Annotated in this window: 103 protein-coding genes, 1 other RNA gene and 1 riboswitch (2 of these 105 cut by a window edge); of the genes, 43 read left to right on the top strand and 61 right to left on the bottom strand. The window is 72.4% G+C overall.

Annotation, left to right across the window (positions count from 1 at the left end; genetic code table 11):
- Window positions 1–693, top strand: partial view of an alpha/beta hydrolase gene (locus J421_RS05800; RefSeq protein ID WP_158508664.1) — the final stretch only. It extends 831 nt beyond the left edge of the window; the window shows 693 of its 1524 coding nt (coding positions 832–1524); its start codon lies off the left edge, out of view; the stop codon is at window positions 691–693.
- An 84-nt stretch (window positions 694–777) separates the two neighbouring features.
- Entirely contained in the window at window positions 778–1062 is a 285-nt protein-coding gene (locus J421_RS05795; protein WP_148306171.1) for a hypothetical protein, read from the top strand.
- A gap of 10 nt (window positions 1063–1072) precedes the next feature.
- Here the strand turns inward: J421_RS05795 and J421_RS05790 are convergent, their stop codons facing one another.
- From J421_RS05790 to J421_RS05770, 5 genes are all read right to left on the bottom strand, one after another.
- On the bottom strand, window positions 1073–1366 hold the full coding sequence (locus J421_RS05790; RefSeq protein ID WP_025410222.1) for a hypothetical protein: 294 nt from the start codon (window positions 1364–1366) through the stop codon (window positions 1073–1075).
- Window positions 1367–1451: 85 nt separating this feature from the next.
- Window positions 1452–2027: a hypothetical protein gene (locus tag J421_RS05785; RefSeq protein ID WP_025410221.1), complete on the bottom strand. Its 576-nt coding sequence runs from the start codon at window positions 2025–2027 to the stop codon at window positions 1452–1454.
- A gap of 77 nt (window positions 2028–2104) precedes the next feature.
- Entirely contained in the window at window positions 2105–2551 is a 447-nt protein-coding gene (locus J421_RS05780) for a Mut7-C RNAse domain-containing protein (protein ID WP_025410220.1), read from the bottom strand.
- 25 nt (window positions 2552–2576) lie between these two features.
- Window positions 2577–3359: a M15 family metallopeptidase gene (locus tag J421_RS05775; protein ID WP_104023039.1), complete on the bottom strand. Its 783-nt coding sequence runs from the start codon at window positions 3357–3359 to the stop codon at window positions 2577–2579.
- A complete protein-coding gene (locus J421_RS05770) occupies window positions 3353–4324 on the bottom strand; it encodes a hypothetical protein (protein ID WP_148306170.1) in 972 nt (323 codons plus the stop codon). Before J421_RS05770 ends, J421_RS05775 begins: the two co-directional genes overlap by 7 nt.
- A gap of 431 nt (window positions 4325–4755) precedes the next feature.
- Between J421_RS05770 and J421_RS05765 the strand changes: the two genes are divergently transcribed.
- A complete protein-coding gene (locus J421_RS05765) occupies window positions 4756–5115 on the top strand; it encodes a TolB family protein (RefSeq protein ID WP_104022305.1) in 360 nt (119 codons plus the stop codon).
- A gap of 33 nt (window positions 5116–5148) precedes the next feature.
- Window positions 5149–6501, top strand: coding sequence for an MFS transporter (locus tag J421_RS05760; RefSeq protein ID WP_025410215.1), 1353 nt, complete (start codon window positions 5149–5151; stop codon window positions 6499–6501).
- Between the two features lie 20 nt (window positions 6502–6521).
- Here the strand turns inward: J421_RS05760 and J421_RS05755 are convergent, their stop codons facing one another.
- The 6 genes from J421_RS05755 to J421_RS05730 all read right to left on the bottom strand — a co-directional run bounded on the left by J421_RS05755 (window position 6522) and on the right by J421_RS05730 (window position 12970).
- Entirely contained in the window at window positions 6522–6821 is a 300-nt protein-coding gene (locus tag J421_RS05755) for a hypothetical protein (protein WP_025410214.1), read from the bottom strand.
- Entirely contained in the window at window positions 6818–7201 is a 384-nt protein-coding gene (locus J421_RS05750; protein WP_025410213.1) for a type IV pilin protein, read from the bottom strand. Before J421_RS05750 ends, J421_RS05755 begins: the two co-directional genes overlap by 4 nt.
- Window positions 7202–7317: 116 nt before the next feature.
- The gene (gene polA, locus J421_RS05745; RefSeq protein WP_104022304.1) at window positions 7318–10326 is read right to left on the bottom strand and encodes a DNA polymerase I; all 3009 of its coding nucleotides are present in this window, start codon (window positions 10324–10326) and stop codon (window positions 7318–7320) included.
- A 169-nt stretch (window positions 10327–10495) separates the two neighbouring features.
- Window positions 10496–10696, bottom strand: coding sequence for a cold-shock protein (locus tag J421_RS05740; RefSeq protein ID WP_025410212.1), 201 nt, complete (start codon window positions 10694–10696; stop codon window positions 10496–10498).
- Between the two features lie 197 nt (window positions 10697–10893).
- Window positions 10894–11559, bottom strand: a complete 666-nt coding sequence (locus J421_RS05735; protein ID WP_025410211.1) for a hypothetical protein — start codon at window positions 11557–11559, stop codon at window positions 10894–10896.
- A 4-nt stretch (window positions 11560–11563) separates the two neighbouring features.
- On the bottom strand, window positions 11564–12970 hold the full coding sequence (locus J421_RS05730; protein WP_104022303.1) for a GWxTD domain-containing protein: 1407 nt from the start codon (window positions 12968–12970) through the stop codon (window positions 11564–11566).
- A gap of 133 nt (window positions 12971–13103) precedes the next feature.
- Here J421_RS05730 and J421_RS05725 point away from each other — a divergent pair, with 133 nt between their 5' ends.
- Window positions 13104–14018 carry a serine/threonine-protein kinase gene (locus tag J421_RS05725; RefSeq protein WP_025410209.1) on the top strand — a complete coding sequence of 305 codons (915 nt, stop codon included), beginning with the start codon at window positions 13104–13106 and terminating at the stop codon, window positions 14016–14018.
- A gap of 121 nt (window positions 14019–14139) precedes the next feature.
- Here J421_RS05725 and J421_RS05720 read toward each other — a convergent pair whose 3' ends face one another.
- On the bottom strand, window positions 14140–15315 hold the full coding sequence (locus J421_RS05720; protein ID WP_148306169.1) for a sensor histidine kinase: 1176 nt from the start codon (window positions 15313–15315) through the stop codon (window positions 14140–14142).
- Window positions 15316–15383: 68 nt separating this feature from the next.
- On the opposite strand from J421_RS05720, the gene pyrE reads away from it, so the two are divergent.
- Window positions 15384–15968, top strand: a complete 585-nt coding sequence (pyrE, locus tag J421_RS05715; RefSeq protein ID WP_104022300.1) for an orotate phosphoribosyltransferase — start codon at window positions 15384–15386, stop codon at window positions 15966–15968.
- Here pyrE and J421_RS05710 read toward each other — a convergent pair.
- On the bottom strand, window positions 15927–17060 hold the full coding sequence (locus J421_RS05710) for a histidine kinase (protein ID WP_025410206.1): 1134 nt from the start codon (window positions 17058–17060) through the stop codon (window positions 15927–15929). The two genes, pyrE and J421_RS05710, sit on opposite strands and share 42 nt — an antisense overlap.
- A gap of 58 nt (window positions 17061–17118) precedes the next feature.
- Between J421_RS05710 and J421_RS05705 the strand changes: the two genes are divergently transcribed.
- Window positions 17119–18714, top strand: coding sequence for a methyl-accepting chemotaxis protein (locus J421_RS05705; RefSeq protein WP_025410205.1), 1596 nt, complete (start codon window positions 17119–17121; stop codon window positions 18712–18714).
- Here J421_RS05705 and J421_RS05700 read toward each other — a convergent pair.
- On the bottom strand, window positions 18667–19563 hold the full coding sequence (locus tag J421_RS05700) for a helix-turn-helix transcriptional regulator (protein ID WP_025410204.1): 897 nt from the start codon (window positions 19561–19563) through the stop codon (window positions 18667–18669). The genes J421_RS05705 and J421_RS05700 overlap by 48 nt on opposite strands.
- A gap of 254 nt (window positions 19564–19817) precedes the next feature.
- On the opposite strand from J421_RS05700, the gene rnpB reads away from it, so the two are divergent.
- An RNA gene (gene rnpB, locus J421_RS05695) (RNase P RNA component class A) lies at window positions 19818–20257 on the top strand.
- Between the two features lie 16 nt (window positions 20258–20273).
- Window positions 20274–21152 carry a hypothetical protein gene (locus J421_RS05690; protein ID WP_025410203.1) on the top strand — a complete coding sequence of 293 codons (879 nt, stop codon included), beginning with the start codon at window positions 20274–20276 and terminating at the stop codon, window positions 21150–21152.
- Between the two features lie 65 nt (window positions 21153–21217).
- On the opposite strand, the gene J421_RS05685 is transcribed toward J421_RS05690, so the two are convergent.
- The 4 genes from J421_RS05685 to J421_RS05670 all read right to left on the bottom strand — a co-directional run bounded on the left by J421_RS05685 (window position 21218) and on the right by J421_RS05670 (window position 25922).
- On the bottom strand, window positions 21218–21790 hold the full coding sequence (locus J421_RS05685) for a DUF4126 domain-containing protein (protein WP_025410202.1): 573 nt from the start codon (window positions 21788–21790) through the stop codon (window positions 21218–21220).
- A 21-nt stretch (window positions 21791–21811) separates the two neighbouring features.
- Complete coding sequence (locus J421_RS05680; protein WP_104022299.1) at window positions 21812–23734, bottom strand: sensor histidine kinase; 1923 nt, start codon at window positions 23732–23734, stop codon at window positions 21812–21814.
- A gap of 83 nt (window positions 23735–23817) precedes the next feature.
- Window positions 23818–24807: a VWA domain-containing protein gene (locus J421_RS05675; RefSeq protein ID WP_025410200.1), complete on the bottom strand. Its 990-nt coding sequence runs from the start codon at window positions 24805–24807 to the stop codon at window positions 23818–23820.
- 122 nt (window positions 24808–24929) lie between these two features.
- Window positions 24930–25922, bottom strand: coding sequence for a cation diffusion facilitator family transporter (locus J421_RS05670; RefSeq protein ID WP_025410199.1), 993 nt, complete (start codon window positions 25920–25922; stop codon window positions 24930–24932).
- An 84-nt stretch (window positions 25923–26006) separates the two neighbouring features.
- Here J421_RS05670 and J421_RS05665 point away from each other — a divergent pair, with 84 nt between their 5' ends.
- From J421_RS05665 to J421_RS05630, 8 genes are all read left to right on the top strand, one after another.
- Entirely contained in the window at window positions 26007–26852 is an 846-nt protein-coding gene (locus J421_RS05665) for a sugar phosphate isomerase/epimerase family protein (protein ID WP_025410198.1), read from the top strand.
- Between the two features lie 96 nt (window positions 26853–26948).
- On the top strand, window positions 26949–28622 hold the full coding sequence (locus J421_RS05660) for a GMC oxidoreductase (RefSeq protein ID WP_025410197.1): 1674 nt from the start codon (window positions 26949–26951) through the stop codon (window positions 28620–28622).
- Window positions 28619–29344 (top strand): gluconate 2-dehydrogenase subunit 3 family protein, encoded by a 726-nt coding sequence (locus J421_RS05655; RefSeq protein WP_025410196.1) that lies wholly within the window; start codon window positions 28619–28621, stop codon window positions 29342–29344. The genes J421_RS05660 and J421_RS05655 overlap by 4 nt, the downstream gene beginning before the upstream one ends.
- A gap of 13 nt (window positions 29345–29357) precedes the next feature.
- Entirely contained in the window at window positions 29358–30890 is a 1533-nt protein-coding gene (locus tag J421_RS05650; protein WP_025410195.1) for an APC family permease, read from the top strand.
- Entirely contained in the window at window positions 30883–32145 is a 1263-nt protein-coding gene (locus J421_RS05645; protein ID WP_025410194.1) for a Gfo/Idh/MocA family protein, read from the top strand. Before J421_RS05650 ends, J421_RS05645 begins: the two co-directional genes overlap by 8 nt.
- Before the next feature lie 2 nt (window positions 32146–32147).
- Window positions 32148–33761 carry a Gfo/Idh/MocA family protein gene (locus J421_RS05640; protein ID WP_025410193.1) on the top strand — a complete coding sequence of 538 codons (1614 nt, stop codon included), beginning with the start codon at window positions 32148–32150 and terminating at the stop codon, window positions 33759–33761.
- Complete coding sequence (locus J421_RS05635) at window positions 33758–34453, top strand: 3-keto-disaccharide hydrolase (protein ID WP_025410192.1); 696 nt, start codon at window positions 33758–33760, stop codon at window positions 34451–34453. Before J421_RS05640 ends, J421_RS05635 begins: the two co-directional genes overlap by 4 nt.
- Window positions 34450–35757 (top strand): MFS transporter, encoded by a 1308-nt coding sequence (locus tag J421_RS05630; protein WP_025410191.1) that lies wholly within the window; start codon window positions 34450–34452, stop codon window positions 35755–35757. The genes J421_RS05635 and J421_RS05630 overlap by 4 nt, the downstream gene beginning before the upstream one ends.
- Window positions 35758–35821: 64 nt before the next feature.
- Here J421_RS05630 and J421_RS05625 read toward each other — a convergent pair whose 3' ends face one another.
- The 3 genes from J421_RS05625 to J421_RS05615 all read right to left on the bottom strand — a co-directional run bounded on the left by J421_RS05625 (window position 35822) and on the right by J421_RS05615 (window position 39505).
- Window positions 35822–38572, bottom strand: a complete 2751-nt coding sequence (locus tag J421_RS05625) for an ABC transporter permease (protein ID WP_025410190.1) — start codon at window positions 38570–38572, stop codon at window positions 35822–35824.
- On the bottom strand, window positions 38572–38907 hold the full coding sequence (locus J421_RS05620; RefSeq protein ID WP_104023036.1) for a PadR family transcriptional regulator: 336 nt from the start codon (window positions 38905–38907) through the stop codon (window positions 38572–38574). The genes J421_RS05625 and J421_RS05620 overlap by 1 nt, the downstream gene beginning before the upstream one ends.
- A 76-nt stretch (window positions 38908–38983) precedes the next feature.
- On the bottom strand, window positions 38984–39505 hold the full coding sequence (locus tag J421_RS05615) for a GNAT family N-acetyltransferase (protein WP_104022297.1): 522 nt from the start codon (window positions 39503–39505) through the stop codon (window positions 38984–38986).
- A gap of 114 nt (window positions 39506–39619) precedes the next feature.
- Between J421_RS05615 and J421_RS05610 the strand changes: the two genes are divergently transcribed.
- The 6 genes from J421_RS05610 (at window position 39620) to J421_RS05585 (ending at window position 48740) form a co-directional block, all read left to right on the top strand.
- Window positions 39620–40597 (top strand): acyl-ACP desaturase, encoded by a 978-nt coding sequence (locus tag J421_RS05610; RefSeq protein ID WP_236646287.1) that lies wholly within the window; start codon window positions 39620–39622, stop codon window positions 40595–40597.
- 68 nt (window positions 40598–40665) lie between these two features.
- Window positions 40666–40854 (top strand): hypothetical protein, encoded by a 189-nt coding sequence (locus J421_RS05605; RefSeq protein WP_025410186.1) that lies wholly within the window; start codon window positions 40666–40668, stop codon window positions 40852–40854.
- 235 nt (window positions 40855–41089) lie between these two features.
- Window positions 41090–43900, top strand: coding sequence for a S8 family serine peptidase (locus tag J421_RS05600; RefSeq protein WP_025410185.1), 2811 nt, complete (start codon window positions 41090–41092; stop codon window positions 43898–43900).
- Window positions 43901–44002: 102 nt separating this feature from the next.
- On the top strand, window positions 44003–46396 hold the full coding sequence (locus J421_RS05595) for a DNA polymerase domain-containing protein (protein ID WP_025410184.1): 2394 nt from the start codon (window positions 44003–44005) through the stop codon (window positions 46394–46396).
- A 17-nt stretch (window positions 46397–46413) separates the two neighbouring features.
- Complete coding sequence (locus J421_RS05590) at window positions 46414–47256, top strand: glycoside hydrolase family 16 protein (RefSeq protein WP_025410183.1); 843 nt, start codon at window positions 46414–46416, stop codon at window positions 47254–47256.
- A gap of 140 nt (window positions 47257–47396) precedes the next feature.
- Window positions 47397–48740 (top strand): lysyl oxidase family protein, encoded by a 1344-nt coding sequence (locus J421_RS05585; protein ID WP_104022296.1) that lies wholly within the window; start codon window positions 47397–47399, stop codon window positions 48738–48740.
- Here the strand turns inward: J421_RS05585 and J421_RS05580 are convergent.
- The 5 genes from J421_RS05580 to J421_RS05560 form a co-directional block, all read right to left on the bottom strand.
- Window positions 48737–49669: a tetratricopeptide repeat protein gene (locus J421_RS05580; RefSeq protein WP_025410181.1), complete on the bottom strand. Its 933-nt coding sequence runs from the start codon at window positions 49667–49669 to the stop codon at window positions 48737–48739. The two genes, J421_RS05585 and J421_RS05580, sit on opposite strands and share 4 nt — an antisense overlap.
- 4 nt (window positions 49670–49673) lie before the next feature.
- Window positions 49674–50222 (bottom strand): hypothetical protein, encoded by a 549-nt coding sequence (locus tag J421_RS05575; protein ID WP_148306168.1) that lies wholly within the window; start codon window positions 50220–50222, stop codon window positions 49674–49676.
- Window positions 50223–50300: 78 nt separating this feature from the next.
- Window positions 50301–50960, bottom strand: coding sequence for a PI-PLC domain-containing protein (locus tag J421_RS05570; RefSeq protein ID WP_104022295.1), 660 nt, complete (start codon window positions 50958–50960; stop codon window positions 50301–50303).
- A gap of 209 nt (window positions 50961–51169) precedes the next feature.
- Window positions 51170–54388, bottom strand: a complete 3219-nt coding sequence (locus J421_RS05565; protein ID WP_025410178.1) for a WD40/YVTN/BNR-like repeat-containing protein — start codon at window positions 54386–54388, stop codon at window positions 51170–51172.
- Between the two features lie 298 nt (window positions 54389–54686).
- The gene (locus J421_RS05560) at window positions 54687–55646 is read right to left on the bottom strand and encodes a tetratricopeptide repeat protein (protein WP_025410177.1); all 960 of its coding nucleotides are present in this window, start codon (window positions 55644–55646) and stop codon (window positions 54687–54689) included.
- A gap of 136 nt (window positions 55647–55782) precedes the next feature.
- Here J421_RS05560 and J421_RS05555 point away from each other — a divergent pair, with 136 nt between their 5' ends.
- Window positions 55783–56490: a hypothetical protein gene (locus J421_RS05555; RefSeq protein ID WP_025410176.1), complete on the top strand. Its 708-nt coding sequence runs from the start codon at window positions 55783–55785 to the stop codon at window positions 56488–56490.
- Between the two features lie 87 nt (window positions 56491–56577).
- Here the strand turns inward: J421_RS05555 and J421_RS32605 are convergent, their stop codons facing one another.
- The 7 genes from J421_RS32605 to J421_RS05525 form a co-directional block, all read right to left on the bottom strand.
- Window positions 56578–56751, bottom strand: coding sequence for a hypothetical protein (locus J421_RS32605; protein ID WP_158508663.1), 174 nt, complete (start codon window positions 56749–56751; stop codon window positions 56578–56580).
- A gap of 75 nt (window positions 56752–56826) precedes the next feature.
- Window positions 56827–58251 (bottom strand): MATE family efflux transporter, encoded by a 1425-nt coding sequence (locus J421_RS05550; RefSeq protein ID WP_025410175.1) that lies wholly within the window; start codon window positions 58249–58251, stop codon window positions 56827–56829.
- 63 nt (window positions 58252–58314) lie between these two features.
- Window positions 58315–61203 (bottom strand): excinuclease ABC subunit UvrA, encoded by a 2889-nt coding sequence (gene uvrA / locus J421_RS05545; protein ID WP_025410174.1) that lies wholly within the window; start codon window positions 61201–61203, stop codon window positions 58315–58317.
- 210 nt (window positions 61204–61413) lie between these two features.
- Window positions 61414–62334 (bottom strand): nucleotidyltransferase domain-containing protein, encoded by a 921-nt coding sequence (locus tag J421_RS05540; protein ID WP_025410173.1) that lies wholly within the window; start codon window positions 62332–62334, stop codon window positions 61414–61416.
- A 100-nt stretch (window positions 62335–62434) separates the two neighbouring features.
- Window positions 62435–64375, bottom strand: a complete 1941-nt coding sequence (locus tag J421_RS05535) for an ABC transporter ATP-binding protein (RefSeq protein WP_025410172.1) — start codon at window positions 64373–64375, stop codon at window positions 62435–62437.
- A gap of 173 nt (window positions 64376–64548) precedes the next feature.
- Window positions 64549–65085 carry a DinB family protein gene (locus J421_RS05530; protein WP_158508662.1) on the bottom strand — a complete coding sequence of 179 codons (537 nt, stop codon included), beginning with the start codon at window positions 65083–65085 and terminating at the stop codon, window positions 64549–64551.
- 93 nt (window positions 65086–65178) lie between these two features.
- A complete protein-coding gene (locus J421_RS05525; RefSeq protein ID WP_025410170.1) occupies window positions 65179–66354 on the bottom strand; it encodes an NHL repeat-containing protein in 1176 nt (391 codons plus the stop codon).
- A 77-nt stretch (window positions 66355–66431) separates the two neighbouring features.
- Between J421_RS05525 and J421_RS05520 the strand changes: the two genes are divergently transcribed.
- The 3 genes from J421_RS05520 to J421_RS05510 all read left to right on the top strand — a co-directional run bounded on the left by J421_RS05520 (window position 66432) and on the right by J421_RS05510 (window position 70594).
- A complete protein-coding gene (locus tag J421_RS05520; RefSeq protein WP_104022292.1) occupies window positions 66432–67778 on the top strand; it encodes a HupE/UreJ family protein in 1347 nt (448 codons plus the stop codon).
- A gap of 86 nt (window positions 67779–67864) precedes the next feature.
- Entirely contained in the window at window positions 67865–68290 is a 426-nt protein-coding gene (locus J421_RS05515; protein ID WP_025410168.1) for a c-type cytochrome, read from the top strand.
- A 144-nt stretch (window positions 68291–68434) separates the two neighbouring features.
- Window positions 68435–70594, top strand: a complete 2160-nt coding sequence (locus tag J421_RS05510; RefSeq protein ID WP_025410167.1) for an outer membrane protein assembly factor BamB family protein — start codon at window positions 68435–68437, stop codon at window positions 70592–70594.
- Here J421_RS05510 and cysG read toward each other — a convergent pair.
- From cysG to J421_RS05485, 5 genes are all read right to left on the bottom strand, one after another.
- On the bottom strand, window positions 70508–72019 hold the full coding sequence (cysG, locus tag J421_RS05505) for a siroheme synthase CysG (RefSeq protein WP_025410166.1): 1512 nt from the start codon (window positions 72017–72019) through the stop codon (window positions 70508–70510). The two genes, J421_RS05510 and cysG, sit on opposite strands and share 87 nt — an antisense overlap.
- On the bottom strand, window positions 72016–73701 hold the full coding sequence (locus tag J421_RS05500; RefSeq protein WP_025410165.1) for a nitrite/sulfite reductase: 1686 nt from the start codon (window positions 73699–73701) through the stop codon (window positions 72016–72018). Before J421_RS05500 ends, cysG begins: the two co-directional genes overlap by 4 nt.
- On the bottom strand, window positions 73698–74405 hold the full coding sequence (locus J421_RS05495) for a phosphoadenylyl-sulfate reductase (protein WP_025410164.1): 708 nt from the start codon (window positions 74403–74405) through the stop codon (window positions 73698–73700). Before J421_RS05495 ends, J421_RS05500 begins: the two co-directional genes overlap by 4 nt.
- Window positions 74406–74655: 250 nt before the next feature.
- Window positions 74656–74726: riboswitch (SAM riboswitch) on the bottom strand.
- 140 nt (window positions 74727–74866) lie between these two features.
- Window positions 74867–75943, bottom strand: coding sequence for an NHL repeat-containing protein (locus tag J421_RS05490; protein WP_025410163.1), 1077 nt, complete (start codon window positions 75941–75943; stop codon window positions 74867–74869).
- Between the two features lie 89 nt (window positions 75944–76032).
- Entirely contained in the window at window positions 76033–76533 is a 501-nt protein-coding gene (locus J421_RS05485; RefSeq protein ID WP_025410162.1) for a c-type cytochrome, read from the bottom strand.
- A gap of 170 nt (window positions 76534–76703) precedes the next feature.
- On the opposite strand from J421_RS05485, the gene J421_RS05480 reads away from it, so the two are divergent.
- Entirely contained in the window at window positions 76704–78140 is a 1437-nt protein-coding gene (locus J421_RS05480; RefSeq protein ID WP_025410161.1) for an NAD(P)/FAD-dependent oxidoreductase, read from the top strand.
- 9 nt (window positions 78141–78149) lie between these two features.
- Here the strand turns inward: J421_RS05480 and J421_RS05475 are convergent, their stop codons facing one another.
- Complete coding sequence (locus J421_RS05475; protein WP_025410160.1) at window positions 78150–78671, bottom strand: DinB family protein; 522 nt, start codon at window positions 78669–78671, stop codon at window positions 78150–78152.
- Between the two features lie 81 nt (window positions 78672–78752).
- Here J421_RS05475 and J421_RS05470 point away from each other — a divergent pair, with 81 nt between their 5' ends.
- Window positions 78753–78950 carry a hypothetical protein gene (locus J421_RS05470; RefSeq protein WP_025410159.1) on the top strand — a complete coding sequence of 66 codons (198 nt, stop codon included), beginning with the start codon at window positions 78753–78755 and terminating at the stop codon, window positions 78948–78950.
- Between the two features lie 85 nt (window positions 78951–79035).
- Here J421_RS05470 and J421_RS05465 read toward each other — a convergent pair whose 3' ends face one another.
- Both J421_RS05465 and J421_RS05460 read right to left on the bottom strand, forming a co-directional pair.
- Entirely contained in the window at window positions 79036–79425 is a 390-nt protein-coding gene (locus J421_RS05465) for a hypothetical protein (RefSeq protein WP_148306166.1), read from the bottom strand.
- 119 nt (window positions 79426–79544) lie between these two features.
- Window positions 79545–80201, bottom strand: a complete 657-nt coding sequence (locus J421_RS05460; RefSeq protein ID WP_025410157.1) for an NAD-dependent epimerase/dehydratase family protein — start codon at window positions 80199–80201, stop codon at window positions 79545–79547.
- A gap of 167 nt (window positions 80202–80368) precedes the next feature.
- Between J421_RS05460 and J421_RS05455 the strand changes: the two genes are divergently transcribed.
- Window positions 80369–80920, top strand: coding sequence for a PEP-CTERM sorting domain-containing protein (locus J421_RS05455; RefSeq protein WP_025410156.1), 552 nt, complete (start codon window positions 80369–80371; stop codon window positions 80918–80920).
- A gap of 79 nt (window positions 80921–80999) precedes the next feature.
- On the opposite strand, the gene J421_RS05450 is transcribed toward J421_RS05455, so the two are convergent.
- From J421_RS05450 to J421_RS05445, 3 genes are all read right to left on the bottom strand, one after another.
- Complete coding sequence (locus J421_RS05450; RefSeq protein WP_025410155.1) at window positions 81000–81896, bottom strand: alpha/beta fold hydrolase; 897 nt, start codon at window positions 81894–81896, stop codon at window positions 81000–81002.
- Between the two features lie 278 nt (window positions 81897–82174).
- Window positions 82175–82732, bottom strand: a complete 558-nt coding sequence (locus J421_RS31980) for a hypothetical protein (RefSeq protein WP_148306165.1) — start codon at window positions 82730–82732, stop codon at window positions 82175–82177.
- A complete protein-coding gene (locus tag J421_RS05445; RefSeq protein WP_201773106.1) occupies window positions 82729–83166 on the bottom strand; it encodes a nucleotide triphosphate diphosphatase NUDT15 in 438 nt (145 codons plus the stop codon). The genes J421_RS31980 and J421_RS05445 overlap by 4 nt, the downstream gene beginning before the upstream one ends.
- 9 nt (window positions 83167–83175) lie before the next feature.
- Between J421_RS05445 and aac(3)-IV the strand changes: the two genes are divergently transcribed.
- On the top strand, window positions 83176–83985 hold the full coding sequence (aac(3)-IV, locus tag J421_RS05440; RefSeq protein WP_025410153.1) for an AAC(3)-IV family aminoglycoside N-acetyltransferase: 810 nt from the start codon (window positions 83176–83178) through the stop codon (window positions 83983–83985).
- Window positions 83986–84179: 194 nt separating this feature from the next.
- Here the strand turns inward: aac(3)-IV and bla are convergent, their stop codons facing one another.
- The 4 genes from bla to J421_RS05420 all read right to left on the bottom strand — a co-directional run bounded on the left by bla (window position 84180) and on the right by J421_RS05420 (window position 89075).
- Complete coding sequence (gene bla, locus J421_RS05435; protein ID WP_104022287.1) at window positions 84180–86240, bottom strand: subclass B3 metallo-beta-lactamase; 2061 nt, start codon at window positions 86238–86240, stop codon at window positions 84180–84182.
- On the bottom strand, window positions 86224–86808 hold the full coding sequence (locus J421_RS05430; RefSeq protein ID WP_025410152.1) for a hypothetical protein: 585 nt from the start codon (window positions 86806–86808) through the stop codon (window positions 86224–86226). The genes bla and J421_RS05430 overlap by 17 nt, the downstream gene beginning before the upstream one ends.
- 41 nt (window positions 86809–86849) lie before the next feature.
- Window positions 86850–87359 (bottom strand): hypothetical protein, encoded by a 510-nt coding sequence (locus tag J421_RS05425; protein ID WP_025410151.1) that lies wholly within the window; start codon window positions 87357–87359, stop codon window positions 86850–86852.
- A gap of 66 nt (window positions 87360–87425) precedes the next feature.
- On the bottom strand, window positions 87426–89075 hold the full coding sequence (locus tag J421_RS05420; protein WP_148306164.1) for an Ig-like domain-containing protein: 1650 nt from the start codon (window positions 89073–89075) through the stop codon (window positions 87426–87428).
- Between the two features lie 117 nt (window positions 89076–89192).
- Here J421_RS05420 and J421_RS05415 point away from each other — a divergent pair, with 117 nt between their 5' ends.
- From J421_RS05415 to J421_RS05405, 3 genes are all read left to right on the top strand, one after another.
- A complete protein-coding gene (locus J421_RS05415) occupies window positions 89193–89546 on the top strand; it encodes a PadR family transcriptional regulator (RefSeq protein WP_201773105.1) in 354 nt (117 codons plus the stop codon).
- Between the two features lie 11 nt (window positions 89547–89557).
- A complete protein-coding gene (locus J421_RS05410) occupies window positions 89558–92227 on the top strand; it encodes an ABC transporter permease (protein WP_025410148.1) in 2670 nt (889 codons plus the stop codon).
- 216 nt (window positions 92228–92443) lie between these two features.
- Window positions 92444–95140, top strand: a complete 2697-nt coding sequence (locus J421_RS05405; protein ID WP_025410147.1) for an ABC transporter permease — start codon at window positions 92444–92446, stop codon at window positions 95138–95140.
- Between the two features lie 70 nt (window positions 95141–95210).
- Here the strand turns inward: J421_RS05405 and J421_RS05400 are convergent, their stop codons facing one another.
- Both J421_RS05400 and J421_RS05395 read right to left on the bottom strand, forming a co-directional pair.
- Window positions 95211–95543 (bottom strand): TM2 domain-containing protein, encoded by a 333-nt coding sequence (locus J421_RS05400; RefSeq protein WP_025410146.1) that lies wholly within the window; start codon window positions 95541–95543, stop codon window positions 95211–95213.
- On the bottom strand, window positions 95540–95944 hold the full coding sequence (locus tag J421_RS05395; protein WP_025410145.1) for a YciI family protein: 405 nt from the start codon (window positions 95942–95944) through the stop codon (window positions 95540–95542). Before J421_RS05395 ends, J421_RS05400 begins: the two co-directional genes overlap by 4 nt.
- A gap of 111 nt (window positions 95945–96055) precedes the next feature.
- Here J421_RS05395 and J421_RS05390 point away from each other — a divergent pair, with 111 nt between their 5' ends.
- A complete protein-coding gene (locus J421_RS05390; RefSeq protein ID WP_025410144.1) occupies window positions 96056–98206 on the top strand; it encodes a TIM-barrel domain-containing protein in 2151 nt (716 codons plus the stop codon).
- A 48-nt stretch (window positions 98207–98254) separates the two neighbouring features.
- On the opposite strand, the gene J421_RS05385 is transcribed toward J421_RS05390, so the two are convergent.
- The 8 genes from J421_RS05385 to dnaA all read right to left on the bottom strand — a co-directional run bounded on the left by J421_RS05385 (window position 98255) and on the right by dnaA (window position 106347).
- On the bottom strand, window positions 98255–99208 hold the full coding sequence (locus J421_RS05385; RefSeq protein ID WP_025410143.1) for a nitrilase family protein: 954 nt from the start codon (window positions 99206–99208) through the stop codon (window positions 98255–98257).
- Between the two features lie 17 nt (window positions 99209–99225).
- Window positions 99226–99687: an SgcJ/EcaC family oxidoreductase gene (locus tag J421_RS05380; RefSeq protein WP_025410142.1), complete on the bottom strand. Its 462-nt coding sequence runs from the start codon at window positions 99685–99687 to the stop codon at window positions 99226–99228.
- 352 nt (window positions 99688–100039) lie between these two features.
- Complete coding sequence (locus tag J421_RS05375) at window positions 100040–100597, bottom strand: cupin domain-containing protein (RefSeq protein WP_025410141.1); 558 nt, start codon at window positions 100595–100597, stop codon at window positions 100040–100042.
- Between the two features lie 112 nt (window positions 100598–100709).
- Entirely contained in the window at window positions 100710–101498 is a 789-nt protein-coding gene (locus J421_RS05370; RefSeq protein WP_025410140.1) for a carbon-nitrogen hydrolase family protein, read from the bottom strand.
- Entirely contained in the window at window positions 101495–102475 is a 981-nt protein-coding gene (locus J421_RS05365) for a sugar phosphate isomerase/epimerase family protein (RefSeq protein ID WP_025410139.1), read from the bottom strand. Before J421_RS05365 ends, J421_RS05370 begins: the two co-directional genes overlap by 4 nt.
- A gap of 256 nt (window positions 102476–102731) precedes the next feature.
- Complete coding sequence (locus tag J421_RS05360) at window positions 102732–103283, bottom strand: P-loop NTPase family protein (RefSeq protein ID WP_025410138.1); 552 nt, start codon at window positions 103281–103283, stop codon at window positions 102732–102734.
- A gap of 24 nt (window positions 103284–103307) precedes the next feature.
- A complete protein-coding gene (gene dnaN, locus J421_RS05355; RefSeq protein WP_025410137.1) occupies window positions 103308–104420 on the bottom strand; it encodes a DNA polymerase III subunit beta in 1113 nt (370 codons plus the stop codon).
- Window positions 104421–104820: 400 nt separating this feature from the next.
- Window positions 104821–106347 (bottom strand): chromosomal replication initiator protein DnaA, encoded by a 1527-nt coding sequence (gene dnaA, locus J421_RS05350; protein WP_025410136.1) that lies wholly within the window; start codon window positions 106345–106347, stop codon window positions 104821–104823.
- A gap of 261 nt (window positions 106348–106608) precedes the next feature.
- Here dnaA and rpmH point away from each other — a divergent pair, with 261 nt between their 5' ends.
- The 4 genes from rpmH to yidC all read left to right on the top strand — a co-directional run bounded on the left by rpmH (window position 106609) and on the right by yidC (window position 109284).
- Window positions 106609–106776, top strand: coding sequence for a 50S ribosomal protein L34 (gene rpmH / locus J421_RS05345; RefSeq protein ID WP_104022285.1), 168 nt, complete (start codon window positions 106609–106611; stop codon window positions 106774–106776).
- A gap of 16 nt (window positions 106777–106792) precedes the next feature.
- Window positions 106793–107233: a ribonuclease P protein component gene (gene rnpA / locus J421_RS05340; RefSeq protein ID WP_025410135.1), complete on the top strand. Its 441-nt coding sequence runs from the start codon at window positions 106793–106795 to the stop codon at window positions 107231–107233.
- 11 nt (window positions 107234–107244) lie between these two features.
- Window positions 107245–107454, top strand: a complete 210-nt coding sequence (gene yidD, locus J421_RS05335) for a membrane protein insertion efficiency factor YidD (protein WP_025410134.1) — start codon at window positions 107245–107247, stop codon at window positions 107452–107454.
- Between the two features lie 78 nt (window positions 107455–107532).
- On the top strand, window positions 107533–109284 hold the full coding sequence (gene yidC, locus J421_RS05330) for a membrane protein insertase YidC (protein WP_104022284.1): 1752 nt from the start codon (window positions 107533–107535) through the stop codon (window positions 109282–109284).
- A gap of 80 nt (window positions 109285–109364) precedes the next feature.
- Here the strand turns inward: yidC and J421_RS05325 are convergent, their stop codons facing one another.
- The gene (locus J421_RS05325) at window positions 109365–110030 is read right to left on the bottom strand and encodes a porin family protein (RefSeq protein ID WP_158508661.1); all 666 of its coding nucleotides are present in this window, start codon (window positions 110028–110030) and stop codon (window positions 109365–109367) included.
- Between the two features lie 151 nt (window positions 110031–110181).
- On the opposite strand from J421_RS05325, the gene J421_RS05320 reads away from it, so the two are divergent.
- The 3 genes from J421_RS05320 to J421_RS05310 all read left to right on the top strand — a co-directional run bounded on the left by J421_RS05320 (window position 110182) and on the right by J421_RS05310 (window position 112549).
- Window positions 110182–110994 carry an MBL fold metallo-hydrolase gene (locus J421_RS05320; RefSeq protein ID WP_025410131.1) on the top strand — a complete coding sequence of 271 codons (813 nt, stop codon included), beginning with the start codon at window positions 110182–110184 and terminating at the stop codon, window positions 110992–110994.
- Between the two features lie 80 nt (window positions 110995–111074).
- Window positions 111075–112241, top strand: coding sequence for a tRNA modification GTPase (locus J421_RS05315; RefSeq protein WP_104022281.1), 1167 nt, complete (start codon window positions 111075–111077; stop codon window positions 112239–112241).
- Entirely contained in the window at window positions 112205–112549 is a 345-nt protein-coding gene (locus tag J421_RS05310; RefSeq protein WP_104022280.1) for a P-loop NTPase family protein, read from the top strand. The genes J421_RS05315 and J421_RS05310 overlap by 37 nt, the downstream gene beginning before the upstream one ends.
- 135 nt (window positions 112550–112684) lie before the next feature.
- Here the strand turns inward: J421_RS05310 and J421_RS05305 are convergent, their stop codons facing one another.
- Window positions 112685–113626 (bottom strand): DUF2268 domain-containing putative Zn-dependent protease, encoded by a 942-nt coding sequence (locus J421_RS05305; protein WP_025410130.1) that lies wholly within the window; start codon window positions 113624–113626, stop codon window positions 112685–112687.
- 324 nt (window positions 113627–113950) lie between these two features.
- On the opposite strand from J421_RS05305, the gene J421_RS05300 reads away from it, so the two are divergent.
- The gene (locus J421_RS05300; protein ID WP_025410129.1) at window positions 113951–114604 is read left to right on the top strand and encodes a DUF2225 domain-containing protein; all 654 of its coding nucleotides are present in this window, start codon (window positions 113951–113953) and stop codon (window positions 114602–114604) included.
- A gap of 89 nt (window positions 114605–114693) precedes the next feature.
- Here the strand turns inward: J421_RS05300 and upp are convergent, their stop codons facing one another.
- Window positions 114694–114983 carry the end of a uracil phosphoribosyltransferase gene (upp, locus tag J421_RS05295; RefSeq protein WP_025410128.1) on the bottom strand. Its footprint extends 370 nt past the window's final position, so 290 of the gene's 660 nt are visible here — the last part of the coding sequence; its start codon lies off the right edge, out of view — the gene reads right to left on this strand; its stop codon occupies window positions 114694–114696.

The following is a 114983-nucleotide window of genomic DNA, read 5'->3' as shown; positions in this document are numbered from 1 at the left end:
GTGATGGTGCGGCTGCGCGAGGCGCCGGCCGTCGTCGAGCTGTGGAACGGGCGCCGTCTGTCCACGGAGCGGGTGCGGATCTCCGCGCGCGGCTTCGCCGAGCGACTGTGGTCCATGCTGTACTCGCCCGGCGACGACCGCGAGACCGCGCGCCTCGTGCACGCCGCCGCGTTAGGCGCGCTCACGCCGTTCGCGGAGGCCGCGCTTCACGAGAGCCGCGCGCGCCGCCGCCGCAGCGAGGGGATGATGCTGTCGGTGCTGTGCGCCGAGGACGCGCCGCGCCTCGCGCGCGCCGACACCGCGCGCGCCGCGGCCGGCGCGCTGCTCGGCCTTCCGGTCGCGCGCGAGCTGCTCGCCGCGTGCGCGGCGTGGCCCGTCGGCCCGCGCGATCCGTTAGGCGGCGCGAGCGCGCTCGCGACGCCGGCGCTGCTGCTCTCCGGCGAGGTGGACCCGATCGCGCCGCCCGAGTGGGCGGAGCGCGCGCGTCGCCTGCTGCCTAACAGCGTGCACCTCGTGCAGCCGCGCGGCGGCCACGCGGAGCTCGCCGGGTGCGCGCCGCGGCTCGTCGCCGCCTTCCTGGACGCCGCGGACCCGCGCCGGCTCGGCCGCACCTGCTGGCCGTCGTGGGACGTCGTCGCGCCGGACGGCGTCACCACGGCGGGGCGAACGGCGTTCGAGCACGGAGCCCCCTGACGAGGGATGGTGCGGTGGGCGGCGGCTTCCGTCATCATTCCGACGCACGCAACGCCGTTCCGACTCACGAGCGCACGAGCCGTCATGCCCCTCGACATCCCCGCCGGCAGCCCCACACTGCTCATCCGCCGCGACGCGTTCGAGCGCGTCGGCCTCACGCGCCAGCGGCTCGACGAGCGGCTCAACCTCACGGCCGACGAGTTCCGCGTCGAGGGACAGCTGGTCGCGGTCGGGCCGCTCGTCGGCGACGCCGCGCTCGACGACCTCCTCGCCGAGCTCGAAGGGCTGGGCCTCGGCTACTTCGACGATTTCTTCGAGCTGAGCGGCAACTGGCCGGAGTGGCTGCGCCTCTACGCCGTCGCGCGCTGAGCGCGGCGGCTCACGGCTGCTGCTTCGCCTTCACCGGCGGCGGGGGTGGCTTGACCGCCGTGTCCACCGGCGTGAGCGGACCAGTGCGCAGCAGCCCGTGCCAGCCACAGTGGTAGCACCAGCTCGGACGCAGCCAGGGAACGAACCGGTGCCAGAACACGCGCTGCACGCGCAGCGTCGGCGCATCGCAGTTGATGCAGCGGTCGCCCTCGGGGAGGATGCAGAAGAAGAACACCGTCGCGAGGACGAAGCGGAGGACGAAGAGTCCTCCGAGCACGAGCACGAAGATGGCCGCGTCCGACATACGCACCCCCGCTTCCGACTTCGAGAACCGACCCCCGCCCGCCGTCCGCCGTCACGATCCGACTGCGAGCCGGATCACATCCGCCTCACAGACGCGCCTCCACCTGCGCCCAGCGCTCCACGTACGCGACGCCGTCCTCCACCCGCTCGATCGCCACGTCGGTCCCGGCGTCGATCGACGCGCCGTCCCAGCTCCGCGCGGCCACGCTGAACCGCCGGCCGTCCACCTCGTAGGCGATCTCGCCGTCGCCCCCGCCCCCGTCCGCGTCGATCGGCCGGGTCACGCGCGCCGGATGGCCCTGGAGGAGATAGCGCTCGTCCACCGCGTCGCTCCGCGCTCCCGGCAGCACCCACGCGGCGAGCAGCGACGCCGACCCGATCGCGAACAGCGCCCCCGCGGCGACCGCGATGGCGACGACCGCCGCCGCGCCGAGCGTCGTGAAGCGCGCCAGGAGGTAGCCGCAGGCGCCGAACGCGACGATGAACGCGGCCGCGTTCTGGGCGTTCAGCGTCGCCGACGGCTCCGTGCTCGGATCGTAGCCCCCGCGCGCCTCGTGTGGCGGCAGCGCGCTCGGCGTCGCGCGCCGCTCCACGCCGTGCAGCATGACGTAGACGGCGAGCACGAGACCCGCGACGAAGCAGGCGACGAAGACGGCGGACATCGGGGTGCGAGCGGGTCGAACGGGTGAACTGCGGGGTCGAGCCAGGGCGAGAAGCGTGCTAGTGCCGCCGCCCCGAATCAAGCCCCGGGCGTGTCGCCGAGCACACGCGCGAGCGCGGCACGCATCCGCCGCGTGTGCGATCCCTCCCAGTAGAGGCGCCCGCACCGAGGACAGCGGCGCGCCGGCTGCGCCACGCCCACACCGGGACCCGGCTCGAGCGGGACGTTGCACAGTAGACAGCGGGTGAACAGCTCCGCCGGCGCGCGAATGCCGAAGCGCTGCACGACTTCCGCGAGATGCGCGAGCGGCGCCGCGCTCCGCACCACCAGATGCTCTCCGGGCGCGGCGCGGTGCTCCCCCGGCAGCCGGCGGTCGCGCGTGAGCAGCACGCGGCGCTCCGCCGCCGCGCGGCGCACCAGGTCGCGATCCGGCGCCCTCGCGCCGGCCGACTCCACGTCGACGTCGAGCACGCGCAGCCAGCGCGCGAGCCGCTCCAGCATCACGTCGGTCAGGAAGCGCGGCATCGCGCCTAACGATCGACGCGCGCCACTATCGGATCACGAGGTCGAACCGCATGGGGTCTGGCACCCGATAGCTGAAGTGCCACCACTCCTCCGGCAGGCTCGTGAACCCCTCGGCCTCCATCGCGCGCTTCAACCGTAGGCGGTTCTCCGCCGCCACGCCGGTCGCGTTCGCGGTGCGCGCCGACTCGGCGAACGTGTCGAACGCGCTGCCCATCCGCAGCTCGCGGCCCGTCGCCAGCGCCACGAGCGTGAGGTCCACCGCGAGCCCCAGGTTGTGCCGACTGCGCTCCGCGACGTAGCCGTCCTTCAGCAGATCCTCGCGGCGCACCCGGCGCGTCCACTCGACCATCGCGTCGGTCGCGCGCACCGGTCGGTACGCGTCGAAGATCTTCACGCCGAGCCCCTCGCCGCGCAGCCGCTCCTGCACGCGCGCGAGCGCCGCGGCGGCCTCGCGGCGGAGCAGCGCGCGCGGCGCCTCGTACCCGGGGAGCACGGCACCCGTGAAGTTGAACCGCGTCGCGTAGCGCAGATCCACCTGCACCGTCGTGTCGAGCCGCGCCACGTCGACGAGCAGCGAGTCCGCGGCCGCGTCCGACGCGAGCGGCGCCTCGTCGGGCGGCGTGACGACGGGCGCGGGCGCCGCCGCGGGCGGCGACGCCGGTACCGCCGGCGCGGCCGGGGGCACGGTGGGGTTCGCGGCCGGCGCCGTCGTCGGCGCCGGTGCCGACGCGGGCGGCGGCGGGACGCAGGCACCGATCGCCGCGCACGCCGCCGCGAGCGCCACGCGCCTAACGGGTCGACTCAGCATCCGCGCGTCGCGCTCGTCCACCGCACGCGCCACCCGGCGCCGGTGCGCTCGAGCAGCGTGTAGCGGGTGCCGTCGGCGAGCGCGCGCGCGAGCACGAGCGTCACGCGACTCGCCGGCGCGGCGCCGAGCGTGACGGCGGCCAGCACGTCGGTCGCCGGCACGTCGTCCTCGCGCCCCGCGACGCGCTCGTGGTACGTCACCATCCACGGCGCCGGCGGCGCACCCGTCGCCGCGTGCGGCCGCTCGGCGACGAGCAGCACCCGCTCGGCGAGCGGCGCCGCCTCCTGGTTCAGCGCGCGCGTGATGACCGCCACCACGCCGTCGCGGACGCCGCGGGCGCTGTCGCCGAACGTGAACCGCCGCGCCGACCGCACGGAGAACGGTACGCCGCGGAGCGCGCGCACCGTGTCGTCGCCGAGCGTGGTGGCCAGCCGCGTCACGGTCGCGGCCAGCGTCGCCGAGTCGGTCGCGACCTCGATCGAGTCGAGCGCGATCGGCGTCGGCGACCCGCCGACGAACCCCACCGTCCACGACGGGACCGCGTCGGCGCCCGAGGCGGGGCCGAGGCGCGCGATCGGCCACGCGCACCCGGTCGGTGCGGCACCCTCGGTCGGCAGCGCCTTCGCGCTCCCCGCCGCGCCGGCGCGGGAGAACAGCGTCACCTCCGCCGGCAGCACGGCCGCCGCCTCGCCCGCGGTGCGGTCGGTGCCGGTCTCGGCCCCGCCGCCCTCGCCGGGGACGACGACGAGGGACTCGCCTCCGTCGCCGTGCACGAGCAGCGCGACGCCCGCCGCCCGATCCCACCCGGACACCGCGGGCGCCGCCGACGCCGGAGTGTCCGGTGCAGCCGTCGGCGGCGAGACCACGACGCTGTCGCCGGCGGGCGCCGGCTTGTCGCGGCGACATCCCCCGACGATGCACATCGTCGCGATCACCGCGGCATACCGCCTCTCGATCGTACGCATCGCGGGAAATCTGAGGGGCGCCGGATGCGGCGGCTAGCAGCCACGTCACGCGATCGGTCACCCCGGGCGACGTCCGCCGCCAGGACGGCGCTGCTCGGTACCGTCGCCACCACGCTCATCGCATGCGGCGACGCGACGGCCCCCGACGCGCATCCGAGTGACGTGCCGCCGGCCGACGGCGCGTCCGTGGCTCCCGCCGCGGTGGTCGCGCGCGTGGACCTCGACGCGCCCGCGCTCGCCCTCGACGAGTCGACGGCGCTCGTCGGCGCGGGCTTCGATGGCACGAGCGACATGGCCGTGTCACCGGACGGACGCCGCATCGCGTTCGTCGCGCACAATGGCGGCAACAGCGACATCATGGTCATGGACCGCGACGGCAGCGGTCTCCGGCTCGTGGCGTCGCCGTCGGACAACGACACGACGGCACCGACGTGCGTGCGCTCACGCCGAGCGACGATTCGCGGTTCGACGACGAGCCGGCGTGGAGCCCCGACGGACGCACGATCGCGTTCGTGCGCACCGGCGGCGCGAGCATGGGCGATCTGTGGCTCGTGGACGCCGACGGTGGCGACGCGCGCGCGCTGATGCGCGAGGAGGAGCCGCCGTTCGACCAGCGCTCGCCCACGTGGTCGCCCGACGGCGCGCTCGTCGCGTACGTGTCGCACCACGAGATCATCGGCAACCGCGCGGGCGACTGGCAGCTCTACACCGTGCGCGCCGACGGCACGGGCGTCGTGCGCCGCACGTCGACGGGCTACGACGAGCGGAACGCGGCGTCGATCGCACGGTGACTCGCGGCACGTAGCGGCAGTACATTGGCGGCCATGCCTTCCCTCCTCGAGCGCGTCGGCCTGCGCACGCGCGAGCAGCGCGCATGGGCGTCGTACGACTGGGCCGTGTCGTCGATGCAGACGACGATCATGGCGGCGGTGTTCCCGATCTACTTCGTGAAGGTCGCGAGCGCGGGCATCGGCGCCGATCGCGGGTCGCAGCAGCTCGCGCTCGCGAACACCGCGGCGCTCGTCGTCGTCACGCTGCTCTCGCCGGTGCTCGGCGCGATGGCCGACCACTCGGCGGCGAAGAAGAAGCTGCTCGCCGCGTTCGCGCTGTTAGGCGCGGCGGCGTGCGCGGGAATGTTCTTCATCGAGCGCGGCGACGTCGCGCTCGCGAGCGTGCTGTACGCCATGTCGATGGTCGGCGCGCAGGGGAGCATGGCGTTCTACGGCGCGCTGCTGCCGCACATCGCGCGCGACGACGAGATCGACCGCCTGTCGACCGCCGGCTACGCGCTGGGCTACGTCGGCGGCGGCGTGCTGCTCGCCGCGCAGCTGCTGTGGATCACGCAGCCCGGGTGGTTCGGATTGCCGAGCGGCCCGGGTCTCACGCCGGAGCAGGCGACGCTGCCGACGCGCCTCGCGCTGGCGAGCGTCGCGGTGTGGTGGCTCGCGTTCAGCATCCCCGTGCTGCGCGTGGTCCCCGAGCCGCCGCCGACGCGCGAGCCGGGCGAGGGGGGCGGCGTGTGGGTCGCGCCGTTCGTGCGGCTCGGGCACACGCTGCACGAGCTGCGCGGGTTCCGGCAGGCCGCGCTGATGCTGCTCGCGTTCATGATCTACAACGACGGCATCTCGACGATCATCAAGATGGCGACGGCGTACGGGACCGAGATCGGCATCGGCCAGAGCGCGCTCATCACCGCGATCCTCGTCGTGCAGTTCGTCGGGATCCCGTGCTCGTTCGCGTTCGGCGCGCTCGCGGGACGCATCGGCGCGAAGCGCGCGGTGATCGGCGGGCTGCTGGTGTACGTGGTGATCGCGGTGCTCGGCTACTACATGCGCACGGCGACGCACTTCCTCGTGCTCGCGCTGCTCGTGGGGCTCGTGCAGGGCGGGACGCAGGCGCTCAGCCGCTCGCTGTTCGCGGCGATGGTGCCGCCGCACCGGTCGGGGGAGTTCTTCGGCTTCTACGGCGTGTTCGAGAAGTTCTCCGGCCTCTTCGGGCCGCTGCTGTTCGCGCTCGTCGTGCAGTTCGGCGGCACGAGCCGCCAGGGGATCCTGTCGGTGATCGTGTTCTTCATCGTCGGCACGCTGCTGCTCTCGCGCGTGGACGTCGAGGCCGGGCAGGCGTACGCGCTCGAAGCCGAGCGGAGAGCGAGGAGCGTGGAGCGCGGAGCGGCCTAACGGCGTCCACGCTCCTCGCTCTACGCTCCGCCGTTCGACGGCAGGAAGCGGCCGACGAGATCCCAGTGCCACGCCGGACGCCGCTCGCCGGTGCGCGGGTCCTTCAGCGGCTTGTACTGCAGCCGCGCCGCGGGCAGGCCGTGCGCCGCGCCGTAGGCGAGCAGCGCCGAGCGGTCGGTGGAGACGAGATGGGCCATCGGCGTGCCGCGCCACACGTGGCGGTGCAGCCACAGCCCGCCGTCCATCGCGTGGATCATCCCCTCGCGACGGCTGCGGAACTCCCGCCACGGCACGGCGGCCCGGGGCGCGGACGCGGTCACCGGCAGGCGACCTGCCCGGCGATCGTGGCCGGCGCGACCGGCGTCGCGGCGCCGTAGAAGATCGCGCACGTCACCGGCACCGCCGCGGGATGCACCGCCGTCGCCGACCAGCCGTTCGGCGTCGACTCCACGATCGTCATCGTGACGCCGGGCGACGTCGACACGTTGAGCAGCGCGAGGCTCGGCGCGTACGTCGCGTGGTCGTAGAAGTAGCCTTCCTGCGCCGTGGCGAGGTTGCGCAGGTCGCTCTTCACCGCGGCCACGTCGGCCTTCGCCGTGGTGTTCGCGAACCGCGGGATCGCGATCGCGGCGAGCACGCCGATGATGACGATGACGACGAGCAGCTCGACGAGCGTGAATCCGCGTCGGGGGTCGCGCATGGAGGAGAGGGAGGCGAATTGCGAGGATCGTGGCGTGATGCGAGGCCGTTCGACGGCGAACCGGCGACTGCGACCGTGACGATGCGAAGAGGATACCACGGCGTGCGGGGTAGCCCTCACTTCGCCTCGAGCCAGTTGTCCCCGACCCCGACTTCCACGAGCAGGGGCACCGAGAGCGAGGCCGCTCCCTCCATCTCCGCGCGCACCAGCGCCGTGACGTCCGCGAGCTCCGGCACGGGCACCTCGAACACGAGCTCGTCGTGCACCTGGAGCAGCATCTTCGTGCTCAGCCCCCGCTCGCGCAGCGCGCGGTCGATGCGGATCATCGCGACCTTGATGAGGTCCGCCGCCGAGCCCTGGATGGGCGCGTTCTGCGCCACGCGCTCGCCGAACGCGCGGATGTTGAAGTTCTTCTCCTTCAGCTCCGGGATGTAGCGCCGGCGCTTGAACAGCGTCTCCACGTAGCCGTGCTCGCGCGCGAACTCGACCTGTCCTTCCAGGTACTCTCTCACGCCGCGGAAGCGCTCGAAGTACGTGGCGATGAACTCGCGCGCTTCGGCGTTGGCGATCTTGAGCTGGCGCGACAGCGCGTGCGCGCCCTGGCCGTAGATCGTCGCGAAGTTGATCGTCTTCGCGCGGCCGCGCATCTCCTTCGTGACGTCGTCGAGCGGCACGCCGAAGATGATGGCCGCCGTCTGGCGATGGATGTCGCCGCCGGAGTTGAACGCCTGCACGAACGCCGGATCGCCGGAGAAGTGCGCGAGCAGGCGCAGCTCGATCTGCGAGTAGTCGGCGGCCATCAGCTTCCATCCCTTGCGGGGGACGAAGCCACGGCGGATGTCCCGGCCCAGCTCCTTCCGGATCGGGATGTTCTGCAAGTTCGGATCGTTCGACGAGAGCCGACCCGTCGCGGCGACGGCCTGGCTGTACGTCGTGTGGATGCGTCCCGTCTCCGGGTGCACGAGCGCGGGCAGCGTGTCGATGTACGTGCCCTCGAGCTTGAAGATCTCGCGGTACTCCATGAGGAGCTGCGGGATCACGTGTCCCTCGTCGGCGAGCTCGGTGAGCACGCTCGCGTCCGTGGACGGACCGGTCGGCGTGCGCTTCTTCACCGGGAGGCCGAGCTTCTCGAACAGCAGCACGCGGAGCTGCGGGTTCGAGTTGATGTTGAACTCCTCGCCCGCCTCGACGTAGATCTCCTTCTCCACGCGCTCGCGCTCGGCCTGGAAGCGCTCCTTGAGCGACTTGAAGTGCTCGACGTCGATCGCGATGCCGGTCCACTCCATCTCGGCGAGCACGCAGACGAGCGGCATCTCGACCTCGCGGAACAGGGTCGTCAGCCCCTGCGACTCGAGCTGCGGCTCGAAGATCTCGCGCAGCCGGAGCGTGATGTCGGCGTCCTCGCACGAGTAGTCGCGCGCCGCCTCCACCGGCACGACGTCGAACGCGAGCTGCCCCTTCCCTTTGCCGGTGAGATCCTCGTACGCGATCATCGTGTAGTCGAGGAACTCCGCGGCCAGCACGTCCATGCCGTGCGAGCGGCGTCCGGGATCGAGCACGTAGCTCGCGAGCATCGTGTCGAAGTCGACGCCGCGCAGCGTCACGCCGGCGCGTCGCAGCGCGAGCACGTCGTACTTCGCGTTCTGCAGCGTCTTCGAGACGCTCTCGTCCTCGAGCAGCTCGACGAGCGGGCGCATCTCGTCGCTCAGCAGCGGCGGGAGGTTCTTCGGCGGCTGGGCCCCGCGCTCGGCGATCATGCGGCCGCCGATGCCGGCGGGCTCGGGAGCCGACGCCGCCTTCTTCGCGGCCGCCTTCTTCTTCTTCGGCGCGGCGACGATCGGCTCGCCCCCCGGCTCGTCGCCGCCGCTGAACAGGCCGCGGTCCTCCGGCGCGTCGGTGGGCGAGCGGTCGCCCGGTGCGTCGGGGATGCCTAACGCGAGCTCCGCCTGCGGCGGCTCCCACATGCGGTGGGCGAGCGGCAGGTAGTACGCCTCGCCCGGCGCGAGCGCGATGGAGAGGCTCACGAGTGTGGAGCGGAGCGGGTCGATCTTCGTCGGCGAGCTCGGGTCGACGACGGTCTCCGTGTCGACGGCGATCGTGCGCGCCTTGCGCGCGCGCGCGACGAGTCGCTTCATCGCCTGCACCGTGTCGACGGTCTCGTACGTCACCGCCTCCTTCGCCTTCTCGGCCGGCGCGGCGCTCGCGACGACGTCCTTCAGCAGCGCGGTGAACTCGAGCTCCGCGTACAACGGCTTCAGCGCCTCGCGGTCCGGCTCCTCGATGCGGAACTTCTCGAGGTCGAACGGCACGTCGAGGTCGCACAGGATGGTGACGAGCTCCTTCGACAGCCGCGCGCTGTCGGCGCCGGCCTGCAGCGCCTCGCGCGGACGCTTCTTCGTGATCTTGTCGACGTTCGCGAGGATCGTCTCGAGGTCGCCGAACTCCGCGATGAGCTCCTGCGCGCCCTTGTCGCCGATGCCCTTCACGCCGGGGACGTTGTCGCTCGAGTCGCCGACGAGCGCGAGGTAGTCGGTCGTGCGCTCGGGGGGGACGCCTAACCGTTCGGATCCGTTCTCCACGGAGACCCACTGCTCGTCGACCGCGGCGGGGCCGCCGCGTCCCGGGTTCAGCAGCCAGACGCCCGGCCTAACGAGCTGGTGGAAGTCCTTGTCGCCGCTCACGACGACGACCTGCAGCCCCGCATTCGTCCCCTTCTTCGCGAGCGATCCGATGACGTCGTCGGCCTCGTAGCCGGCCATGGAGATGATCGGGATGCGATACGCCTCGAGGAGCTGGCAGATGCGCTCCATGCCGCGGTCGAAGTCGTCCTGCAGCTCCTCGGTGAGCTTCTCGCGCGTCGCCTTGTACGCGGGGTACTGCTCGTGCCGGAAGCTCAAGCCGCTGTCGTGCACCCAGCCGAGGTACTCGGGCTTGTGGGTGGTGATCAGCCGGTTGAGGAAGTTGACGATGCCCCACGCCGCGGAGGTGTTCTCGCCGCGGCTCGTGCGGAGCGGCCGCGAGATGAGCGCGAAGAACGCGCGGTAGATCAGCGCGTAGCCGTCGACGAGAAAGAGGCGCGGCGGCGGAGCGACGGGCGGCGTGGCCGCGGGCGTGGCGTCAGGCATGGTCGAGCGAGGTCGGCGGACAAAACATGTGGATTCGGGACGGCCGATTCATGCGGCATCCCCCGCATGCACGCGCCCCCGCGACCTCGCAACCTACAAAACGTCGACCGCCTGTCGGGAGGACTCCCGACAGGCGGAGACAGTTCGGATGGCCGATGAGGCGCCGAGCTCAGATGCGGACGACGTTCGCCGCGTGAAGCCCCTTGTCGCCGCTCTTGATCTCGAACTCGACGAGCTGACCTTCGGTGAGGGTCTTGAAACCCTCCATCGCGATGGCGGAGAAGTGGACGAACACGTCCTCCCCCCCCTCCTGCTCAATGAAGCCATAGCCCTTGGCGTCATTGAACCACTTGACCTTCCCTCTGGCCATACAGACTGTCTCCTGCCACATGAAGCGTATTCGGGCCTGCACTGCGGTTGCCGCGCGTGCCGGACAAGCCGGACGGCTTGCGCGGGCCTATATAGGATCACCCCTAAACCTTGTCAAGGCCCGCACGACGCATTATGAGGGCGCACACGCGTCGCTCACGCACGGAAACGCGCGCACGCGAACGTCGTGACGGCGTGCTAACTCGATCGCGTTAGGACGCTCACGAGCCACGCCGCCGCACCCGCGGCCAACGCGACGCGCACGTTGTCGTCGATCGCGCCGATGCGATGCCACCGTGCGTCCCACCGTTCCGCCACGCTCGCCGAGAGCGCCGCGGCCGCCGCCGCGAGCGGCGACAGCGATGCGACGAGCAGTGCCGCGGCGAACGTCACCACCGCGCACGCCGCGCTTCCCGCGAACGTCTTGCCTCGAAGCACCGTGGCGCCGGCGCCACGTCGCGCGCGCGCCACCGCTACGCTGCGTCCCACCACCGCTGCCGCCGCATCGCCGAGGCCCGCGGCGAGCATCGCGGCCACGGCCATCGCGCGCGGGAACAGCAGCACCGACAGCGCGTACGCGGCAAGCAGCCAGCTCGCACCCGACCATGTACGATGCTCGTGCTCGCGCAGCAGCGCGCCGACCGCGCCGACGAACAGCGCGCGCACGCGCGACGAGCGGCTGCGCGCGAGCTCCACGACGATGGCCACCGCGCCGAGCCCGGCGAGCACGAGGAGCACGCGAGCGCGCGACAGCCCTGCGGCGTACGCGATCGGGATCGTCGCCGACGCGACGTGGATCGCCTTGCGCGCGAGCTCCACGCGCAACGGCCCAACGACGTTGGGCGCCATCGGGCCGGACGTCATGGCGCTACGGCACGAGCTTGCGCCGCATCACCGCCTGCACCTGCGCCGCACTCGGCGACGTGAGGCGCCAGCGACCGAAGCCCCCGCGATCCGTGAACGTGAGCTGCAGCTTCTCCGTGCGATACTCCCACACCTGCGTGCGCCCCTTCGCGTTCGGATCCTGCTCCGCGGGATCGGCGATCTGATCGGGCTCGCCTAACACGATGTACGTCATGCCGCGGTCCGTCATCCATCCGGGCGTGGACTCCTCGCCGAAGCGCGCGTTCGCCGCGCGCACGCGCGCGAAGTACTCGCGCAGCCCCTCGTGCTCGGGGGTCGCGCTCACCGGATCGCTCTCGCGCAGGAACGCGGCCCACACCGCGGGACGCAGCTCGGGCGACGCGTCGCGCAGCGCGCGCAGCCGCTCCGGCGACGCGTAGTAGCGCAGGTACGCGAGCACGTCCTCGAACGTCGCCGCCGGCAGATCCTCGCCGAGCCCAACGAACAGCGCGGCGCGCGCCGAGTCCGCGCCGTGCGTGACGTCGACGGTGACGATGCCGACGCCGAGCCGCGGCACGGGAAGCCGCAGCTCACCCGCGTACAACGCGCCGCGTCGCGCGACCGACGCCGTATCGCTCCACACCGCGGCACCGCGCTCGCCGCGCGCCACGACGCGCAGCGGCAGCCGCGGCGTCGTCGCATCGGCGTACGACTCGACGTACAGCGCGACGACGGAGTCCTGGCCGAACGTGGCGGTCGCGCGCGGCCGCGGCGTGACGTCGGGCAGCGTGTCGAGCCGCGCGCGTCCGGCGCTCGCGTACGCCACCACCGGCGTCGACATCCGCACCTCGGCGCCCTGCCCCATGCGCGGCACGACGAGCGGCGTCTCCGACGCCGCGCTGCGGCCGCTCGCCGCGTCGCGCACGGCGATGCGCAGCGTGTACGCGGCGGGCGCGGCCGCGAAGTAGTGCGCGAACACGACGCTCTCGTCGCCGCGCGCGGTCTCCTTGAACGTCGCTACCCGCACGACCTCGTCCGCCGAGATCCGACGCACCACGCTGTCGCCGAGTCGCAGCTCGGCGCGCACCTCGTAGGCGGCGCGGTAGCGGTCCCCTTCCCGCTCGAACGTCAGCGCGCGGTTGGCGAGCGAGAGCGAGAGCAGCAGCAGCGTCGAGTCGCGCGACGCCGTGGCGAAGTGCGCGACCGATGCGACGAACGGCGCGTCGCCGCGCGCCACGACGAGACCCATCTGCTGGTACGCGGCGGCGAGGTCGGGACCACCCGGCGCGCGACGCGCGAGCATTCCCCCCTGATCGCCGCGCGCCGAGCCGGCCGGCGCGACGTCGGGACGCCGCGCGCACGCGGTCGTCGTCGCCACCGTCGCGAGCAGCATCACGCGCGTCCCATACGCTCCGTTCCGAACGAACCCCATCCTGATGCTCCTGACCGGTTTCGCGCACACGCGCGATGCTCTGCGTGTGGCGACAATCGTACCCCGCGAACGGGCCGTCGCGCCCTCTCTGCGTCGCTTGCCAGCCCCAGCGACGCGAGTTAGGTTCGGCCGCGTGTCCCGAGAGACTTTAGTCGGCACGACGGTCGCCGGCTACGAACTGCGCAGCCTGGTCGGCGAGGGAGGAACGTCGGCCGTGTATCGCGCCGACCACCCGACGCACGGGACCGTCGCGGTGAAGATCCTGCGCGAGAAGCTCCGCCAGGACCGCACCGCCGTCGCGCGCTTCGTGCGCGAGGCCCAGTTCGGGGGCCGCGTGACGCATCCCAACGTGGTGCGCACGATCGAGATCGGCGAGGCCGAGCCCGGGCTGCACTTCCTCGCCACGGAGTGGGCGAACGGCGAGATCCTCGAGCGCTACGCGAAGCGCAACTGCCCGCTCCCGCCGGCCGAGGTCGCGGACATCGTCGGCCAGATCGCCGATGCCGTGCAGGCGGCGCACGACGTGGGGATCGTGCACCGCGACCTGAAGCCGGAGAACGTGATGTACGATCCGGTGACGCACACGGTGAAGCTGCTCGACTTCGGCATCGCGCTCGACGCCGAGCAGAACCCCGACGAGCGCCTCACGCGCGCCGGCTTCTTCGTCGGCACGCTGATGTACGTCGCGCCCGAAGCGCTGTCCGGCGAGCTCGTCTCCACCGCGGCCGACCAGTACTCGCTCGCGACCATCGCGTACTTCCTGCTCTCCGGCTGTCTCCCGTTCAGCGGCAAGTCGCCACGCGAGATGTTCACGCAGCTCCTCTCGCAGCCGCCGCAGCCGCTGAACAAGGCGAAGGAGGGGCTCGTGTTCGCGCCGGCGATCGAGGCCGTCATCATGCGCGGGCTGTCGAAGAACCCGAAGGACCGCTACGTGGACGTGCGCACGTTCGCGCGCGAGCTGCGCGCCGCGCTGCTCGCCGAACCCGCGGTCGACGGGTCGGGGCCGGGGCTGCTCGGGAAGATCAAGGGGATCTTCAAGAGATCCTGATGCTTCGGCGCTGGTGAGGCGGCGCTGATACGGCGGCTCCGATACTTCGGCGCTGACAACGCGCGGTATCAGGGCCGCTTTTTCAGCGCCGCTTCACTAGCGCCGAACGATCAGCGCCGCATCAGGCCGTCGGCACGTCAGCGGCATCGATCGGGAGCCAGACGACGAACGTCGTTCCCTCCCCGAGCGCGCTGTCGAGCGTGAGGTCGCCGCCGAGCAGCCGCGCGAGACGCCGCGAGATCGCGAGCCCGAGCCCCGTGCCGCGCTGCGCGGAGTCGCCGGCGCGCGGACCCACCTGCTCGAACTCGTCGAAGATGCGCTCCTGGTCCCCGGGCGCGATGCCGACGCCGGTATCGATGACCTGCAGCGCGATCCAGTAGCGGCCCCCGCCCGTCTCCGGGGCGCGCTCGGCGAGCCAGCGGCGCGACGGCGCGGCGCGGCCTCCACCGCCGCGCGGCCGCGGCGAGCCCGGACGCTCACCGCGCGGATCGGAGTCCGGCGCGTCGCGGTCGACGAACGTCGCGCGCACCGTGATGCGTCCCTCCGGCGTGAACTTCACCGCGTTGCCGAGCAGGTTCACGAGAATCTGCCGCAGATGCGACGGATCCGTGCGCGGGCGCGGCATGGTGTTAGGCACGGCGAGCGTGAGCGCGAGCCCGCGCTCGGTGATGAGCGGCTCGACCTCCGTCGCCACGTCGAGCACGAAGGGGCTCAGCTCCACCGGCTCCGGATGCACCTCCAGGCGCCCGGCGGCGATCTTCGCGAGATCCAGGATCTGGTCGACGAGCGTGCGCAGGTGCGCCGCCGACGCGGCGATGCGCTGCACCGGACCCGCCTGCCGCGGCGCGAGCTCGCCGTACACGCCGTCCTGCAGCAGATCGACGAAGCCGACGATCGCGTTCAACGGCGTCCGCAGCTCGTGCGACACGTTCGCGAGGAACTCGCTCTTCGCGCGGTTCACGCGAATGAGCTCCGCCGAGAGCCGCTCGAGCTCCGCCGAGCGCTCCGCCACTCGGCGCGTGAGACGCCGCTCGTGCGTGAGCCCGATGACGAGCGCGCCGAGCGCGGTGAGCCCGATCGTCCACATGCCCGCGCGCAGCACCGTGTCCTTCACGCCGGGCACGATCGCGCCGACGACCGGGCTCGCGGTGACGATCGCGCGATCGGCGCTCAGCAGCACCACGATCACGACGACGAACGCGACGGCGAGCGCCGCGGTCGCGACGCGCGAGCCCGCGCTGAGCGGCGCCTCGCTCCGGTCGTCGATCTGGCGCCGCCACTCCGCGGTGTCCGACATCGCGCGGTTGCTCGACGTGCGCGGCCCCGGTAAGCTCCGCGTCACCTCACCCCCGAGCGCCCGCACGCATGGCCGATTCGCACGCGTCCCCTCCCGCTTCCGCCGATTCCACGCTCGTCCGCATGCTCGCCGAGCGGTCCGCGCGACGCGGGCAATTCACGCTGAGCTCGGGGCGGACGTCGAGCTTATACATCGACGCGCGACTCACCACAATGAGCCCCGATGGACTCGCGCTCATCGGCCCCACCGCCCTCGCCGCGTTCGATCGCGCGGGATGGGACGTGAATGCCGTCGGCGGCCTCACGCTCGGCGCCGATCCGGTGTCGTACGCGATCGCCTACGCGAGCGCGCTCGCCGACCGTCCGCTGCGCGCGTTCACCGTGCGCAAGGAGGCGAAGACGCACGGCACCGGACGGCTCATCGAAGGGCCGTTCCAGGCGGGCGACCGCGTCGCCGTGATCGAGGACGTGATCACGACGGGCGGGTCCGCGCGCCGCGCGATCGAGGCGGTGCGCGGCGCGGGCGGCGAGGTGGTGGGCGTGCTCGCCGTGGTGGACCGCGAGGAAGGCGGGCGCGAGGCGATCGAGCAGGACGGCGTGCCCGTGATCGCGTTAGTCCGCGCGAGCGACGTCGTCGCGCTGCTGCCGGGCTGACGCGGGCACCGTCGCCGCGCGCACGACGCCGATGTCATCGGGCTCGGCGAGCAGCGGCAGCTCCAGCTCCAGCGCGCGCGGATGTGCCGCGACGCGCCCGCCGTACTCCCCGGCCAGCTCCACCGACAGCGCGAGACCGTCGGGATCCCAGGCGTCGGCGCCGTCGCCCGCGCGCTCGCGCACCACGCGCAACACCGCGCGCGTGGCGTCGACCGCACCGCGTGGCGCCGACTCCACGCGCAGCACGTCGCCGGGGCGCGCGTGCGACAGCGCCGCGAGCAGCACGGTGCCGAGCGTGAGCTCGAGCGCGGCCGCGTCGAGCCGCGCCGCGGGCAGATCGTCGTCGACCACGATCTCGCACTTCGCCTGACGCGCGGCGTCGCGCAGCGACCGCCGCACCGCGAGCGCGACATCGCGCAGCGACACCCGCTGCGGCGCGGCGACGAGCGACTCGGCGAGCCGGTCGTCGAGCCGCGACGCGATGAGGCCCTCCAGCGCCACCGCGTTGCGCGCGAGCATGGCGCGGATGCGCGGTCCGGTGCGCGCCGCCTCGGGGAGCGACGTGTCCTCCATGAGCGAGAGCGCGCTCCGGATGGTGCCGAGCGGGTTGCGCAGATCGTGCCGCAGCAGCCGCCAGCTCGCGCGCAGCGCGCCGACGAGCGCGTGCAGGTAGCTCGTCGCCGCCGCCTGCGCGTGCAGCCCCACCGCGCGCTGCAGGCGGCGCGCGACGTCGAAGGAGTCGGCGACCGCGGTCTCGCCGGGCGACGCGAGCTCGCCGGCGCGCGACGCCTCCTCGACGGCGGTGAGCAGCACGGCGAGCAGGAGGTCGGCGTCGCGCAGGACGTGCTGCGCCGAGAGTCCCGCGTCGTGGGCGGCCGCGCCCATCTCCCAGGCGACGCGCATTACCTCGCCGTGGCACCGCGCGTCCCTGTCGAGACAGCCGACCACGGCGCGCACCACGCGCTCCGCCGAGCCGTCCGGTGCGACGGAGGCGCGCGGCGCCGCGGCGCGGGCGCGGGTGGTCCAGTGCTGCGCGAGCTCGGGGATCCGCGGTCGAAGGACCGCCGCGACGGACTCCGCGAACGTGATCACGGGCAGACGATGAGCCGGCTCCCAGAACGGAGGGGGCGGTGGAAACGCTTTCGAGACGATGACCAACACCCGGAATGCCAGACACGGGCCAGCCTCCGCGCGGCTCGGCGGAGCGCTCGTTCTCGCCGTCGCGCTGCTCGCCGCGCCCCTGGCCGATGCGCGCGGATGGGTATCGCCGTCGTCGAGCGCCCTCGTCGCGATCGGCGTCGCGGCGCTCGGCGTGGCGATCCTCGGCGGCCGGCTGACGGCGGTCGCGCGCCGGTCGAGCGGGGCACGCGCCGGATGGCATCGGGAGATCGGGGTGGTGTGCGACGGGGCGCTCGTGAGCCTCGCCGTGCTTGCGTTCGGGGCGCCGGCGCTCGCGCCCCTGTACTTCCTGCAGCCCGACGCGCTGGACGCACGCCGCGGCCACGCCCGGCGCGCCATCCTGTCGACGGTCGCCGCATCGCTCGGCTACGTGGCCGCGGCCTGGGGGCACGGGCGGCTCGCGGGGACGGCGGCGTCGCTCGGAACGACGATCGCGACCGCGGCGGCGATCGCCGTCGCCATGCTCTGGCGCGCCGCGGCGGCGGGCCGGCGCGCGCAGCGCATCGACCGGGTGACCGACTCGCTGGCGGCGATCGCGGACGCGACGCCGGAGCGCGGGACGACGCTCGCGCGCCTGGAGCAGGCCGCGGCGGGTGCCCGGCGCGCCCACGAGACGGCGGCGACGTCGCTGCACGACGCAGCGGCGCGGACCGAGCGCTCGGGCGAGACCGCGCGCGCGACGACGACGGGCGCCGCGGTGCTCGGCGGCGAGATCCTTCGCGCCGCCCACGCGCTCGGCGCGGAGCTCGAGGAGCGCCGCCGCTCGACCACTGCCGACGGGGCGCGGTTGGCGGCCACCGAGGGCGAAGCCGGCCGCGTGATGGACCGCGCCGGCGCGATGGCGGAGGAGGCGGTGCGGCTCGCCGAGTCCGCAGCAGCGGGACAGCAGGCCGTCAGCCGAGCGGCAGAGACGCTCGTGACCGTCGGCGATCAGGTGTTCGCCTCGGCCGCCGCGGTGCGCGAGCTCGCGGAGGCGTCGGACCACGTCGGGATGCTCGTGGCGACCGTGTCGCGGATCGCGCGGCAGACGAACCGGCTGGCGCTGAACGCATCGATCGAGGCGGCACGGGCGGCCGAGGAAGGGCGAGGGTTCGCCGTGGTGGCCGAGGAGATCCGGAAGCTGGCCGAGGAGAGCAGCCGGGCCGCTCGTGCCGCCACGACGACAGTCGCGCGCCTGCGGGACGACATCGACGGCGCCGCGCGGGCGCTGGTGGCTGGGGAGCAGGCGGTGCGCGACGTCGGTGGGATCGCCACCGAGGCCACGGCGGCGATCGGGCTCGTGCTGGCCGGCGTGGAGCGGCTGCGCCGCGTGACCGAGGAGACGGCGAGCGCGGCGCAGTCGCACGGCACCGCGGTGCGCGACGTATCCACGGCGACGTTCGCCACGCAGCGGTCGCTCGACGCGATCGGCGTGCACGTGCGCGACATCATCACGGCCGTCCACCGCCAGCGCACGCTGCTCGAGAGCCAGGAGACGGGTGAGCCGGCCGTGGTCGTGGAGCGGGCGCGGGTGCGCCGCTCATCGACCGTAGGGGGAGAAGCGCCGGAGCGCGTCCCGGTAGGGTAGCACGAGCTCCGCGCGGAACCGGTCGAACAGGGCGACGCCGCCCCAGTGCCGCCGCAGCTCGCGCGGGGTGAGGCCGAGCACCTTCCGCACGTGGCGGCCGAAGCTCTGGGCGCTGGAGTACTCGAGGAAGTGCGCCGCCGCGGTGAGCGTGCAGCCGGGGTTCTCGAGCATGCGGGCGGCGCGCACGAGCCGGGCGAGCGCGAGGTAGCGTTTCGGCGCCGGGAGCCGCGTCCGGAAGAAGCGGCTCATGAGGGTCGTCGGGAGGACGCCGATGAGCGTCGCGAGCCCGCGCACGGTGGTCACCTCCGGCGGCGCGGCGAAGAGCGCGGCGAAGAACCGGAGGCATCCGTCGGGCGCGCCGACGAGGTCCGCGGCGAGCGTCGCGACGACGTGCTGGCGGAGGTCGATCGGCTCGTCGGCGGCGAGCGCGTCGCGGAGCGCGGTCCACCCGTCCGGGCGGCGGGTGTCGACGAGCCGTCGCACGCCGCTCCCGCCGAGGGCGAGCACCGTCTGGGGCGTCGTGCCGTCCACCTCGGAGACGAGGGCGACGGTGGGGACCTGCGGGAAGCCGCGCACGAGCTCCGCCACGCGGGCAGCCTCACGACCGCCGCAGTGGGCGAGCGTCGCGGTGGAGAGGATCACCGCGGAGACGGGCCGGGCGCGGAGCTCGCGCAGCAGGTCGTCGAGCGTCTCCCGGTGGAGCGTGGCGTAGAGTCCCTGGCCGGCGGCGTCGACGCGGAGGCGCTCGTCGGGTGTGAGCAGCGTGGCGACGGGGAGGGCGCCGGTCCGGCGGTGGGGACGCGAGTAGCGGGCGGGCGCGGCGGGCGGCGCGGCGAGCGACGGGGACATGGCGCGTCCTCCGGTGGAGCGGGGAGCCGAGGGTGACCGACGGAGGGGTCACGCTAGGGGCGGGTGTCACTCCGCCGTCGTGCCCGGCTCGCGACAGCGCCGCGCATTTCCGGGGAGCGCGTCGCGTCGTGCGAGGCTGCCGTGCGTTTTGTCGGCCCGTGGCGCGGGGGTCTCAGCGTGCTGTCCCGCCAGTGCGCGCCACCGTCCGGTGGGGCCCAAAGACGCGCGTGTGACGATTAGATTTCGGGGGTGCGGTCATCGGCCGGACGGTCGCGAGCGGCGACGCTCGAGGAAAGTCCGGGCTCCACAGGGCAGGCTGCCAGGTAACGCCTGGGCGCACCTCTTCGGGGGTGCGACGGACAGTGCCACAGAAAACACACCGCCGATGGCCCCTCAGAAGACCGAGGGGATCAGGCAAGGTTGAAAAGGCGGGTTAAGAGCCCACCGCGCGCCCGGTAACGGGCGTGGCAGGGTAAACCCCAGCCGGAGCAAGGCCAAATAGGCGGCGAGAGACGGCCCGTCTCGTCAGCCGGTGTGTCATTCCGGTGAAAGCCGGGAGCGCCATCGGCACAGCCGCGGGTAGGCTGCTGGAGGGTCCGGGCGACCGGATCCCGAGAGAAATGACCGTCCGGTCTCCGTCGCGGCTCGCCGCGTCGGGGGCCGACAGGACCCGGCTTACAGGCCGGTGATCGCACCCCTTTCCTTCCTCCATGCCCCTGCGTCCCGGCCGGTCGCTCGTGATCGCCGGCGCGCTGGCGGCGTGTGGGCCGCGTGCCCGCCCGACGCGGCCGACTCCCACGCCGGCCCCGACGCCCGAGCCGGCGGCTCCGACCCCGACGGCAGCGCCGGCCGCGACCCGGTTCGCGTACCTCGGCGGGTCGGCGAGCTACGACGTGCGCAGCGAGTCGTCGGTGGAGATGACCGCGGGCCCGGACGCCGAGCGCGGGCGCGAGCGGGCGACGGTGACGGCGCAGGTGACGTACGAGCTCACGCCGTCCGCGCGCGGTCCGGTCGCGGTCCGCGGCCAGGTCGACGCGCTGTCGATGGATGCCTCGTCGCGCATCGGCGGGGCGACGCCGCCTCCCGCCGAGCCGGTCCGCTTCCAGGGGTGGATCGACGGGCGCGGTCCTCGACTCGACGCGCAGGGCGCGGTGTTCGGATGCGTCGGACCGGCCGGGACGGCGCAGGCGGCGGGGATCGCGGCGGCGCGCGAGGCGGCGCTGTACGTGCCGGCGATCGTCGCGGTATCAGCGAAGTGGCGTGATAGCGCTACGGTGGTGACCTGCCGGGGACCCGTGCCGACGACGGTCACGACGGTCGCGCGCTACGAGATCACGGCGATCGACGGGGCCCGGGTGCAGGTGCGGCGCGAGACGACGCTGCGGATGCGCGGGCAGGCGATCGCCGGCGGCCGGAGCGTGTCGGTCACGGGAACGGGGGAGGGAACGGCGGCGATCGAGCTCGACGCCACGCTCGGCCGGCTCACGCGCATCGACGGGGACATGCGGGCGACGGTCACGGTGACGCTGCCCGACGGGGCGCGGGCGTTCGCGCAGCAGATCCACACCGAGGTGCGGCGGAGACCCTGAAGACGGCGAGCTTTCGATGACGCGACCGGTCGTGGCCCCGAGGTCGCCGTCGTCACGTCGCCGGATCAGGGTCGCCGTCGAAAGGTCGCCTTCAGGAGGCGCCACAGCGCGCGGAGGGCGAGCGCGCCGAGCAGGAGCAGCGCGAGCGCGACCGTGAGCGCCACGTAGGGGTGGTGCCAGACCAGGAGCGCCACCGTGGCGACGACGCCGAGCTCGGCGACGTTCGCGATGCCGTTCGTGACCGGCTCGGGGCTGGTGTCGATGGCGTAGCGGAGCCCGAGCTTCGTGGCGTGGGTGCCGAGGGCGAGGGTGCCGCCGAGCAGGGCGGCGGAGAGGACCACGCGGTGATCGGCGTGCCAGACGGTGGCGACGGCGATCGCCGCGCCGGCGACGGGGCGGATGGCACTGTGGAAGGTCTCCCACGCCGACGCGATGCCGGGTATCAACGTCGCAGAGAACTCGAAAACGTAAAGTACTCCGGCGAGCGCGATCACCCACAGGTCCGTGACCCCGTCCAGCGACGACGGGAGCGGCCCCACCCAGCCGAGCCGTCCCGCGATGCCGAGCAGCGCGACCGTGGCGTAGACGCTGATCCCCGACGCCCACGCCAGGGCCAGCGACTGGGCGAGCGCCGCCATCCTCTCGTCCCGAGCGGGCGACTAGCCGCGGCCGAACCGACGCGCGTGCTCGTGGCCGCGCAGGCTCACTTCCTCGGCGCGCGTGAGCAGCCGGTCGAGCACCTCGATCGCGCGGTCGCTCCGATCCTGCTGCTGCCCGGGGACGCGCTCCACCGCCGCGCGCACGACGTCGCGCAGGATCGCGTACTCGTGCGACAGCACGGACGCCGTCCAGCCGAGCCGGAACCGCTGCTCGCCGTGCTGGAAGGCGATGTGCTCCTGGATCGCGCTCCCATCGCGCAGCAGGTCGCCCTCCAGGCCCCCGCTCTCCTCGATCACCCGGAGCGACTGCAGCACGGCGCCGAGCAGGCTGAGGGTGTGGTTCTCGAGGTGGGCCCGGGACAGCGCGCGCCCGACGCCGAACGCCGGATCGGCGCGCACCCGCGACACGAACTCGGCGATGACCTGCTCGAGCTGCTCGCGCACCCGGGCCGCGAGCTCCGCGGGCGTCGGCTCCGTCCAGGCGCGCTGCGGAGGCGCGATGGTCGCGGGGCCAGCGACCGCCCCGTCGCCGCTCTCCGCCGCCGCCGGGGCGACCGGCAGGAGCAGCGTGAACGTGGAGCCCTTGCCGAGCCGGCTCTCGACGGTGAGGTCGCCCCCCATGAGCCGGGCGAGACGCCGACTCAGCGCGAGCCCGAGCCCGGTACCTCCGGCGGACCGCGTGCGGCTGCTGTCCGCCTGCATGAACGGCTCGAAGATGGCGCGCTGCTGCTCCTTCGCGATGCCGATGCCGGTGTCGCGCACGGAGATGCAGACCCACTCGCCATCGGGGCCGGGGCGCTCGCTGCCGGGACGATGGACCACGTGGTCGCAGCCGACGGCCACGGTGCCGCCGGGCGGCGTGAACTTCACCGCGTTCGACAGGAGGTTGATCAGGATCTGTCGAACACGGTGCTCGTCGCCGACGAACGGGAGCCCGACGTCGCCCTCGCGCTCGTCGTACAGCCGGATGGAGCGGGCCGCCGCCTCCGGCGTGATGAGCGCGAGCGCCGCGCCGACGACGACGCCCGTGGTCAGCCGCTCGCGCGTGATGCTCATGCGCCCGCGCTCGATGTTCGCGAGGTCGAGCACGTCGTCGACGAGGCCGAGCAGGTGGCGGCCGCTCGCGTGGAGACGATTCAGGTAGCCCCGCTGCGCGTCCGTGACGGGCCCGGCGACGCCGAGCTCGAGGAGCTGCGTGTAGCCCGTGATGGCGTTGATGGGCGTGCGAAGCTCGTGGCTCATCGTCGCCAGGAAGTCGCTCTTCGCGCGGGCCGCGGCCTCGGCGTCGACACGCGCCTGCTCGGCCGCGCGACGGTCGCCCTCCGCGGCCTCCCGGGCGGTCTGCAGCTCGGCGGCGAGCCGCTCGGCTTCCTCACGCGCGGCGCGCTCGGCTTCGAGCAGGTGACGCTGCTCGTCGTCTGTCGGCGAGGTGTCGGCGACATGCTGCAGCACGAGCAGGCCGTCGGTCGTCGGATACGCGCTGACGACGATCCAGCTCGAGGTCTCGCGAACGAAGCCCTCGGCGTGCATGGCGCGCCGCTCGCGCATGGCAGCGACCAGCGGGTCGTGAAAGACGTCGCTCGTGAGCCGCCGGTCGACGCGCCAGATCACCTCGCCGACGGCCGAGTCGCGGTCGGTCGACAGGAGACGGGCTGCGGCGCCGTTCAGGTAGCGGAGCCGCCAGTGGCGGTCGACGACGAACAGGGGCTCGGAGACCGCGTCGAGCGCGTCCCAGAGCTCGGCCGGCGAGATCGGCGTCGCCTCGGCGGCATCGGCGGGGAGGCGGGGGTGCCGCCGCCGATCCTCCTGTCCCGCGCCGACGTGCCCGACGACCCGCCCGACCGACTCGCGCGCCGCAGGCCGCCCCACGGGGGAGTCGCTCTGCGAGTCGGTCGCGCGCTGCGGAGGGCGGGACGGAGACATGCCCCGCGCTTAAGCGAAACCCGTGCGAGGATTTAGCCTTTTCGCAGCGATCTGGTGACGGCGGCCCAAAAAACGGCGAAACGTCAGAGCAGCGGCGCGCGCCAGGCGAGGAGTCCCAGCTCCATGAACAGCGCCAGGACGGCGGCGCCCAGCGGCCACCGGAAGAGCTCCGTATAGCGCGTGTACGTGTGGGTGCGGGCGGGGGTGCGCTCGAGGCGGTCGATCTCGCGGGTGATCTCGTCGAGCGCCTGGGCGTTCGTCGCGCGGAAGTATCGGCCCCCGGTCATGCGGGCGACGTCGGTGAGCAGGCTGTCGTCGATCTCCACCGGGCGGTTCTCGTACCGGAGGCCGAACAGCCCGCGCCCCACCGGCACCGGCGCGAGCCCGCGCGAGCCGACGCCGATCGTGTAGACCTTGATGCGGAACTGCCCGGCCGCCTGCGCCGCCGTGCGCGGGTCGATCGCGCCGCGGTTGTTCACGCCATCGGTGAGGAGCACGATGACGCGCGACCGGCCGGGGGCGGAGCGGAGCCGGTTCGCGGCGGTGGCGATCGCGGTGCCGATCGCCGTGCCGTCCTCGAGCTGCCCCGGCTGGAGGTTGTCGACCGCCGCGAGCACCACCGGATAGTCGGTGGTGAGCGGCACCTGGGTGAGCGCCTCGCCGCTGAAGGCCACCACGCCGATGCGGTCGTTCTTCCGCATCGTGATGAACTGCTTGATCTTGGCGCGCGCGACCTCGAGCCGGTTCTCGGGCTGGAAGTCCTCCGCGAGCATGGAGCTCGACAGGTCGAACGCGATCACGATGTCGATGCCGTCGCTGAGCGACTCCTCGGTGCGGCCGCCCGAGCGGGGGCGGGCGAGGGCGATCACGAGCCCGGCGATCGCGAGGTTGCGGACGAGGAACAGCAGCCGCGGCACCCACTGTCCGCGGCGCGGGCTCTCGGCCAGCGTCCCGGCGCGCGAGAAGACGATCGCCGACGGAGGACGCCGGCGGCGCGCCACCCACCACAGGGGGAGGGCGAGCAGGAGGAGCAGCACCCACGGGGATCCGAAGCCGAAGCTCGGGAAGTTCACGATCGATGTCTCAAGCGGGTCTTCGCGTCGTACCCCGCAGGACGCGTCATGTCCATGGCGTTTCCGTCATCTCCACACGGCGCTCGACGGAAGTCGATGGGAACGCGAGGGACCGATGCGTCTCACACGCCCACGCAGGGGAGGAGGTCGCAGGAGTGGGGCCCGCGGCCGCGCTCGATCTGCAGGGTGGGGTGGGCGATGCCGAAGCGGGTGCGGAGCTCGCGGCTGGCGCGCAGCAGGAACGCGTCGTCGTCCTCCTCCTCACCCTCCGGGACGGGCCGCACCAGGTGCGCAGTGAGCGCGACGTCGGTGGTGCTCATCCCCCAGATGTGGAGGTCGTGGACGGCGCTCACGCCAGGGAGCGCCTCGAGGTAGGCGCCCACCGCCTGGGGGTCGATGTGCGACGGCACGGCGTGCAGCGCGAGATCGAGCGAGTCGCGCAGCAGCCCCCACGTCCCGATGGCGATGACGACGACGATCGCGAGGCTCAGGGCGGGATCGAGCCACAGCCAGCCGGTGGCGCCGATGACGAGCCCCGCGACGACGACGCCCGCGGAGACGGCGGCGTCGGCGGCCATGTGCAGGAACGCGCCGCGGACGTTGAGGTCGTGCGAGCGGCCGGACATGAACAGCAGCGCCGTCGCGCCGTTCACGACGAGGCCGACGAGCGCGACGAGCGCGACGACGCCGCCGACGACCGGCTCGGGGTTCGCGAACCGGTGCACGGCCTCCCAGGCGACGCCGCCGACGGCGACGAGGAGGAAGACGGCGTTCGCGAGCGCGGCGAGGATGGTGGTGCTGCGCAGCCCGTAGGTGCGCCGCCGAGTGGGAATGCGGCGGGCGAGCACCGTGCCGGCCCACGCGAGCACGAGGCCGAGGACGTCGCTCAGGTTGTGCCCCGCGTCGGCGAGCAGCGCCATGGAGTGCACGCGCAGGCCGAACCCCGCCTCGACGACGACGAAGGCGACGTTCAGCGCGGTGCCGATGGCGAACGCGCGCCCGTAGTCCGCCGGGCCATGCGCGTGCCCATGACCGCCATGGCCATGGTGGTGACCGTGGCCGAGCGCGTGGTCGTGCGCGTGGTCGTGCGGGTGATCATGCAGGGTGCTGCTCACGAGCGAAAAATACAGCGTTCGAGCGATCTTGTGGGCAGCGGGTCCCCGGGACAGGTTCCCGGTCGCATCCTCCGTCCCCCCGCCATGCATCGTCGCTCGTTCCTCGCCGCCGCCGTCGGCACGCTTGCCGCGGCGTGCGCCAAGCGTCCGCGCACCGCCGTCGAGCGTCGCCCCCTGCCGCGCATCGGTCCCGTGGGGCTGCAGCTGTACACGGTGCGCACGCTGATGGAGAAGGACATGCCCGGCACGCTGCAGCAGGTGGCGGCGATCGGGTACCGCGAGGTGGAGTTCGCGGGCTACTTCGGGCGGACGCCGGCGGAGGTGCGCGCGCTGCTCGCGCGCGTGGGCCTCACGTCGCCGTCCGCGCACACGCCGTACGAGCTGCTCGTCGGCAACTGGCAGAAGGCGCTCGACGACGCGAACGCGGTGGGACACCAGTGGGTGACGATCCCGTGGCTCGCGCCGGAGCAGCGGCCGACGAGCGTGGCCGGGTGGCAGCGGCTCGCGGCGACGCTGGCGCGCGGCGCGGAGCAGGCGCACGCGAGCGGGCTGCGGTTCGCGTATCACAACCACGATTTCGAGATCGCGCAGGTGGAAGGCGTGATGCCGCTGGAGATCCTGCTGCGCGAGACGGATCCGACGCGGGTGGACTTCGAGATGGACGTGTACTGGGTGACGAAGGCGGGCGCGGACGCGGTGTCGCTGCTCGCGCGTCATCCGGGGCGATTCAAGATGCTGCACCTGAAGGACGCGACGCCGGCGCCGCAGCGCGCGTTCGCCGACGTGGGCAGCGGCACGATCGACTGGCCCGCGGTGCTCGCGCAGCGCGCGACGGCGGGCGTGGAGCACGTGTTCGTCGAGCGCGACGAGTCGCCGGATCCGATGGCGTCGATCCGGAACTCCTACGCCTATCTGGCATCGCTGAAGTAGCTGCGTGGCTGCGTGGCTGCGTGCTGCGTTAGGCCGTCACGCAGCGACGCAGCCACGCAGCCTTCACGAAACTCTCTTCTCCACGGAGATCTCTCGGTGGCATACGACGTCGTGATCGTCGGCTCCGGCGCGGGCGGCGGGATGGCCGCGTACGCGCTGACGAAGGCGGGAGCGCGGGTGGTGATGCTCGAGGCGGGACCCGAGTGGTACGCCTCGAAGAAGTCGCAGATGCTCTTCCCGAGCTACGCCACGGCGTACCGCGGACGCGCCACGCACACGCGGCCGTTCGGCGAGTACGACGCGTGCGACGGCGGGTGGGAGATCGACGGCGAGCCGTACACGCGCGCTCCGGGCACGCGCTTCGACTGGTGGCGCGGGCGCATGTTAGGCGGCCGCACGAACCACTGGGGGCGCATCTCGCTCCGCTTCGGGCCGCGCGACTTCAAGGGCAAGAGCCACGACGGACTCGGCGACGACTGGCCGATCGCGTACGAGGACGTGGCGCCGTACTACGACCGGATCGACGATCTGATCGGCGTGTTCGGGAGCAAGGAGAACCTGCCGAACGAACCGGACGGCAAGTTCCACCCGGCACCGAAGCCGAGGTGCTACGAGCTGCTCGTGAAGCAGGCGTCGGACAAGCTGAACATCACCTGCATCCCGTCGCGGCTGTCGATCATCACGCGGCCGCTCCCGGGCCGGCAGGCGTGCCACTACTGCGGCCAGTGCAACCGCGGCTGCGCGGTGAAGGCGAACTTCTCCAGCCCCGACGTGCTCATCGCGCCGGCGCTCGCCACGGGGAAGCTCACGCTCATCACGAACGCGATGGCGCGCGAGGTCACGATCGGCAAGGACGGCAAGGCGACCGGCATCGCGTACATCGACAAGAACACCGGCGAGGACAAGCACGTCGAGGCGAACGTCGTGGTGCTCGCGGCGAGCGCGCTGGAGTCGGCGCGGCTGGTGCTCAACTCGAAGTCGACGCTCTTCCCGCAGGGGATCGCGAACTCCAGCGGCACGGCGGGCAAGTACATCACCGACACGACGGGCACCGACGTGTCCGGGTTCATCCCGGCGATGGTCGACCACGTGCCGCACAACGAGGACGGCGTCGGCGGCATGCACGTGTACATGCCGTGGTGGCTCGACAACAAGAAGCTCGACTTCCCGCGCGGCTACCACATCGAGGTCGGCGGCGGGCTGCACCCGCCGGGTTACGGCTTCATGGGCGGCATCCATCGCTACCCGAACGCGGGCGGCTACGGGGCGAAGCTGAAGGACGACTACCGCAAGTACTACGGCGCGACGATCGGCTTCAGCGGCCGCGGCGAGATGATCCCGAACGACAACTGCTACGCGGAGATCGACCCGACGGTCGTGGACCAGTTCGGGATCCCGGTGCTGCGCTTCCACTGGCAGTGGAGCGACTACGAGCGCAACCAGTCGCGGCACATGCAGCAGACGTTCCGGTCGCTCATCGAGGCGATGGGGGGCACGGTGTCCTCCAACATGCCGACGAAGGAGCAGGACTTCGGCCTCGCGCCGGGCGGCCGCATCATCCACGAGCTGGGCGGACTGCGCATGGGCGCCGACGCGAAGACGAGCGTGCTGAACGCGAACTGCCAGGCGCACGACGTGAAGAACCTGTTCGTGACCGACGGCGCGCCGTTCGTGTCGCAGGCGGACAAGAACCCCACGTGGACGATCCTCGCGCTCGCGTGGCGCACGGCGGACTACATCACCGCGCAGCGGAAGGCGGGGGCCTTATGAGCGAAGAGCGTGGAGCGCAGAGCGCAGAGGGGTCGCCTAACGTCTCTCGCCGCCGGGTCCTCAAGGTTCTCGCGCTGACCCCGGCCGCCGCGGCGCTCGGCGCGCAGCAGCCTGCCACCGGCGGCCAGCAGCCGAGCACGCCGCACGTCACGCCGCAGCCGCCGGCGCAGAACACGAACCCGCAGCCGCCGAAGAACCAGCGGCAGCGCAAGTTCTTCAACGCGCGCGAGCTCCGCACGGCGAGCGTGCTCGCCGACGACATCATCCCGCGCGACGCGAAGTCCGGGAGCGCGACCGAGGCGGGCGTCATCGACTTCATCGACTTCCACATGTCGGTGCCGGAGACCGACGACGCGACGCGCGTGCAGATGCACGGCGGGCTGCGGTGGATCGACACGGAATCGAAGCGGCGCTTCGGCGTCGGCTACGCGGCGGCGAAGCCGGCGCAGCGCCATGCGATCCTCGACGACATCGCGTACCCCGACAAGACGACGCCGGAGTTCCGCGCCGGGACGGCGTTCTTCACGCGCTTCCGCGACCTCGTGGCGGGGGGCTTCTTCTCGAGCCCCGTCGGGTGGAAGGACGTGCAGTACATCGGCAACACGTTCAACCCGAACTGGAGCGGCTGCCCGACGGCCGCGATGCAGAAGCTCGGCGTGAGCCACGATCTCATGAACACGCGCATCCCGTCGCAGGTGCAGGTGAGCGAGGGACCGCGTTAGGCCGGAGCACGAGGTGACCGCGACCGAGGTCCGGGGCGTCGAACGCCACAGCGCCGCGCTCCGGAAGGAGCTCGGGCTCACGGACCTCGTGCTCACGCAGATCCTGTACGTCGTGGGTCTGAGCTGGGTGGGGACGGCGGCGAAGTTAGGCACCGCGCAGATCGCGTTCTGGCTCGCGGCGATGGCCCTGTTCTATCTGCCGCAGGCCGCGGTCGTGGTCCACCTCAGCCGCCGCTTCCCGCTCGAGGGAGGCCTCTACCAGTGGGCCAAGCTCGGACTCGGCGGCGCCGTCGCGTTCCTCGTCGCGTGGAACCTGTGGATCTACGCGATCGTCCTGCTCGGCGCGTTCGGCATCCAGGTCGCGAACGCGGCGATCTATGCAGCAGGCCCCACCGCGGCGTGGCTCTCCGGCAACCGCGCGTTCATGGGCGCGGTGAGCGGGGTCCTGCTCGCGGCGCTCGTGCTCGTGTCGATCCGCGGGCTGTCGCTGTCGAAGTGGGTGCACAACGTGGGCAGCGTGCTGCTGCTGGGCGCGTTCGCGCTGCTCGTCGCGCTGCCGTTCATCGGACTGGCCCGCGGCACGCTGCGCAGCTACCACCCGTTCGGGATGACCGCGCCGGCGCTCACGCTGTTCAACCTGAACGTGTTCAGCAAGCTCGCCGTCGGCGGGTTGAGCGGCTTCGAGTACGCCGCGGTGCTCGCCGGCGAGGCGCGCGACGCCGAGCGCACGATCGCGCGGTCGGTGATCGTCGCCGTGCCCGTGATCGCGCTCATGTTCATGCTCGGCACGAGCTCCGTGCTCGCGCTCGTGCCGATCGACCGCATCGACCTCGTGGGGCCGATCCCGCAGGCGTTCCGCGCGGGGTTCGGCGCGCTCGGCGGCGCGCTCGGCGTCGTGATCCCGTTCGCGGTGTTCGCCGTCACGGCGCGCACGATCGCGAACTCCAGCGTGCTGTTCACGGCGACGACGCGGATGCCGATGGTGACGGGGTGGGACGATCTCATGCCGGGATGGTTCGCGCGGCTGCACCCGCGCTTCCGCACGCCGGTGAACTCGATCCTGTTCGTCGGCGCCTGCGCGCTCGTGTTCTGCGCGGCGGGGATGGCGGGCGTCGGCGAGCAGGAGGCCTTCCAGCTCCTCGACAACGCGGCCGGGATCTTCTACGGGCTCACGTACCTCGTGCTGTTCGCGGTGCCGCTCGTCGGGCTGCGCGCCGCGGGGCGCGCGCCGTGGTGGCTGCGCGCGGCGGCGCTCGCGGGGTTCGCGACGAGCGCGCTGTACGTGGTGCTCTCCGTCGTGCCGATCGTGGCGGTGGAGAGCCGCCTCGCGTTCGCGCTCAAGATCGGCGGACTGGTGATGGCAGCGAATCTGTTAGGCGCGACGTTGTACGTGCGAGCGCGGCGGCGTGCGGCCGCGCACATCGAAAGCGTCTCACGCGGAGACGCGGAGAACGCGGAGACCGACAAAGATCCGTTGCAGTTCTCCGCGTACTCCGCGTCTCCGCGTGAGCTCGACCAGCCTCCACGAGTGACCGTGCATGACTGATCGTTTGGGCATCGGCTTCGTCGGCAGCGGCTTCATCGCGCGCTTCCACGTGCAGTCGTTCCGTGCCGTGCGCGAGGCGGACGTGCGCGGCGTCTGGAGCCCCAACCGGGAGCGCGCGGAGTCGCTCGCCGCGTACGCGCGCGAGATCGACGTCGGCGACGCGCGTGCGTACGGCTCCATCGCGGACATGGTCGCCGACCCGGCGATCGACGCGATCTGGCTGTGCGGCGCGAACCACGCACGGGTGCGGAACGTCGAGGAGATCTGCGCCGCGGTGACGAGCGGGCGCGGCACGCTGAAGGGCGTCGCGATCGAGAAGCCGCTCGCGCGCAACGTCGCGGAAGCCCAACGCGTCGTCGCGCTGCTCGACGAAGCGGGGCTCGCGTCGGGTTATCTCGAGGACCAGCTGTTCGGGCCGCACGTGACGGTGGGGCGCGCGCTGCTCTGGAACCGCGGCGCGTCGGTCGCCGGTCGGCCGTATCTGGCACGCGCCGCCGAGGAGCACAGCGGGCCGCATGCCCCGTGGTTCTGGCGCGGCGAGCTGCAGGGCGGCGGTGTGCTGAACGACATGCTGTGCCACTCGGCGCTCGTCGTCCGGCACCTGCTCACGAAGCCGGGCGCGCCGCTGTCGACGGTGCGGCCGGTGCGGGTGAGCGCGCACATCGCGAGCCTGAAGTGGTCGCGCCCCGAGTACGCGCGGCAGCTCACCGAGCGATTCGGCGCGGAGGTCGACTACCGCCGCCGGCCGGCGGAGGACTTCGCGAGCGCGACGATCGAGTTCGAGACGGACGACGGCCACATCGTGATCGGCGAAGCGACGACGTCGTGGAGCTTCGTCGGTGCGGGGCTGCGGCTGTCGGCAGAGCTGTTGGGCCCCGAGTACTCGATGAGCTGGAACTCGCTCGACTCGGGGCTCAAGCTGTTCTTCAGCCGCGCCGTGCAGGGGAAGGAGGGCGAGGATCTCGTCGAGAAGCAGAACGCCGAGGTGGGGCAGATGCCCGTCGTGCCGGACGAGACGTCGGTGTACGGCTACGAGGGGGAGAACCGGCATTTCGCGCGCGCGTTCCTCGGCAAGGAGGCGCTGCGGCTCACTGCCGCCGACGGGCTGGAGGTGGTGAAGATTCTCATGACCGCGTATCAGAGCGCGGAGCAGGGGCGCACGCTCCCGTTCCCGCCAGAAGGGATCGACCGATTCGTTCCTGCCGTCGCGCAGGGCACGTGGCACCCACACAAGACGTCACAGGAGATGGCCTAACGATGTCGGACCAACCAGTCAGCCGCCGCGACTTCGTCGGCACGACCGGCACCCTCGCGTTCGGGGCGATGATCGTCCCGCGCCACGTCCTGGGCGGCCCCGGGTACCAGGCGCCGAGCGACACGCTGAACGTCGCGTTCTGCGGCGTCGGCGGCATGGGCATGAGCAACTGGACGCAGTTCCTGAACGAGAACACGGTCGCGGTCTGCGACGTCGACTTCCCGTACGTGGAGCGCTCGCTCGGCGGCCGCACGCGCCAGCGCACGGTGGGGAACCCGCCGGCGGGGATGAACCCCGATCAGGTCACCGCGTGGCGCGCGCAGCAGGAGCAGAACAACCAACGCTCCTACGACGAGGGGCAGAAGCTGCAGGCGGCGTACACGAAGGCCGCGAAGTACGCCGACTTCCGCGAGATGCTCGACAAGCAGAAGGACATCGACGCCGTGGTCGTGGCGACGCCCGACCACCTGCATGCGGTCATCGCGAGCGCGGCGATGCAGGCGGGGAAGCACGTGTACGTGCAGAAGCCGCTCACCTACTCGGTGCACGAGGCGCGGACGCTCGCCAAGCTGGCGCGCGACAACCCGAAGCTCGTGACGCAGATGGGGAACCAGGGGCACTCGATGGACGGCACGCGCCGCATCCGCGAGATCGTGCAGAGCGGCGTGCTCGGCCCGATCCGCGAGGTGCACGTGTGGACCGACCGCCCGGTGCGCTACTGGGCGCAGGGCATCCCGCGTCCCGGCGCGTCGGGGCCGAGCGCGCAGATGGCGGCGAGCCAGGTGCGCGAGCAGGCGAACGTGGACGGCGTGCCGCGGCGGTGGAACGTGCGCACGGTGGAGCAGGCGATCATCAACGAGATGGCGAAGGACGTGCAGACGCCGCCGCCCGGGCTGCACTGGGACCTGTGGTTAGGCCCGGCGCCCGACATCCCGTACCACCCGGTCTACCACCCGTTCTCGTGGCGCGGCTGGGTGGACTTCGGCGTGAGCGCGATCGGCGACATGGGCGCGCACCTCATCGACCAGCCGTTCTGGGCGCTCGACCTCGACTTCCCGACGGCCATCTCCAGCTCGAGCACGATGTGGGGCGGCCCGGCGAGCAACCCGGCGAGCTATCCGCTCGCGATGACGACCGAGTACGAGTTCGCGCGCCGCGGCGCGATGCCGCCGGTGAAGCTGTTCTGGTACGACAGCGGGATGCTGCCGCCGCGTCCCCCGTTCCTCCCGGACGACCTGTCGCTGCAGGGCGGTGACGGCGGCGGCGGCTACTTCGTGGGCACGAAGGGGATCCTCACCTACGAGACGTACGGCAACAACCCGAAGGTCTATCCGGCCTCCACCGCCGCGGCGGCGGAGAAGGTCGCGAAGTCGGTGCCGCGCATCGAGGTGCCGCACGAGGTGAACTTCGCGCAGGCGTGCAAGGGGCAGACGAAGGCGAGCTCGCCGTTCGAGTACGCGGCGAAGCTCACCGAGACGATGCTGTTGGGCATCGTCGCGCTGCGATCGGGGCAGGGAAAGAAGATCCTCTACGACGGAGCGAACATGCGCGTGACGAACGCGAACGACGCGAACCAGTGGCTCACGCGGCAGTACCGCAGCGGGTGGGCCGTATGAGGCGCCGCGTCCTCATCGCCGCCGCGTTGCTCGCCAACGCGCTGCTGTTAGGCGCCGCGCAGGCCGGCGCGCAGCCCGTGTCGAAGGACGGCGGGGGCGGCGGCTGGAAGTCGCTGTCGTCGCTGCAGGCGTGGCGCGGCTACAAGGAGGAGTCGGTGCCCGCCGAGTGGACGCAGATGAACGCGACGACGTTCGGCAAGACGAAGGGCACCGAGGATCTCGTGACGCGCGACGAGTACGGCGACTTCGATCTGGAGCTGGACTGGAAGCTGTCGCCCGGCGGCAACGCGGGGATCTTCTACCACGCGACGGAGCAGGGGGACAAGGTCTACTGGACGGGCCCCGAGTATCAGCTGCTCGACGACGCACGCCACCCCGACGGGAAGAACCGCCTGACGTCGGCGGGCTCCGACTACGGGCTGTACGCGCCGCCGGCCGGCGTCGTGAAGCCGGCGGGCGAGTGGAACCATACGCGCATCGTGGCGCGCGGCGCGCACGTCGAGCACTGGCTCAACGGCCAGAAGGTGGTGGAGTACGACCTGTGGAGCCCGGACTGGGAAGCGAAGGTGAAGGCGAGCAAGTTCGCCGAGTGGCCCGGCTACGGTCGCGCAAAGCGCGGCCACATCGGGATCCAGGGAGACCACACGGGATCGCTCACGATCCGCAACGCCCGCATCCGAGAGCTGCCATGACCCACGCCGCCACGCACACGTCCGACCGCTCCGGTGGGGGAATCGGGTTCCGCCTGAGCGTGATGATGTTCCTCCAGTTCTTCATCTGGGGCGCCTGGTACACGACGATCGCCGTGTACATGGCGAACCACGGGATGGAGACGCAGACGTTCTGGCCGTTCACCGTGAACCCCGTCGCGGCGGTCGCGGCGCCGTTCTTCGTCGGCCTCGTCGCCGACCGGTTCTTCGAGACGCAGAAGGTGCTCGGCGTGCTGCACCTCGTCGGCGGCCTGGTGCTGCTCGCGGTGCCGGGGCTCACCGGCAACCCGACGGCGTTCGTGCTCGCGCTGCTGCTCTACAACCTGTGCTACATGCCGACGCTCGGGCTTTCGAGCTCGCTCGCGTTCCACAACATCCAGGATCAGGAGAAGCAGTTCCCGCGCATCCGGGTGTGGGGGACGATCGGGTGGATCGTGGCGGGGCTGTTCATCAGCTTCGTGCTCGGCCGCTTCACGACGACGCAGCCGGAGCAGACGCCGATGCCGCTGCGCGCCGCCGCGATCGCGAGCCTGCTGCTCGGCGTGTACTGCTTCACGCTGCCGAAGACGCCGGCGCCGGCGCGCGGCCAGGCGGTGTCGGCGCGGAGCGTGGTCGGGCTCGACGCGTTCGCGCAGCTCGGCAGCCGGCCGTTCTACGTGTTCATCATCAGCGCGTTCCTGATCTGCATCCCGCTCGCGGTCTACTACAACTTCACGCAGCTGTTCCTGCAGGCGGCGAAGGTGCAGAACATCGCGGCGACGCAGACGCTCGGGCAGATGTCCGAGATGCTGTTCATGCTCGCGATGCCGTTCATGTTCGCCCGACTCGGCGTGAAGTGGATGCTGGTCGCCGGCATGGCCGCGTGGGTGGCGCGCTACGCGCTGTTCGCCGCGGCGGCGCCGAACGCGGTGTTCTGGATGATCGCGTTGGGCATCCTGCTGCACGGCGTCTGCTACGACTTCTTCTTCGTGACGGGGCAGATCTACGTCGACAAGAAGTCCACGGCGGCGATCCGCGGACAGGCGCAGGGCTTCTTCGTGTTCGTGACGTACGGCGTGGGGATGCTGATCGGCGCGTACGTGGCGGGGCAGGTGTACAACCGCTTCCTCGCCGGCGCGACGGCGCTCACGCTCGACCGGTGGCAGAGCTTCTGGTGGCTCCCGGCGGCGTTCGCGGCGTTCGTGCTCGTGTTCTTCGCGCTCGCGTTCAACGACCGCGGCGCCGAGACGCGCACCGCCCCCCGGTCGTCGCCCGCCGAAGCGCAGCCGATGGCGCCGCCGGCGTGACGGCTGCTGCGTGGCTGCGTGGCTCCGTGACGTGCCGTCACGCAGCCACGCAGCGACGCAGCCTTCACTCCGCGCGCAGCGCGACGATCGGATCGACCTTGGCGGCGCGGCGGGCGGGGCGCCAGTTGGCCAGCGCGGCGACGGCGACGAGGGCGAGCAGCGCAGCGGCGTAGGAGGCGGGGTCGGTCGCGCTCACCTGGAACAGGACGCCGCGCATGAGACGCGTGCCGGCCCACGCGAGCGCGGCGCCGGCGGCGAGGCCGACGAGCACGGGGCGCATCCCCTGCCACATCACGCGCCGCATCACGGCGCCGCGGGGTGCGCCGAGCGCGATGCGGATGCCGATCTCGTTCACGCGCTGCGCGACGACGTACGACATCACGCCGTAGACGCCGACCGCGCACAGCACGAGCGCGAGCGCGCCGAACGCGAGCAGCAGCAGCGTCGCGAGCCGCGACGTCGCGAGCGAATCGCTCACCACCGCGGCGAGCGGTCGCACACGCGCCGCCGGCACGTCGGGATCGAGCCGGCGCACGAGCGCCCGCACCGCGCTGCCTAACGACTCCTCGTCGCCCACCGCGCGGATCACCACGCTGAGCGACCGCGGCACCGCGCCGATGGAATCGGGGAGCGACGCGATCGCCTGCGCATGCGGCACGTACATGGTCGCGTGCGCGGGCTCGGCGAGCCCGCCGTGGCGCACGTCGCCGACGATGCCGACGACCGTGCGCCACACGGAGTCGGCGCCGCCGAGCAGCTGGATGCGCCGACCGAGCGCGTCGCCGCCGGGGAACCAGCGGCGGGCCATCGACTCGCTCGCCACGACGACCGCTGGTGCGCCGAGCCGGTCGGCGTCGGTGAGCGTGCGGCCGCGGAGGAGCGGGATGCGCATCGCCTCGATGTAGCCGGGCGTCGCCGCCTGGAAGTCGGCGGCGGGGCCGGGCTGGCGGTGGGATCGCGGGCGCGCGACGCCCTCGATCGAGAACCCCCAGTCGCCGATGGAGCCGTCGAACGGAAGCGCGGAGACGGCGCCCGCCGAGCGCACGCCGGGCAGCGCGCGGACGCGCTCGAGCAGCGCGGCGTAGAACGCGCGCACCGCCGAGCTGCTGCCGTACTTCGCCGCCGGCGGCGACAGACGGAGCGTGAGCACGTGCTCCGGCGCGAACCCTGGTGAGACGGCGGTTAGCCGCGCGAAGCTCCGCGTCATGAGCGCGGCGCCGGTGAGCGACACGGCCGCGAGCGCGAGCTGCCCGGCGACGAGGAGCTGACGCAGCCGCGCGCGCGGCCGACCCACGGTCGTGCCGCGCCCCTGGCGCAGCGGATCGTTAGGCGCGCCGAGCCGCGCGACCGGCGCGAGGCCGAACAGCAGCCCGGTGACGAGCGACACGGCGAGCGTGTACGCGAGCACCGGCCCGTCCACCGCGACGCGATCGAGTCGCGGGAGCTGCGGCAGGGGCGCTGCGGCGAGCGCGCGCGTGGCCCATGCGGCGAGCAGCAGGCCGAGCGCGCCGCCGCCGAGCGCGAGGACGACGCTCTCCATGAGCACCTGCGCGGCGAGCCGTCCGCGGCCGGCGCCCAACGCCCGGCGCACCGCGACCTCGCGGCCGCGCCGCTCCGCGCGCGCGACGAGCAGGTTCGCCACGTTCGCGCAGCCGACGAGCAGCACGAAGCTCACCGCGCCGACCAGCACGAGGAGCAGCGGCCGCACGTCGCCGCGCACCTGCTCGGCCACCGGCACGAGCGTGACGCCGAAGTTCGGGCCGTAGTCGTGCTCGTGCTCGCGCCGCAGGTCGGCCATGAACGCGTCGACGCGCCGCTGCGCGGCGGCGGGCGTGAGGCCGGGCGGCAGCTTCGCCACCGCGTTCAGGCGATGGGCGCCGCGCTCGTTCTCGTCGGGCGGACCCAGTCGCAGCGGGAGGAGGAGCTGCGCGTGGTCACCGGCGAACTCCAGCGGCAGCCGGAACGCGCTCGGCAGCACGCCGACCACGGTGACCGGCGTGGCATCGAGCCGGATGGTGCGGCCGACGATGCGCGGGTCGGCGCCGTAGCGGCGGCGCCAGAAGTCCTCGTGCAGCAGCGCGACGCGCGCTCCGTTAGGCACGTCCTCGTCGCGCGTAAAGTTGCGGCCGAGCAGCGGGCGCACGCCGAGCACGTCGAGCAGCGACGCCTCGGCGACGCCGACGCGCACGCGCTCCGCCTCGCAGCCGACGACTTCCGGCGCGCACCCGCCGGTGACGTTCATCGCGTTGTCGGAGAACGCGGCGAAGCGCTCGAACGTGGTGCGGTGCGCGGCGTAGTCGTACGCCTCGGGCTGCGACAGCCAGGTGCGCGGCGACTCGGGCCAGTGATTCCAGACGACGACGAGATGCGCGGGATCGGCGTACGGGAGCGGCCGGAGGAGCACCGCGCGCACGACGCTGAACACCGCGGTGTTGGCGCCGATGCCCAACGCGAGCGTGACGGCGACGGCGAGCGTGAAGCCGGGAGCGCGGCGCAGTCCCCGGAGCGCCTGGCGGAGGTCGCGCGACAGCGTCTCGAGCAGGTCGTGGCGATGCATGCGGTCCTCCCGGCGGACGGCGGAGTCGGCGAGCGCGCGGCGCCGCGCGAGCAGCTCGCCGTCGTCGCGCGCCGCGGCGTCGCCGGCGAAGCGGCGGCGTGCCTCGGCGGTCGCGGCTTCCGGGGAGAACCCACGCTCGGCCAGGCGCGCGGCGCGAGCCTCGAGGTGGAAGCGGATCTCCTCGTCCATCTCGTCGCGGGCGCGGCGGGCGCCGGTGCGCGGGAGACGGAAGAGACGACGGAAGCGGCGCGGCGACATCAGCGGTCGGCGATGCGGAGCACCGCGGCGACGGTCTCGGCGTAGCGCAGGAACTGGGTGGACTGTTCCTGGAGCCAGTCGCGGCCGGCGGCGGTGATCTCGTAGTAGCGGGCCCGCCGATTGTTCTCGGTGAGCCCCCAGTCGGCCCGCACGAGGCCACGCTCCTGCATGCGGTGCAGCGCGTGGTAGATGGCGCTGTCCTCGACGGCGAGGGAGCCGCCGGAGCGGTCCTCGAGCCAGGTGACGATCTCGACGCCATGCATCGGCCCCCACGAGAGGGTCTTCAGGACGAGGACGTCGAGGGTGCCCTTCATGGGGGCGAGCGAATCGCTCATCGGCATGGGCTGAAGCTTTCCCTTGAAAGTTTCATCCAACGGCCGAGGCGTCAATCGCCGTTCGTCACGTCGCCCCTCAGCCCAGGCGCAGTCGGTAGCCCCGGACCAGCTCGGCCCCCGGCGGCTGGAAGTCGGCGTCGGGCGCGCGCTCGAACCCCATGCGCTCGTAGAGCGACATCGCGACGCGCATGCTCTCCGACGTGTGGAGGCCGAGCGCCGCCGCGCCGCTCGCGCGGGCGCGACGCGCGCACTCCTCCACGAGCGCGCGGCCGACGCCCTGCCCGCGCCCCTCCGGCGCGACGGCGAGCAGCCGCAGCTCGGGCCACGGCGCGCGCGCCGCGAGGTGGCCATACGCGTCGGTCGCCGGCGGGAACAGGTGCACGCTGCCGAGCAACGACTCGTCGCGCACCGCGACGATGCGATCCACCGGCCCGTCGAACGCGAGCGCCGAGCGCACGGCGCCGTCGAGGCCCGCCCACGACGCGGGCGCCATCACCGTGGCGTACTCGCCGTACGCGCGGAGCGTGAGCTCGCGCACCGCATCGCGCTCGTCGGCGCGCGCGTCGCGGACGATGAACGGCGCGGGACGGGACGGCATGCGCGACAATCTGCGCTTCACAGGCCCCCGCGGCCACGGCCGGGCACGCTCTTTTCATCGTCGCCGGCTCCATTTCGCTTTGCTTCGCGACCGCCGCCCGCGCACATTCCCCGCATGACCACGATAGCCCAACCCGCCGCGGAGACGTTGGCGAAGGTGGAAGTGCTCGCCGACCTCGAAGAGGTCGTCCACGCCCTGATGGACGTGCACGAGGCGAAGCGCATCCTCTGGTTCCCGAGCGAGCTGCTCGCTCCCGCTCCCGACACCGACCCCGACGCGCACGCCCGCGCGCTGCGCGAGCGCGCGCGGGGCATCGGCCTCCCCGCGCGCATCGCGCTCGCGGTGAACCTCCTCACCGAGGAAGGGCTGCCGCACTTCCACCGGCTGCTCGCCGTGTACCTCGGCGGGGACACGTTCTGGTCGCGGTGGACGAACCTGTGGACCGCCGAGGAGGACCGGCACGGCGCGGTGCTGCACGACTACGCGCGCGAGAGCCGCATCCTCGACAACCCGGTGCTCGAGCGCATGCAGTTCGAGTATCTCAAGGCCGGGTTCAATCCCGAGTGGGACAAGGACCCGTACCGCGTGTTCGTGTACACGTCGCTGCAGGAACGCGCGACGCAGGTGAGCCACGCGAACACCGGCAAGCTCGCCGGGGAGTACGAGCCGACGATCGGCACCGTGCTCGCGAACGTGGCGAAGGAGGAGGCGCGGCACTACGCGTTCTACCGCACGATCTTCAAGGAAGTGCTGGCGCGCGACCCGAACCGCGGGCTCGCGTCGGCGGCGGAGATCATGCCGTCGATCGACATGCCGGGTTACACGATGCCGCACTTCCGCGAGATGGCGGACGTGATCCGGCGCGCCGAGATCTACGGGCCGCGCGACTACCTGAAGATCGTCGAGGAGCAGATCAAGTTCTGGGCGATCGAGGCGCTGGACGGGCTCGACGAGATGGGCAAGCGAGCGCAGGAGAAGATCCTCGGCATCCCCGACCGGCTGCGCCGCGTGGCCGACGCGATGGAGACGCGGAGCCGGGCGAAGACGTTCTCGTTCGACGTCGCGTTCGCGCAGGAATTCCACATGGCCTGAGCCTGCCGGCACGCGCTCTGCCTTTTTCTCGGTCGAAGTCGATTTCCCGAGCCGCAGGAGGCAGATCCATGGCACGAGAGCGCGAGCTGATCGAGCCGCACGAGGGCGACAAGCGGTACGTGCGTCGCGACGAGCAGGGACGCTTCACCGATTCGCAGGACGACGTGGGCCGCTCGCTGTCGCAGGACCGCAAGCGTCACGCGAAGACCGAGTCGAAGAAGGGACAGGGCGACCGCGGCGATCGCAGCAGCAAGTAACGCAAAATCACATACGGAAGACTCCGCCGCCCCGGGGAACGTTGCCACGTTCTCCGGGGCGGCGCATGTTAGCCACGCCGCCGGGGCCCACCCCCTCCCGCCTAACGACGCGGAGCCCCGGCCAACGCGACTCGATGCCGATGTCGTGTTCGATCCGTCCGGCGGAGCGCCGACGACGATCGTCCGCCGGGCATTACCTGTGGTCGTGGCCGGGAGACCGGCCGGGGGAGGCAGCATGGCAACGCAAAGCGAGCCGACGCCCGTCGTGCCTAACGAGCTCTGGCACCCGGCGTTCGGCCGGTGCGTGGGCGACCCGACACGTGCCGCGGTGCAGTGGCGGCCCGGCGTCGACGCGGAGACGAAGGACGCGCTGCTCCGCGAGCTGGGCCTAACGCACGCGAGCGCCGGCGCGGGGACCGATGGAGAGCGGCGTCCGCTGCTGCACGTGAACCGCACCGACGCGCTGTCGTGGGTGCAGGGTGCCGACGGCGGCGCGCTCGACGGCGCACAGCTGCAGCGTCTGAACGCGAGCCCGCTCGTGGAGTGGGTGAGCCCGGCCTGGCGTGCCGACGCCGCGACGCGCGAGGTGCCCGCGCTGTTCGCCGTGAACCCGACGCGCATCTACGTGAAGCGCGGCGCGGTCGACGCGGCCGGCGGGGTCGCGAAGCTCGGCGCGTCGACGCCGCTCGACGTGGCGCCCGACCGGCTGCGCGGCTACGTCACGCTGCGCGTCGACGGCGCGATCGGCGCCGCGCGCGAGATCGGCGCAGGCGTCGCGCCGGGCGACGTGCGGTTCGAGAACATCCCGTACCTGTCGCCGGAATGTCACGTGGTCACGGCACCGACGCCGACGACCGATCCGCTGCACGGCCCGTATCGTCCCGACGCGGGACGCTGCCGCCCGCCGACGTCGGAGCTGACGCCGAGCGACCCGGAGTTCGCGATCCAGTGGGGGCTGCAGCGCATCAACGCGCCCCGCGGCTGGCAGATCGCGCGCGGGTCGCCGAGCGTCACCGTCGCGGTGCTCGACGAGGGGATCGAGCTCGCGCACCCCGACCTCGACGTGCACCCGCAGTCGTGGAACGCGTCGACCGACACGCCTAACGGCGGCCCGACGGGGAACCACGGCACCGCGTGCGCGGGAATCATCGGCGCGCGGCTCGACAACGCGCTCGGCGTGGCCGGCGTCGCCGGCGGCGTGCGCACGATGGCGATCGCCACCGCGACGTGGGCCGACGCCGACATCGTGGAGGGCCTGTACTTCGCCGCCGACCACGGCGCGCGCGTGGTGAGCATGAGCTTCGGCGTGTACGCGTCGTGGATGATGTGGGACTTCGCGATCATCCAGGACGCGCTGCAGTACGCGCACGACAAGGGGCTCGTGCTCGTCGCCGCGACGGGGAACGAGAACGGCCCGGTGTCGCGCTTCCCAGGGAGCGACGCGCGCACGATCGGCGCCGGCGGCAGCAACCGGAGCGACGAGCGCAAGCGGATCGGCGACAGCTCGAGCGAGGCGTGGTGGGGCGCGAGCTACGGCCCGGACATCGACGTCGTCGCGCCGTGCCTCGAGATCCCGACCACCGACCGGTTCGGCGCCGCCGGCTACGCGGGGGGCGACTACTACGACTTCTTCAACGGCACCTCGTCCGCCACGCCGCACGTCGCGGGGCTCGCCGGGCTGCTCGTGAGCCTGCGGCCGAACCTCACGAACGTCGAGACGCGCCAGCTCATCGAGAGCACGTGCGACAAGATCTCGCCGGCGACGTACGCGTACGCGAACGTGGGCACGAAGCCGAGCGGCACCTGGAACGCCGAGGTGGGCTACGGGCGCATCAACGTGGAGCGGGCGCTGCTCGCGGCATGCGCGTTAGGCAGGGCCGCCGCGGAGCGCGAGTGCTCGGGGTGCGGCGGCGAGTGCATCGAGCCGACGCCCGAGGAGTGCCGCGGTCCCGAGCCGATCCCGTGGCTCTCGCGCGAGCGCTGCATGATGTTCTACGAGTCGCGCGTGTTCGACGAGGGGCGCATCCAGATCCGCGTCACCTACGAACACTGCCTGCGGCTGCTCGGCCGGCAGCAGGGGCCGCTGCTCTACACGCAGACGCTGCTCCCCGGCGAGCAGGTGCGGCTGTACACGTTCGACCGCTACCGCCGCGTGAAGTCGCACACCGAGCAACTGTCGGTGCACGCGTCGTTCCGGCAGACGGTGAGCGCGCTGTCGCAGTCGCGGCGCGCGACGAGCGCGTCGTCGTACACGGACTTCCTCACGAAGGCCCGGAGCGAGACGGACAGCTCGCTCTCGGTGGGCGGCGGGCTGGCGGGCTTCTTCGGCGCGCCGTCGGGCTCCATCGACAAGTCCGACGTGTCGGAGACGACGCTCGCCACCGGCGGCTCGGTGAGCAGCGTGTCGGAGCAGTTCACGCAGTTCGCCATCACGGCGTCGCAGTCGCTGGAGGCGGAGCGCGGCGTGGTGGTGAGCACGTTCGAGGACGCGGAGCATGTGAGCACGACACAGCGCTCGTTCCGCAACGACAACCACTGCTACGCGGTGACGTACTACATCCGCCGGGTGAACGAGCTGTACGACGTGACGACGCACGTGATCTCGGTGGAGTGGCGGGCCGGGAACCAGGGGCCGTTCCGCGCGGTGAACGACGTCGCGGGCGTGAACGACGAGATCCGGAAGCGGCTGCAGCAGTCGCTTGGCGACGCGCCGCTGCCGGGGGAGCAGAAGACCGATCACCATCTCGTGACGATCCCCACCGACGGGCTGCTGTACGAGACGGAGCTCGCGCACTGCTCGTCGTGCGAGCCGACGCGCGAGGCGGAGGAGCGCATGCGCCTCGAGCGGCTGCGGCAGGAGAACCGCCGCATGTGCATCGAGAACCGGGCGCTGTCGCTGGAGCTGGAGCGTCAGCGCGCGCTGCTGAAGGCGGGGCAGCTCGACCACATGGAGCTGCCGCGCGCCAGCCAGGCGGCGGCGCTGCCGGCGGCGGACGTGCACGTGCTGCCTTCCACGCCGGAGCTGCGGGCGCTGCCGGGGGCCTGACGTCGCGCGCGGAGGCGCGGAGAACGCGGAGAACGACCAATTATTCTTGGTGTTCTCCGCGTTCTCCCCGCCTCCGCGTGAGGCATCCCCGGACCGGCCCGCATGACCGCGCCCAACGAGGACGAGTGGCTGTGGGGGTGGGATCCGACACCGGGGATCGTGTCCGTGTGGGCGGAGGCGGACGGACGCGCGATCGTGTGGCGGCGGGACCCGGAGACGAAGGTGCTCGAGCGCGACGACGAGCGGTTCCGTCCGTGGCTGCTGCTCGACCGGCTCGACGACCTGCGCGGCGCCGCGGTGCCGGGGCTCGCGTGGCGGGAGCTCGACGGGCCGGGGGCGCTGCGCTTTCTCGTCTCGGCCGACGACGGGAACGCGCTCACGCGCGCGCTGCTCGCCGGCGCGTCGCGGCGGCTCGGCGAGAACGTTAGGCAGATCCGCGACCTCGGCGATGCGCACGTGCTCTCGCTGCCGCCCGACGAGCAGTACCTGGTCGCGACGGGGCGCACGTACTTCCGCGGGCTCGCGTTCGACGACCTGCGGCGGCTGCAGTTCGACCTCGAGACGACGGGGCTCGACCCGGCGCGCGACCGCATCTTCCTCGTCGCCGTGCGGCATCCCGACGGACGCGTGGGCACGATCGAGGCGCGCGGCACCGGCGACGCGGCGGAGGCGGACCTCATTCGCCGACTCGCCGCGACGATCGCCGAGGCCGACCCCGACGTGATCGAGAACCACAACCTGCACGGCTTCGACCTCCCGTTCGTCGCGCGGCGCGCGCAGGTGCTCGGCGTGCCGCTCGCGTTAGGCCGCGTCGGCGGGCCGCTCCGGCAGCGCGGCGCACGGCGCGGGGTGCGAGCATCGGGACTCGGGACTCGGGACTCGGGACTCGGGAGTCCGCAGCCCACGAGTCCCGAGTCCCGAGTCTCGAGTCCCGATTACCGCATCCGATACGTGGCGCCCGGGCGGGAGCTGATCGATACGCTCGACGCGACGATCCGCTACGACCACGGGGCGCGCGAGCTGCCGGGGCACGGCCTGAAGGCGGTGGCGCGCCACTTCGGGCTCGCGGGGCCGGAGCGGGAGCTGATCCGCGGCGACCAGATCCACGTCGTGTATCGCACCGACCCGGCGCGCGTGCGCCGCTACGCGACCGCGGACGTGGAGGAAGTCGCGGGGCTGGCGCGGGTGTTGGGCGGCGCCGCGTTCGCGCTCGCCCGGATGGCGCCGCGCCGCTACGAGCGGCTCGCCGACGCCGGCGCGGCGACGGGCGTGATCGACCCGCTGCTCGTGCGCGCGTACCTGCGCGCGGGTGCCGCGCTGCCGGCGTACGAGGCGGGCGACGGGACGCCGCACAGCGGCGCCGCGCTGCACCTGTTCGCGACCGGCGTCGCGCGGCACGTCGTGAAGGCGGACGTGGCGAGCCTGTATCCGTCGCTCATGCGCGCCTTCCGCATCGGGCCGGCGCGCGACCACCTCGGCGCGCTGCTCGCGATCGTCGACCGGCTCGTGGCGCAGCGACTGGAGGCGAAGGACGCGGCGCGCGCCGCGCCGGCCGGATCGGCGGAGCGGCACACGCAGGAGGCGGTGTCGGCGGCGATGAAGATCGTCGTGAACTCGGCCTACGGCTATCTCGCCGCGGGCGGGGAGCTGACGCGTTTCGCCGACGTGCACGCGGCGAACGAGGTGACGCGCCGCGGCCGCGAGACGCTCGGGCTGATGTGCCGCGAGCTCGCGGCGCGCGGCGTCACGCTGCTCGAGGCGGACACCGACGGCGTGTACTTCGCCGTCCCCGACGCGTGGAGCGAGGCCGACGAACGGCGCGTGGTGGCCGAGGTCGCGGCGCTGCTGCCACCGCTCGTGAAGCTGGAGTTCGAGGGACGGTACGCGGCGATGCTGTCGCACGAGCCGAAGAACTACGCCCTGCTGACCTACGACGGGCGGCTGCTGCTGCGCGGCGTGGCGTTCCGGTCGAGCCGCGCGGAGCCGTACGGCGACGCGTTCCTGCGCCGCGCGCTCGAGCGGCTGCTCGCCGGCGACGTGGCGGGGGTGCGCGACGCGTACCTCGACACGTTGGGTCGGCTGCGCGCGCGGGCGATCCCGACGCACGACGTGTCGTCGCGCGTGCGGCTGACGAAGACGCCGGCGCAGTACGCGGCGTCGCGCGGGTCGCGGCGCGAGCTCGCGTACGAGGCGCTGCTCGCGAGCGGCCGCTCGGACTGGAGCGTGGGCGAGCGCGTGCGCGTGTACCGCACGCAGGGCGGTGGCGCGGGCGTGGTGCCGGAGCGCGACGAGGCCGGTGGCGCCGACGCCGCCGACCCGCGCGACTACGACGTGGAGCACTACGCGCGCGTGCTGCTCGACACCTACGCGGCACGGCTGGCGCGCGGGCTCGCGCCGGAGGACTTCGACGTCGTGTTCGCGGATCCCGACCAGCTCTCGCTGTTCGCGCCGCGGGCAGAGGAGATTCGCACGGTGCTGACGACGACCCTTTCCTGAGTGGTCTCACATCGCCCATGCGCCGACTCCTGCTCCCCCTCCTCGCGATCTGCGTCTCCTGCGCCCGCCGAGCGCCTAACGCCACGCCGGAGCCGGGGTGGGAGCTCGTGTGGTCCGACGAGTTCGATCGCGACGGCGCGCCGGATCCGCGGAGCTGGACGTACGAGCGCGGCTTCGTGCGGAACCGCGAGCTGCAGTGGTACCAGCCGGAGAACGCGGTCGTGCGCGGAGGCCTGCTGGTGATCGAGGCCCGGCGCGAGGTGCGGCCGAACCCGACGTACGTGTCGGGGAGCACCGACTGGCGTCGCGGCCGCGACTCGATCCGCGTCACGTCGGCGAGCGTGACGACGCGCGGGCTCCGCTCGTGGCGCTACGGCCGCTTCGAGATGCGCGGGCGCATCGACGTGCGCCCCGGGATGTGGCCCGCGTTCTGGACGGTGGGCGACAGCGGCCGGTGGCCGGCGAGCGGCGAGATCGACGTCATGGAGTACTACCGCAACATGCTGCTCGCGAACGTGGCGTGGGCCGACTCGAACGGCGCCGCGGCATGGGACGACTCGCGCCTCCCGCTCGACTCGTTAGGCGGCGCGCGATGGGCGCGCGACTTCCACGTCTGGCGCATGGACTGGGACGAGCGCGCGATCCGCCTCTCGGTCGACGGCCGCACGCTGAACGTCACCGACCTGGCCGCGACGACGAACCGCGACGGCACCGGCGTGAACCCGCTCCGCCGGCCGCAGCACCTGATCCTCAACCTCGCGGTCGGCGGTACGCAGGGCGGCGATCCCTCGGCCACCAGATTCCCGGCGCGGTTCGAGGTGGACTGGGTGCGCGTGTACCGGCGGGCCGGCGCTCGGTGATCGCACGCGAAGCCGCGGAGAACACCATTGAACCGCAGAGGACGCAGAGCGTCCTCTGCGGTTCATTCACACGGCCCTCGAGAGTGTCGGGATCGGGCGGCGGATTGCGCCTATAGGATGTCCCTTTCGCGGAGATCCTCGTGCGTCCCTTCCGACTCGCCCTCCTCGCCGTCTCCCTCGCCGGCTGCGTGCCCGACGCGCCGAGCACCCTCGCACCGCGAGAGCCCTCGCTGGCGGCCGCGCCGGGGGCCGCGACGCTGAAGAACACCGCCCAGCCGGTGCCGTGGTCCGGCACCGCGCTCCGGGACGGGGTGCCTAACGGCGAGGTCCCCGAATGTGCCGCGGTCTGGTGCGATCGGTTCGACCTCGCGATCGACCTGCCGAGCGGCGCGTGGAGCAACAAGCCGGGCGGCGTGGAGATCGCCGTGCGGTGGAGCGGCTTCGGGAACAACCTGAAGCTCTACGTCTACCGCGGCAGCGCGCGCGTCGCCGCGTCGGAAGGGATCATCGCCACGGCGCAGTCGGTGCTGCTCCCCGCGCCGGCGAACGGCGCGTACCGCGTGTACGTCGCGTACGACTTCGACATGGCCGCGCAGTTCGGCACCCCGCTCGCGCCGGAGATCCCGTACGAGGCGCTGGCCGAGGTGGAGTACGCGCCGAAGCCGCAGCCGACGCGCGCGCTGCTCCCCGATCTGCAGGCGCGCGCGCAGCGCAACGTCACGTTCGACGTGCCCCCGGCGATCTTCTTCGAGGCGGGCGTGCCGACGACGAGCTGCTTCCCGAGCGAGATCGCGGAAGAGGGCGCGCGGCTGTGCATGCGCTTCGACCAGGTGCTCGCGAACGCGGGCGAGGGGCCGCTGGAGTTCCGCTTCCTGCTGCCCGCCGACCCGATGTCGCAGCCGACGGGGCCGATCGAGCAGCGCGTGTATCACAGCGACGGCAGCGTGACGTCGCGCGCCGGTGGCACGTGGGAGTTCCATCCGACGCACCAGCACTTCCACTACACGGGCTTCGCGCTGTCGCGGCTGTTCGCCACGGACGCGTCGGGGAAGAAGATCGGCACGACGCCGCTGCGCGCGCGGCGCCACCGCGTGGGAACGATCGGCGCGCCGGCGTCGACGGGCCGCAAGGTGAGCTTCTGCATCGTCGACATCGAGATCGACGCGTGGGGCGAGAAGGGGGACGCGCCGCGCACCTACAGCGCGCCGGCGTGCCTGGAGCCGACGCCGGGCGGCTATCTGCTGCAGGGGCTCTCGGCGGGGTGGGCCGACGTCTACGACTGGTTCCTGCCGGACCAGTATCTCGACGTGTACGGGCTCGCGGACGGGCTGTACGTGCTGGAGACGGTGGCCGATCCGGACGACACGATCCTCGAGGCGAACGAGTCGAACAACTGCGGCGCGGTGTACGTGCGCCTCACCGGCATGACCACGGCGAGCCCGCACGCCGCGCTGCTCGGCCCGGGGCCGGCGTGCAGCCGTTAGGCCGCCGCGCCCAACGATGCTCGCGCGCGAGCGGCGACGTGGGCCGCGCCGGCCGATTCCGCGATCTCGGCGGCGCGCTCGTAGCAGCGCGTCGCCGCGTCGTCCTGCTGCGGCATGCGATGCGCGCGGAGCACGTCGCCGAGGATCACGAGACACTCGGCGCGGCGACTCTCCGCGCCGGCGCTGGAGAAGTGGCCGAGCGCGATGCCGATGCGCGACTCCGCCTCGTCGAGCCGGCCGAGCTTGAGGCACGCCTCGGCCTCGTTGCGCGCGGTGAGCAGGAGCAGGTCGAGCTCGACGAGGTCGCGCGCGATGTGCGCGGCCTCGCGCAGCAGCGGCAGCGCCGCCTCCGGCTCGCCCGTCTCGATGTGCGCCGCGGCGACGTTGTTGATCGCCATGAGCACGCCGCGCTCGTACCCCGCCTCGCGGTAGCAGTCGAGCGACGCCGCGAACAGCTCCACCGCGCGCGCGTGGTCGCCCACGCGCGCGGCGCAGAGACCGAGGTTCGTGAGCGCGAGCCCACGCACACGCGGCCCCGGCCGGCACGCGAGCGCCCGACGGAACAGCGGCTCGGCGCCTAACGCATCGCCGCGCAGGATGGCCACCGTCGCGGCGGCGTTCAGCGCTTCGGCCTCGAGCTCGGCGAGCGCGTGCGCGCGGGCGATGGCGAGGCTCTCGTCGTACGCGGCGCGCGCGTCGTCCCACGCCTCGCGCGCGCGGTGCGCGTCGCCGACCCGGCGCACCGCCTCGGCGCGCAGGGCCGGCGTGTCGGCGAGCGACAGCGCGACACCGTACGCGCGGAGCGCGCGCGCCACGTCGCCCCCGGACTCGAACCGACGACCGCACGCGAGCGCCTCGTGCACGTCGCGCGCGCAGATCTCCTCGAGCGACGGGGCGTACACGGGACTCGGCGCGGTCGTCATCGACATGCCGTCACCAGGCGATCGTGTAGCCGGAGAAGTGCGGCGTCTGGAACCGCACCGTGCCGGTGAGCGCGTCGACCACGCCGCCCATCGCCTCGATCGGCGCCTTCGTCGCCTCGTCCACGTTCCACACCTGCAGGCCCGAAGGCAGCACCCCGCAGCGCGACGCGTCGAGCGTGACGGTGACCGGCGTGGCGAACCAGAAGTGCTCGTAGCCCGCCGCGTGCACGTCGATCTCGACGTTGCGCCCCGCCGGCACGCTGAGCGTGAACGTCTGCGGGCTCGCGACGGCGCCGGCCGGGAAGTCGACGCGGAAGCCGCCCGCCGCGAGCGTGCCGCCGTCGGGGCCGATGGTCGCCGTCGCGGACAGCGCGGGAGCGTCGGTGCAGACGAGCAGTCGGAGCGGCTGCACCACCGGCGTCAGCACCCCGGTGACGGTGCCGAGCAGATCGGCGCTCGGGCGCGACGGCGCGGGCGCGGGGTCGAGCGGCGCCTGCCGGTCGCAGCCGACGGCGAGGAGGAGCGCGACGAGCGAGAGGCGCGCGGAGCGATGCATCATCATGCGGCTTCGGCAAACGAGGCTTCGGTGGCCGTCGGCCGGCCCTCGCGGGCCCGGCTCCCAACGGGGACCGACGACTCACGGTCGTCGTCCGTCACGACCTACGAGAAAGTCGTGCAGCGCGTTGAGATCGTCGGCACCGATGAAGTCCACGCCCGCGTCACGAAGCAGCCGCCACACGACGACGCGATCGGGCGTGCCCCAGAAGCGGAGCCGCCGCCCTTCGGCGTGCGTGCGCGTTACGAGCCGCGCGACGGTGCGGCGCACCGACGCCGGCGCGGGGCCGTCGCCGCGCCACTTCGTGACGTGCTTCCAGTCGTCGCTCACGAGCGGCATCGCCGCGGCCGGGGTGCCGTGCGCCGCGCCGAGGTCCGTTAGGCGGCCGTCGAGCGCGGCCCACCGGTCGCGGCTCGCCGGGAGCGTGACCAGCGGCCGCTCGCCGGAGATCACGGCGACCACGGGGCGCTCGGTCACCGAGTCGCCGTGCCACGACGTGAACAGATCGTCATACCGGCGCAGCACCGAATCCAGCACGACGTACGCGGAGTCGGCGTTCGACTTCACGTCGACGAGGAGCGTGAGCGGCGGGCGCCCCGCGTACACGCTTCCGTCATGCGCGGCCACCCACGCGCGCAGCGGCTCGAGGTAGACCGCTTCGAGCGTGCGGTCGGTGCGCACGCTGTCACGGGCGTGGGCGACGAGCAGCGCGCCGTTCACGAGCCACACGTCGGCCTCCACGCTGCCGTAGCCGAGCTCCAGGGCGCCCAGCAGCGGGCGCGCGTGCTCGTAGTCGTTGTGCGCGTGGGCGTGGTCGAGCGGTGAAGGCTGAGCGAAGGTGCGCTGTGGGTTCGAACCACAGAGGACGCAGAGGACGCAGAGGAAACCAACAAGAGTGGTTCTCCTCTGCGCCCGCTGCGTCCTCTGTGGTTCACACGAAGAGCCCATCGTCACATCGCCACCTTCGGCTTCGGGGTCGGCACGATGACGCCGCCGACGCCGCCGTCCTGCAGCAGCTTGTTGAACGCCGCGACCTCGCTCTGCACCACCGCGTCGGCCTGGCCGCGGAGCGCGGTCCACAGCCGCTCGAGCTCCGCGAACCGCTCGCGCGACGGCTGCGTCACGACGTCGTTCTGCTCCACGTTGCCGAGCAGGAACGCGTACTGCGCGTTGATGCCGTTGCGGTAGTTGATGACGTCCTGCCCGTTCGCGGCCTTCGTGGAGAGCTTCGGCTCGAGCGAGTCGATCGTCGCGGCGATCGCCTTGCCCTTCGCCTGGATGGCGGTGGCGTTCGGCGCGTCCTTCGCGCGGTCGACGAAGCGCGAGACCTGCTCCTTCACGTCGCGCAGCCGGATCAACGCGTCGTGGATCTCGCCGACGCGCGCGTTCAGCGCCCGCATGATCGAGTCGCGCGCCGCGACCTCGGCGGGGGTCGTCTGCAGGCGCGGGTCCTGCCGCACCTCGAGCGGCTGCGTCTGGACGACGCTCCCCACCGTCAGGCGGATCTGATAGCGACCGGGCGCCACGCGATAGCCGGTGGTCGTGCCGCCCCAGACGTTGATGTTACCGGGGAGCGTCGTCGGCGGGTCGGCGCGCAGGTCCCACTGGAACGCGTTGAGCCCGGCCTTGAGGTCGAGCGCCGTCCGCGACGCCGCGTTCGGGCCGGCGTTAGGCGCGGCGTCAGGCGCCGACGCCGCCGGCGCGCCGCTCGGCCGACGCGTGTAGGTGCGCAGCACGCGGCCCGCGGAATCGAGCGCCTCGAGCTTCACCGTCTGCGACGAGTCGGGCGCCTTCGCGAGCAGGATGTAGACGTTCGCGCCCGGCGGAGGGTTGCGGCCGCCGGTGGTGGTCGGCGCGGCGGGGCCGCCGGCGAGGAACGCGCGCCGCGGCGCGAACAGGTGCACCGAGTCGCGCGCCACCGTGTCGTTCATCTGTCGCAGCGCGGAGAGGTCGTCGAGCGCCCAGAACGCGCGGCCCTCGGTCGACGCGTAGAGATCGCCGTGCCGGATCTCGAGGTCGGTGACGGGCACCGCGGGGAGGTTGCGCTGCAGCGACTGCCAGTGTGCGCCGCCGTCGAACGACACGTACGCGCCGGTCTCGGTGCCGGCGAACAGGAGCCCGCGCCGCTGCCGGTCCTCGCGCACGACGCGCACCGGCTCGCCGTCGCGCAGCCCGTTCGTGATGCGCGTCCACGTGCGGCCGTAGTCGGAGGACTTGAACGCGTAGGGCGCGTAGTCGCCGTGGCGGTCCATGCGGAACGCGAGGTACACGGTGCCCGAGTCGAGCGGCGAGGCCTCGATCTCGTTCGCCAGCCCGACGCCCACGCCGTTAGGCGTCACGTTCGTCCACGTGCGCCCCCCGTCGCGCGTGCGCTGCACGAGGCCGTCGTCGGTGCCGACGTACAGCGTGTTGCGGTCGAGCGGCGACTCCTCGATGGTCACGATCGTGCCGTACACCTCGCCGCCGGCGCCCTCGTTCGTGAACGGCACGCCGCCGAGTCCCTGCGTCGCCTTGTCGTTGCGCGTGAGATCGGGTGAGGCGGGTGCCCACGTCCGGCCGCGATCGGTCGTGCGGAACAGCACGTTGCCGCCGAAGTAGATGACGTTCGGGTCGTGCTCGGAGACGAGCGTCGGCGCGGTCCAGTTGAAGCGGTAGCGCGTCTCGTTCGTCGGCTCGGTGAGGTTCAGCGCGGGCCACGGCATGATGGAGCGCGTGAGATCCGTGCGCGTGTCGAGCTCCTCGAAGATGCCCTGGTAGCAGCCGCCGTAGACGTAGCGCGGGTCGGCGCGGTTCACGCCGATGTTCGCGCTCTCGCAGCCGGGGCCGATGTCCCAGTCGCGCTCCCCGATCTCGGGGCCGTCGCTGCGCGTGCGGATCATCACCGACGTGTTGTCCTGCTGCCCGCTGTAGAGGCGGTACGGATACTCGTCGTCGCTGATGACGTGGTAGAACTGCGCGGTGGGCTGGTTGTCCTGCGTGCTCCAGCTCCTGCCGCCGTCGAGCGACACCGACACGCCGCCGTCGTTCGCGTTGACGAGAAAGCGGGCGTCGCGCGGGTTGATCCAGAGCTGGTGGTTGTCGCCGTGCGTCGCCGGCAGCGTCTGGAACGTGCGTCCGCCGTCGATCGACTTCACGATCGGCGCGTTCATGACGTACACGACGTCGGCGTTCTGCGGATCCGCCGTCACGTTCATGTAGTACCACGCGCGCGTCTGGATCAGCCGGTCCTCGCTCAGCCGCCGCCACGTCTTGCCGGCGTCGTCGGAGCGATAGAGCCCGCCCTTGTCGGCCTCCACGATGGCGTAGACGCGGTCGGGGCTCGCCGGCGACACCGCGACGCCGATCTTTCCCATCACCTTCGGCAGCCCCTCGCTCAGGCGCGTCCACGTGTCGCCGCCGTCGGTCGACTTCCAGATGCCGCTCCCGGGGCCGCCGCTCCGCACCTGCCACGGCAGCCGCTGGTGGTCCCACATCGCGGCGTACAGGATGCGCGGGTTCGACGGATCCATCGACAGGTCGCTCGGCCCGGTGGTGCCGTTAGGCCCCTTGAGAACCTGCGTCCACGTCCGGCCACCGTCGGTGGAGCGGTAGACGCCGCGGTCCGTCGTGGGCTTCCACCGGTCGCCCTGCGCGGCGACGTAGACGACGTCGGGGTTCTGCGGATGCACGCGCACGGCGGAGATCTGCCGCGTCGCGTCGAGGCCGACGCGCGTCCACGTGCGGCCGGCGTCGGTGGACTTGTAGACGCCGTCGCCGTACGACGAGGACTGCCCCCGCACCGCGTGCTCGCCCGTGCCGACGTACACGACGTTCGGATCCGACTCGGCGACGGCGATGGCGCCGATGGAGCCGACGCGGAACGCGCTGTCGGAGACGGGTCGCCACGTGTGGCCGGCGTTCTCCGTCTTCCACACGCCGCCGCCGGTGTAGCCCGCGTAGTAGACGAGCGGCTGCGACGGCACGCCGGCGACGGCGTTCGCGCGTCCGCCGCGGAACGGGCCGATCAGCCGCCACTGGAGCGCGCGGAACGCCGACGAGTCGTACGCGCCGGCGGTGACGCCGCGCGCCGCGTCGCGCGGGCGGGCGCCTAACGTGCCGGGCACCTGCGCGGCGAGCGCCGCGGGCGCGAGAAGGGCGAGCGCCACGAGGCGCGGATGCAGGGAGAACACCGGTGAAGCTCCTTGAAGGTCTCGATTGCCTGGACGTCTCACGCGGGCGAGGCACGCGGAGAACAGCATTGAACCGCGGAGGGCCGCAGAGGGCCGCAGAGGACTGCCTCTTCGTGTTGAACCACGGAGGACACGGAGGGCACAGAGGAAACCCACCCTTTTGAAAGGGTTCTCCTCCGTGTCCTCTGTGTCCTCTGTGGTCAAGAGAAGTCGATGTTCTCCGCGGCCCTCTGCGGTTCGATTCGAAGAGGCAAAGACGCAGTCCTCCGCGGCTCCGCGTGCGACGAAGAAGCGACGATCACCGACGCCTGGCCAGCTCCGCCTCGGCGGCGATGTAGCCGAACGCGCCCCACTGCCCGCCGGCGACGATGCGGCGGAAGATCCGCTCCGCCTCCGCGCGGCGGCCGTTGTACAGGTGCCAGTTCGCCACGCCGTACGCGGCCGTCGCGTCGGTGACGGACATCTCCCCGTTAGGCCCGCTCGTGAGCAGCGAGTCGGGGGGCAGGATCCCCTTGTACATCAGCAGCAGCCGGTGGTAGGTGCCGTTCTCGATCACCTGCATCTCGCGCTTCACCGGCACGATCGCCTCCTCCGCCTCGGCGTCGCGCCCCTGCCGGCGAAGGCTCATGTACAGCCAGTGCAGCGCGGAGACGCGGCGGTCGTCGTTGCGCGCGGCGTCGACCTCGCGGTCGAACACCGCGGCCGCGTGTGCGAAGTCGCCCTGCAGGTAGTACGCGAGGCCGAGGTGATAGGCGATGTTCGAGTGCAGCGTGCCGATCGGCCGGTTCTGCGCGTTCGGCTGGCCGTCGGGCTCCACCTGGTCGGCGGTGCCGAACGCGAGGTCCGAGGCGCGCACGAGATCGGCGACGGCGTGGTCGAACTCGCGCACGCTGATGTAGCGGTGCCCGCGGTGGCGGTAGAGCCGCGCGTCCGACGGGTGGCGGGCGATGCCGCGCGTGTAGACGTCGATCGCCTCCCGGAAGCGCCCGAGGTAGGCGAGCCGGCGGCCGAGCCAGATGACCGAGTCCGCGTCGCGCGGCGTGTGCTCGTAGGCGAGACGCGCCTCGGCGAGCTGCCGCTCGTAGCGCGCGCGCACGTCGGCGGCGAGCGGCAGGGCGCGCAACGTGTCGCCGAGCAGCGAGACGGCCTCCACGCCGACGGGGAGCGGCGCCGGGGCGGGCGGGCGCGCGGCGCAGCCCTGCGTGCACGCGGCGATCAGGATGGCACAGGCCGTCAGGGGGCGCCGGGCGAGAGGCATGCGGCGCAAACTGGACGCCGGGATTCGCGGTCGCCAGGCCGCGCGGCTGTGATGCACGGCCCCGTCGGGCGGTAGCGGGACGGCGCACACGGCGCGTATCGTAGTCGCCTGTCACCCTTTCATCCGAGGAGAGACCATGCGTCGCGTCAACGGTTCCGTGCTCGCGCTCACCGCCGTCATGCTCGTCACCGCCGCCGAGGCCCGGGCGCAGGACGCCTCGAAGAGCGTCGCCGGCGGCGGCATCTCGGTGTCGGGATGGAATGGGAAGGTCGACGCGAACGAGGCGTCGTCCGGGCAGACGGTGAACAGCGCGAAGTTCGCCGCCGAGGGGAACGGCTTTCACGTGACGACCGGCCCGGCGATCACCTACTGGAAGTCCGGCGCCCCGGCGAAGGGCGACTACACGGTGCGGGCGACGTTCACGGAGCCGAAGTACATGAACCTGAACAGCCATCCGCACCCGTACGGCATCGTCATCGGCGGCAACGACATGGGGACCGACAACCAGTCGCTGTTCTACTGCGCCGCGTACGGGAGCGGGCGGTTCATCGCGCGCGGCTTCGGCCCGGCGCCGTTCCAGCTGAACGGCCGCGGCGAGGCGAACGACGCGGTGCACAAGGCGGCCGGGCAGGGCGAGCCGGTGACGCAGGAGATCGCCGTGTCGGTGCGCGGCGACAAGGTGGACTGCTCGATCAACGGCACCGTCGTCGGCAGCTACAACAAGTCCGACCTGGTGGGCGCCGGCAAGCTGAAGTCGACCGACGGCGCGTACGGCATCCGCTTCGGCCACAACACCGAGGCCGTCGTGACGAACTTCTCCATGACGCCCGCCGTGCATAAGTGAGAGGGCAGGAGGGCAGGAGCGCACGAGGGCAGGAGAACCGTTAGGCTCTCCTGCCCTCGTGCCCTCTCTGCCCTCTTGCCCTGTCCGTTACTGTCCGCGGCGTCCCGACTTCGCGTTCGTCGCGTGTGGCTTCACGGTGGCGCGCGGTGTGGGGGGGGGCGCCTGCCGCTCGTCGGGCGTCGGCTCGTTCGCGCGGGCGTCGCGCGGGGTGGGCTTGTGGCGGGAGAAGTCCGGGATCCCGCGGGGCGACTTCTTGTGCATGGGGCGACCTCCTGGCTCGCCTGGGTCGTCGGGAAAGCTGATGCGGACGCGGCCGGCGCGCCATCCGCATGCGTCTCACGCCGTGCTCCGCGCCTCGGCGCCCGCGAGCGCGTGCGCCGGCGCGGCCACGCCCGCCGATGCGGCCTCCGCGCTCGGCGCCGCGGGGAACGCGAGCCGCAGCCGATACTCGCGCCGCAGCAGCAGGAGCGCCACGCCGAGCTGCACCCACACCGAGAGCACCGACAGGTACCACACCCACGACAGCTGGAAGCCGGGCGCGCGTGACAGCGCGAGCGCCGGCAGCGCGCTGAGGAGCAGGCGCAACCCCGACGTGGCGAGCGACGGCACGGTGTTGCCCATCGCCTGGAACATGCTCGAGGTCACGAACACCACGCCCGACGCGACGAAGTTCCACGACACGATGCGCAGATACTCCACGCCGACGGCGATCGTCGCCGCGTCGTGCGAGAAGATCCCGACGAGCGCCGCCGGCGCCGCCTTGCACAGCAGCGCGAACGCGAGCATCACGCCGCCGGCCATCCACGCGGCGTCGCGGAACGTCTCGCGCACCCGGCCGGCGAGGCGCGCGCCGAAGTTCTGTCCCGCCACCGGCGCGACCGAGAAGCCCAACGCGACGACCGGCATGAAGCCCGACTGCACCACGCGCTGGCCGATGCCGAACCCCGCCTGTGCCGCCGCGCCGAACGGCCGCGAGATGACGTAGACGATCATCATGTACGCCGCCATGAGCGCGAACTCGACGCCCGCCGGCAGCCCGATCGCGACGATGCGCTTCCACAGGTCGAGCCGCGGCCGCCAGTCGGCGACCACGAAGCGCAGCGGCGCGTCCTTCGGCAGGAAGTACGTCGTGAGCCACGCCACGCCCACGGCGAGCGCGATCAGCGTCGACAGCGCGGCGCCGGCGACGCCTAACGGATGCCCCGTCCCCCAGCCGAAGATGAGGAACGGCGCGAGCACCGTGTTCACGATGACGGTCGTCGTGCCGACGATCATGCCGGGGCGGAAGTTCCCCATACCGCGCAGCGCCGCGCCCATCGCGACGATCCCGAACTGCAGCGCGAGCGCGGGCACGAACCAGAGCAGGTAGTCGGCGGCGAGGGCCGCGGTGCGCGCATCGGCGCCCATCGACGCCGCGTATACCCCGCGCCCGGCGAGGCCGGCGACGAGCACGCCGAGCCCGGTCAGCATCGCGAGCACCTGCGACTGGTTGAACGCGAGCAGCGCGTGCTCGTGGTCGCCCCGGCCGGCGGCGTGGGAGACGAGCGTCGTCGTGCCGACGCCGAGCATCTGCGTCAGCGCGAGCACCACGAAGTTCAGGTTCCCCGCGATGCCGACCGCCGCGACGGCGTCGGTGCCGAGCCGGCCGACCCAGTACAGGTCGACGAGGAAGTACAGCGTCTGGAAGACCATCGTGACGAGCATGAAGCTCGTGGTCTTCAGCAGATGCCGCGTGACCGGGCCGGAGGTGAGGTTCGCCATTGATCGCCGGGGTGAGGAGGGAGCCATATTATACCCGGGCGTAATTCCGCGCCAGAGCGGTCCCTATCGCAGATGCGCCCGGAGGAACCGCCCGGTGTGCGACGCCCGGCACGCCGCCACCTGCTCGGGCGTCCCCGTCACGACCACCTCCCCGCCGGCGTGCCCCCCCTCGGGGCCGAGGTCGATGACGTGGTCCGCGGTCTTGATGACGTCGAGGTGGTGCTCGATGAGCAGCACGGTGTGGCCGACGTCGACGAGGCGGTTCAGCGACTCGAGCAGCCGCTCCACGTCGGCCAGGTGCAGCCCGGTCGTCGGCTCGTCGAGGATGTAGACGGTGTGCTTCGCGCGCTGCAGCCGGCTGAGCTCCGTGGCGATCTTCACGCGCTGCGCCTCGCCGCCGGAGAGCGTGGTGGCCGACTGGCCTAACGTGAGGTAGCCGAGCCCGAGGTCCACGAGCACGTCGATCTTGCGGCCCACCGCGGGGTCGTCCTCGAAGAAGCGCGCCCCCTCCTCGACCGACATGTTCAGCACGTCGTCGATCGTCTTGCCGCGGAGCGTGACCTCGAGCGTCTCGGCGTTGAACCGCGCGCCCTTGCACGCGCCGCACGTGACCTCCACGTCGGGCATGAAGTAGAGCTGCGTGGTGATGACGCCCTCGCCCTGGCATTCCTCGCAGCGGCCGCCCTTCACGTTGAAGCTGAAGCGCCCCGGCTTGTAGCCGCGCTCCACGGCGAGCGGCGCGGCGGTGAACAGGTCGCGGATGGCGTCGTAGAACCCGACGTACGTCGCCGGGTTCGACCGCGAATTGCGGCCGATCGGCGACTGGTCGATGCTGACGACCTTGTGCACGCGCTCCATCCCCTCCACCGCGTCGTGCGCGCCGGGAAGCGTGCGCGTGTCGACGAGCCGCTTCCACAGCGCCTTGTACAGCACGTCGCTCACGAGCGTGCTCTTGCCGGATCCGCTCGCGCCGGTGATGGCGGTGAGCGTGCCTAACGGAAACACGACGTCGATCGCCTTCAGGTTGTTCTCGCGCGCGCCGCGCACGACGAGCGCGTAGCCGTTCCCGCGCCGCCGCTTCTTCGGCGTCGCGATGGCGCGGCGCCCCGAGAGGAACTGTCCGGTCGGCGACGCGTCGCACGCGAGCACGTCGTCGATCGTCCCCTGCACGACGACGGTGCCGCCGTGCACGCCGGGGCCGGGCCCCATCTCCACGACGTGGTCGGCGGCGCGGATGGTGTCCTCGTCGTGCTCGACGACGATGACGGTGTTGCCGATGTCGCGCAGGCTCTCCAGCGTCGCGATCATCTTCACGTTGTCCTTCGGGTGCAGCCCGATGCTCGGCTCGTCGAGCACGTAGAGCATGCCCATGAGCCCCGAGCCGATCTGCGTCGACAGGCGGATGCGCTGCGACTCGCCGCCCGACAGCGTGCCCGCGCGGCGATCGAAGCTGAGGTAGTCCAGCCCGATGCCGCGCAGCACGTCGAGCCGCGCGCGGATCTCCTTCAGCACCTGCCGCCCCGCGTCGGCCCCGCGGCCGCTCGGCTTCACGTCGCCGAGGAACGCGTGCAGCTCGTCGAAGTGCATGCGGTTCACGTCGTGCAGCGTGCGGCCGCCGACGGTCCACAGCAGCCGCGTGGCGCGCAGCCGGGCGCCCTGACAGTCGGGGCAGGTGTGCTCCACCATCACGCGGTCGAGCCACGCTTCCATGCCCGCGCTCCCCTCGCCGCGCTGGCGATAGCGCCGGTAGTGCCGCTCGATGCGGCGCGCGATGCCGTGGAAGCCGACCTCGCGGCCCTCGTGCTCCTCGCGCTTGGTCTTCGCGTCGGGGGGCGTGCGCACGGCGATCTTGTCGACGCCGACGCCGTAGAGGATCGCCTGCCTAACGGATTCCGGCAGCGCCGCCCACGGCGTGTCGAGCGAGAAGCCCAGTGCGAGCGCCATGCTGTACATGAGGCGCCCGTCCCACGTGTCGGGGTTGTAGCGGAACGCCTCCTTCACGAAGCAGCCGCCGCGGATGGACCGCGTGGGATCGGGAACGAGCAGCTCGGGGTGCGTGAGCTTGTCGACGCCGAGGCCCCCGCAGGTGCGGCACGCGGCCTCGGGGTTGTTGAACTGGAACCACTCGGGGCCGATGTCGCCGTACGCGAAGTGGTGCCTGCGGCTGAACGCCTCGTGAAAGCGCTTCGTCTGCGCCGCCGCGGCGCCCTTCACGACGTGCACCGAGAGCAGCCCGTCGCCGACGAGCAGCGCCGCGGCGACGGCGGCCTTGATCGACTTCTCGTGGCGCTTCGCGACGACGACGCGATCCACCACCGCGTCCATGTGCCGCACCGCGCTCTCGTCGAGCTCCATCTTCTCCGCGAGGTCCACCGACACGCCGTCGACGATGAGGCGACGGCAGCCCTTCTTGCGCACCTCGGTGAGCACGACGTCGAGGTCCTCGCCGTAGACGCGGAACACCGGCGCGCGCAGCTCCACCTCCGTGCCGTCGGGGAGCGACAGGATCGACTCCACGATCTGGCTCGTGCTGCGACTCGGCGCGGGCTCGCCCGTGCGCGGGCAGTGCGGCTCGCCGACGGTCGCGAACAGCAGGTTGAGATAGCTCGCGACGTCGGTCATCGTGCCGACGGTGGACCGCGGGTTGCTCCCGGTGGTCTTCTGCTCGATGGAGATGACCGGCGAGAGCCCGAACACGAAGTCGACGTCGGGCTTCGCGACCTGCGCGACGAACCGCTTCGCGAACGACGACAGCGACTCCATGTACCGCCGCTGTCCCTCGGCGTAGATGGTGTCGAACGCGAGGCTCGACTTGCCGGATCCGGAGAGACCGGTGACGACGACGAGCCGGTCGCGCGGGATCTCGACGGAGACGTTCTTCAGATTGTGCACGCGCGCGCCCTGCACGGAGATCGCGGTGCGAGGCGCGGGGCGCTTGCCGTTGCGTTTCACGGTGGCTCGGCGCGGGTGGGACAGCCACGGTAGCACTGGCTGCCGCGCCGGGCAACGTCGGCCGCAGGGAGCGGCGACCGGCGTGCAGTGGGCGGCCCATTCGAGGGACACGGACAACTTGGGGACCGAGCCGTCTCACGCGGAGCCGCGGAGGACGCGGAGATCACACGAGGCCCAGCGATTCCTCGGGTGCTCTTCGCGTGCCCTGATTCATGCGCCGAGCGCGTAGAACGCGAGCTCCTGCACCTCCACGTTGCTCCGCTTCGTGAGCTTGACGGGCGTCGACGCGCGGCCGATGAGGCCCTCGTGCGCGAGGTACTCGCAGGCGAGCGACACGCCCTCGACGCCGACGTGCCGGCGGAAGTGGTCGTCGATCTCGGTGGCGGAGCGTGCCTCGCGCACGTCGCGCAGGTGCGCCACGATCGGCGCGAACAGCCGCGGCGCGCGCGTGCGCACATAGCCGGACGCCGCGTCGAGCGCCGCCTGCACCGCGTCGCGCGTCTTCGGGCGATCGAGCAGGCCGGTGTAGATCGTGTCGAACAGCGCGGGGTCGAGCTTCGCGGCCTGCGGGATCACCTCGCGGTCGGCGATGAGCCGGCGGCCGACGATCTCGAGGCGCGCGATGGGCGTCGCGGCGTACAGGATCCAGAGCGCGGTGTAATGCAGGTCGCCGCGCGTGATCATCCACTTGTGCGCCTTGTCGAGCGGGCCGAGCGCCTCGATCCCGGCCTGGAAGAGCTGCAGCTCCGTGTCGCGCTCGCCGACGTCGCGTACGCGCGCCATCAGCTCGGCCAGCGTGTCGTCGTGCGAGTAGAGCAGGCGGCCCTTCGCGAGGAACGCGTGGATGAACGAGTTGTGCAGCGCGCCGTCGACGATGCGCCGGAGCTCGGCCCGCTGGATCAGCCACGCGTGCACGTGCACGCCGTCGGCGCTGAGCGTGTAGCTCCCCGGCCCGCTCTTCCGCTCGTCCTGCGTCACCAGCACCAGGTCGATGTCGGAGCGCTCCCAGACCGTGTCGTGCGACAGGCTGCCGCCGAGGATCGCCGCGACCACCGAGCGATCCTCGCGCACCTGCGCGACGAGCGCGTCGAGGGCGCGATGGTAGCGGAGCTCGAGGGGCGTCTCGGTCACGGCTCTTTGGATTGAACCGCAGAGGACGCAGAGGACGCAGAGGAGAACCACTCTCGTTGGTGTCGTCTGCGTCCTCTGCGTCCGCTGCGGTTCGATGTCGTCAACGCAGCGCCTCCTCTCCTTCGTGTCCCGCGACGGCCATCTGCCGCGCGACCATGTCGTAGTACGTGCCGCGCGCGGCCATCAGCTCGTCGTGCGTGCCGCGCTCGACCACCGCGCCGTCCTCGAGCAGCAGGATGAGGTCCGCGCGCCGGATCGTGGAGAGGCGGTGCGCGATCACGAACGTGGTGCGGCCGGCGAGCAGCGTCGCCATCGACGCCTGGATGAGCTGCTCGCTCTCCGTATCGAGGTTGCTCGTCGCCTCGTCGAGGATCAGGATCTGCGGCCGCGCGAGCAGCGCGCGGGCGATCGCGAGCCGCTGCTGCTGGCCGCCGGAGAGCTTCACCCCGCGCTCGCCGATGAACGTCTCGTAGCCGTCCGGCAGCCGCTCGATGAACTCGTGCGCGTTCGCGCGGCGCGCGGCGTCGAGGACGTCGGCATCCGTGGCGTCGAGGCGCCCGTACGCGATGTTGTCGCGCACCGAGCCGTCGAACAGGAAGACGTCCTGCTGCACGATGGCGAGCAGGTCGCGGTACGTGTGCAGCCGGAGATCGCGCAGGTCGATCCCGTTCAGCACGATGCGGCCGCGCGTCGGGTCGTGGAACCGCGCCACGAGGTCCGTCACCGTCGTCTTGCCGGCGCCGCTGCGGCCGACGAGCGCCACCACCGAGCCGCCCGGCACCGTCACGTCGAAGTCGCGCACCACCGGCCGCCCCTCGCGGTACTCGAACTGCACGTGCTCGAAGCGGATCTCGCGCACCACGCGCGGCGCGTCCACCGCGTCGGGCCGATCCGGCTTGTCCTCCGGCATGCCGAGCACCTCGAATACGCGCTCCATCGCGGCGAGCGAGCGCTGGAGCTCGGAGAACGAGTTGACGATCTGCCACACCGGGCCGAGAAGCAGGAACGTGTACCACTGGAACGCCATGATGTCGCCGATCGACGCGCGGCCGCGGAGGTTCAGGTAGCCGCCGTACCACACGATGACGACGTTCACGATGCCCAACAGCACGCCCCACGACGTCCACAGCACCATCTCGCGCCGCTGCGCGAACATCTCCTTGCGCAGCACGGTGTGCCGGCCGCGCATGTAGTCGAGCAGCTCGTGCATCTCCTGCCGGAACGCGCGCACGACGCGGATGCCGGAGAACGTCTCGCCGACGCGCCCGTCGATGCGCTCGGCGTCCTTGCGGATGGAGCGATAGATCGGGCGCACGCGCTTCGACGACACGAAGCTGATCACCATCACGCCCGGGATGATCGCGAGCGCCGTGAGCGCGAGCCGCCAGTTGATCGACAGCAGCACCACGATGGCGACGACGAGCCGGATCACCGACAGCGACGGCGACACGATCGCGAGCTGGAGCAGCCCGCTCGTCGTGTCCACGTCGCCCGACAGCCGCGACAGGATGCCGCCCGTCTTCATGTCGTAGAGCGTCGACAGCGGCAGATGCAGGAACCGCTGGAACAGCGCGCGCCGCAGCGTCAGCATCACGCGCGCGTTCAGCCGCCGCTGGCGGTTGTCCTTGAACGCGTTGATCAGGTTCGACGTGACGATCACCGTGAGGAACGTGAGCCCCACGGCATTCAGCCGCGACAGCCGCGCCGCGGCATCGAGCGCGCGGTTCAGCAGCACGCGGTCCACGATGAAACGCATGAACAGCGGCTCGATCATCTCGAGCCCGGCGCGCGTGAGCGCGAGCGCGAAGAACGCCGCGACGGCCCACCGGTGCGGGCGCAGCCACCGCACGTACTCGCGCATCCGGTCGCGCCGCGCCGTTCCCTTGCCGTTCGCCTTCGCCCGCTCCTCGCCGAGCAGCCGGCGCCCCTCGGCCGCGTCGACCAGCGCGTCGAGGCGGCGGTGCCGGTAGTCGTCGACGAAGCGGTGGTAGCGCTCGCGCGAGGTGCGGCCCGGAGGCGCGGGGGGCGTCGGGGCGGTCACGGCCGGCAGCCTAACGACGCGAGTGTCGCGCGGTACACGCCGATCGGATGCCGCTCCCGTCCCTCGACCTTGACGGGATGACCAGGGCCGACGCGACGACGACGAACGACACCGGCAACGTTGGCGGTTCTCATCCTGTCCGTCGTGTTCATCCTGTCGAGCGGAAAGATGTGTCAGGCCGGCCCGAACGCGTCGGCGATCTCCGCGATCTGGCCCGCGTGCCGCGCGTCGTGGTGCGCGGTGAGCTCGAACCAGCCGCGCAGCGTCACCGGACCGATGATCGGGTGCGGCCAGATCGCGCCGTCGAGCACCGCGGGGTCGGCGGTGCGATACGCGTGCTTCATCTCCTCGCGCGCGGAAGCGAGCTGCGCGAGCGCATCGTCGGGCGTCAGCGTTCCCTTCGGCCGCACGCGCTCGGGCGCCTCCACGCGCTGCGTGCGGTCGCGCAGGAACGCGATGCGCTCCGGCGTGAGTCGCGCCGCCGCCAGCTCCTCCGCCGTCGCGGTCAGCGGCTCGGCGCTGCGCAGCGCGACGATCTTTCCCACGCCGCGGTCGATGCGCGCCACGTGCTCGACCACCTCGGCCACCGACCACGCGTCGGGTGAAGGGCGCTCGCCAAGTCGCGCCGCGGGGACGCGGGCCACCTGGGCGAGGAACGCGTCGCGCTCGCGGTCGAGCAGGGACAGCAGCTCTTCGGTTTCAGGACGCATCATTTCCATTGCGTTACCATCGATTTGCATGGTACGAGGCCTGGGTGCGAGCTGTCATGCAAAGCATGGTAACGCCACGAAGATGATGCGTCCTCACCTCGCCCGCGGCCATGCGACTCCCTGGATCCGTTCCACCTGTCCCAGCCCGCGGTACACGAACTTCTGCACGCGCTTGCCCTCGTACGTCTCCGTCGTGTACAGGTTGCCCTTCGAGTCGGTGGCGATGCTGTGCACGGCGAACCACTGTCCCGGCTGACGGCCGCCGTCGCCGAACTGCGTGAGGATGGCGAGCGACTGCCGGTCCATAACGTAGACGCGCTCGTTCTTGCCGTCGGCGAGGAACAGGTACTTCTGCTGCGGGTCGCGCGAGAACGCGATGTCCCACACCGAGCCGTCGCCTAACGTGTTCGGCGCGACGCGCACCTCCTTCACGAACGAGCCGTCCTTGCGGAAGACCTGGATGCGGTCGTTCGGCCGGTCGCACACGTACACCAGCCCATCGGTCGTCGGCTCGGCGCAGTGCACGGGGTTGCGGAACTGCTGCGCGAGCGGCGCGCTCGGGCTGTAGCGGCCGAGGTTCGAGTCGTTCGGCACGTGGCCGTAGGCGCCCCAGAAGCGCTTGATCTTCCCCGTCGTCATGTCGAGCACCGCGACGCGCTTGTTGCCGTAGCCGTCGGCCACGTACGCCTCGTTCGCCTTCGCGTCGAACGTGATCTTCGCCACGCGGCCGAAGTGGTCGGTGGCGTTCGAGTTCACGGCCTGGCGCGGCTCGCCGATCTGCAGGAGCAGCTTGCCGTCGTGCGTGAACTTGAGGATGTGCGAGTCGCCGACGCCGTTGCCGCCGATCCACACGTTGTCCTTGTCGTCGAGCGAGATGCCGTGGTTCGACACCGGCCACACGTATCCCTCCCCCGGGCCGCCCCACGCCTTCACGAGATTGCCCTCGGGGTCGAACTCGAGGATCGGCGGCGCGGCGCGGCAGCACTCGCCGATCGGCGGCGTGGCGTCGGCGCCCACCTCGGTGCGCTGGTTCAGCGTCGAGTCGCCGCGGTGGATGATGAACACGTGGTCCTTGGAGTCCACGCCGACGCCGATCACGGAGCCGAGCACCCAGTGGTTGGGCAGGGGCTTCGGCCACAGTGGATCGACCTCGAAGCGCGGCGCCGTCACGGTGTCCGCGCGCGTGGACGCGAGCACGCCCTGGCCGAGCGCGAGCACGCCGACGAGCACGATCACGGTGCCGCCGAAGAACCGGGTACGTCGCCGCATCGAGCTCCTCCTGCGGGGCGGGGCGGGGCGAGGTTGCTGCGCGGTGCGCGCGCTGTAAGTTCGCGGACCGACGGACCATGATCTTATCCCGCATTTCTCGACGTCGTCCAGTACGCCTCCTCCTGCTCGGCCTCGCGCTCGCGGTGGCCGCGGGCCGGGCGCTCGCGCACGAGATCCCGGCGCGCGTGGCGATCCTCGCGTTCGTGAAGCCGCAGGGTCGGCTGCTGCGCGTCGTCGTGCGCGTGCCGCTGGAGGCGATGCGTGACGTGCGGCTCCCGCTGCGCGACGGCGTGTACCTCGACCTCGCGCGCCCGGAGCTCGATCGCGCGCTGCGCGACGCGGCCGAGCTGTGGGTCGCCGGCGGGCTGGAGCTGCGCGCGGACGACGTTAGGCTCATGCCGCGCGTCACCGCGGCGCGCGCGTCGCTGCCGTCGGACCGGAGCTTCGAGCGGTTCGAGACCGCGCTCGCGGAGACGATCGGCCCACCGCTGGCATCGGCGACCGCGCTTCCGTGGCGCCAGGCGATGCTCGACGTCGCGATCGAGTACGACGTGCCGTCGGACCATGCGCGCCTGTCGCTCCGCCCGGCGCTCGCGCACCTCGGCCTGCACACGACGACGGCGCTGCGGTTCCTGCCGCCCGACGGCGCCGAGCGCGCGTTCACGTGGAGCGGCGACCCGGGGCTCGTGCGCCTCGATCCTCGCTGGCACCAGGCCGCGCTCTCCTTCCTGTCGCTCGGCGTTAGGCACATCCTCGGCGGCGTCGATCACCTGCTGTTCGTGCTCTGCCTCGTGCTCCCGCTCGGACGGATCCGGCCGCTCGTCGGCGTGGTGACGGCGTTCACCGCGGCGCACTCGGTGACGCTCGCGGCGAGCGCGCTCGGGCTCGCGCCGGATGCGCTCTGGTTCCCGCGGCTCGTCGAGCTGCTCGTCGCGGCGTCGATCGTGTACATGGCGTGCGAGAACGCGTTGGGCACCCGGCTCGATCGGCGGTGGGCGGTGGCGTTCGGCTTCGGGCTCGTGCACGGCTTCGCGTTCTCGTTCGCGCTCCGCGAGTCGATGCAGTTCGCCGGCTCGCACCTGCCGACGGCGCTGCTCGCGTTCAACGCCGGCGTGGAGCTCGGCCAGCTCGCCGCGATCGCCGTCGCCGTGCCGCTGCTCGCGCTCCTCTTCCGCCGAGTGCCGCGCCGCGGGGGCGTGATCCTCGGCTCCGCGCTCGTCGGACATACGGCGTGGCACTGGATGCTCGACCGGTGGAGCGCGCTCCGCGAGTACCGATTCACCTGGCCCGCGCTCGACCGCGCGTTCGTCGCCGGCACCATGCGCGTCGCGGCGCTGCTGCTCGTCGTCGTGCTGATGCTGTGGGCGATGTCGGCGCTGGCCGAGCGGCTCTCGCGCGGCGGGCGCGAGGTGGAGGCGCGATGAGTGAAGCACATTTGAACCGCAGAGGACGCAGAGGAAACCAGCGACGAATTGGTTCTCCTCTGCGTCCTCTGCGTCCGCTGCGGTTCATGCTCCTTCTCGTCCTCGCATCTCGCCTCTCGGCGCAAGCCGTTGCCAAGGACACGCCCGCGGCACGCACGACACGCTCCGCGGTCTACACGGAGGTGCAGGCGAAGCGCGGTGCGGACGTGTACGTGATGTCGTGCAAGTCATGTCACACCCCCGCGTCACACACCGGTGTCACGTTCGCCACGTGGTGGAAGGGCAAGACGGTCGGCGACCTGCTCGGCTTCGTGAGCACGAAGATGCCGAAGAACGATCCCGGGGGACTGGATCCGCAGCAGTACGCGGACGTCGTGGCCTATCTCCTCAAGATGAACAAGCTCCCCGCTGGGGAGAGCGAGCTGCCGCCGGATGCCGACGCGGTGAAAGACGTCCGCATCGAGGTCGGTGCGCCGGCGCGCGGCCCCGCGAAGAAGCCACCGTCTTCGTGAGGAACGCGGATCACGCGGATCACGCGGATCACGCGGATCGGCGTGAATCCGCGCGATCCGCGCAATCCGCGCTCCACGCGAGGAGCCGTCTCCGACGCGGAGTCGTGAGACGCCACGAAGAGAATCCCGACGAGGACCGCATCGATGCTCCGACGTCTCGCCCTGACGTTCCTGCTCGTCGCCGCGCCGAGCGTCGCCGCAGCGCAGCAGCCCGCTCGCGGCAATCCGCCGGGCGAGTGGCGCTACTGGGCCGCCGACGCGTGGAGCACGCGCTACTCGCCGCTCGACCAGATCACCGCCGCGAACTTCGACTCGCTCAAGGTCGCGTGGCAGTGGAACGCCGGCCCGTACGGCGAGGACGAGTACTACCGCACCACGCCGCTCTACGCGAACGGGCGCCTGTTCACCGTCGCCACCAATCGGCGCATGGCGTTCGCCGTCGACCCGGCGACGGGGAAGACGCTATGGAAGTGGGGGATGGACGAGGGCATCCGCTGGCAGAAGGCGCCGCGCCGGTTCGCCGGGCGCGGGCTCGCGTACTGGACCGATGGGCCTAACGAGCGCGTCCTCGTCGTCACCCCCGGCTATCACCTCGCGTCGCTCGACGCGCGCACCGGCGTCCCCGACCCGAAGTTCGGCAAGGGTGGCGTCGTCGATCTCATGGAGGGGCTCGGCCTCCCGCTCGTGCCGCTCGCCGTCGACGACACCGGTGAGCTGATCGTCTCCGACGCCGCGCCCGCGCGCCGAGCGCGCCCCGGCGAGCGGTGGAACGCGCGCACGCGCACCGGCGCCGACGGCACCGTCGGCATCGACCCCGCGTTGGGCCAGATCGCGAGCTCTTCGCCGGGGATCGTCGTGGGCGACGTCTTCGTCGTCGGCAACTCGTCGATCCACGGCTACTACCCCATCCGCGCCCACAACCTCCCCGGCGTCGTGCGCGGCTTCGACGTGCGCACCGGGAAGCAGCTGTGGAAGTTCGACCTCGTGCCGCAGGCGGGGGAGTTCGGCGCGGCGTCGTGGAAGAAGGGCACGAAGTTGGGCACCGACGGCGTCGGCAAGAACGACCCGTGGGCGACGTATGCCGCCGATCCGGAGCTCGGCCTCGTCTACATCCCCGTCGGCATGCCGCTCATGGACGAGTACGGGGGACACCGACCGGGCGACAACCTGTTCGGCAACTCGCTCGTCGCCATCGACGTGAAGACCGGGCAGCGGAAGTGGCACTTCCAGATGGTGCACCACGACATCTGGGACTACGACACGCCGATGTCGCCGAACGTGCTCGACGTGACGGTGAACGGCGCGCGGCGCCGCGTCGTCGCGCAGACGACGAAGCAGGGGTGGGTCTACACGTTCGACCGCGCCACCGGCGAGCCGATCTGGCCGATCGTGGAGACGCCGGTGCTGCAGAGCGAGATCCCGGGCGAGGAGACGTCGCCGACGCAGCCGATCCCGTCGAAGCCCGCGCCGTACGCGCAGCAGGGGCTCGTGGAGGCGGACCTCATCGACTACACGCCGGCGATCCGCGACTCCGCGCTGAAGCTCGCGCAGCGCTGCCGCATGGGACCGTACTTCATCCCCGCGTCGCTGGCTGACGGCACGGGGAAGAGCGGCTACCGCTGCTCGTGGTACGCGCCGGGCGCGTCGGGCGGGGTGAACATCGACGGCGGCGCCGCGGCCGACCCGGAGACGGGGATGCTCTACGTCGGTGCGCAGAGTGGGTTGAGCACCATCCAGGTGCAGAAGGATCCGTGCTCCGAGTTCCGCTACAGCTCCGTGCACGACAGCTGCGGCCTGCTCGGCGCGCTCCCCGCGCCGCCGGGCTACACGCCGCCGAAGGGGCCGATCGGCGGCTTCGAGGGGCGCTCGAGCGGCACGATGATCGGCGGCGTGTCGATCCTGAAGCCGAAGCCGTTAGGCGGCGTCACGGCGTACGACATGAACTCCGGCGACAAGGCGTGGTGGATCCCGAGCGGCGGCAAGCTGCTCCCGGTCACCACCACCGACCCGCTGTTCGCCGGCGTGCAGCTCCCGCCGTCGACGGGCGGGCGCGGCCAGCCGCAGGTGATCACGACGAAGACGCTCGTCATCTACGGCACCGGCCGCTCCTTCGCGCCTCCGGGCCCGCCGCAGCTCTACGCGGTCGACAAGGCCACCGGCAAGCAAGTCGGCGCCGTCACGATCCCGTCGCGCACCACCGCCGTGCCGATGACGTTCCTACACCAGGGGAAGCAGTACATCGTGTTCGCCACCGGCGCCGGCGCGAACACTTCCCTCGTCGCGCTCGCGCTGCCCGGTCGTTAGGCGGCCCGCGTCGCGCAGCCGGACGACCTCGCCGATCACGAGCGTCGCCGGCTGCGCGAGATCCGCCGCCGCGGCGAGATCGGCGATCGTCGCCAGCGTCCCGGTCACCACGCGCTGATCGGGGAGCGTGCCGCGCGACACGACCGCCGCAGGCGTGTCCAGGTCCAGGCCGTGAGCCGCGAGGCGCCCAACGATGTTAGGCAGCGCGCGCAGCCCCATGAGCACGACGAGCGTCGGCACGCGCGCGAGCGCGCTCCAGTCGAGTCGCGTGCCCTCGCCGCACTCGTGGCCCGTCACCACCGCGAATCCCGACGCGAGCGCGCGATGCGTGAGCGGGATCCCCGCCGCGGCCGGCGCCGCGACCGCGGACGACACCCCCGGCACCACCTCGCACCGCACCCCCGCCGCGCGCAGCGCCGCCATCTCCTCCCCGCCGCGCCCGAACACGAACGGATCGCCCCCCTTGAGCCGCACCACGCGCCGCCCCGCGCGCGCCTCCGCGATCAGCAGCGCGTCGATGTCCTGCTGCGGCGTGAACGCGCCGTGCCCGTGCTTCCCCACGCAGACGAGCCGCGCGTCGGGCCGCGCGTACGTCAGCAGCTCGGCGCCGACGAGCTGGTCGTACACGACGACGTCGGCCGAGCGGAGCAGCCGCAGGCCGCGCATCGTGATGAGCTCCGCGTCGCCCGGGCCGGCGCCGACCAGATGGACCACGCCGAGCGTGGAGCGTGGAGCGTGGAGCGTGGCAGCGAAGGGCGCTCCACGCTCCACGCTCCACGCTCCACGCTCGGCCTCCCGCACGAGGCGCTCGATGATCAGCAGCGCCTCGTCCGTCTCCCCGCGCCGCACCGCGTCGATCGCGTCCGAGTCGACGATGCGGTACCAGAGCGCGCGCCGGGCCGCGAAGTCGGGCACGCGCCGCGCGATGTCGGTGCGCAGCGCACCGGCGAGCCGCGCGAACTCGCCGTGCTCGCGGCGCACCACGCGCGCGATGCGCTCGCGCAGCCGCACGGCGAGCGTCGGGCAGTGGCCCGCCGTCGACACGGTCACCGTGATGTCGCCCTCGCGGTGCACCGACGGCGCGATGAAGTGGCAGTGCGCCACGTCGTCCACCGCGTTCAGCAGCACGTGCGCCGCCTCGGCCTCCTCCCACACCGCGTGGTTCACCGCGCGATCGTCCGTCGCCGCCACCGCGATCGCGGCGCCCGCGAGATCGCCCTCGCGGTACGCGCGCCGCTCGAGCGTCACCACGCCCGACAGCTCCGCCATCGCCGGACCGACCTCCGGCGCGACGACGCGCACGCGCGCGCCCGCCTCCGCCAGCTCGCGCGCCTTCTGCGCCGCCACGGCGCCGCCGCCCACCACGACGGCGAGCCGCCCGGTGAGGTCGAGCATCACCGGATAGTAGCGAGGCGTGGCGCTCATGCCGGCACCGCCACGGCCTTCGCGTTAGGCAGGCTCGGCGCGGCCGGCACGCCCGCGAGCGCCGCCTTCACCGCCGCGTCGCCCACGCGCGACGTCCACTCGCGGAACGACTCGTCGCCGTCGCGCTCCGCGTCGTAGACGGAGAACAGCCGCTCCAGCGCATCGGGAAGCGCGTCCGCCGAGGCGCGGAAGCCGACGCGGTGCGCCGTCGCGCTGTGCGCGCCGAGGCCACCGCCCACGAACACATCGAACCCCTCCACCTGCTCGCCGCCCTGGTTCAGCAACACGCCCTGCAGCCCCACGTCGGCGATCCAGTGCTGGCCGCACGCGTTCGGGCAGCCGGTGACGTGCAGCTTGATCGACTCCGAGAAGCCGGGGAGCCGCGCTTCGAGCGCCTCCGCGAGTCGGATGCTGAACTGTTTCGTCTCCACGATCGCGAGCTTGCAGAACTCCGAGCCCGTGCACGACACCGTGCCGCGCTGGAACGGCGACGACCGCAGCGCGCCCACCACCGCCGCCTCCGCCTCGAACGCCGTCAGGCGCTCGGCGGGGATGTTCGGCACCACGACGTTCTGCGTCGCGGTGAGCCGCAGCGAGCCGTCGCCGTACGTGTCGGCGAGCCGTGCCACCGCGCGCAGCCGCTCGGGATCGATGCGCCCCGAGAGCACCGAGAACGCCGCGTAGTGGAGCCCCGGCTGCTTCTGCGGCTGCACGCCGAGGTGGTCGCGGTAGCGTCCCTCCGGCGGGTGCTCCTCGACCGCCGGCGCGAGCGAGTAGCCGACGCGCCGCTCGATCTCGGCCAGGAAGCTGTCCGCGGTCCAGCCGTGGTTGATGAACAGGAACTTCATCCGCGCCTTCGCGCGGTTCTGCCGCAGCTCGTCGGAGTCCCGGAAGATGCCGACGATCGCGTTCACGACCTCCGGCAGCTGCTCCGCCAGCACGAACGCGGGAAGCTTCACAGCGAGATGCGGACGCGTGGAGAGCCCACCGCCGACGCGCACGTGGAAGCCCACCACGCCGTCGGCCCGCCGCACGGCCGTCGCGCCGACGTCGTTGATCTCGGGATACGTGCACCAGTGCGCGCAGCCGGTGATCGTGATCTTGAACTTGCGCGGCAGGTTCGCGTAGTCCGCGTTGCCGTTGAGGAAGCGGTCCACCGCGAGCGCGATCGGCGAGGCGTCGATCAGCTCCTCGTGGTCCACGCCGGCGAGCGGGCAGCCGGTGACGGTGCGCGTGTTGTCGCCGCACGCGCCCTGGCTCGTCCACCCGACGCTCGACAACGCATCCCACACGGTCGGGATGTCCTCGATGCGCAGCCAGTGGAGCTGGAAGTTCTGCCGGTTCGTGATGTCGATGGCGCCGCGCGCGTAGCGGTCGGCGAGGTCGGCGATCGTGCGCACCATCGCCGACGTGAGCAGCCCGTTCGGCGTGCGCACGCGCATCATGAAGAACGGCTGCTCCTCGCCGCGCGTGCCCCGCCCGTCGCCCTGCGTGTACAGCCCCCACGCGCGGAAGCGCACGCCGAGGTCCTCGACCGGGATCGACGCGAAGCCCTCCCGTGCGTAGCGGCGGATGTCGTCCATGATCGACCACGGCGCCTTCTCGCGCTTGATGCGCTCGACGCGCTGTGCCGCGGTCTCCTTCCGGTCGTCGGTCGCGGTATCGTCCGTGACGTCGGTCATGGCCTGGCCTCCGTTAGGCTCGTGGTGGCTGGCGCAGACGCGCGCGCCGTGAACGTGTGCAGCCCACACTCCGTCTTCGCCCGGCCGCTCCAGCGCCCCGCGCGCTCGCCCTCGCCGGCGTGCGTGCGCCGCGTGCACGGCCAGCAGCCGAGGCTCGTGTAGCCGCGGTCGAGCAGCGGGTGGTACGGGATCTCGTGCTCGACGATGTAGCGCCACACCGTCGCGCGGTCCCAGTGCGCGAGCGGGTGCACCTTGAGCAGCGGGCGCCCGTCGACCTCGTGCTGCTCGACGACCTCCACGTCGCGGCGCGACTCGCCCTGGTCGCGTCGGATCGCGCTCACCCACGCATCGTAGTCGCCGAGCGCGCGCGCCATCGGATCGACCTTGCGGATCGTGCAGCAGCGGTCGGGGTCCGTCTCGTACAGCGGCCCCGGATCTTCCGCGGGTCGCACGTCGACCACGTGCAGCCCGTAGCGTTCGGCGAACCGCTGCCGGAACGCGTACGTCTCCTCGAACAGCAGGCCGGTGTCGAGGAAGATCACTGGCACGGTCTGGTCGATGCGGCTCAGCAGGTGCGCGAGCACGACACCGGGTCCGCCGAAGCTGATCGTCATCGCCACGCGGCCGCGGAACGTCTCGACCGCCCACGCGAGGATCGCCGCGGGATGCAGGTGTCGCAGGGTGTCGGCGTCGTGCATGGTCATGGGACGCCTCCGTGAGAAAACAGAACGGCCGCTCTGGGCGAGCGGCCGGGGAAGGGATCGCGTCTGTGGCGAATCGCGTCATCGACATCGACGCGTCGTCCCCGGCCGTCCGCGCGCGCGCGCGCGCATTCGCACCCGCATTCGCACGCGCATGCGCATTCGTTCCGCTTCCGGGTCGTGAGCGTGCGAGCGTGCATGTGGTAAGGCGCGAAATGGTGGTCGCGGAGGACAAAAAAGCCCGGCGGTGGCCGCCGGGCTGATCGCGTTTTAGCAGTTCTTTAACGTGGCTGCAATAGGCGGCAAATGACCACGGGTGTTCGGTTGTCTCCGCGACGATAACGGTCGCGCCGCGCGTGCGTCAAGTGCCGAGTGACGGACGTCGTTCGTACAAACGTCGCACGATTCGCCGTACTCTGCCTTGCGAAACGCGCATCGTTAGGCACCTCGTGCGGCGCGTCCCGTCACGGGATCCGCTCGTACCGCTTCAGCGCGCGCGGCCCCACTTCCGCGCCGTAGATCACGCCGCGCGCGTCCACCGCCACGCCCTCCGCCGCGCTCGTGCTCGGGGGGTTCGTCGCGGGGTCGGGGATGAGCGCCGTCACCGCGCCCGTGCGCGCCGACCCGATGCGGATGCCGCGCTTCCACGCGCCGTGCGCCGGCGCCACCGAGCCCGACTCGGAGTCCGCGACGTAGATCGTGTCGCGCGCGTCGATCCAGATCCCGCTCGGCCGCCCGAACTGATACCACGTGTCGAGCAGCGCGCCGTCCTGGTCGAAGATCAGGATGCGGTCGTTGCCGCGGTCGCCGACGAACAGCCGCCCGCGCGAGTCCATCGCCAGCGCGTGCGGCTGGTCCATCTCGTTAGACGCCTTGCCGAACGTGCCCCACGTCTTCACCAGCGTGCCGGCGCGGTCGAACTTCAGCACCCGGGCGACGGATCCGGGCTGCGACGAATGCCCCTCCGACACGAACACGGAGCCGTCGGGCGCCACGAGCACGTCGTTCGGCTGCCAGAAGTACCCCGGCGCCCGCGCGCCGCCGGCGGCGCCTAACGTGCGGAGCAGCCGGCCGTCGGGCGCGAACTCGAAGACCTGGTGGCCGCGCGGCGGCGCCGCGGAGTCCTTCGTCACCGGCGTCACCGGCGCGTTGCGGCCGCCCGTGCACGCGCAGTCGGTCACCCACACGTTGCCGTCGCGGTCGACGTGGATGCCGTGCGGCGCGACGAGCAGTCCCGCGCCGAACGCGCGCACGAGCGTCCCCGTGGAATCGAACAGCAGCACCGACGGCAGCGCCGACCCCGCGCAGCTGTTCGCGCCGCACCGTTCCGCGACCCACACGCTCCGTCCGTCGCGGTCGATGTCCACGGCGCTCGTCGACCCCCACGTCCGCCCGGCCGGCATCCGCGCCCACCCCTCCACGGTGCGGTAGGGGTTCGGCAGGTCGTTCGTCGGCGCCACGCCCGGCTGCGCGCCCAACGAGGCGACCGTCGCCAGCGACAGGACGGCCGCACGCGGAGCTGCGGAGAACGCGGAGCACACCGACGACGCTCGCCGTTCTCCGCGCGCTCCGCGGCTCCGCATGAGACCGAAGCTCTCGGCGGCTCCGCGTGCGATCCGACGCGCGATCCTCATGGCGTCCTCGGCGTCACGGCGATCCGCAGCCCACGGAGCGCCACGCTGTCCGGCGCCAGCGGGGCCGCGCCCGCCGGCACGCGACTCCGCTGCAGGAGGTACGCGATCACGTCCACGTACTGTGAGTCGCTGAGGCTTCCGGGCTTGTCCTGCGGCATGGTGTTGCGAAGGGTGGTGTAGAGCGTGGACACGCGCGCCTCGTTCCACGCCACCGCGAACGCGTCGCCGTCGAGCTGCCCCGGCGGGTGGCAGCGCGCGCACGTCGCCTTGTAGACCTGCGCCCCGCGCGCCGCCTGGTCGGCCGAGTAGCTCGCCGGCGGCAGCGACGTCGTGGAGGCGGGCACCGCGCGGGCGCCGTGCGTCGAGAGCACCGGGTGCGCGAGCCCCGCCACCCGCGCGCCTAACGGCTCGCGCACGTCGGGCGTGTCGCGGCGGCACGCGGCGATCAGGACGAGCGGCACGAGCGCGAGCAGGGAACGCTTCGTGGCTTCGGTCACCCGTGTCACGGCGCCTCGTTCATGAGAGCTCCTCGTGTGGGGTAGCGGATCGACGCATCGACGGTTCCATGATCGTGTCGTCCTGCCGCGCGGCGCGAAAGGGCGCGGCGACGGGTTTGCCTTCCCGTGGACCGGCCGGCAGTATTGCCGCGCACCCCACCCAAACGGTCATGGCGGACGATCCCGACGTCTCGACTCCCACGCGGCGCGACTTCCTGAAGGCCGCCGGCGCCGGCGCGACGATCGCGCTGCTCGGCGCGTGCGACACCGCCGAAGCGGCGCCCGTGCCCGGGCTCGCGCACCGCCGCCGCCCGTTAGTCGGCGGCTCGTCGTCCGACGTCGTCGTCATCGGCGGCGGCATCTGGGGAAGCTTCACCGCGCTGCACCTGTGCCGCATGGGCGCGAAGGTCACGCTCGTCGACGCGTACGGCCCCGGCAACGCGCGCTCCACCTCCGGCGACGAGTCGCGCGGCGTGCGCTCGTCGTACGGCGACCGCGACACGGGCGAGATGTGGATGCTGTGGGCCCGCGAGGCCATCGCGCGGTGGAAGGCGTTCGACGCGGAGTGGGGCAAGGACCTGCGGCTCAACCTGTTCCACACGACGGGCGATCTCATCCTGCGTCCCGACTGGGAGCCGTTCCTCAATCGCACGCGCCACTGGTGGGAGCGGCACGCGGTGCCGTACGAGATCCTCGACCCCGAGGCCGTGCGGCGCGACTTCCCGGTGATCTCGATGGACGACATCACCGCGGTGCTGTACGAGCCCGACGCCGGCGTGGTGCGCGCGCGCCGCTCCGTGCAGACGGTCGCCGCGGTGGCCGAGCGACTCGGCGCGCGGATCGCGATCGGGCGCGCGCGGCCGGGGCGCGTGGCGAACGGCCGCCTAACGGACGTCGCGCTCGACACCGGCGAGACGCTGCGCGCCGACACGTTCGTGTTCGCGCCGGGGCCGTGGCTCGGCAAGACGTTCCCGACGCTGTTCGCGAACCGCATGCGCACGCCGCTCGGCTACGTGTGCTACTTCGGCACGCCGGCCGGCGACCACCGGTTCACCTACCCGAACCTGCCGAGCTTCAACTTCCCGGGCGTCACCGGATGGGCCTCGCTGCCGGTGGACAGCCGCGGCTTCCGCGTGCGCGGCGGCGAGCGCGCGCCGGGCCCGCGGCCGCGCACCGGAGGGGCCGGCGCGAGCAACACGCCCACGCCGCCGCGCCAGCTCGACCCCGACACGAGCGACCGGTGGGCCGACGCGGCGCGCATCGAGCCCACGCGCCGCTTCGTCGCGCACCGCTTCCCGCTGCTCGCCGACGCGCCGCTGCTGCAGACGCACGCCTGCCACTACGAGCTCAGCTCGAGCCGCAACTTCGTCGTCGACCGGCACCCCGACATGACGAACGTGTGGATCGCCGGCGGCGGCAACGCGGAAGGGTTCAAGTTCGGCCCCGTGATCGGCGAGTACGTCGCGCAGCGCGCCCTCGGCACCGAGGGCGATCCCGCGGTCGCGAAGGGCTTCCGCATCCCCGAGAAGGAGTTCGAGCTCCCGCCGCCGGCGACGGTCGCCACGGACACCGCGAAGAAAGCGTTAGGCACCCCCGGGCGACGCTGACGCCGCGGTTCACGCGGCCCCGATCTTCGTGTCCGCCGTCGGCCCGTACATCGACGGCACCGGCACGTCGCGCAGCCGGAGGTACACGCCGAGCTGCGCACGGTGGTGCACGAGGTGGTTCAGCACGCCCGTGCGGAGCATGAGGTAGCGGCTCTTCCGGTCGACGACGTTGCCCGCCGCCTTCATCGTCCACTCGACGGCGAACGCCTCGTCCGTGCACGCCGCGAGCGCCGCGCGCGCCTCGGCCACGTTGCGGTCGAACAGCGCGAGCAGCGTCGGCGTCGTCTCGATGGTGTAGCCCGAGCCGGGCGGACGGTCCTTCGGCGCGATGTCGACCTCGGTCTCGCGCATCATCATCGACACCCAGCTCGGCATCATCGCGCAGAGCTGCGCGAGGTGGGCGAGCGGGAACGACTTCGGGTGCGGGCGCCACTCGCCGACGCCGTCCCCGTCGGGGACGCGCTCGAGCACGCGGCGGGTGGTGGCCATCTCCTCGTCGAACTCCGGGAGCAGCAGGTCGGCGATCGCCATGAGCGGTAAAGCGGAGGGTGAGAGCGGGGGACGGCACGAGCCCTGCCTCGACGACGTCTCGGTCAGCGACTCGGAGGACTCATGGACCGGAACGATGCACACTCCCGGCGCCCGCCCCGGACGACCGACGAGACCGACGCGGCGTCGATCGACGAGCGCGGCACCGAGAACGGCGAGGCGAACCCGCCGCACACGACCACCGGCAAGATCACGAGCCCGAAGTTCGGCGCGGCCGGCAGCGGCGGCGCGGAGCTGGAGCCGGGACCGGAGAGAGACTGAGTACGACGGCTGCGTGGCTGCGTGGCTGCGTGCCGTCCCTGTGAACAGGACGCAGCCACGCAGCCATGCAGCTACGCAGCATCAGTCACCAGTCTCCCCGGCTGTTCAGCTGCTCGAACGCGTACCGCACCGCGAACGCGTGCGCGTCGCCGATCTCCTCGGGCACCTCGATCCACGGCACGAGCGCGTCGCCGTACTCGTAGGCCGCCTGCGCGCGCGCGTCGGCGAGGGAGCTGTGCCAGGTGTCGCCGGCGAGCTCGCCGTGCGCCGTGTAGCGGAACAGCATCGCGCCGCCGCCCCCACCCCCTGGCCCGGTCCGCGGCGTCGTGTCGGCGACGACGAGCACCACGTCGGGAACGGGCAGCATCTTCGACGGGTCGAGAGGGAAGCCCGCGGTCTGGGCGACTCGACGCTCGCCGGCGAGCGCGCCGACGAGCGCCACGTAGCGCGTGGGCGGTTGGGTTGGATCACTCATGGACGACCTCGCGCGATCCGGTTGATGGGCCCCGTGCGGACGGGCCGATGCGGATAGAGTAGCACGCCGTCGCCGGGGTCGGCCAGCACCGCGCGCGGGCGAGCGCCGCGCACGGCACCTCACAGCGCGTTGATGTCCGCCATCTCCAGCACCGGCGTCGGATGGCCCCGACGCGCCACGGCGAGCATCGCGCGTCCCACCTGCTCCGTCGTCGTCACCGCGTTCGGGAAGCGCCGCTTCAGCAGCGGCGTGAACGGCGCGAGCACCGCGTAGCCGGCGCGGTAGAGCCGCGTCTTCGAGCGGATGCCGTGCAGCGGCTGGATCATCCCCGGCCGGAACAGGAACGTCTTCAGCGGAAGCCGCAGCAGCGCGTTCTCCGTGCGCCCCTTCACGCGCGCCCACATCGTGCGCCCGCGCTCCGTCGAGTCGGTGCCGGCGCCCGTCACGTACACGAACGTCATCCCCGGGTTCAGCCGCGCGAGCGTCGTCGCGACGGCGAGCGTGAGATCGTACGTCACGCGCGTGTAGCGCTCCTCGGACATCCCCGCCGACGACACGCCGAGGCAGAAGAAGCACGCGTCGAAGCCGACGAGCTCCGACTCCAGCGGCGCGAGGTCGTACAGATCCGTGGCGACGATCTCGCGCAGCTTCGGGTGCGACTGCCCCGTCGCGCTCCGGCCGACGGTGACGACGCGCGCGACGTCGGGCGCGAGCAGGCACTCGCGCAGCACGCCCTGACCGACCATGCCGGTGGCGCCGAACAGCAGGACGTTCATGTAATGGACCCCTGACGTGATGCGCCGCCTAACGCGACGCTCGACCGACCCGGGTGTGGTGCCGACGCCACGAATGCGTCGCGCACGTGCGCCGTTGTGTCGTCCGCGCGGCTGTCGCACAATGCCTGCGCTTCCGTCATACACTCACCCAACCTCGCCGCCCCTCCATGTCCCGCCTCGCTCGCGTCGTCGCTGCTGCCGTCTTCGCGGTCGCCCTGTCGACCCCCGTCGCGTCCGCGCATGCGGCGCCCGTCACCACGTACACGTTCGTCGGCAGCTGGTTCGTCGGCGACGGTCCGATCTGGAGCACGAACCCGCAGGCGATGTCCGGCCGCATGACCGCCGCATACCTGTTCGGCGGCTCGCCGACGGACTACGCCATCTCCACGCTCGGCAACGACCCGACGACGATCAACTTCAAGGCGTACCTGGATGGCTACGGCGACGCGCAGTACCTCTACACCCCGGCCGACCAGGACTTCTTCCAGAGCTCCCGCGCGGATGGCGGATATGATGCGTGGCCGTCCTACTCGGCGTATGTGTGCGACCATCAGGACTGCTACGGCGCGGTGCGGAACCTGGACCCCGCCATCCAGAACTATGCCTTCCGCGCCGACGTGACGTCGACGCCCGAGCCGGCCTCGCTCGCGCTCATGGGCACCGGCCTCCTCGTCATCGGTGGCGTCGTGCGTCGCACGCGCGCGCAGGCGAACGGCTGAGTCGCGGCATCACGCCGCTCGTCGTGCGACCAGGGGGCTCCGAGTCGGGGCCCCCTCGTCACGTATCCGACGGTCGCCGTCACCGGTGGTTCGCGTCGAGGAACGCGAGCACCGCGGCGTCGAACGCCTCCGGGCGCTCCATGTTCGGCAGATGTCCGCAGCCGTCGAGCGCGGCGAGCTTCCCGTTAGGCAGCGCCCGCGCGTAGTCCTCACCCCACCGCAGCGGCGTCGTGCGATCCTCGCGGCACCACACGAACAGCGCCGGCACGCGCACGCGCGCGAGCTCCTCGAGCGTGTAGGGTGCGCGGTGGTCGGCGAGGTGGCGCTGGATGGTGTAGCCGTCGCCTGCGCCGAGCCGGTACGCGAGCCGCGCGCGCACGACCTCCGGCGTGACGAGCGCGGAATCGTGGAAGGCCTCGAGCAGGCCCGCGCGCACGCCGGCGAGGCTCGGCCCCGCCGGCGGCGTGCGCGCGCCCCCCTCGTGCGCGCCCGGCCCGCTGTTCGACGCCGCGACGACGATCGCCTCGACCATGTCGGGGTGATCGAGCGCCATCTGCACGGCGAGCGCGCCGCCCATCACCGCGCCGACGAACGTCGCGCTCCGGATCCCCTTCGCGCGCAGCAGCTCCGCGAAGCCGTCGGTCCACGTGTCCATCTTGTAGTCGACGAGCGGCTTGTCCGACCGGCCGAGGCCTAACGGGTCGACGGCGATCACGTGGTAGCGGCGCGCGAGCGCGGGCACGTTCTGCGCGAACATGTGCGCGTCCCACGCGAGGTTCGGCACGAGCACGAGGACGGGCGCGCTCGCGGGTCCGGTCTCGTAGTACGCCAGGCGCTGGCCGAACGCGCGGACGTAGCGGACGGGGAGGGGGAGCGTGTCGAGCAGGCGCGAGTGCGGCGCGTGCTCGCCCTGCTGGGCGACGAGTGGGGATGTCGCGAGCAGAAAGCCTAGGCCGAGCTTCGCGAGGCGCTTCATGTTGTCTCTCGACGAGAGTGGTCGTCCAGCCCAAGCCAGCCACGGCCTCGCCGCCCGCGACCTCGGCGCCGGAGGCCGCTCGTCACGCCGCGCCGTCGCGCACGAACCGGTCCGCCGACGCGAGCAGCCGCCGCCCGACGTACGCCACGCATCCACCGTGTGGCGCCCGAACACGAGGTAGATCAGGCGAGTACCCTGGGGAACCAGGAGCGATCGAACAGATCTCGAGATCCTCTTCATTGCCGTCGGATCCCCAGTCGTACTCGCCGCCCGCCTCGCTACGGCACCGGCTCGTCCGTCACCGGTTGCACCACGCGGCGGTACACCACCGTGCGCGACGGCTGGTCGCGGTGCTCGCGCTGCCGTCCCCATAACCGGTCGCACGCCACGCGGCCGATGAACCGCGCCGTGTCGATCCCCTCACGGAACCGATCGAGCGGCACCGCCGGCACGTCGAACGCGAGCGAGTCGCCGCCCGACAGCTGCACGCGCAGGAACGTCGCCGTGTCCGCGCGGTCGATGCCGCCGAGCACGCGCATGCCGTCCACGCCGCCGCCCGCACGGTAGAACGTGAGCCACACGCCGATCGTGTCCCCCGTCTCCGGGTCAGGCCGCACGTCGCCGTAGACCGCGCTGTCCCCCGTTAGGCACCCGAAGATCGCGTGCGGCGGCCCGTCGAGCGCGAGCAGCGAGTCCCACGCCGCACTGGCCGAGTCGGGCCGGACCGGCACGCGGGCCGCCGCGCCGCGCTCCGCGCCCACGCACGCGCCCATGCCTGCCCACGCGCACGCCGCGCCCGCCAGCATCGTTAGGCATCTCCGCCGCGCCGGCCTCACGGCGCGAACCCCGTCGCGCGCAGCGACGCGAGCGGCGCGAACAGCGGCTCGGGGAGCGTCTCCCACGCGTGCCACTCCCAGCGCTCGCACTTCTCCGGCTCCAGCACGCGCGGCTCCCCCGACGCGTCGCGCGACACGGCGAACAGCGTGACGTAGTGCTTGCCCTCCGCCGCGAACGTGTCGACCGTGTACGGGCCCCGCTCCACCGCGCCCAAGCGCAGCCCGGTCTCCTCCGCCGCCTCGCGGCGCGCGCACGACTCCGCGCTCTCGCCGAACTCCAGATGCCCGCCCGGCGGCGCCCACGTGCCCGCGCCGTGGCTGCCGCGGCGGAGGCCGAGCAGCACGTGGCCGCCGCGGCAGATCAGCACGCCCACGCCCACACGCGTGCGGCGCTCGGGCGCGCGCTCCATGGTCTCCGGCTCGACGGGTGACATCTTGGAGGGATGACGGATACCGAACATGAATCCGCCGCGCGCCCGGGCGCCAGCCGCGCCACGCTCGTCGCGCAGCTTCGCGCGCTCGGCGTGCGCGATGGCGACGTGCTGCTCGTCCACACGTCGTTCCGCGCGGTGCGTCCCGTCGACGGTGGGCCCGCTGGGCTGATCGACGCGCTGCGCGACGCGGTCGGTCCCACCGGCACGCTCGTCATGCCGTCATGGGGCGACGACGACGAGCAGCCGTTCGATCCCGAGCGCACGCCGGCCGCGGCGGACCTCGGCGTCGTGGCCGAGCAGTTCCGACGGCTTCCCGGCGTGCGACGGAGCGCGCACGCCGCCGCGTTCGCCGCGCTCGGCCCCGCGGCCGCGGAGATCACCGCCGACCCGCTGCCGCTGCCGCCGCATCGCGCCGAGAGCCCCGTCGGACGCGTGCACGACGTCGATGGCCTCGTGCTGCTGCTCGGCGTCGGCCACGACGCGGACACCACGCTGCACCTCGCCGAGCTGCTCGCCGGCGTGCCGTACCGCACGCGCAAGCACGTCACCGTGCGCGGCCCCGACGGCGCGCCCACGCGCCTCGCCTACGACGAGAACGACCACTGCTGCGCGCGGTTCGCGCTCGCCGACGACTGGCTCCGCGCGCGCGGCCTGCAGCGCGAGGGACCCGTCGGCTCCGCGCATGCGCGCCTCGTCCGCTCGCGCGACGTCGTCGCCGTCGCCCGCGAACGACTCGCCCGCGAGCCGCTGCTGTTCCTGCACCCGTTAGGCGAGTGCGAGGAGTGCGACATGGCGCGGGCGAGCGTCCCCGGCGCGTGACGTCGCACGCGGAGGCGCGGAGAACGCGGAGAAATGCCTCGGCTGTGTGTGTTAACCACAGAGGACGCAGAGGACGCAGAGGAAACCAACAAGAATTGGTTCCCCTCTGCGTCCTCTGCGTCCTCTGTGGTTCAATACAAGAAACGGTTCTCCGCGTGCTCCGCGCCTCCGCGTGAGCAGCCGTGCGCTCCCGCCTAACGACCCGCCCTCTCGGTCGCGAGCCGACGCGCCAGCGCCGCCCGTCCCGTCGCGGCGTACCGTCGGCACGCCTCGCGGTCCACGAGCGCGTCCGCGTTCCCCGAGTCGCGCGCCGCGACGCGCTCCCAGAGCTGGGACGCGCCCGGGTGCGGCGTGAGGAGCACGTCGCACGAGAGGCCCTCCAGCACCGCGAAGCCGCGCTCGAAGTCGCGCACCGCGTTCGGGTACGTCGTGTTCTCCGCGAACGCGAAGCCGTCCGCCGATACCGGCGTCTGGCTGTCGGCGTAGACGAGATCCAGGCAGCGGTCCCCCTCGCACGACCGCCACGTCCACGTCGTCCCGCCCGGCGTGTGGCCCGGCGTGAAGCGCGCCGTGAGCGATACGCCCGCCACGCGCACCGTCTCGCCGTCGGCGAGCACGCGCGCGTTAGGCACTTTCGGGTACGACGCCACGATCCCCGCCTGCGGGTCGTCGCGCGCGATGCCGCCGGCGGCGAGCCACCGCGCGCTCGGCGGGCTCGCCGCCACCCGCGCGCCCGACGCGCGGCGTAGCGCCTCGATGCCGCCCGCGTGATCGAAGTGCGCGTGGGAGTTCACGATCAGCTTCACGTCCTCGAGCCGGAAGCCGAGCGCGCGCACGTTCGCGGCGATTTGCGGCGCGGACTCGGGCAGCGCGGCGTCGATCAGCACGTGGCCGCCGGGCGACGTGAGCAGGATCGCGCCGAGGCCGTGCGTCCCCACCCACCACGCGTTGCCGAGGATGCGGAACGGCCGCTGCGGCACGTTCCAGTCCGCGCACGCGGCGCAGTTCGGCGTCCGGCGCGTGAGCGTGGAGTCGAGCGGGCGCGCGCCGGGCAGCGAGTCGCGCCCGAACAGCCAGCGGTACGCGGCGGGGAACTCGCGCCGCCAGAACCACTCCGCGTGCTTGCCGTCCTCCGCGACGATCGACCGCACCGCGGTCGACGGGAAGCCCGCGGCGAGCAGCGTATCCACCATGAGACGCTGGTCGGCCGCCGGTCCGCCCGACGGCGTCTCGCGCGCGCCGACGACGAAGTAGAGGCGCGGCACCGCACCGCGCGCGCCGGCGTGTGGGCCGGCGTGCGCGCGGGCGTACGACAGGATCCTCGTGCCCGCCACCCAGCACGCGCACGAGAACACTCCCGCGCGGCCGAACACGTTCGGGTACTTCAGCGCTGCGTAGAGCGAGATCAGCCCGCCCATGCTCGAGCCCATCACGCCCGTGTGCGCGGCGTCGGGGCGTGTGCGGTAGTGCGCGTCGACCCACGGCTTCAGCGTGCGCGCGAGGAACTCCACGTACGCGTCCCCCTCGCCGCCGCCCAACGACCGGTCGGTGCTGCGCCACGGGTCGTACTCGTCCATGCGGTGCGTGCCGCCGTTGTCCACCGCGACGACGATCGCGCCCGGATCGCCAGACGCCGTCAGGCTGTCGAGCGACTCGTCGACGCCCCACTCGCCGGCGAAGCTCGTCGCCGCGTCGAACACGTTCTGCCCGTCGTGCAGGTACAGCACCGGGTAGCGTCGCGTCGACGTCGCGTAGCCGGGCGGCAGGTAGATCCACACGCGCCGCGCGCGCCCCAGCTGCGGGATGAGGAACGAGTCGCGCACCACGCGCACGTTCGGTGACGCCGTCGACCGCGGCGGCGCGGACGTGGCGCGCGCGGAGCGGTCGCGCCATCCCGACACCGTCACGTCGAGCGTCGCCGCGCCCGACGGCGGCACCGTTATCGTGCGGTTGGGCACGTCCGCGCCCGACGACGTCGTCTCCACCGTGGCCCACGAGCCACGCGTGAGCTTGAGCTCCAGCGGGCCGCGCACCGAGTCGGGGAGCGTGATCGTCCACACGCCGTCGGCGCCGCGCGCGAGCGCCCAACGCGACGCGCCCGGATCCCACCGGTTGAACGTCCCCGCGACGTGCACCGTGCCGTCGTTAGGCGTGTCCGGCGGCACCGTCGCGCGGATCGTGAGCTGCGCGCTCCCCGGTGTCGCGAGCGAGAGTGCGAGCGACGCCGCCGCGATCGTGTTAGGCAGCTGGCGCATCGCTCTCCGCGGGCGTGGGCTGCGGCTGGCGCTCGCGCGTGCGCCGCACCGCGACGTACGACGCCGTGTCCCAGGCGTTGTGGATGCCGATGAACAGCAGCAGCAGCGTCCCCGCGGCGAGCGAGAACATCCCCGCGTCGGGGTGGTGGCGCACCGTGAACAGGCCCGCCACGGCGGCCATGAGGTACGCGATCACCGGCAGGATCGCGTGCCATATCCAGTCCTCGAGCACCGGCTGATAGCCCCGCTGCCGCCGCGTGCGCGCCACCACAATCGCCGCGTATGCGAGCCCCGCGACGCCGGTCAGCGCCACCGTGAGACCGGCCGCCTCGAGCGACGGCCACGGAGCGCTGAGCAGCGCGGAGAGCAGCAGCGCGGAGCCGAAGTGCACCACCGTCGGCGTGCCGAACGCCGCCAGCGTCTCCTCGCGCAGCCCGACCGCGTCCTCGGCCTGCTCCTGGCCGATGAACGCGATCACCACGAACTGCAGGCCGGTGAGCGCCGCCGCGGCGGTGCCGATCAGCAGGTAGAAGCTCTCCCAGGCGGAGAGCGGCGAGGGCTCGGTCATGCCGACAACCTACGCCCGCCGTCAACGCCTTCCGGCGACGCTCAGACCCCGTCCGAGCGCTGGTAGCGGAGCCCGTCGAGCACCAGCGTCGTGCCGGTGAGCCCCGTCTCCACGGCGAAGCGCGCGCGCAGCGTCACCGACGGCGTCGATGGCGCGGCGGCGAGCGTGATCGACACGATCCCACCGCCGCCGGTCCAGCGCCCGCCCGCGCGGTCCACCGCGACCGCCTGGCCGAGTGGCGTGAGCGTCGTCACGACACGGGATGCCGAGCCGTCCGACCCGAACGTCCACTCGATGCGCGTGAGCAGCCCACCGCCACCGGGGCCGCTCGCCTCGACGTGCGTCCACCGGCCGACGAGCGCCGCGGCGCTGGTGCCGGTCGTCGTCGAGCCGGCGAACGTTCCTCCTCCGCGGTCGCCGACCGAGACGAGCGTCGCGCCGGTCGGCCCGAGGCTGCCGGCGAACGTGCCGTCGTCACACCCCGCGACCGTCAGCGCGAGCAGCGCGAGCAGCGCGAGCAGCGCGGCCGCGACCAGTCTGGAAGTCGACATGGATCCCTCCCGACGATGCACCCACCACGTGACTGCCGGGATCGTGCCGACGGCCACGACCCTCGTCTATGGGGTGACCACGATCGGAAACTCGTTCGCCGGGACGCCCGGCGCGGTGGCCGTGATCTTCGCGACCCCCACGAAGTCGTAGCTGTCCAGCACCACGGTCACCACGCCGGTCGCGCCGGTCGTCAGCGAGGTGACGGCGGTACCGGGGACGCGGCTCGGCGTCGAGACCACGCCGGCCGCGGCCGGCGACACGGCGAAGCTGATCGTGGCGTTCGGTATCGGTGTGCCGTAGGCGTCCCGTACGCTCACGTCGAACGGGCGCGATCGGTACCCCGACTGCACCGAGGGAAGCCCGTAGTAGACCGTGAGCCAGTCCCACCCGATGGCGGCCGGCGGCCCCGGGGCCACCCGAATGTTGAACCACACCTGCTGTTGCGATGCGCTCGACCGCATGGCGGCGACGATCTTCCAGCCGGAGGTGGCCCCGATATCCACGCGCCCCGACGTCGCGATTCCGTCGGGATCCGTCACCTGTCGTGGGTGGTCGACCGTGACCTCCTTCTGCAGCGGGACGAAGTCGATCGGCACGGCGGCTACCCCATTGCCGTAGCGATCGACCGCCCGAACACTCAGCCCGAGCGCGAGTGTCGAGTGAGGCGCGGCGTGCTGCTCGTCTCCACCCGCGAGCTGGAGGCGTGCGAACACGTCCGCTCGGCCGACGACGGTGAACGCGAGACGCTTCTCGCCGACCACCGCCGTCACCGTGTTCGGCCCGGCCACCGTGTCCAGGGTGAACGACGCGACGGAGGCGCGCCCCTGCGCGTCGGTGACCGGGTCGGCGCCGCCGACGGCGCTCAGCGGCACCACCGTCCCGTGCCCGGCCGTGACGAGGAACGCCACGGGCACGCCGGCGACCGGGTTCCCGTTCGCGTCCCGCACCCGCACCGACGGCACCGACGGTTGGCCGACCGTCGAGCCGACGACCGCGCTGTCCGGGAAGGAGAACAGCGCGTCCACGACCGCCGGCGCCCCCGCCAGACCGGTGGCCGAGAGCTGCGCCGACAGTGATGCGCCGACGACCTGCGCGCGTAGCAGGTTCGTCCCGATGGTGGCGCCGAGCTGCCAGCTCCCGGCCGTCGCGAGGCCGGTCGCGTCGGTCGTCGCGGTGTCGCCGGAGAGCCGCCCGCCGCCGCTCTCGACCACGAACGCGACGCGGACCCCGGGCACCCCGTTGCCGCCGACGTCGCGGACCCGCACCGCCGGCCGGACGGCCACCGCCGTGCCGGCGACCGCGCTCTGGGCGTCGCCGGCGGCGACCTCGAGCCGCTCCGGGCGTCCCGCGCCGACCGTGGCGCTGATGGTGAGCGGGGGCAGCGAGCCGGCGGTCGCGGTGAGCGTCTGGGTGCCCGTGGCGCTGCCGACGATCCACGTCGTGCGGCCCTCGCCGCCGCCGTCGGTGAGCGCCGTCGGCGCAGTCACGGTGCCGGCACTCGGCGCGAACGCGACCGTCTGACCCGGCAGGCCGCGCCCGTCGGTGCCGACGACGCGCACCACCACGGCGACAGAATCGCCGACTCGTGCGCTGACCGATTGCGAGGTGCCGGCGACGACGGCGGCGGGCGTCGGCGGCTCGACGTCGGTCCCGCCGCAGGCGCCGACCAGGAGGGACGTACCGACCATCGGCGCGAGGAGTCGAAAGCGGCTCATGCTTCTTCCTACGGCCCAGCCCGCGCGACAGTTGTCGAAGAAACCCTTGACCCTCGTTCGCGTGTCCCACAGCATGGACCCCTGAAAACATCAGGTATGAGAACCTCAGGGGTAACCATGACCGGCGCCGCCCGCATGACCACCGACGACAGCCTCGACCTCCTCCGCGGCACGCTCGACGTGCTGATCCTCAAGGCCCTCACCTGGGGACCCCGCCACGGCTACGCCGTCGCGCGATGGATCGAGGACGTCACCGGCGGCACCCTCCAGGTCGAGGAGGGGGCGCTCTATCACGCCCTCCACCGCCTCGAGAAGCGCGCCTGGCTGGCGAGCGAGTGGGGCGTCTCCGAGACGAACCGCCGCGCCAAGTACTACACGCTCTCCCCCGCCGGCCGGCAGCAGCTCGTCCAGCAGACCGCGACCTGGACGCGCTACGCCGAAGCGGTGTTCGCCGCCCTGCGCCTCGCCTAAGGAGCGCCGCCATGCCCCTCCCGCACGGGGTCCGGCGCGCCTTCCGCCTCGCTCGGCGGCGGCCGCCCATCGAGCAGGAGATCGACGACGAGGTGGCGTTCCACCTCGAGATGCGCGCCGCGGAGCTCGCGGCGCGCGGCCTCACCCCCGACGACGCGCTCGCCGAGGCGCGGCGCCGGTTCGGCGACACCCATCACTGGAGCGTGGCGATGAGCGCGGTCGATCGGGAGCGCGTGGCGGAGCGCGGGCGCACGGAATGGCTCACCGACCTCCGGCAGGATCTGCGGTACGGCGTGCGCGCGCTGCGCCGCACGCCGCTGTTCTCCCTCCTCGCCGTCGTGACGCTCGCGCTGGGCATCGGGGCCAACGCGGCGGTGTTCGGCGTGCTGAAGTCGGTGCTGCTCGACGCGCTCCCGTACGCCGACGCCGGCCGCCTGGTGCGCGTCTACGCCCGGATGCTCGACGGCTCGATGGACCACGCGCCGATCAGCGCGGGCGAGATCACCGACCTCCGCGAGCGACAGCGGTCGTTCTCCCGCGTCGCGTCGTTCGAGTCGCAGACGCGCGACGTGATCCTCGAGGGAGAGACGGGGCCCGTCGTGATGAAGATGAACTACACCGAGCCCGCGCTGTTCCCGACGCTCGGCGTGAACGTCGCGCGCGGCCGCGTGCTGCGCGACGAGGACGCCGCCCCGGACACCGCGTTCAACGTCGTGCTCACGCACGCGGCGTGGCAGCGGCTGTTCGGCGGCGACCCGCGCATCCTCGAGCGGCCGGTGCGCATCAACGGCATCCCGCGCACCGTCGTCGGCGTGCTCCCGCGCGGCTTCGTCGGGCCGGTGGCGGAGGCGGACGTCTACTTCCCGATGCGGCTCGACGCGTACATGCGCACGCCGATGGACGCGCGCCGCCGCATGAACCACGGTCTGGTGGGACGCCTGAAGCCGGGCGTCACCGCGGACGCGGCGAACCGCGACGTCGCGGCGATCGGCGCCGCGCTCGCACGCGAGTACCCGCAGTTCCACTCGAAGGTCGCCGTGTGGTCCACGCCGCTGCGCGACGACATGGTCGGCGACACGCGCACGCCGCTGCTCGTGCTCATGGCGAGCGCCGGCCTCGTGCTCCTCATCACCTGCGCGAACCTCGCCGGCGCGCTCCTCTCGCGTACGATCTCGCGCCGCAAGGAGTTCGCCGTCCGCACCGCGTTGGGCGCGGGCCGTGGACGGCTCGTCAGGCAGCTGTTCACCGAGAGCACCCTGCTCTCGCTCGCCGGCGGCGCCGCGGGACTCGCGCTCGCGTCGGCCGGGCTCGCGCTGCTGCGCCGCATCGCGCCGCACGTGCTCCCCGCGTACGCCGAGCTGTCGCTCGATCCGGGCGCGGTGATGGTGACGGCCGCCGTCGCCGTCGCCGTGGGGCTCGCGTTCGGCATCGCGCCGGCGGTCGCCGCGGGGCGGTCGAACGTGCAGGGCACGCTGCGCGACGAGACGCGCGGCACGTCCGAGAGCCGGCGCACGCGCACGCTGCGTGGGCTGCTCGTCGCGGGGCAGATCGCGCTCTGCGTCAGCCTGCTCACTGGCGCCGGGCTGCTCGCCCGCACGCTGTGGGCGATCACGACCCGACCGTTGGGCCTCGACCCCGACCGCGTGCTCGCGGTGGCGGTGCAGCTCCCGCGCGCCGGCTTCGCGTCGCTCGATGCGCGTGCGCGGTTCTTCCAGCAGTACGAGGAGCGGCTGCGGGCGCTCCCCGGCGTCGTCGCGGCGGCGGCGTCGGGGCAGGTGCCGACCGGCATCCAGGGGCGCACGGGGATCTGGGTGGACGGCGTGCGCCCCGCGAACGAGCAGTCCGTGTTCCTGCTCTCCGAGGTCTCCGACGACTACTTCCGCACCCTGCGCGTGCCGCTGATCGCGGGGCGCACGTTCGGGCCGGAGGACCGCCCCGACGGGGCGACGATCTCGATCATCGTCAGCGAGCGCATCGCGCGGCAGTACTGGCCTAACGGAGGCGCCGCCGGCGCGAGCGTGCGACTCGGCCCCGAGCCGGACGCGCCGCGCGGCACGGTGGTGGGCGTCGTCGGCGACGTGCGCAACGACCCCGCGCAGCCGGAGCCCGAGGGGATCCTGTACATGAGCGTCCGCCAGATGCCGTGGAACGGCCCCGTGTTCCTGATGCGCACCGCCGGCGACCCGCTCGCGCTGCTGACGCCCGCCCGGCGCGCGCTCGCCGACATCGACCCCCGGCTCCCGCTGCACGATCCCATCACGCTGCGCACGCGGCTCGCCGACTCGCTCTCCGGCAAGCGGCTGCCGGTGGTGCTCATCACCGCGTTCGGCGCGCTGGCGCTGCTGCTCGCGTCGGTCGGCGTGTACGCGATGTTCGCCGCGATGACGGCGGCGCGCGAGAAGGAGTTCGGCGTGCGCGTCGCGCTGGGCTCCAGCCGCGCGCGCATCGCGACGCTCGTGCTCCGTCAGGGCGGCGTGTGGATGGTGCTCGGCCTCGCCGGCGGCGCGGTCGGTGTCGTGGCCGTGTCGCGCGCCGTGCGCCAGCTGCTCTACGGCGTGAGCCCGTTCGACCCCGCGACGCTCGCCGGTGCGGCGCTCGTGCTGCTCGCCTGCGGCGCCGCGGCGCTGCTCGTGCCGGTGCGGCGCGCGACGCGGGCGGATCCGATCAGCGCGCTCCGTTAGGCCGCTTCGTTCTCACGCCGAGAAGACATATGAACCGCAGAGGACGCGGGGGACCGCAGAGAACATCAACAGCAAATACCTGGAGATGAAAGGATCCCAGGATCCCTGAGGATCCTTTCATCCCCGGATCTCTTGCTGTTCGAAGAGGCAGCGCGTTCTCCGCGCCTCCGCGTGAGAATGCACCGCCACATGGAGACACCTCGAGACACCTCGACAGTGAGTCCGACACTGCCCCACGGCATCCGGCGCGCGTTCCGGCTCGCGCGGCGCCGTCCGTCGATCGAGCAGGAGGTGAGCGCGGAGGTGGCGTTCCATCTCGAGATGCGCGCCGCGGAGCTCGTCGAGCGCGGACTCACCCCCGACGCGGCCCGCGCCGAGGCCCAGCGTCGGTTCGGAGACACCAACCACTGGAGCAAGGCCATGACGGCAGAGGATCAGCAGCGCGCGGCGAGCGCCGCGCGCGTGGAGTGGCTCGGCGACCTGCAGCAGGACCTGCGCTACGGCGTGCGTTCGGCGCTGCGCGCGCCGCTGTTCTCGCTGCTCGCCATCGTCACGCTGGCGTTGGGCATCGGCGCGAACGCCGCCGTGTTCGGCGTCGTGAAGTCGGTGCTGCTCGACGCGCTGCCCTATCGCGACGCCGACCGCGTCGCGCGCGTCTACACGCGCTTCCGCGACGGCTCCATCGAGCGCGGCGCGCTCGCGCCCGGCAACGTCGTCGACATCGAGCAGCGGCAGCGGTCGTTCGCGCAGCTCGCCGCGTTCATGAACGGGCCGCGCGAGGGCGTGTTCTCCTCCGGCCGCGCCGGCGACCAGCCGAGCGTGGTGCAGGTGGAGTGGGTCGAGCCGGAGTTCTTCCGCGTGCTCGGCGTGCAGCCCGCGATGGGACGCGCGCTGCGCGACGACGACAAGGCCGACACGGTGCGCATGGTGATGCTGTCGCATCGCGGCTGGCAGCGGCTGCTGGGTGGCGATCCGCAGGTCGTCGGACGCGAGGTGCGCGTCAACGGGATCACGCGTACCGTCGTCGGCGTGCTGCCGCGCACGTTCGTTGGGCCCGCGGCCGGCACCGACGCCGAGGCCGACTTCTATTACCCGCTCGATCTGCGCCCGTACCTGCGCGACCCGATCGGTGCGCGCGGGTCGAGCTGGCTCGGGCTCGTGGGGCGCCTCAAGCCCGGCGTGACCGTCGACGCGGCCCAGCGCGACATGAGCGCGATCGCCGACCAGCTCGCGCGCGAGTACCCGCAGCACAACGCGAGCGTGGAGATGAGGACGGTCTCGGTGCGCGACGCGATGGTCGGCGACACGCGCACGCCGCTGCTCGTGCTCATGGCGAGCGCGGGGCTCGTGCTCCTGATCACCTGCGCGAACCTGGCGGGCGCGCTGCTCTCGCGTACGATCTCGCGCCGCAAGGAGTTCGCGGTCCGCACCGCGTTGGGCGCGGGGCGCGCGCGCATCATCCGACAGCTGCTGACCGAGAGCGTGCTGCTCTCGCTCGCCGGCGGCGCGGCCGGCGTGCTGCTCGCCGTGGCCGGGCTCGCGCTGCTCCGCGGAATCGCCGCGCAGGCGCTGCCGCCGTACGCGGACCTCTCGCTCGACCCGGGCGCGCTCGTCTTCACGTCGCTGCTCGCGCTCGTGACGGGGCTCGCGTTCGGCCTCGCGCCGGCGCTGTCGGTGCGCCGCGCGAACGCCCAGAGCACGCTGCGCGACGAGACGCGCGGCACGAGCGAGAGCGCGCGCTCGCGTCGGCTGCGCGGGCTGCTCGTCGCCGGCCAGATCGCGCTGTGCGTGAGTCTGCTCACGGGCGCCGGGCTCCTCACGCGCAGCCTCCTCGCCATGACGTCGACGCCGCTCGGCTTCCGCCCGGAGGGCGTGCTCACGGTGGCGGTGCAGCTCCCGGCGGCCGCCTATCGCACGCCCGAGTCGGCGGCGCGCTTCTTCGACCAGCTCGAGGAGCGGCTGCGCGGGCTCCCCGGCGTGACCGCGGTCGGCGACGTGAGCGCGCTGCCGACGAACATCCCGCAGCACAACGGCATCCGCGTGCTCGGCGCGCCGCCGCCGCCGGACGACCAGATCCCGTTCGTGCTCTACGCGAACGCGTCGGACGACTACTTCAAGACGCTCGGCATCCCGCTCCGGAAGGGGCGCACGTTCGGCCCGCAGGACCGCCCCGAGTCGCCCGCGGTGATGGTCGTCAGCGAGGCGATGGCGAGGAAGTTCTGGCCTAACGGCAACGCGTTGGGCGGCCAGCTCCGCATGGGCCCGAACCCGAACTCGATCCCGTACACCGTCGTCGGCATCGTGGGCGACGTGCGCAACGACCCCGCGCGCGCCGACGCCGAGCCGATGGCATATCTGTCGTCGCACGTCGACATCCGGCCGACGCGCTTCGTCGTGATCCGCACGAGCGGCGACCCGACCGCGCTCGTGCGGCCGTTCCAGCGCGAGCTCGCCGCGCTCGACCCCGGCGTCCCGTCGCGCGACGCGGCCGCGCTCACCGCGTTCCTCTCCGACCGCCTCACCGCGCGCCGGCTGCCGGTGGTGCTCATGAGCGCGTTCGGCGCCCTCGCGCTCGTGCTCGCGTCGGTCGGCGTGTACGCGATGTTCGCGGCGATGACGGCGGCACGCGAGCGCGAGTTCGGCGTGCGCGTCGCGTTAGGCTCCAGCCGCGGCCGCATCGCCGGCTTGGTGCTGCGTCAGGGCGGCATCTGGATGGCGCTCGGCCTCGCCGGCGGCACGCTCGGCGTGCTCGCGATCTCGCGGTTCCTCCGCGAGCTGCTGTTCGGCGTGCAGCCGTTCGACCCGGTGACGCTCGTCGGCGCGACGCTCGTGCTGCTCGCGTGCGGCGCGGCGGCGCTGCTCGTGCCCGTGCGGCGGGCGACGCGGGTGGATCCCGTCGAGGCGCTACGGTGAGGCTGGCTGCGTCGCTGCGTGGCTGCGTGGCTGCCTAACGGCTCACGCAGCCACGCAGCCACGCAGCCACTCACGTCCACGCCGTGATCTTCTCCCCGTCGGCGTCCTTGAAGCTCCCGACCACGATCATGATCATGTCCACCAGCCACCAGATCCCGAACCCGCCGAGCGTGCAGAGCTGAAGGATCCCGGTGCCCACCTTGCCGACGTAGAACCGGTGGGCACCGAACACGCCGAGGAAGAAGCAGAGCAGCGCCGCCGGCAGGATGCGCTTCTCCGAGCGCACCGCGAGCGCGGTGGTGCTCGGCTGCTTCGCGCCGCACGTCGGGCAGGCGACGGCCGCGGCGTCGATCACGGCGCCGCACGCGTAGCAGAACTTCGTCGGGCGCGTGATCGCCGTCATCTCGGCAGCGCCTCCGGGGCCTCGGGCGCGCCGACCTGGCGCCGCACGACCGCGATGTCGCGCACCGGGCGCACCTCGATGCACCCCGTGCGCGCCCACGGGATCTCCGCCGCGAGCCGCACCGCCTCGTCGATGTCCTCCGCCTCGATGAGGTTGAAGCCGCCGAGCACCTCCTTCGCCTCGGCGAACGGGCCGTCGAGCGCGCTCACGCGGCCGTTGCGGATGCGCACCGAGCGCGCCGTCTCCGGCCCCTCGAGCTGCTGGAACCCGAGCAGCGTGCCGTCCTGCGTCAGATCGTCGGCGTGCGCGAGACAGTCGCGCATCATGGAGTCGAACTGACCTTCGGGAAGCGCGCCCATGAGCGCGCTGTCGGTGTAGACGAGCAGGACGAACTTCGGCATGGCGGTCTCGCGAGGCGGGAGAGAGAACGCGGGGGACTACCGCGAATATGGGCGGACGGCGCCCCGGCGGCGAGTGGCCCGCCCCGCGACGGGCCCGTAGCTTCGCGCCCCATGGAACGCCGCCGCTTCCTCTCCCTCGCCGCCGGCTCCGTCGCGCTCCCGGGCCTGCCGCACGCCACGCATGTGCCGCGCGTCACGAGCGCGACGGCGGCCGCGCCCGAGCTCGTCCACCCCGGCGTCTGGCGGCTCACGCTCGGCACGCCGGAGCGGATCACGCCCGTCTCGACACGGCGCGTCCCGCCCGCGGCCGGCGCGTTAGGCACACTGCCCGCCGCCGGCGCGCCGCCCGTGACCGCGGTGGGCGAGGCGACGCCGCGCGGCTACGTCGTGCGCCTCCCGCTCGCGCCTAACGAATTGGTGTACGGGCTCGGCCTGCAGTTCCAGTCGTTCATCCAGCGCGGGCTGAAGAAGATGCTGCGCGTGAACGCCGACCCCGTCGTCGACTCCGGCGACTCGCACGCGCCGGTGCCGTTCTACGTCACCACGCGCGGCTACGGCGTGCTGCTCGACACGGCGCGCTACGCGACCGTCTACGCGGGCAACAAGCGGCGGAAGGGCGACCCGCCGACCGGCGACGCGGGTACCGACCTCACCGCCGACGCGCTCCCGTCGGCCTACGCGCGCTACCGCTTCCAGGATCCGAGCGAGGTGATCGTCGAGATCCCACGCGCCGCGGGCGTCGACGTGTACCTGTTCGGCGGACCGACCATGCGACTCGCCGTGCAGCGCTACAACCTGTTCGCTGGCGGCGGCGCGCTCCCGCCGCGGTGGGGGCTCGGCGTGTGGTACCGGTGCGAGCGCGACTTCGCCCAGCGCGACGTGGAGCGGCTCGCCGCCGAGTTCCGCGAGCGCGCGATGCCGTGCGACGTGCTCGGCCTCGAGCCCGGCTGGCAGACGCACGCGTACTCGTGCAGCTACGCGTGGAGCGATCGGTTTCCGGATCCGCGAGCGATGCTCGCCGGTCTCGCGCGCTCGCACTATCGCGTGAACCTCTGGGAGCACGCGTTCGTGCACCCCTCGTCGCCGATTCACGCCGCGACGACGCCGCACGCCGGCGACTATCTCGTGTGGGACGGCCTCGTCCCCGACTTCCTCGACGCGGAGGCCCGCCGCGTCTTCGCCGACTTCCACGAGCGCGAGCACATAGCGTTAGGCGTGTCGGGCTACAAGCTCGACGAGTGCGACAACTCCGACTTCACGCGCAACTGGTCGTTTCCCGAGCTCGCGCGCTTCCCGTCGGGTGCCGACGGCGAGCAGATGCACGCGCTGTTCGGCCTGCGCTACCAGGACACCGTGCAGTCGATCTTCGAGCGGCGCGGCATGCGCACCTACGGGCTCGCGCGCAACAGCGGCGCGCTCGCCGCGCCGTACCCGTACGTGCTGTACAGCGACCTGTACGACCACGCCACGTTCGTGCGCGCCGTCGCGAAGGCCGGCCTCACGGGGCTGCTGTGGACCCCCGAGGTGCGCGACGCGCGCACGCCCGAGGAGCTCGTGCGCCGGCTGCAGGCCGCCGTGCTGTCGCCGATGGCGCTCGTGAATGCGTGGTACATCAGGAACCCGCCGTGGAAGCAGGTGGACCGCGAGGCGAACAACGCGGGGCGCTTCGCCGAGGGGTGGGAGGCGGTGGAGGCGACGTGCCGCGCGGCGCTCGAGCTGCGCATGCGGCTCGTGCCGTACCTGCACGCCGCGTTCGTGCGCTACCGCCGCGAGGGGCTGCCGCCGTTCCGCCCGCTCGTGCTCGATCACCCCGACGACGTGCACGCGTGGCCCGTCGACGATGCGTACCTGATCGGCGACGCGCTGCTCGCCGCGCCCGTCGTCGCCGGCGAGTCGACGCGCACCGTGTACCTGCCGGCGGGCGACTGGTACGACTACTGGACCCACGAACGCATCGCCGGCGGCCGCCGCATCGACGTCGCGCCGCCGCTCGAGCGCGTGCCGCTGTTCGTGCGCGCCGGCGCCCTGCTCCCGCTCGCGCAGCCCACGCTCCACACCGACGACCCGCGGAGCGGCGAGCTCACCGTGCTCGCGTTCGGCGCCGCTCGCGCGACGTGCACGCTCTACGAGGACGACGGCGCACACCCGGCGGGGCTCACCGAGGTGACGCTGTCGTGGGACGGGCGAGCTGGATCCGTCAGGCGTGCGGGCCCCGAGCGGGCGCCGGGGTATCGCGTGGTGTCGTGGACACCGATCGCTTGACGTGCGCCTGTCACGGCTCCACGTACGTGGAGCCGTCCACGGCGCACCTCACTCCCCGAACCGCACCCGCCGCGTCTCCATCTCCTGCCCCGTGGAGCGCGTGAGCAACTCGTAGAGCTCCGGCCGCCGCGCGCGCATCCAGCGGCGGCCCGACGACGTCGGCAGCAGCGACGCGTCGAGGTCGGCGATCACCATGTCGTCGCCGAGCGCGCGCGACTCCACGACGATCTCACCGTACGGGTCGAGGATCATCGCGTTGCCCGTACGGATCTCGTCGTCGTCGGGCCCCACGCCGTTCGCGAACAGCAGGAACATCCCGTTGTCGTGCGCGCGGCTCGGCAGCCACCGCATGAGCCACCCGCGCCCCTTCGGTCCGCACAGCTCCGCCTCGCACGCCGCGGGATCTTCCGCGCGGCGCGCCCAGATCGCCGCGTCCACCGGCTTCATGCCGCGCGGGCTCACCGAGTTGCAACCGCCCGTCTGGTGCGGCGCGAGCAGGATCTCCGCGCCGAGCAGCGCGGTCGCGCGCGCGTTCTCCACGATGTTGTTGTCGTAGCAGATCAGCACCCCCAGGCGGCAGCCGTGCGGCGTGTCGAACACCGTGTAGTGGTCGCCGGCCGAGATGTGCGTGTGCTCGAACACGTGCAGCTTGCGGTGTACCGCGTGCCCGCCGTCGGGCATCGCGACGACGTAGCTGTTGTACACCTTGCCGCCGTCGCTCTCCAGCAGTCCCGCGCCGATCGTCAGACCATGCTCGCGCGACAGCTCCAGCAGCTCCCGCGCGCTCGGTCCGTCGGGCACCGGCTCGGCGAGCGCCTCGAAGTCCTCGCGCGAGAGCTTGCGCACGTGCCAGTAGCCCGTGAGGCACATCTCCGGGAACGCGATGATCTCGACGCCCGACCGCGCGGCCTCCGCGACGTAGTGCCGGACGCGCCCCATGTTGTACGCCTTGTCGCCCGGTGCGTGCTGGAACTGCACCGTCGCCACGCGGATGTCGCGCATGCGGGTCCTCCAGTGGTTCAGGGGCCGACCACGATCGATCCCGAGCGCCGCACCTCGTCCAGCTCGCGCGTGAGCGCCTCGCTCGCCTCGGGTCGGCCGTGGTACGCGGCGGGCGTGTTCTGCAGCTGCACGAGCCGCGGCGTGCCGTCGCGTGTCGTGATGACGACCGTCTGCACCGCGTGCACCGCCGGGTTCAGCGCGGTGCCGCCGCGCGGCACCATGCCCACCACCGCGTGCAGCAGCACCGTGTGCGCGTCGATCGAGGTCACCGCGCGCACGCGTGCCACGTACGTCGCTGTCGGGTGGTCCGCGAAGATGCCGGCGAGCGTATCCGTGATTGCGGCCCGCCCTTCCATGAGCGAGCCGTCGAAGCCGATCGAGCGGCCGTCGTCGACGAACAGCGCGCCGAACGCGCGGGCGTCGCGGCGGTTCCACGCGTCGAGCAGCCGCGTGTAGAGATCGATCGCGTCGTCGGCCATGCCATCCCTCGGGTGAGCCGTCGCCGTGCGGCGTCGCCTAACGGAACGCGTCGGCCACTCGTCCGGCAAGCCCCCGCGAACGCGCCGGCGAACAGCTCGCCGAGGATCGTCTTGCCGAGCTCCGCCTGCTTCCAGCGATGCTCGATCCGACGCTGCCGCAGCGACGCGAACGCGCCCCACACGCCGAGTGCCGCCGTCGTGAGCCCGGCCAGCACCGCGACGCGCCACTGCCACACCTGCCAGAAGTCCGGCGTCGATCCCTGGAGCATGTCGTCGACCCGCGCGAGTCGACGACGACGCTACGAGTGCCGCGCTCCGCCGTCAACGGACGACGGGCGCACGGCCGCGCGCCTCACCCGCCCACCGGCTCCGGCGCGTCCGCGTACTTCGCGTACCGACCGAGCACACGTCCCACGACGACGAGCACGGGGAAGACGAGGCGCTGCACGAGCGCGGGAACCTCGACCATCGCGAACTCGCTGCGATAGCGCCGCGCCAGGAACGCCGCGTCGAGCGGATGCGGGCGCAGGCTCCCCGTGCGCTTCTGCGACGCGAAGATCGCGGACAGGAAGTACTCCACGTTGTCGGCCGGCTCGACGTATCCCACGCACCGCAGGTCGCGCTCGCCGGCGTTCCAGAAGCGGTGCGCGTCGCCGGCCTCGAAGACGACCTCCTCGCCCGGCCCCGCGAACTCCTCCGGGCCGCCGAGCCGCTGGTACCCGATCCGTCCCTCGACGACGGTGAGCGCCTCGACCTGACGATGGTGCACGTGCATGATCGGGCCGACGCCGGGCGTGACCACGTTCTCCACCTCCAGGCGGTCGCCGCGGGCGCCGGGCACTCGGCGGAGGAACGTCAGGCGCTCGCCGGCGCCGTTGTCGATCGTGTGCGGGTAGGTGTAGCGGGACATGGGTCGCTCGGTGGACTCGGATCGATGAGGAGCGCCGAACGATGCGACGCGCGCACGCCGCGCGACCGGGTCGATCGACCCACGAGCGCGCCGTGTCCTAACGGCCGAGCGGTCACGCCGAACGACAGCGCGACGCGAGCAGCCCCGTCGCCGCGTCGAGGTCGAGGTCCGCCACGAGCAGCCCGTCCGTGCCGTACGGCTGCCACGCCAGCAGCGTCCCGTCCGGTCTGACGATCGCCGACGTCGTCGGCGATCCATCGCTCGCGACGTTCACGCTGGCGAACCAGCAGCCGTTCTCCGCCGCGCGGCAGAGCATCGCCTTCTCGTGGAACGTGTTGCGCGGGTCGTCGAACGACGTCGGACGGAAGCTGCCCGGCTCCGCCTCGTGGAAGTGCGGGTGGAACACCACCTGCGCACCGCGCCGCGCCGCCCAGCGTACCGTCTCCGGGTAGCGCCACCCTTCGTGGCAGATCGCGATGCCGAACGTCAGCACGCCGATCGTGAAGCACCGCCGCTCGCTCCCCGGCGAGAAGAGGCTCTCCTCCGACGGGTCGAGCTGCACCTTGTCCTGGAAGCCGAGGAGCGTGCCGTCCCGGTCGACGACGAGCGCCGTGATACGAGGCGCGCCGTCGACGAGCCGCTCGGTGCCTAACACCACCGCCACGTTCGCGGCGGCGGCCGACTCCGCGATGCTCGACCACGCGCGCGCGAGGAACGCCTCGTCGGGCGGCGGGAGCGTGCTACCGGGTGTGCGGTAGCCGGGCACGTAGCACTCCGGGAAGCAGACGATGTCGGCCCGCGCGGCAGAGGCGCGCTCGATGGCCGCGCGCGCCAGGGTGACCGATTCGTCGCGGGTGGTCGCGGGGTGGATGTTGGCGAGCGCAACGCGAACGGTGCTCATGTCACGCCCGCCCTCCTCAGGACCGCCATGGTGGCCTCGAGGGCCAGGCGGGCGCTGTCCTCGGGCGACATCCCATCGGGAATGCGCGGGCCGATCGTCTCGGGCGCCACGCCGCCCCGATACCCGATCGCCGCGAGCGCCTGGAAGAAACCGACCAGATCGATCACGCCCTCGCCCGGGAGCAGCCGCATGTCGTCGCGCACGTCGTCGGGCGGCATCGCTCGGGCATCCGAAACGTGGACATGGACGATGCGCGACGCGCTCGCCGCGCGGATGTCAGTCGTCGTGCCGCCCGCGTGATGCCAGTGCCACGCGTCGAGCGTCACGCCGACGTTGGGCCCCGACGCCTCGCAGAGCGCGAGCGTCTCGGGCAGCGTCCACACGAAGGGCACCGGCGGCGGGGCGTCGGGCGGCGTACCTTCGCGGCGCCGGCGGAACACGCGCGGTCCGAGGAACTCGAGGCCCAGCCGCACGTCGTGCGGCGCGAGCACCGCGGCCACCGCCGACAGGCGGCGCCGCACGCGCGCCCAGTGCTCGGCCTTCGGCTGTCCGTTAGGCGTCGTGGCGCCCAGCACGAGCTGAAAGCGACTGCACCCGATCGCGCGGCAGAACGCCGCGTCCTGGTCCAGCGTCGGTAGCTGCGCCGCGAACGCCGCCTCGTCGGGGCCGAGCGTGCCCTGCATCGGCAGGTTGGTGATGGTGGGCACGATCGCCAGCTCGGCCAGCAGCGCCCGCGTGGCCTCGACGCCGGCGGTCTTCGCCGGTCCGAACGCCCAGTCGATGCCTGCGTATCCGACGCGCGCCGCGAGCCGGGCCTGCTCGGGCCACACGACGCCGCGGGCCACTGCCCACGGCGGGAGCGATACGAACATCGCGGCAGCGGGCGCGCGCGGCAGCGCGAGCGCCGCGGCGCCTAACGCCGAGCGTGTCAGGAACTCCCGTCGACCGATTCGACCGCTCGCGTCGGAGGCGGACATGTGTGCGACCCTCAGAACAGCCGCTGGCTAGGCGGCGTGATGCCGGCCAATCGCAGGTGGACGGCCACCTGCCCCGGTGATGCGCGTGATGCTCCAGCGCCTTGGCGAGCAGCAGCGACCGCGGCATCCGCACCCGGAAGAAGGCTACCTCGTCGTCGAGCGCTGCCGGGCGTCGGCGGCGCGCCGCGGTCCACCCAGTTGCTGGCTGCTCTCGAGTGAAGCATCGCACCTCGGCAGGTGAGTGCCTAACGACTCCTCAGCCGGCGTCGCGCAGACGAGCGACGTGCCCTTCGAGCGCCGCGACACCGACGGCGGGCTCCGTGGCCGTCGTGTCCAGCACCGGCACGTCCAGCGCGTCGGCCTGGCCGCGCAGGTACGCTGCCCACGCGTCCATCTGCGCCGTGGCGAGCTCCGGCTGCCCGCGCGATCCCCGCAGGCGCGCGTTACGCTCGGCGTACGCGCAGTCGACGAGCACCACCGCCCCGCGTACGATCCCGTGCCGCGCGAGCGTGTCCCGCGCCGCCCGCGGGCGCACCGACCCGTCGAGCACCGCCACCGCGACGCGGTCGTCGTTGCGCGCGAGGCGCTCGATCCACGTGTCGAGCGCCCACGCCTGGAATCCCTCGCCGCCGCCGAAGCGTGCAGCGATCTCCGCCTCGGACGGGATGCCCATCGTGTCGAGCTCGTAGCAGCCCACCCCCCGCAGCCCGAGCGCGGCGAGGCCGCGGACCAGCGTCGACTTGCCCGCACCCGACGCGCCGGTGACGACCAGAATCGCGGGCGGCTCCGGTGCGGAGGTGGCGCTCACCGCGCGCCTAACGCGCGGGCACCGTCAGTCCATCAGGCGCAGCGGCATCACGAGGCACAGATACTTCGCCGGATTGTCCCACCCCTCCGGCTCCACCGTGGCCGCGCGCTCCGGCGCCTTGAACGTCAGCTTCACTTCCTCCGACGGCATGTAGCGCAGGATCTCGAGCAGGTACGCCGCGTTGAACCCGATGTCGAGCGGATCGCCATCGTAGCGGATCGGCAGCTCGTCCTGCGCCTCGCCGAGGTCCGGCGTCTGCACCGAGAACTTCAGCATCCCCGCGTTGAACGACAGCCGGATGCGGTGCGTCTGGTCCGAGGCGATCACCGACATGCGCTTCAGCGCCGACGTCAGCGATCCCTTGTCCGCGACGGCGACCTTGTCGTTGTCCTTCGGGATCACCTGCTCGTACGGGGGATACGGCCCCTCGATCAGGCGCGTGAACACGCTCGTCAGCGGCGAGCGGAAGCCGAGGTGGTTGTCGCCGCGCGCGATCTCGAGGTCCTCGTCGGCGGGGAAGAGCCGGCGGATCTGCTCCAGCGCCTTCGGCGGCACGATGAGATCGCCGCTCGGCGCGCCGGCCGACGCGATCGGCACCTCCATCTTCGCCAGCCGGTGCCCGTTCGTCGCCACCATGCGCATGCGATCCGGGCGCAGCTCCCAGAGCACGCCGTTCAGGATCGGGCGGCTCTCCTCCGTGCTCACCGCGAACGCCGTGTGCGTGATGAGCTGCTGCAGCTCGCCGCTCTTCACCCGCCAGCTCTGATCGAACTTCACGCCGGGGAACGCCGGAAACTCGTCCTTCGGCAGGCCTAACAGCTTGAACCGCGACCGGCCGCACTCGAGCGTCACCCGCTGCTCGCCGGCGGCCGCCACCTTCACCGGCGACGGCGGCAGCTCGCGCGCGATCTCGCTCAGCTTCTTCGCCGGGATCGTGATCGCGCCCGCCGTCTCCACGTCGGCCGCCACCTCCGTGCTCACGGCGATGTCGAGGTCCGTCCCGGACAGGCGGATCCCCCGCTCGGTGGTCTCGAGGAGGATGTTGGAGAGCACCGGGAGCGTCGTCTTGGCCGGGATGCTCGCCGCGACGGCGCCGAGGCCTTCCTGCAACTTCTCCCGTGAGATCGTGAAGCGCATCGAGACTGGGACAGGACGGGTTTCTGGGGAGGACCGGGGTCGTCCGGGGCGAATACTAAGCGCCGCCGGGGCGGTTTGGACAGGATGAGCCGGACGGCCAGGATGGACCCCAACAACAGAGTGCGCTTCGTCGTCTTTCCATCCTGTCCGTCCCGTTCATCCTGTCGACAACGTCGTTCTGCTGTAATGCTGTTCTTGATATAGAAAGACCAGCAACAGCAGTAGAGTCTGTGGACTCGTCGACAGATCCCGGAACTCCCGTCGGCGTACCGACTTCCGCCGTGGGAACCGGTGTGGACTCCGGCGTGGAGAACCGCCGCCGCGGGGAGAAACCCGGGCGCCGACGCCCCCACCGATCGGCCGCGCGTGGAGATCCGCGGAGTGCTGTGGAGAACGACCGTCAGGTGCGCAGCGTTTCCAACATCCCGCGGACCTTCTCCACACGCGCCCGGAACCGCTCGTCCTCGCCGATCATCTCCGCCGCGCGCTCCAGCGAGTGGATCACCGTCGAGTGGTCGCGCCCGCCGAACGCGTTGCCGATCTCCACGAGCTGGAGGCCGAGCAGCTCGCGGCACAGCAGCATCGCCACCTGCCGCGGCGTCGTCAGCGTCTTCGTGCGCGTCTTCGACTGCAGCCCCTCCGGCGTCACGCCCCACTCCGCGGCCACCATCTGCTGGATCGTCATCACCGACAGCGCGGCGTGCTGCGCGAACTTCGTCGTCGGCGACGCCGTGTACACCCGACTCCCGAGTCCCCCCCGAGTCCCGAGTCCCGAGTCCCGAGTCCCGATCCCGATCGCGTCCTCCGAGCGGATCTTGTCGCGCAGCGCCTCGCGCGCGAGCTCGATCGTGATGTCCTTGTGCTTCAGGCTCGCGAACGCCAGCAGCTTGATGATCGACCCCTCCAGCTCGCGCACGCTCGACGTCACGTGCTCGGCGATGAACTCGATCACCTCGTCGGGGATGGAGCTCTCCAGGTGGTCCAGCTCCGCCTTCTTCCGCAGGATCGCGACGCGGTGCTCGAACTCCGGAAGGTCGACGTTCGTCACCATCCCCCACTCGAAGCGCGACACGAGGCGCCCCTCGAGCCCCGGGATCTCCTTCGGCGGGCGGTCGCTCGTGAGACAGATCTGCCGCCCGGCCTCGTAGATCGCGTTGAACGTGTGGAAGAACTCCTCCTGCGTCGTCTCCTTGCCGCGCAGGAACTGCACGTCGTCGACGAGCAGCAGGTCGGTCTCGCGGTAGCGGCGGCGGAAGTCGAGCGTCGTGCGTCCCTGGATCGCAGCGACGAACTCGTTCGTGAACTGCTCGGTGTTCACGTAGGTGACCCGGGTGTGCGGGTTGCGCTCGAGCAGCGCGTGCGCGACGGCCTGGATGAGGTGCGTCTTGCCGAGCCCCGTGTCGCCGTAGATGAACAGCGGGTTGTAGACCTTCCCCGGCGCCTGCGCCGCGCCTAACGCCGCCGCCGCCGCGACGTCGTTCGACTTGCCGATCACGAAGTGGTCGAACGTGTAGCGCGGATTCAGGGGCGCCGACACGACGCGCTGCTGGGTCGGGACTCGGGACTCGGGACTCGCGACTCGTCCGGCACCCGAGTCCCGAGTCCCGAGTCCCGAGTCCCGCGCTGGCGCCGGCGGCGGCTCGACGAGGAAATCCATCTGCGCCCGCTTCTTCCGGTCCTCGTGCACCTTGAACGTCACCGCCACGGGATGGCCGAGGGCGACCGGGCCGAACGAGGCGAGGAGCGCCGCGTGCTTCGACTCGTTCCAGTCGGCCGCGAACTGGTCCGGCGCGCCGATCACGATCGTGTCCCCGTCCAGCGCGAGTGCTTCCGTCGGCTCGAGCCAGGTCCGGTACGTGGACTCGGGGAGCTCTGCGCGGGCGCGGAGGAGCAGGCGCTCCCAGACTTCGGCGGCCGACAGCGACATGCGGGCGGAACGGGTGAGGCAGACGGGAAAGGGGCCGCGAACGTAGCCCCGCCCATGTGGAAAAGTCAACGCGATCGCGCCCGATCCGTGGACAAGTACCCCGATCCTGTGGGAAACTTGCCCGGAGTCACGAACCCGTGCGATGTTCCCCCCCGCGCGCTCGCCGACCGCTGCTCCACCGGTTGACGCAACTCCAACCCCCGACTACGTTTAGCGGTCTGCGCCGTAAAGTTCGACCAGTACCTGCCGGAGCGTTTTCCCATGGGCAAGCCCACGTATCGTCCCCGCAACAAGCGTCGTATCCGGACGCACGGCTTCCGCACCCGGATGGCCGACAAGTGGGGGCGTGAAGTCCTCAGCCGCCGCCGCAAGAAGGGGCGGAAGCGCCTGACCGTTCAGCTGCCGTCGAAGTACGCCGCCGGCGCCTGACGAGCCTTCGGGCTCCGTGCCGGCGCCCCTCCCGGGAGTCGGCGCACCGCCATCGGCCGGCGAGCCGCTCGGCATCACGCCGGCCGCTCGCCGGCCGTTCGCGTTTCCGCGCGAGCGGCGCCTCACCCGCCCGGCCGACTTCGACGCCGTGCGGCAGCGGGGGAAGCGCGTCCGCCTCGACCACCTCGACGTCCGCGTGCGCGCGGCGGCCGTCCCGCGGGTGGGGATCATCGTTCCCCGCCACAAGCACACCGCCGTGGACCGGAACCGCCTCAAGCGCCGCCTGCGCGAGCTCGTCCGCACCCGGCTGCTCCCGACGCTCCCGCCGAGCGACGTCGTCATCCGCGCCCGCGTCGAGGCGTACGGCGACTCGTTCGACGCCCTGGCGCGGCAGATCGAGCGCGCGGCGCGCGACATCGGGCGGCTGCTGAATCCTGCCGGCGGGTCGGCCGCGTAAGTGACAGCCCGATGTCGAAGCTTCTGATCCTGTTCGTCCGCGGCTATCAGGTGGCCCTGTCGCCGCTGCTCGGCGGTCAGTGCCGCTATTATCCTTCGTGCTCCGCGTACGCGATCGAGGCGCTCCAGAAGCACGGCGCGCTGCGCGGCAGCTGGCTGGCAGTGCGCCGGATCGGACGCTGCCACCCCTTCCGGCCGGGCGGCTTCGACCCGGTCCCGTGACGCCGCCCGGCGAGCCGCTCGCACCACGCGAGCGCGCAGCCGGGCGGTTCGCTACGAAGTCCACCGCTTCACCGGTTCATGGAAAACAATAGACGGTTGGCGCTCGCCCTCGCGCTCGTCGTGATCGTGGTGCTGCTCACGCAGTTCCTCTTCCCGCAGCGCCGTGCGCCCGTCCCGGTTACCGCCCGCACCCCGGCCGGCGCGCCGGCCGGCGGACCCGCTGCGACGACGGCCCCCACCGCTGCCGCCGCCACCGCGAGCCCCACCGTCGCTGCGCCCGCCGGCACGACCACGCCGAGCCCCGCCGGGACGGCCGAGCCGCTCCCGCCGGCCGAGACGATCACCGTCTCCGGCACGAGCGCGGCGTACGACGTCAGCTCGGTCGGCGCGTCGCTCACGACGGCGCGGATGCTCGGCTACAACAGCCTGGCGCCGGCGCGGCTCGGCGGGGGCGCGCCCGTGCAGCTCACGCCGACGGGGGAGCCGATCCTCTCGTACCGGCTGGTCGTGCCCGGCGACACGCTGCCGCTGTCGCGCGTCCCGTTCCGCGTCTCGCGCCCGTCGGCCACCGCCGTGCAGCTCGACGGCACGACGACGACGCGCGCCGGCGCGCCGGTGGCGGTGTCGATCGTGTACTCGTTCGTGCCCGACAGCTTCGTGGCGCACGTGCGCGGCACGGTGCAGGGCGTGACCGGTCCCGCCTACCTGCTGACCGATCTGCCGTCGACGCTCCGCATCACCGAGCCCGACACGCTCGAGCACTTCACGCATCTCGCCTACGCCTACAAGCCGGCGACGAAGGACGCGAAGAGCGTCGCGTTCTCGCGCATCGATCCGGGCGAGCGGCAGATCGTCGCCGGTCCGCTCACGTGGGCGGTCGCGAAGAGCAAGTACTTCCTCGTCGGCGCGCTCGCGCCGAACGGGGCCGGGACGCGCGGACAGTTCACGGAGCTCGACCTCACCGGCGGCGTGCGCACGACGAAGCTCGCCACGCGCGCCGCGGCGACGCTCGTGCAGCAGCTCGACAACGGCGGCTTCGCGTTCGACCTGTACGCCGGCCCGCAGGAGTGGCGGCACCTGCACGCGATGGGGCGCGACTTCGAGAACGCGAACCCCTACGGCGGCTGGACGCAGGGGATCGTGCAGCCGTTCGCGACGCTCGTCATCCGCGCGCTGCTGTGGATGCACGACTCGTTCAAGCTGAGCTACGGCTGGGTGCTCATCCTGTTCGGCGTCACCGTGCGACTCATCCTGTGGCCGCTGCAGCAGGGGGCGATGCGCTCGCAGCTGAAGATGCAGCGCGTGCAGCCGGAGCTGCAGGCGGTGCAGGAGCGCTACAAGAGCGACCCGCAGAAGCTGCAGCAGGAGATGATGAAGGTGTACGCGGCGCACGGCATGAGCCCGTTCAGCGCGCTCTCCGGCTGTCTGCCGATGCTGATCCCGCTGCCGATCTTCTTCGCGCTGTTCTTCGTGTTCCAGAACACGATCGAGTTCCGCGGCGTGCCGTTCCTCTGGCTGCACGACATCTCGCTGAAGGATCCGTACTACGTCCTGCCGATCCTCGTCGCGGTGACGCAGTTCCTGATGTCGTGGATCGGCATGCGCGGCGCGCCGCCGAACCCGCAGGCGCAGATGCTGACGTACGCGATGCCGGCGATGTTCCTGTTCTTCTTCATCAACGTCGCGTCGGGCCTGAACCTGTACTACCTCACGCAGAACCTCATCATGCTGCCGCAGCAGTGGCTCCTCGCCCGCGAGCGGCAGAAGGCGCAGGGGAAGCCCGTGGTGCAGGGGACGCCGGTGCGGGCCGGGTCGCCGATGAGGAGATAGCGTGGAGCGTGGAGCGTGGAGAGGGCCCTCGGTCGCGTACACCGGGGGCCCTCTCCACGCTCCACGCTCCACGCTCCACGCTATCTCAGTGCGAACTCGTAGCTCGCCACGATCCCGAGCGCGCGGTTCTTCGCGTCCGCGCCCTCGCCGATGTCGGTGAGGCCGAGCGTGTAGCGCGCGCCGACGGCGAACGCGCCGCCGTTCTTCAGGTCGAACTTGAGCGCGCCGCCCACCATGGCGCCGAGGTCGAACGACTTCACGTTCGAGGCACCGTCGGCCGTGTCGTCGCAGCTGCCGCTGAAGCTGAACCCCTCCGCCGACGCCTCGACGGTGCAGCTCGCCCTGAACGCGAACGACGGGCCGGCGTAGAGCTGCGGCTTGATGTTCCCCGACACCGGCAGGTCGGCGACGAGCAGCACCGGCAGCTCGACGTACGCCAGCTTCACCTTGGCCTCGGCCGTGACGCCCTCCTCCGAGAGCCTGGTCTCGGCGCCCTTCTGCGAGTAGAGCAGCTCCGGTCGCAGCGACAGCACCGGGGTGAGGCCGAGCGAGACGTACGCACCGCCGACGAACCCGACGTGGCTGCTCACCCCTTCGTCGTCGCTGCCGTGGATGGTGGCGATGTTCACACCCGCCAGCACCCCGATCCGGGTGGGGCCGCGCGGGGCGGGCGCGGTCTGGGCGGCGACGCTGGTGCCCGAGGCGGCGAGCGCGAGGCACGCGGCGGCGATCGATCGATTGTTCATGCGGTTTCCGTCCATCATCTGAGATGCGCGGCACCGCCGCGGCCGCATCGCCGCCGCCGGTGCCGGGCCCTCAGGCTAGGCAGCCTCGGCAGATAAGGCAATCAGGCATGCGATGCGCAGAAGCGGGGCGAAACCCCGAGCCCGATCGACGATGCGCATCACTTACATCGGCCACGCGACGCTTCTCCTGCAGCTTGGCGGCGCCACGCTGCTCACCGACCCGAACTTCGACGCGGCGCTCGGCCGCTTCGCGATCGGCTGGCGGCTGCGCCGCGTGGCGCCGCCCGGGATCGCGCTCGCCGACCTGCCGCGGCTCGACGGCGTGCTCGTCACGCATGCACACGTCGACCACCTGTCGTTCGACTCGCTCCGTGCGCTGCCGCAGGAGGTGCCCATATGGGCGCCGCCGGCGATCGCGCGGTGGCTCGTGGCGAAGGGATTCGAGCAGGCGCGCGGCGTCGAGGCGGGGGCGACGGTGCCGATCGCCGCCGCCGTGAAGCTCCACGCCGCCGCGGCGACGCACGCGGCGGCGCGCTACGGCTTCGACCGGTGGCGCGACGAGGCGAACATGTACCTGCTCGAGTCGGACGAGGGGACGGTGTTCTTCGCCGGCGACACCGCGCTCACCGAGACGACGCACCACCTGGCCGAGCGCGTGCGCGCGGCCGCTGGGGGAAACCGCCCGCTCGACGTCGCGCTGCTGCCGATCGGCCACCCGCCGGAGTGGAAGCGCAAATCGTTCCGCGCCGGCCACCTCACGTACGAGGACGCGCTGGAGCTGTTCGAGCGACTCCAGGCGCGTCTGCTCGTGCCGTACCACTGGGGGACGTTCAACCACTTCACCTCCGGCGCGCACGACGCGATCGAGCGGCTGCGCGCGCACCTGCCTAACCACGCGCGCGCGAAGGACGTGCGCATCATCGAGCCGGGGCAGTCGCTCGACGTGGAAACGGCGAATGCGTAATGCGCATCGCGTAGCTGAGTCCTGTCCACAGAAAACAGGACTCGGCTACGCAATACGCATCACGCATTTACGTTCTTCCCATGTCCGCGTCGCTCGTCCCCGGCTCCGACGACACGATCGCCGCGATCTCCACCGCACCGGGGCGCGGCGCGATCGCGCTCGTGCGCTTGAGCGGGCCTAACGCGTTCGACGTCGCCGCGCGGGTGCTCGCGCCGTGGCCGCTCGCGCCGCGCACGGCGACGCTGTGCAAGGCGCGCGATCCGCACACGGGGGAGCTCGTGGAGCGCCCGCTCGTGACCGCCTTCCCGGCGCCGCGCTCGTACACGGGCGAGGACGTCGTGGAGCTGTCGACGCATGGGGGCGCGACGGCGCCGACGGCGGTGCTCGCGGCGCTCGTCGCGGCGGGGGCGCGCGAGGCGCTGCCCGGGGAGTTCACGCGTCGCGCGGTGCTCGCCGGCAAGCTCGATCTCGCGCAGGCCGAGGCCGTCGCGGACCTCATCGACGCGCGCACGCAGGCCATGCGCCGCGCCGCGCTCGCGCAGCTCGACGGCGGGCTGTCGCGCCGCGTCGCCGAGCTGCGCGAGCGGGTGCTGGACGTCGAAGCGCTCATCGCGTACGACATCGACTTCCCCGAGGAGGACGACGGCCCGGTGCCGCGCGCGCGCGTGCGCGGCGCGGCGCGCGATGCCCTCGCCGCGGTGGACGCGCTGCTCGCCACGTCGAGCGCCGGCGACATCGTGCGCGACGGTGCGCTCGTCGTCATCGCGGGTCCCCCGAACGCCGGGAAGTCGTCGCTGTTCAACGCGCTCGCCGGCGAGGCGCGGGCGATCGTCACCGACGTGCCGGGAACCACACGCGACGCGCTGGAGGTATTGATCGACGTGCAGCTCGAGACTGCGGAAGCGGGTGCCGTGTCCGGGTCGTGGCCTTTGCGGCTCGTCGACACCGCCGGGCTGCGCGAGGCGAGCGACGTCGTGGAACGCGCGGGGATCGAGCTGTCGGAGCGGTGGGTGCGGCGCGCGCACGTGGTGCTCGCGTGCGGCGAGACGTCGGAGGACGTCGCGCGCACCGCGGCGCGGGTGGGCGAGCTGACCGACGCGCCGGTGGTGCGGGTGTGGACGAAGCGCGATTCGCGCGATTCGCGTGACGCGCGCGGCGGTGGGGCGCTGGGGCCCCCCCCCGAGATCACGATGGCGCCGCGCCGGCCACGGTGCCTAACCATTCCGACGCGCCGCCGATCGCCGTGAGCGCGGTGACCGGGCGCGGGCTGCGCGCGCTGGTGGCGGCGGCGGTCGGCGCGGTGGCGGCGCGCCACGGCGGGGTGCCGGCCGCGGACACGCCGCTGGTGACGCGCGCGCGGCACCGTGCGGCGCTGGCGCAGGCGCACGACGAGCTCGCGCGCTTCGTCGAGGCGTGGGAGGCCGACGCGCTGCCGGCGCCGGTGGCCGCGGTGCACCTCCGCGCGGCGGTGGGCGCGCTCGAGGAGATCATCGGCGCCGTGGACGTCGAGGACGTGCTCGGGCGCCTGTTCTCGACGTTCTGCGTCGGGAAGTGATCGATGGGGCGGCGCTGATGCTTCGGCGCCGATACCTCGGCGCTGGAACGGCGGCGCTGATCACGCGTGGTGTCAGCGCCGGCGTATCAGAGCCGCCTCACCAGCGCCGATTCATCAGCGCCGCCTCACCAGCCGTTAGGCGGTCGCCACCGCGGTGGGCCGCCCCGTGGCGGAGAGCTCCTCGGCCGACGCGCGCACCGCCCACGCGGCGCCGCGCGCGGCGAGGGCCGGCTCGACGAGCCGCGAGCCGACGTAGTAGCCGCTGCGCTCCGGCAGGATGTGGCGCTCCGCCATCCGCGCCTCGTCGCTCATGCCGCCCGAGAGCCACCGCAGGCGCAGGCCGAGCCCCGCGCTGTCGATGTCGGCGGCGACGGCGCGCGCGATGGCCGGCTCGAGCTCGCGCACGCGCGCGTACTGCCGGCGGCCGTAGCCGAAGTACTCCCACGCGGCGTGCCCCGGGCTCACGAGCCGCGAGATCTCGACGGCGAGGCCCTCGTTCACGAGGTGCTCACGCAGGGGAATACGCCGTCCCGTCTCCCAGTACGAGTAGTAGCCCCCGGCCTCGGCGACGAGCGAGCGCATCGCGCTGCGGCTCGTCGGCGACGTGTAGCGCACGGCGTGCGTGATCTCGTGCGCGATCCACAGCGGGATGAGATCGGGCTCCAGGCCGAGGCCCTGCGTGCTCGGGTTCGCGACGCTCGTGAAGTGCTCGAGGCAGACGAAGGCGGTACCGCGCCCGTCGACGACGAGCTCTCCCGCGTTCGCCGCGCCGACGCCGACCATCACGACGACGTCCACCTCGGCGTCGCTCTGGAGGATCGCGGCGGTGCGGTCGTGCGCGTCGGCGGCGAGGCGGAGGACGTCGGTGCGCTCGAGCATCGCGCGCAGATCGTCACGGTCGGCGCCCACGGTCGCGCGCACGACCTCCTCGAAGTGCGCGCCGTCGGGGTCGACGACGTAGTTGTCCCAGTACGCGGCGAGCAGCGGCCGGTGCGCTTCGAAGTAGCGTCGATAGGCCGCGACGCGGTCCTCGCTGTCGAGCACGGCGAGGAAGTCGGGCAACAGGTTGCGGAGCATCTACGACCGGAGGCGACCGTCGCGAGCGAAGCGTTCGGCGCGTTTCGCGCCGTGCACGCGCACCGAGAACTGCATGTGCAATGCGCGAAGCACCAACCGCTCGTGATTGGGATTACGGCCAGTGACGCCTCAACGGGCGGCGGGCGGACAGGACGCGAGAAGATAGTCCGGGTCCAAAGGGCGTACAAGGCCGACGCGGACGGGGTGTGGCATGGAAGTTCCTTAATGCGGAGGGCACGCAAGCCCCGACGATCGCCGACAACACCAAGCCGACACCGCACTTAGCGTCGAACCCCGAGTCGAAGGAAGCAAGGAGCAGGACCGATGACTACGCTGCAACAGATCGAACTCCAGTGCCCGGTGTGCGAGACGCGCTTCCGCTCGCAGGCTGTGGTTTCGACGAACTCCTTCGGCGGCAAGCGCACCGATTTCCATGAGCGCGCCGCCGGCACGCAGCCGCTGCCCTATCTCGTGCACACGTGCAACCGGTGCGGCTACACCGGCGCCGAGCGGGACTTCACCGAGGAAGCCGAGGTGACGCCGATCCTGCGCGAGCACGTGTGGAGCGAGCTCGCGCCCGTGATCGGGAAGGCGCCGATCACCGGGTCGGAGAAGTACGAGGCGGCCGCGAAGGTGGCCGAGTGGCAGGGCCTCGAGCCGCGCCACGTCGCCGATCTGCTGCTGCGCGCCGCGTGGTGCTGCGTCGACGAGGGCGACATCGAGGCGGAGCGCTTCTTCCGTCGCAAGGCGGCGTGGGCGTTCGAGAAGGCGCTGGAGAGCTGGGACGGCGTGGCGCGCGAGGAGCGCGCGGTGCTGACCTACCTCGTCGGCGAGCTGTGGCGGCGCGTGGGCGACGCGAAGTCGGCGCGCGACTGGTTCGACAAGGTGCCGGCCGAGATCGTCGAGCAGGCGACCCAGCAGTGGGTGCTCGACGCCGCCCGGCAGCAGCGCGACTGCCCGCGGGAGTGGTTCGGCTGACCACCGACCTCCCTGCCACGCTCTAGGCTCCACGCTCCACGCTCGCTCCGTCGTTCGGCCGAGCGAGCGTGGAGCGCAGAGCGTAGAGACTAGCGCGTTCCGAACAATCGGTCCCCCGCATCCCCCAGCCCCGGGAGGATGTAGCCCTGCGCGTTCAGCTCCCGGTCGAGCGACGCGCAGTAGATCGTGACGTCGGGGTGGGCCGCGCTCAGGCGGCGGACGCCCTCGGGGGCGGCGACGAGGCAGAGGAACCGGATGCGCGTCGCGCCGGCGCGCTTCAGCGACGCCACCGCGGAGACCGCGCTCCCTCCCGTGGCGAGCATCGGGTCGAGGACGAAGAAATCCCGCTCGGCCGCGTCGCTCGGAACCTTGAAGTAGT

This window comes from Gemmatirosa kalamazoonensis, from assembly GCF_000522985.1.
Classification (GTDB): Bacteria; Gemmatimonadota; Gemmatimonadetes; order Gemmatimonadales; family Gemmatimonadaceae; genus Gemmatirosa; species Gemmatirosa kalamazoonensis.
Note: the sequence above shows the minus strand (reverse complement) of the source record. Positions and strands in the feature narration are given on the sequence as shown.

Bases quoted from the DNA above. Each gene is read 5' to 3' on its own strand.
- J421_RS05795 (WP_148306171.1), top strand. From the start codon at position 778: ATGCCCCTCGACATCCCCGCCGGCAGCCCCACACTGCTCATCCGCCGC.
- J421_RS05790 (WP_025410222.1), bottom strand. From the start codon at position 1,366: ATGTCGGACGCGGCCATCTTCGTGCTCGTGCTCGGAGGACTCTTCGTC.
- J421_RS05785 (WP_025410221.1), bottom strand. From the start codon at position 2,027: ATGTCCGCCGTCTTCGTCGCCTGCTTCGTCGCGGGTCTCGTGCTCGCC.
- J421_RS05780 (WP_025410220.1), bottom strand. From the start codon at position 2,551: ATGCCGCGCTTCCTGACCGACGTGATGCTGGAGCGGCTCGCGCGCTGG.
- J421_RS05775 (WP_104023039.1), bottom strand. From the start codon at position 3,359: ATGCTGAGTCGACCCGTTAGGCGCGTGGCGCTCGCGGCGGCGTGCGCG.
- J421_RS05770 (WP_148306170.1), bottom strand. From the start codon at position 4,324: ATGCGTACGATCGAGAGGCGGTATGCCGCGGTGATCGCGACGATGTGC.
- J421_RS05760 (WP_025410215.1), top strand. From the start codon at position 5,149: ATGCCTTCCCTCCTCGAGCGCGTCGGCCTGCGCACGCGCGAGCAGCGC.
- J421_RS05750 (WP_025410213.1), bottom strand. From the start codon at position 7,201: ATGCGCGACCCCCGACGCGGATTCACGCTCGTCGAGCTGCTCGTCGTC.
- polA (WP_104022304.1), bottom strand. From the start codon at position 10,326: ATGCCTGACGCCACGCCCGCGGCCACGCCGCCCGTCGCTCCGCCGCCG.
- J421_RS05740 (WP_025410212.1), bottom strand. From the start codon at position 10,696: ATGGCCAGAGGGAAGGTCAAGTGGTTCAATGACGCCAAGGGCTATGGC.
- J421_RS05735 (WP_025410211.1), bottom strand. From the start codon at position 11,559: ATGACGTCCGGCCCGATGGCGCCCAACGTCGTTGGGCCGTTGCGCGTG.
- J421_RS05730 (WP_104022303.1), bottom strand. From the start codon at position 12,970: ATGGGGTTCGTTCGGAACGGAGCGTATGGGACGCGCGTGATGCTGCTC.
- J421_RS05720 (WP_148306169.1), bottom strand. From the start codon at position 15,315: ATGTCGGACACCGCGGAGTGGCGGCGCCAGATCGACGACCGGAGCGAG.
- pyrE (WP_104022300.1), top strand. From the start codon at position 15,384: ATGGCCGATTCGCACGCGTCCCCTCCCGCTTCCGCCGATTCCACGCTC.
- J421_RS05705 (WP_025410205.1), top strand. From the start codon at position 17,119: ATGACCAACACCCGGAATGCCAGACACGGGCCAGCCTCCGCGCGGCTC.
- J421_RS05700 (WP_025410204.1), bottom strand. From the start codon at position 19,563: ATGTCCCCGTCGCTCGCCGCGCCGCCCGCCGCGCCCGCCCGCTACTCG.
- J421_RS05690 (WP_025410203.1), top strand. From the start codon at position 20,274: ATGCCCCTGCGTCCCGGCCGGTCGCTCGTGATCGCCGGCGCGCTGGCG.
- J421_RS05685 (WP_025410202.1), bottom strand. From the start codon at position 21,790: ATGGCGGCGCTCGCCCAGTCGCTGGCCCTGGCGTGGGCGTCGGGGATC.
- J421_RS05680 (WP_104022299.1), bottom strand. From the start codon at position 23,734: ATGTCTCCGTCCCGCCCTCCGCAGCGCGCGACCGACTCGCAGAGCGAC.
- J421_RS05665 (WP_025410198.1), top strand. From the start codon at position 26,007: ATGCATCGTCGCTCGTTCCTCGCCGCCGCCGTCGGCACGCTTGCCGCG.
- J421_RS05655 (WP_025410196.1), top strand. From the start codon at position 28,619: ATGAGCGAAGAGCGTGGAGCGCAGAGCGCAGAGGGGTCGCCTAACGTC.
- J421_RS05645 (WP_025410194.1), top strand. From the start codon at position 30,883: ATGACTGATCGTTTGGGCATCGGCTTCGTCGGCAGCGGCTTCATCGCG.
- J421_RS05640 (WP_025410193.1), top strand. From the start codon at position 32,148: ATGTCGGACCAACCAGTCAGCCGCCGCGACTTCGTCGGCACGACCGGC.
- J421_RS05635 (WP_025410192.1), top strand. From the start codon at position 33,758: ATGAGGCGCCGCGTCCTCATCGCCGCCGCGTTGCTCGCCAACGCGCTG.
- J421_RS05630 (WP_025410191.1), top strand. From the start codon at position 34,450: ATGACCCACGCCGCCACGCACACGTCCGACCGCTCCGGTGGGGGAATC.
- J421_RS05625 (WP_025410190.1), bottom strand. From the start codon at position 38,572: ATGTCGCCGCGCCGCTTCCGTCGTCTCTTCCGTCTCCCGCGCACCGGC.
- J421_RS05620 (WP_104023036.1), bottom strand. From the start codon at position 38,907: ATGAGCGATTCGCTCGCCCCCATGAAGGGCACCCTCGACGTCCTCGTC.
- J421_RS05615 (WP_104022297.1), bottom strand. From the start codon at position 39,505: ATGCCGTCCCGTCCCGCGCCGTTCATCGTCCGCGACGCGCGCGCCGAC.
- J421_RS05610 (WP_236646287.1), top strand. From the start codon at position 39,620: ATGACCACGATAGCCCAACCCGCCGCGGAGACGTTGGCGAAGGTGGAA.
- J421_RS05605 (WP_025410186.1), top strand. From the start codon at position 40,666: ATGGCACGAGAGCGCGAGCTGATCGAGCCGCACGAGGGCGACAAGCGG.
- J421_RS05600 (WP_025410185.1), top strand. From the start codon at position 41,090: ATGGCAACGCAAAGCGAGCCGACGCCCGTCGTGCCTAACGAGCTCTGG.
- J421_RS05595 (WP_025410184.1), top strand. From the start codon at position 44,003: ATGACCGCGCCCAACGAGGACGAGTGGCTGTGGGGGTGGGATCCGACA.
- J421_RS05590 (WP_025410183.1), top strand. From the start codon at position 46,414: ATGCGCCGACTCCTGCTCCCCCTCCTCGCGATCTGCGTCTCCTGCGCC.
- J421_RS05580 (WP_025410181.1), bottom strand. From the start codon at position 49,669: ATGTCGATGACGACCGCGCCGAGTCCCGTGTACGCCCCGTCGCTCGAG.
- J421_RS05575 (WP_148306168.1), bottom strand. From the start codon at position 50,222: ATGATGCATCGCTCCGCGCGCCTCTCGCTCGTCGCGCTCCTCCTCGCC.
- J421_RS05560 (WP_025410177.1), bottom strand. From the start codon at position 55,646: ATGCCTCTCGCCCGGCGCCCCCTGACGGCCTGTGCCATCCTGATCGCC.
- J421_RS05555 (WP_025410176.1), top strand. From the start codon at position 55,783: ATGCGTCGCGTCAACGGTTCCGTGCTCGCGCTCACCGCCGTCATGCTC.
- J421_RS32605 (WP_158508663.1), bottom strand. From the start codon at position 56,751: ATGCACAAGAAGTCGCCCCGCGGGATCCCGGACTTCTCCCGCCACAAG.
- J421_RS05550 (WP_025410175.1), bottom strand. From the start codon at position 58,251: ATGGCGAACCTCACCTCCGGCCCGGTCACGCGGCATCTGCTGAAGACC.
- J421_RS05530 (WP_158508662.1), bottom strand. From the start codon at position 65,085: ATGCGTCCTGAAACCGAAGAGCTGCTGTCCCTGCTCGACCGCGAGCGC.
- J421_RS05525 (WP_025410170.1), bottom strand. From the start codon at position 66,354: ATGCGGCGACGTACCCGGTTCTTCGGCGGCACCGTGATCGTGCTCGTC.
- J421_RS05520 (WP_104022292.1), top strand. From the start codon at position 66,432: ATGATCTTATCCCGCATTTCTCGACGTCGTCCAGTACGCCTCCTCCTG.
- J421_RS05515 (WP_025410168.1), top strand. From the start codon at position 67,865: ATGCTCCTTCTCGTCCTCGCATCTCGCCTCTCGGCGCAAGCCGTTGCC.
- J421_RS05510 (WP_025410167.1), top strand. From the start codon at position 68,435: ATGCTCCGACGTCTCGCCCTGACGTTCCTGCTCGTCGCCGCGCCGAGC.
- cysG (WP_025410166.1), bottom strand. From the start codon at position 72,019: ATGAGCGCCACGCCTCGCTACTATCCGGTGATGCTCGACCTCACCGGG.
- J421_RS05500 (WP_025410165.1), bottom strand. From the start codon at position 73,701: ATGACCGACGTCACGGACGATACCGCGACCGACGACCGGAAGGAGACC.
- J421_RS05495 (WP_025410164.1), bottom strand. From the start codon at position 74,405: ATGACCATGCACGACGCCGACACCCTGCGACACCTGCATCCCGCGGCG.
- J421_RS05480 (WP_025410161.1), top strand. From the start codon at position 76,704: ATGGCGGACGATCCCGACGTCTCGACTCCCACGCGGCGCGACTTCCTG.
- J421_RS05475 (WP_025410160.1), bottom strand. From the start codon at position 78,671: ATGGCGATCGCCGACCTGCTGCTCCCGGAGTTCGACGAGGAGATGGCC.
- J421_RS05470 (WP_025410159.1), top strand. From the start codon at position 78,753: ATGGACCGGAACGATGCACACTCCCGGCGCCCGCCCCGGACGACCGAC.
- J421_RS05465 (WP_148306166.1), bottom strand. From the start codon at position 79,425: ATGAGTGATCCAACCCAACCGCCCACGCGCTACGTGGCGCTCGTCGGC.
- J421_RS05460 (WP_025410157.1), bottom strand. From the start codon at position 80,201: ATGAACGTCCTGCTGTTCGGCGCCACCGGCATGGTCGGTCAGGGCGTG.
- J421_RS05455 (WP_025410156.1), top strand. From the start codon at position 80,369: ATGTCCCGCCTCGCTCGCGTCGTCGCTGCTGCCGTCTTCGCGGTCGCC.
- J421_RS05450 (WP_025410155.1), bottom strand. From the start codon at position 81,896: ATGAAGCGCCTCGCGAAGCTCGGCCTAGGCTTTCTGCTCGCGACATCC.
- J421_RS05445 (WP_201773106.1), bottom strand. From the start codon at position 83,166: ATGTCACCCGTCGAGCCGGAGACCATGGAGCGCGCGCCCGAGCGCCGC.
- bla (WP_104022287.1), bottom strand. From the start codon at position 86,240: ATGCGCCAGCTGCCTAACACGATCGCGGCGGCGTCGCTCGCACTCTCG.
- J421_RS05430 (WP_025410152.1), bottom strand. From the start codon at position 86,808: ATGACCGAGCCCTCGCCGCTCTCCGCCTGGGAGAGCTTCTACCTGCTG.
- J421_RS05425 (WP_025410151.1), bottom strand. From the start codon at position 87,359: ATGTCGACTTCCAGACTGGTCGCGGCCGCGCTGCTCGCGCTGCTCGCG.
- J421_RS05420 (WP_148306164.1), bottom strand. From the start codon at position 89,075: ATGAGCCGCTTTCGACTCCTCGCGCCGATGGTCGGTACGTCCCTCCTG.
- J421_RS05415 (WP_201773105.1), top strand. From the start codon at position 89,193: ATGACCGGCGCCGCCCGCATGACCACCGACGACAGCCTCGACCTCCTC.
- J421_RS05410 (WP_025410148.1), top strand. From the start codon at position 89,558: ATGCCCCTCCCGCACGGGGTCCGGCGCGCCTTCCGCCTCGCTCGGCGG.
- J421_RS05400 (WP_025410146.1), bottom strand. From the start codon at position 95,543: ATGACGGCGATCACGCGCCCGACGAAGTTCTGCTACGCGTGCGGCGCC.
- J421_RS05395 (WP_025410145.1), bottom strand. From the start codon at position 95,944: ATGCCGAAGTTCGTCCTGCTCGTCTACACCGACAGCGCGCTCATGGGC.
- J421_RS05390 (WP_025410144.1), top strand. From the start codon at position 96,056: ATGGAACGCCGCCGCTTCCTCTCCCTCGCCGCCGGCTCCGTCGCGCTC.
- J421_RS05385 (WP_025410143.1), bottom strand. From the start codon at position 99,208: ATGCGCGACATCCGCGTGGCGACGGTGCAGTTCCAGCACGCACCGGGC.
- J421_RS05380 (WP_025410142.1), bottom strand. From the start codon at position 99,687: ATGGCCGACGACGCGATCGATCTCTACACGCGGCTGCTCGACGCGTGG.
- J421_RS05375 (WP_025410141.1), bottom strand. From the start codon at position 100,597: ATGTCCCGCTACACCTACCCGCACACGATCGACAACGGCGCCGGCGAG.
- J421_RS05370 (WP_025410140.1), bottom strand. From the start codon at position 101,498: ATGAGCACCGTTCGCGTTGCGCTCGCCAACATCCACCCCGCGACCACC.
- J421_RS05365 (WP_025410139.1), bottom strand. From the start codon at position 102,475: ATGTCCGCCTCCGACGCGAGCGGTCGAATCGGTCGACGGGAGTTCCTG.
- dnaN (WP_025410137.1), bottom strand. From the start codon at position 104,420: ATGCGCTTCACGATCTCACGGGAGAAGTTGCAGGAAGGCCTCGGCGCC.
- dnaA (WP_025410136.1), bottom strand. From the start codon at position 106,347: ATGTCGCTGTCGGCCGCCGAAGTCTGGGAGCGCCTGCTCCTCCGCGCC.
- rpmH (WP_104022285.1), top strand. From the start codon at position 106,609: ATGGGCAAGCCCACGTATCGTCCCCGCAACAAGCGTCGTATCCGGACG.
- yidD (WP_025410134.1), top strand. From the start codon at position 107,245: ATGTCGAAGCTTCTGATCCTGTTCGTCCGCGGCTATCAGGTGGCCCTG.
- yidC (WP_104022284.1), top strand. From the start codon at position 107,533: ATGGAAAACAATAGACGGTTGGCGCTCGCCCTCGCGCTCGTCGTGATC.
- J421_RS05325 (WP_158508661.1), bottom strand. From the start codon at position 110,030: ATGAACAATCGATCGATCGCCGCCGCGTGCCTCGCGCTCGCCGCCTCG.
- J421_RS05320 (WP_025410131.1), top strand. From the start codon at position 110,182: ATGCGCATCACTTACATCGGCCACGCGACGCTTCTCCTGCAGCTTGGC.
- J421_RS05315 (WP_104022281.1), top strand. From the start codon at position 111,075: ATGTCCGCGTCGCTCGTCCCCGGCTCCGACGACACGATCGCCGCGATC.
- J421_RS05305 (WP_025410130.1), bottom strand. From the start codon at position 113,626: ATGCTCCGCAACCTGTTGCCCGACTTCCTCGCCGTGCTCGACAGCGAG.
- J421_RS05300 (WP_025410129.1), top strand. From the start codon at position 113,951: ATGACTACGCTGCAACAGATCGAACTCCAGTGCCCGGTGTGCGAGACG.